Origin of the sequence: Vibrio sp. SBT000027 (assembly GCF_963894355.1) — a bacterium.
Taxonomy (GTDB): domain Bacteria; phylum Pseudomonadota; class Gammaproteobacteria; order Enterobacterales; family Vibrionaceae; genus Vibrio; species Vibrio splendidus.
In genome coordinates this window covers 115,343-229,494 of record NZ_CAWQGD010000003.1, presented here as the reverse complement: position 1 = coordinate 229,494, position 114,152 = coordinate 115,343, and the positions used below count along the sequence as shown (strand labels likewise).

127 protein-coding genes and 1 riboswitch (2 of these 128 running past the window's edge) are annotated in these 114,152 nt (G+C 45.2%); of the genes, 45 read left to right on the top strand and 82 right to left on the bottom strand.

All coding sequences use genetic code 11. The features are described from left to right. The 9 genes from lptC to mgtE all read left to right on the top strand — a co-directional run. Window positions 1-462, top strand: partial view of an LPS export ABC transporter periplasmic protein LptC gene (lptC, locus tag AACU28_RS09635; protein ID WP_102492094.1) — the 3' portion only. The gene continues 102 nt to the left of window position 1, outside the view; the window shows 462 of its 564 coding nt (coding positions 103-564); its start codon lies off the left edge, out of view; the stop codon is at window positions 460-462. Beyond that, window positions 443-937: a lipopolysaccharide transport periplasmic protein LptA gene (gene lptA, locus AACU28_RS09630; RefSeq protein WP_004735305.1), complete on the top strand. Its 495-nt coding sequence runs from the start codon at window positions 443-445 to the stop codon at window positions 935-937. The genes lptC and lptA overlap by 20 nt, the downstream gene beginning before the upstream one ends. 2 nt (window positions 938-939) lie before the next feature. Then, window positions 940-1,665: an LPS export ABC transporter ATP-binding protein gene (gene lptB / locus AACU28_RS09625; RefSeq protein ID WP_004735304.1), complete on the top strand. Its 726-nt coding sequence runs from the start codon at window positions 940-942 to the stop codon at window positions 1,663-1,665. A 54-nt stretch (window positions 1,666-1,719) separates the two neighbouring features. Further along, on the top strand, window positions 1,720-3,180 hold the full coding sequence (locus tag AACU28_RS09620) for an RNA polymerase factor sigma-54 (protein ID WP_004735303.1): 1,461 nt from the start codon (window positions 1,720-1,722) through the stop codon (window positions 3,178-3,180). A 72-nt stretch (window positions 3,181-3,252) separates the two neighbouring features. Further along, the gene (gene hpf, locus AACU28_RS09615; RefSeq protein ID WP_004735302.1) at window positions 3,253-3,540 is read left to right on the top strand and encodes a ribosome hibernation promoting factor; all 288 of its coding nucleotides are present in this window, start codon (window positions 3,253-3,255) and stop codon (window positions 3,538-3,540) included. A gap of 1 nt (window position 3,541) precedes the next feature. After that, window positions 3,542-4,003, top strand: a complete 462-nt coding sequence (gene ptsN, locus AACU28_RS09610) for a PTS IIA-like nitrogen regulatory protein PtsN (protein ID WP_004735301.1) — start codon at window positions 3,542-3,544, stop codon at window positions 4,001-4,003. Between the two features lies 1 nt (window position 4,004). Next, a complete protein-coding gene (rapZ, locus tag AACU28_RS09605) occupies window positions 4,005-4,874 on the top strand; it encodes an RNase adapter RapZ (RefSeq protein ID WP_004735300.1) in 870 nt (289 codons plus the stop codon). Between the two features lie 2 nt (window positions 4,875-4,876). Continuing rightward, entirely contained in the window at window positions 4,877-5,152 is a 276-nt protein-coding gene (locus AACU28_RS09600; protein ID WP_004735299.1) for an HPr family phosphocarrier protein, read from the top strand. A gap of 148 nt (window positions 5,153-5,300) precedes the next feature. Continuing rightward, window positions 5,301-6,656, top strand: a complete 1,356-nt coding sequence (gene mgtE / locus AACU28_RS09595; protein WP_121602844.1) for a magnesium transporter — start codon at window positions 5,301-5,303, stop codon at window positions 6,654-6,656. A gap of 148 nt (window positions 6,657-6,804) precedes the next feature. On the opposite strand, the gene pmbA is transcribed toward mgtE, so the two are convergent. Then, window positions 6,805-8,148 (bottom strand): metalloprotease PmbA, encoded by a 1,344-nt coding sequence (pmbA, locus tag AACU28_RS09590; protein ID WP_004735297.1) that lies wholly within the window; start codon window positions 8,146-8,148, stop codon window positions 6,805-6,807. Between the two features lie 118 nt (window positions 8,149-8,266). On the opposite strand from pmbA, the gene yjgA reads away from it, so the two are divergent. After that, entirely contained in the window at window positions 8,267-8,791 is a 525-nt protein-coding gene (gene yjgA / locus AACU28_RS09585; RefSeq protein WP_017083748.1) for a ribosome biogenesis factor YjgA, read from the top strand. 108 nt (window positions 8,792-8,899) lie between these two features. Here yjgA and thiQ read toward each other — a convergent pair whose 3' ends face one another. The 5 genes from thiQ to mpl form a co-directional block, all read right to left on the bottom strand. Continuing rightward, on the bottom strand, window positions 8,900-9,604 hold the full coding sequence (gene thiQ / locus AACU28_RS09580; RefSeq protein WP_121602843.1) for a thiamine ABC transporter ATP-binding protein: 705 nt from the start codon (window positions 9,602-9,604) through the stop codon (window positions 8,900-8,902). Beyond that, on the bottom strand, window positions 9,604-11,217 hold the full coding sequence (thiP, locus tag AACU28_RS09575; protein ID WP_017083750.1) for a thiamine/thiamine pyrophosphate ABC transporter permease ThiP: 1,614 nt from the start codon (window positions 11,215-11,217) through the stop codon (window positions 9,604-9,606). The genes thiQ and thiP overlap by 1 nt, the downstream gene beginning before the upstream one ends. Before the next feature lie 86 nt (window positions 11,218-11,303). Further along, complete coding sequence (gene thiB, locus AACU28_RS09570) at window positions 11,304-12,296, bottom strand: thiamine ABC transporter substrate binding subunit (protein WP_121602842.1); 993 nt, start codon at window positions 12,294-12,296, stop codon at window positions 11,304-11,306. A gap of 53 nt (window positions 12,297-12,349) precedes the next feature. Then, a riboswitch (TPP riboswitch) is annotated at window positions 12,350-12,469 on the bottom strand. A 43-nt stretch (window positions 12,470-12,512) separates the two neighbouring features. Then, entirely contained in the window at window positions 12,513-13,136 is a 624-nt protein-coding gene (locus AACU28_RS09565) for a flavin prenyltransferase UbiX (RefSeq protein ID WP_016787846.1), read from the bottom strand. A 38-nt stretch (window positions 13,137-13,174) separates the two neighbouring features. Continuing rightward, entirely contained in the window at window positions 13,175-14,533 is a 1,359-nt protein-coding gene (gene mpl / locus AACU28_RS09560; protein WP_121602841.1) for a UDP-N-acetylmuramate:L-alanyl-gamma-D-glutamyl-meso-diaminopimelate ligase, read from the bottom strand. A 270-nt stretch (window positions 14,534-14,803) separates the two neighbouring features. Here mpl and fbp point away from each other — a divergent pair, with 270 nt between their 5' ends. Next, a complete protein-coding gene (gene fbp / locus AACU28_RS09555; RefSeq protein WP_004735289.1) occupies window positions 14,804-15,814 on the top strand; it encodes a class 1 fructose-bisphosphatase in 1,011 nt (336 codons plus the stop codon). Between the two features lie 92 nt (window positions 15,815-15,906). On the opposite strand, the gene AACU28_RS09550 is transcribed toward fbp, so the two are convergent. The 4 genes from AACU28_RS09550 to tamA form a co-directional block, all read right to left on the bottom strand. Continuing rightward, on the bottom strand, window positions 15,907-16,263 hold the full coding sequence (locus AACU28_RS09550) for a DUF2799 domain-containing protein (protein ID WP_004735288.1): 357 nt from the start codon (window positions 16,261-16,263) through the stop codon (window positions 15,907-15,909). Window positions 16,264-16,344: 81 nt separating this feature from the next. Next, window positions 16,345-16,701, bottom strand: a complete 357-nt coding sequence (locus AACU28_RS09545) for a gamma-glutamylcyclotransferase family protein (RefSeq protein WP_121602840.1) — start codon at window positions 16,699-16,701, stop codon at window positions 16,345-16,347. A gap of 49 nt (window positions 16,702-16,750) precedes the next feature. Continuing rightward, complete coding sequence (gene tamB / locus AACU28_RS09540) at window positions 16,751-20,509, bottom strand: autotransporter assembly complex protein TamB (RefSeq protein ID WP_121602839.1); 3,759 nt, start codon at window positions 20,507-20,509, stop codon at window positions 16,751-16,753. Further along, a complete protein-coding gene (tamA, locus tag AACU28_RS09535; protein ID WP_017092970.1) occupies window positions 20,506-22,218 on the bottom strand; it encodes an autotransporter assembly complex protein TamA in 1,713 nt (570 codons plus the stop codon). The genes tamB and tamA overlap by 4 nt, the downstream gene beginning before the upstream one ends. Window positions 22,219-22,413: 195 nt before the next feature. Between tamA and msrA the strand changes: the two genes are divergently transcribed. After that, the gene (gene msrA / locus AACU28_RS09530; protein ID WP_121602838.1) at window positions 22,414-23,043 is read left to right on the top strand and encodes a peptide-methionine (S)-S-oxide reductase MsrA; all 630 of its coding nucleotides are present in this window, start codon (window positions 22,414-22,416) and stop codon (window positions 23,041-23,043) included. Window positions 23,044-23,154: 111 nt separating this feature from the next. Here msrA and AACU28_RS09525 read toward each other — a convergent pair whose 3' ends face one another. Continuing rightward, window positions 23,155-23,355, bottom strand: coding sequence for a DUF1107 family protein (locus AACU28_RS09525; protein ID WP_017080878.1), 201 nt, complete (start codon window positions 23,353-23,355; stop codon window positions 23,155-23,157). Between the two features lie 252 nt (window positions 23,356-23,607). Between AACU28_RS09525 and AACU28_RS09520 the strand changes: the two genes are divergently transcribed. From AACU28_RS09520 to AACU28_RS09490, 7 genes are all read left to right on the top strand, one after another. Further along, entirely contained in the window at window positions 23,608-24,159 is a 552-nt protein-coding gene (locus AACU28_RS09520) for a YtfJ family protein (RefSeq protein WP_017089949.1), read from the top strand. 90 nt (window positions 24,160-24,249) lie between these two features. Next, on the top strand, window positions 24,250-24,540 hold the full coding sequence (locus AACU28_RS09515; RefSeq protein WP_004735281.1) for a DUF2607 family protein: 291 nt from the start codon (window positions 24,250-24,252) through the stop codon (window positions 24,538-24,540). A 41-nt stretch (window positions 24,541-24,581) separates the two neighbouring features. Beyond that, window positions 24,582-25,349, top strand: coding sequence for a zinc uptake protein ZrgA (gene zrgA, locus AACU28_RS09510; protein ID WP_121602837.1), 768 nt, complete (start codon window positions 24,582-24,584; stop codon window positions 25,347-25,349). Window positions 25,350-25,488: 139 nt separating this feature from the next. Next, on the top strand, window positions 25,489-26,205 hold the full coding sequence (locus AACU28_RS09505; RefSeq protein ID WP_004735279.1) for an ABC transporter ATP-binding protein: 717 nt from the start codon (window positions 25,489-25,491) through the stop codon (window positions 26,203-26,205). Further along, window positions 26,202-27,461, top strand: a complete 1,260-nt coding sequence (locus tag AACU28_RS09500; RefSeq protein ID WP_004735278.1) for an ABC transporter permease — start codon at window positions 26,202-26,204, stop codon at window positions 27,459-27,461. The genes AACU28_RS09505 and AACU28_RS09500 overlap by 4 nt, the downstream gene beginning before the upstream one ends. Window positions 27,462-27,475: 14 nt before the next feature. Continuing rightward, a complete protein-coding gene (locus AACU28_RS09495; protein ID WP_004735277.1) occupies window positions 27,476-27,991 on the top strand; it encodes a DUF3299 domain-containing protein in 516 nt (171 codons plus the stop codon). 527 nt (window positions 27,992-28,518) lie between these two features. Further along, the gene (locus AACU28_RS09490; protein ID WP_017086683.1) at window positions 28,519-29,427 is read left to right on the top strand and encodes a TIGR03899 family protein; all 909 of its coding nucleotides are present in this window, start codon (window positions 28,519-28,521) and stop codon (window positions 29,425-29,427) included. A gap of 166 nt (window positions 29,428-29,593) precedes the next feature. On the opposite strand, the gene cysC is transcribed toward AACU28_RS09490, so the two are convergent. From cysC to cysD, 4 genes are all read right to left on the bottom strand, one after another. After that, window positions 29,594-30,214 (bottom strand): adenylyl-sulfate kinase, encoded by a 621-nt coding sequence (gene cysC / locus AACU28_RS09485; protein ID WP_017094030.1) that lies wholly within the window; start codon window positions 30,212-30,214, stop codon window positions 29,594-29,596. Between the two features lie 24 nt (window positions 30,215-30,238). Beyond that, complete coding sequence (locus AACU28_RS09480; protein WP_121602836.1) at window positions 30,239-31,963, bottom strand: SLC13 family permease; 1,725 nt, start codon at window positions 31,961-31,963, stop codon at window positions 30,239-30,241. Between the two features lie 65 nt (window positions 31,964-32,028). Beyond that, window positions 32,029-33,459 carry a sulfate adenylyltransferase subunit CysN gene (gene cysN / locus AACU28_RS09475; protein WP_017083766.1) on the bottom strand — a complete coding sequence of 477 codons (1,431 nt, stop codon included), beginning with the start codon at window positions 33,457-33,459 and terminating at the stop codon, window positions 32,029-32,031. A gap of 18 nt (window positions 33,460-33,477) precedes the next feature. Further along, the gene (gene cysD, locus AACU28_RS09470; RefSeq protein WP_226088532.1) at window positions 33,478-34,422 is read right to left on the bottom strand and encodes a sulfate adenylyltransferase subunit CysD; all 945 of its coding nucleotides are present in this window, start codon (window positions 34,420-34,422) and stop codon (window positions 33,478-33,480) included. Between the two features lie 414 nt (window positions 34,423-34,836). Here cysD and AACU28_RS09465 point away from each other — a divergent pair, with 414 nt between their 5' ends. The 11 genes from AACU28_RS09465 to AACU28_RS09415 all read left to right on the top strand — a co-directional run bounded on the left by AACU28_RS09465 (window position 34,837) and on the right by AACU28_RS09415 (window position 44,825). Beyond that, a complete protein-coding gene (locus AACU28_RS09465; protein ID WP_121602835.1) occupies window positions 34,837-36,813 on the top strand; it encodes a bifunctional 2',3'-cyclic-nucleotide 2'-phosphodiesterase/3'-nucleotidase in 1,977 nt (658 codons plus the stop codon). A 316-nt stretch (window positions 36,814-37,129) separates the two neighbouring features. Further along, the gene (locus AACU28_RS09460) at window positions 37,130-37,717 is read left to right on the top strand and encodes a DedA family protein (protein WP_054542380.1); all 588 of its coding nucleotides are present in this window, start codon (window positions 37,130-37,132) and stop codon (window positions 37,715-37,717) included. After that, window positions 37,714-38,847 carry an ATP-grasp domain-containing protein gene (locus AACU28_RS09455; protein ID WP_017083768.1) on the top strand — a complete coding sequence of 378 codons (1,134 nt, stop codon included), beginning with the start codon at window positions 37,714-37,716 and terminating at the stop codon, window positions 38,845-38,847. Before AACU28_RS09460 ends, AACU28_RS09455 begins: the two co-directional genes overlap by 4 nt. Before the next feature lie 19 nt (window positions 38,848-38,866). Next, window positions 38,867-39,409 (top strand): hypothetical protein, encoded by a 543-nt coding sequence (locus AACU28_RS09450; RefSeq protein ID WP_017083769.1) that lies wholly within the window; start codon window positions 38,867-38,869, stop codon window positions 39,407-39,409. A 2-nt stretch (window positions 39,410-39,411) separates the two neighbouring features. Then, a complete protein-coding gene (locus tag AACU28_RS09445; RefSeq protein WP_121602834.1) occupies window positions 39,412-40,161 on the top strand; it encodes an NRDE family protein in 750 nt (249 codons plus the stop codon). Between the two features lie 9 nt (window positions 40,162-40,170). Then, complete coding sequence (locus tag AACU28_RS09440; RefSeq protein ID WP_017083771.1) at window positions 40,171-40,608, top strand: YHS domain-containing (seleno)protein; 438 nt, start codon at window positions 40,171-40,173, stop codon at window positions 40,606-40,608. Between the two features lie 10 nt (window positions 40,609-40,618). Next, a complete protein-coding gene (locus AACU28_RS09435; protein ID WP_004735264.1) occupies window positions 40,619-41,062 on the top strand; it encodes a hypothetical protein in 444 nt (147 codons plus the stop codon). 12 nt (window positions 41,063-41,074) lie between these two features. Continuing rightward, window positions 41,075-42,829, top strand: a complete 1,755-nt coding sequence (locus AACU28_RS09430; protein WP_121602833.1) for a lysophospholipid acyltransferase family protein — start codon at window positions 41,075-41,077, stop codon at window positions 42,827-42,829. A gap of 71 nt (window positions 42,830-42,900) precedes the next feature. Beyond that, window positions 42,901-43,467 carry a Crp/Fnr family transcriptional regulator gene (locus AACU28_RS09425; protein ID WP_004735262.1) on the top strand — a complete coding sequence of 189 codons (567 nt, stop codon included), beginning with the start codon at window positions 42,901-42,903 and terminating at the stop codon, window positions 43,465-43,467. 57 nt (window positions 43,468-43,524) lie between these two features. After that, window positions 43,525-43,977 (top strand): GNAT family N-acetyltransferase, encoded by a 453-nt coding sequence (locus tag AACU28_RS09420; RefSeq protein ID WP_004735261.1) that lies wholly within the window; start codon window positions 43,525-43,527, stop codon window positions 43,975-43,977. Beyond that, entirely contained in the window at window positions 43,977-44,825 is an 849-nt protein-coding gene (locus AACU28_RS09415; protein ID WP_061023550.1) for a DMT family transporter, read from the top strand. The genes AACU28_RS09420 and AACU28_RS09415 overlap by 1 nt, the downstream gene beginning before the upstream one ends. Before the next feature lie 59 nt (window positions 44,826-44,884). Here the strand turns inward: AACU28_RS09415 and AACU28_RS09410 are convergent, their stop codons facing one another. Next, the gene (locus AACU28_RS09410) at window positions 44,885-45,469 is read right to left on the bottom strand and encodes a LysM-like peptidoglycan-binding domain-containing protein (protein WP_061023552.1); all 585 of its coding nucleotides are present in this window, start codon (window positions 45,467-45,469) and stop codon (window positions 44,885-44,887) included. 213 nt (window positions 45,470-45,682) lie between these two features. On the opposite strand from AACU28_RS09410, the gene AACU28_RS09405 reads away from it, so the two are divergent. Together AACU28_RS09405 and AACU28_RS09400 are read left to right on the top strand one after the other, a co-directional pair. Beyond that, window positions 45,683-46,303 (top strand): FKBP-type peptidyl-prolyl cis-trans isomerase, encoded by a 621-nt coding sequence (locus AACU28_RS09405; protein WP_121602832.1) that lies wholly within the window; start codon window positions 45,683-45,685, stop codon window positions 46,301-46,303. Window positions 46,304-46,437: 134 nt separating this feature from the next. Further along, complete coding sequence (locus tag AACU28_RS09400; RefSeq protein WP_121602831.1) at window positions 46,438-46,932, top strand: DUF2780 domain-containing protein; 495 nt, start codon at window positions 46,438-46,440, stop codon at window positions 46,930-46,932. Window positions 46,933-47,250: 318 nt separating this feature from the next. Here the strand turns inward: AACU28_RS09400 and rplQ are convergent, their stop codons facing one another. The 37 genes from rplQ to fkpA form a co-directional block, all read right to left on the bottom strand. Further along, complete coding sequence (gene rplQ, locus AACU28_RS09395) at window positions 47,251-47,631, bottom strand: 50S ribosomal protein L17 (protein WP_004729812.1); 381 nt, start codon at window positions 47,629-47,631, stop codon at window positions 47,251-47,253. A gap of 24 nt (window positions 47,632-47,655) precedes the next feature. Continuing rightward, window positions 47,656-48,648: a DNA-directed RNA polymerase subunit alpha gene (locus AACU28_RS09390; protein WP_004729813.1), complete on the bottom strand. Its 993-nt coding sequence runs from the start codon at window positions 48,646-48,648 to the stop codon at window positions 47,656-47,658. A gap of 22 nt (window positions 48,649-48,670) precedes the next feature. Beyond that, entirely contained in the window at window positions 48,671-49,291 is a 621-nt protein-coding gene (rpsD, locus tag AACU28_RS09385; RefSeq protein WP_004729814.1) for a 30S ribosomal protein S4, read from the bottom strand. A gap of 31 nt (window positions 49,292-49,322) precedes the next feature. Next, window positions 49,323-49,712, bottom strand: coding sequence for a 30S ribosomal protein S11 (gene rpsK, locus AACU28_RS09380; RefSeq protein ID WP_004738778.1), 390 nt, complete (start codon window positions 49,710-49,712; stop codon window positions 49,323-49,325). A gap of 19 nt (window positions 49,713-49,731) precedes the next feature. Then, entirely contained in the window at window positions 49,732-50,088 is a 357-nt protein-coding gene (rpsM, locus tag AACU28_RS09375) for a 30S ribosomal protein S13 (protein WP_004738779.1), read from the bottom strand. 149 nt (window positions 50,089-50,237) lie between these two features. Then, entirely contained in the window at window positions 50,238-50,351 is a 114-nt protein-coding gene (gene rpmJ / locus AACU28_RS09370; RefSeq protein ID WP_000868186.1) for a 50S ribosomal protein L36, read from the bottom strand. A gap of 41 nt (window positions 50,352-50,392) precedes the next feature. Beyond that, a complete protein-coding gene (gene secY / locus AACU28_RS09365) occupies window positions 50,393-51,727 on the bottom strand; it encodes a preprotein translocase subunit SecY (RefSeq protein WP_004736759.1) in 1,335 nt (444 codons plus the stop codon). A 20-nt stretch (window positions 51,728-51,747) separates the two neighbouring features. After that, window positions 51,748-52,182: a 50S ribosomal protein L15 gene (gene rplO, locus AACU28_RS09360; protein ID WP_004736758.1), complete on the bottom strand. Its 435-nt coding sequence runs from the start codon at window positions 52,180-52,182 to the stop codon at window positions 51,748-51,750. A 5-nt stretch (window positions 52,183-52,187) separates the two neighbouring features. Continuing rightward, window positions 52,188-52,364: a 50S ribosomal protein L30 gene (gene rpmD / locus AACU28_RS09355; protein ID WP_004736756.1), complete on the bottom strand. Its 177-nt coding sequence runs from the start codon at window positions 52,362-52,364 to the stop codon at window positions 52,188-52,190. A 7-nt stretch (window positions 52,365-52,371) separates the two neighbouring features. After that, window positions 52,372-52,872: a 30S ribosomal protein S5 gene (rpsE, locus tag AACU28_RS09350; RefSeq protein ID WP_004736754.1), complete on the bottom strand. Its 501-nt coding sequence runs from the start codon at window positions 52,870-52,872 to the stop codon at window positions 52,372-52,374. Window positions 52,873-52,886: 14 nt separating this feature from the next. Next, entirely contained in the window at window positions 52,887-53,240 is a 354-nt protein-coding gene (rplR, locus tag AACU28_RS09345; protein WP_004736752.1) for a 50S ribosomal protein L18, read from the bottom strand. Between the two features lie 9 nt (window positions 53,241-53,249). Then, on the bottom strand, window positions 53,250-53,783 hold the full coding sequence (rplF, locus tag AACU28_RS09340) for a 50S ribosomal protein L6 (RefSeq protein ID WP_004736750.1): 534 nt from the start codon (window positions 53,781-53,783) through the stop codon (window positions 53,250-53,252). Window positions 53,784-53,793: 10 nt separating this feature from the next. Beyond that, a complete protein-coding gene (rpsH, locus tag AACU28_RS09335) occupies window positions 53,794-54,186 on the bottom strand; it encodes a 30S ribosomal protein S8 (RefSeq protein ID WP_004736749.1) in 393 nt (130 codons plus the stop codon). A 29-nt stretch (window positions 54,187-54,215) separates the two neighbouring features. Continuing rightward, on the bottom strand, window positions 54,216-54,521 hold the full coding sequence (gene rpsN, locus AACU28_RS09330; RefSeq protein ID WP_004736747.1) for a 30S ribosomal protein S14: 306 nt from the start codon (window positions 54,519-54,521) through the stop codon (window positions 54,216-54,218). 16 nt (window positions 54,522-54,537) lie between these two features. Beyond that, on the bottom strand, window positions 54,538-55,077 hold the full coding sequence (rplE, locus tag AACU28_RS09325; protein WP_004736744.1) for a 50S ribosomal protein L5: 540 nt from the start codon (window positions 55,075-55,077) through the stop codon (window positions 54,538-54,540). 24 nt (window positions 55,078-55,101) lie between these two features. Beyond that, a complete protein-coding gene (rplX, locus tag AACU28_RS09320; protein WP_004736742.1) occupies window positions 55,102-55,419 on the bottom strand; it encodes a 50S ribosomal protein L24 in 318 nt (105 codons plus the stop codon). Window positions 55,420-55,430: 11 nt separating this feature from the next. Next, on the bottom strand, window positions 55,431-55,802 hold the full coding sequence (gene rplN / locus AACU28_RS09315; protein WP_004736740.1) for a 50S ribosomal protein L14: 372 nt from the start codon (window positions 55,800-55,802) through the stop codon (window positions 55,431-55,433). Between the two features lie 162 nt (window positions 55,803-55,964). After that, window positions 55,965-56,219, bottom strand: coding sequence for a 30S ribosomal protein S17 (rpsQ, locus tag AACU28_RS09310; RefSeq protein WP_004736739.1), 255 nt, complete (start codon window positions 56,217-56,219; stop codon window positions 55,965-55,967). Then, on the bottom strand, window positions 56,219-56,410 hold the full coding sequence (gene rpmC, locus AACU28_RS09305; protein ID WP_004736737.1) for a 50S ribosomal protein L29: 192 nt from the start codon (window positions 56,408-56,410) through the stop codon (window positions 56,219-56,221). The genes rpsQ and rpmC overlap by 1 nt, the downstream gene beginning before the upstream one ends. Next, the gene (gene rplP / locus AACU28_RS09300; RefSeq protein ID WP_004736736.1) at window positions 56,410-56,820 is read right to left on the bottom strand and encodes a 50S ribosomal protein L16; all 411 of its coding nucleotides are present in this window, start codon (window positions 56,818-56,820) and stop codon (window positions 56,410-56,412) included. The genes rpmC and rplP overlap by 1 nt, the downstream gene beginning before the upstream one ends. Window positions 56,821-56,831: 11 nt before the next feature. Further along, window positions 56,832-57,530, bottom strand: a complete 699-nt coding sequence (gene rpsC / locus AACU28_RS09295; protein ID WP_004736734.1) for a 30S ribosomal protein S3 — start codon at window positions 57,528-57,530, stop codon at window positions 56,832-56,834. 18 nt (window positions 57,531-57,548) lie between these two features. Then, complete coding sequence (rplV, locus tag AACU28_RS09290; RefSeq protein WP_004736732.1) at window positions 57,549-57,881, bottom strand: 50S ribosomal protein L22; 333 nt, start codon at window positions 57,879-57,881, stop codon at window positions 57,549-57,551. 10 nt (window positions 57,882-57,891) lie between these two features. Beyond that, the gene (gene rpsS, locus AACU28_RS09285) at window positions 57,892-58,170 is read right to left on the bottom strand and encodes a 30S ribosomal protein S19 (RefSeq protein ID WP_004736729.1); all 279 of its coding nucleotides are present in this window, start codon (window positions 58,168-58,170) and stop codon (window positions 57,892-57,894) included. A gap of 19 nt (window positions 58,171-58,189) precedes the next feature. Continuing rightward, window positions 58,190-59,014, bottom strand: a complete 825-nt coding sequence (gene rplB, locus AACU28_RS09280) for a 50S ribosomal protein L2 (protein ID WP_017076297.1) — start codon at window positions 59,012-59,014, stop codon at window positions 58,190-58,192. A 14-nt stretch (window positions 59,015-59,028) separates the two neighbouring features. Continuing rightward, window positions 59,029-59,331 carry a 50S ribosomal protein L23 gene (rplW, locus tag AACU28_RS09275; protein WP_004736765.1) on the bottom strand — a complete coding sequence of 101 codons (303 nt, stop codon included), beginning with the start codon at window positions 59,329-59,331 and terminating at the stop codon, window positions 59,029-59,031. Then, on the bottom strand, window positions 59,328-59,930 hold the full coding sequence (gene rplD / locus AACU28_RS09270; protein WP_004736764.1) for a 50S ribosomal protein L4: 603 nt from the start codon (window positions 59,928-59,930) through the stop codon (window positions 59,328-59,330). The genes rplW and rplD overlap by 4 nt, the downstream gene beginning before the upstream one ends. Before the next feature lie 16 nt (window positions 59,931-59,946). Next, the gene (gene rplC, locus AACU28_RS09265; RefSeq protein ID WP_004736763.1) at window positions 59,947-60,576 is read right to left on the bottom strand and encodes a 50S ribosomal protein L3; all 630 of its coding nucleotides are present in this window, start codon (window positions 60,574-60,576) and stop codon (window positions 59,947-59,949) included. A 14-nt stretch (window positions 60,577-60,590) separates the two neighbouring features. Further along, a complete protein-coding gene (rpsJ, locus tag AACU28_RS09260) occupies window positions 60,591-60,902 on the bottom strand; it encodes a 30S ribosomal protein S10 (RefSeq protein WP_004736761.1) in 312 nt (103 codons plus the stop codon). 446 nt (window positions 60,903-61,348) lie between these two features. Next, the gene (gene tuf, locus AACU28_RS09255; RefSeq protein ID WP_012604914.1) at window positions 61,349-62,533 is read right to left on the bottom strand and encodes an elongation factor Tu; all 1,185 of its coding nucleotides are present in this window, start codon (window positions 62,531-62,533) and stop codon (window positions 61,349-61,351) included. Window positions 62,534-62,679: 146 nt separating this feature from the next. Beyond that, the gene (fusA, locus tag AACU28_RS09250) at window positions 62,680-64,776 is read right to left on the bottom strand and encodes an elongation factor G (protein WP_121602830.1); all 2,097 of its coding nucleotides are present in this window, start codon (window positions 64,774-64,776) and stop codon (window positions 62,680-62,682) included. A 166-nt stretch (window positions 64,777-64,942) separates the two neighbouring features. After that, complete coding sequence (gene rpsG, locus AACU28_RS09245; protein ID WP_017073678.1) at window positions 64,943-65,413, bottom strand: 30S ribosomal protein S7; 471 nt, start codon at window positions 65,411-65,413, stop codon at window positions 64,943-64,945. A gap of 103 nt (window positions 65,414-65,516) precedes the next feature. Further along, a complete protein-coding gene (gene rpsL, locus AACU28_RS09240; RefSeq protein ID WP_012604917.1) occupies window positions 65,517-65,891 on the bottom strand; it encodes a 30S ribosomal protein S12 in 375 nt (124 codons plus the stop codon). Between the two features lie 181 nt (window positions 65,892-66,072). Then, a complete protein-coding gene (gene tusB, locus AACU28_RS09235; RefSeq protein WP_121602829.1) occupies window positions 66,073-66,348 on the bottom strand; it encodes a sulfurtransferase complex subunit TusB in 276 nt (91 codons plus the stop codon). Window positions 66,349-66,356: 8 nt separating this feature from the next. After that, on the bottom strand, window positions 66,357-66,713 hold the full coding sequence (tusC, locus tag AACU28_RS09230) for a sulfurtransferase complex subunit TusC (RefSeq protein ID WP_017085994.1): 357 nt from the start codon (window positions 66,711-66,713) through the stop codon (window positions 66,357-66,359). After that, a complete protein-coding gene (gene tusD, locus AACU28_RS09225) occupies window positions 66,710-67,099 on the bottom strand; it encodes a sulfurtransferase complex subunit TusD (RefSeq protein WP_121602828.1) in 390 nt (129 codons plus the stop codon). The genes tusC and tusD overlap by 4 nt, the downstream gene beginning before the upstream one ends. Next, complete coding sequence (locus tag AACU28_RS09220) at window positions 67,093-67,818, bottom strand: helix-turn-helix transcriptional regulator (RefSeq protein ID WP_004729851.1); 726 nt, start codon at window positions 67,816-67,818, stop codon at window positions 67,093-67,095. Before AACU28_RS09220 ends, tusD begins: the two co-directional genes overlap by 7 nt. A gap of 205 nt (window positions 67,819-68,023) precedes the next feature. Further along, window positions 68,024-68,800 (bottom strand): FKBP-type peptidyl-prolyl cis-trans isomerase, encoded by a 777-nt coding sequence (gene fkpA / locus AACU28_RS09215; RefSeq protein WP_004729852.1) that lies wholly within the window; start codon window positions 68,798-68,800, stop codon window positions 68,024-68,026. A 131-nt stretch (window positions 68,801-68,931) separates the two neighbouring features. Between fkpA and AACU28_RS09210 the strand changes: the two genes are divergently transcribed. After that, the gene (locus AACU28_RS09210; protein WP_029222056.1) at window positions 68,932-69,909 is read left to right on the top strand and encodes a WD40 repeat domain-containing protein; all 978 of its coding nucleotides are present in this window, start codon (window positions 68,932-68,934) and stop codon (window positions 69,907-69,909) included. 5 nt (window positions 69,910-69,914) lie between these two features. Next, the gene (locus AACU28_RS09205; RefSeq protein WP_004729640.1) at window positions 69,915-70,142 is read left to right on the top strand and encodes a SlyX family protein; all 228 of its coding nucleotides are present in this window, start codon (window positions 69,915-69,917) and stop codon (window positions 70,140-70,142) included. A 180-nt stretch (window positions 70,143-70,322) separates the two neighbouring features. Here AACU28_RS09205 and AACU28_RS09200 read toward each other — a convergent pair whose 3' ends face one another. From AACU28_RS09200 to kefG, 5 genes are all read right to left on the bottom strand, one after another. After that, window positions 70,323-71,288: an isoaspartyl peptidase/L-asparaginase family protein gene (locus AACU28_RS09200; protein ID WP_102490950.1), complete on the bottom strand. Its 966-nt coding sequence runs from the start codon at window positions 71,286-71,288 to the stop codon at window positions 70,323-70,325. Window positions 71,289-71,523: 235 nt separating this feature from the next. After that, window positions 71,524-72,120, bottom strand: coding sequence for a peptidylprolyl isomerase (gene slyD / locus AACU28_RS09195; RefSeq protein WP_017083786.1), 597 nt, complete (start codon window positions 72,118-72,120; stop codon window positions 71,524-71,526). Between the two features lie 94 nt (window positions 72,121-72,214). Continuing rightward, window positions 72,215-72,415, bottom strand: a complete 201-nt coding sequence (locus tag AACU28_RS09190; RefSeq protein ID WP_017632113.1) for a YheV family putative zinc ribbon protein — start codon at window positions 72,413-72,415, stop codon at window positions 72,215-72,217. A gap of 176 nt (window positions 72,416-72,591) precedes the next feature. Beyond that, complete coding sequence (gene kefB / locus AACU28_RS09185) at window positions 72,592-74,388, bottom strand: glutathione-regulated potassium-efflux system protein KefB (RefSeq protein WP_029224575.1); 1,797 nt, start codon at window positions 74,386-74,388, stop codon at window positions 72,592-72,594. After that, entirely contained in the window at window positions 74,375-74,959 is a 585-nt protein-coding gene (gene kefG / locus AACU28_RS09180) for a glutathione-regulated potassium-efflux system ancillary protein KefG (RefSeq protein WP_004729645.1), read from the bottom strand. Before kefG ends, kefB begins: the two co-directional genes overlap by 14 nt. Window positions 74,960-75,133: 174 nt before the next feature. Between kefG and AACU28_RS09175 the strand changes: the two genes are divergently transcribed. From AACU28_RS09175 to crp, 6 genes are all read left to right on the top strand, one after another. Further along, window positions 75,134-77,056 (top strand): ABC transporter ATP-binding protein, encoded by a 1,923-nt coding sequence (locus AACU28_RS09175; RefSeq protein ID WP_004729646.1) that lies wholly within the window; start codon window positions 75,134-75,136, stop codon window positions 77,054-77,056. Further along, window positions 77,053-77,523 (top strand): TIGR02444 family protein, encoded by a 471-nt coding sequence (locus AACU28_RS09170; RefSeq protein WP_004729647.1) that lies wholly within the window; start codon window positions 77,053-77,055, stop codon window positions 77,521-77,523. The genes AACU28_RS09175 and AACU28_RS09170 overlap by 4 nt, the downstream gene beginning before the upstream one ends. A gap of 277 nt (window positions 77,524-77,800) precedes the next feature. Continuing rightward, a complete protein-coding gene (locus tag AACU28_RS09165; protein WP_102547913.1) occupies window positions 77,801-78,793 on the top strand; it encodes a hydrolase in 993 nt (330 codons plus the stop codon). A gap of 99 nt (window positions 78,794-78,892) precedes the next feature. Further along, on the top strand, window positions 78,893-79,105 hold the full coding sequence (locus tag AACU28_RS09160) for a YheU family protein (RefSeq protein ID WP_004729649.1): 213 nt from the start codon (window positions 78,893-78,895) through the stop codon (window positions 79,103-79,105). A 77-nt stretch (window positions 79,106-79,182) separates the two neighbouring features. Continuing rightward, on the top strand, window positions 79,183-80,052 hold the full coding sequence (locus AACU28_RS09155; RefSeq protein ID WP_004729650.1) for a phosphoribulokinase: 870 nt from the start codon (window positions 79,183-79,185) through the stop codon (window positions 80,050-80,052). A 239-nt stretch (window positions 80,053-80,291) separates the two neighbouring features. Beyond that, window positions 80,292-80,924 carry a cAMP-activated global transcriptional regulator CRP gene (gene crp / locus AACU28_RS09150; RefSeq protein WP_004729651.1) on the top strand — a complete coding sequence of 211 codons (633 nt, stop codon included), beginning with the start codon at window positions 80,292-80,294 and terminating at the stop codon, window positions 80,922-80,924. Window positions 80,925-81,121: 197 nt separating this feature from the next. Here the strand turns inward: crp and AACU28_RS09145 are convergent, their stop codons facing one another. From AACU28_RS09145 to pilM, 18 genes are all read right to left on the bottom strand, one after another. Next, window positions 81,122-81,913 carry a DUF1338 domain-containing protein gene (locus AACU28_RS09145; RefSeq protein ID WP_004729652.1) on the bottom strand — a complete coding sequence of 264 codons (792 nt, stop codon included), beginning with the start codon at window positions 81,911-81,913 and terminating at the stop codon, window positions 81,122-81,124. 257 nt (window positions 81,914-82,170) lie between these two features. Then, window positions 82,171-83,628, bottom strand: a complete 1,458-nt coding sequence (gene astD / locus AACU28_RS09140) for a succinylglutamate-semialdehyde dehydrogenase (protein WP_102490948.1) — start codon at window positions 83,626-83,628, stop codon at window positions 82,171-82,173. 39 nt (window positions 83,629-83,667) lie between these two features. Next, the gene (astA, locus tag AACU28_RS09135) at window positions 83,668-84,687 is read right to left on the bottom strand and encodes an arginine N-succinyltransferase (protein ID WP_004729654.1); all 1,020 of its coding nucleotides are present in this window, start codon (window positions 84,685-84,687) and stop codon (window positions 83,668-83,670) included. A gap of 107 nt (window positions 84,688-84,794) precedes the next feature. Continuing rightward, the gene (locus AACU28_RS09130; RefSeq protein WP_004729655.1) at window positions 84,795-86,006 is read right to left on the bottom strand and encodes an aspartate aminotransferase family protein; all 1,212 of its coding nucleotides are present in this window, start codon (window positions 86,004-86,006) and stop codon (window positions 84,795-84,797) included. Between the two features lie 465 nt (window positions 86,007-86,471). Beyond that, complete coding sequence (locus AACU28_RS09125; protein ID WP_004729656.1) at window positions 86,472-87,050, bottom strand: aminodeoxychorismate/anthranilate synthase component II; 579 nt, start codon at window positions 87,048-87,050, stop codon at window positions 86,472-86,474. 200 nt (window positions 87,051-87,250) lie between these two features. Then, window positions 87,251-89,845 carry an ExeM/NucH family extracellular endonuclease gene (locus AACU28_RS09120; protein ID WP_121602827.1) on the bottom strand — a complete coding sequence of 865 codons (2,595 nt, stop codon included), beginning with the start codon at window positions 89,843-89,845 and terminating at the stop codon, window positions 87,251-87,253. Window positions 89,846-90,230: 385 nt separating this feature from the next. Beyond that, entirely contained in the window at window positions 90,231-91,247 is a 1,017-nt protein-coding gene (trpS, locus tag AACU28_RS09115) for a tryptophan--tRNA ligase (protein WP_121602826.1), read from the bottom strand. Window positions 91,248-91,422: 175 nt separating this feature from the next. After that, window positions 91,423-92,109 carry a phosphoglycolate phosphatase gene (locus tag AACU28_RS09110; RefSeq protein WP_017083794.1) on the bottom strand — a complete coding sequence of 229 codons (687 nt, stop codon included), beginning with the start codon at window positions 92,107-92,109 and terminating at the stop codon, window positions 91,423-91,425. Between the two features lie 119 nt (window positions 92,110-92,228). Continuing rightward, on the bottom strand, window positions 92,229-92,903 hold the full coding sequence (gene rpe / locus AACU28_RS09105) for a ribulose-phosphate 3-epimerase (RefSeq protein ID WP_029222055.1): 675 nt from the start codon (window positions 92,901-92,903) through the stop codon (window positions 92,229-92,231). Between the two features lie 200 nt (window positions 92,904-93,103). After that, complete coding sequence (locus AACU28_RS09100; RefSeq protein ID WP_004729661.1) at window positions 93,104-93,952, bottom strand: Dam family site-specific DNA-(adenine-N6)-methyltransferase; 849 nt, start codon at window positions 93,950-93,952, stop codon at window positions 93,104-93,106. A gap of 69 nt (window positions 93,953-94,021) precedes the next feature. Further along, window positions 94,022-95,539 (bottom strand): SPOR domain-containing protein, encoded by a 1,518-nt coding sequence (locus AACU28_RS09095; protein ID WP_121602825.1) that lies wholly within the window; start codon window positions 95,537-95,539, stop codon window positions 94,022-94,024. Between the two features lie 79 nt (window positions 95,540-95,618). After that, window positions 95,619-96,707, bottom strand: coding sequence for a 3-dehydroquinate synthase (gene aroB, locus AACU28_RS09090; protein WP_004729663.1), 1,089 nt, complete (start codon window positions 96,705-96,707; stop codon window positions 95,619-95,621). Window positions 96,708-96,732: 25 nt separating this feature from the next. After that, window positions 96,733-97,251: a shikimate kinase AroK gene (aroK, locus tag AACU28_RS09085; protein ID WP_004729664.1), complete on the bottom strand. Its 519-nt coding sequence runs from the start codon at window positions 97,249-97,251 to the stop codon at window positions 96,733-96,735. Window positions 97,252-97,427: 176 nt separating this feature from the next. Next, complete coding sequence (locus tag AACU28_RS09080) at window positions 97,428-99,146, bottom strand: type IV pilus secretin PilQ (RefSeq protein WP_121602824.1); 1,719 nt, start codon at window positions 99,144-99,146, stop codon at window positions 97,428-97,430. A gap of 35 nt (window positions 99,147-99,181) precedes the next feature. Further along, the gene (locus AACU28_RS09075; RefSeq protein ID WP_017085981.1) at window positions 99,182-99,703 is read right to left on the bottom strand and encodes a pilus assembly protein PilP; all 522 of its coding nucleotides are present in this window, start codon (window positions 99,701-99,703) and stop codon (window positions 99,182-99,184) included. Then, window positions 99,687-100,316, bottom strand: a complete 630-nt coding sequence (locus AACU28_RS09070) for a type IV pilus inner membrane component PilO (protein WP_004729667.1) — start codon at window positions 100,314-100,316, stop codon at window positions 99,687-99,689. The genes AACU28_RS09075 and AACU28_RS09070 overlap by 17 nt, the downstream gene beginning before the upstream one ends. Next, complete coding sequence (locus AACU28_RS09065) at window positions 100,309-100,908, bottom strand: PilN domain-containing protein (protein ID WP_121602823.1); 600 nt, start codon at window positions 100,906-100,908, stop codon at window positions 100,309-100,311. The genes AACU28_RS09070 and AACU28_RS09065 overlap by 8 nt, the downstream gene beginning before the upstream one ends. Then, entirely contained in the window at window positions 100,892-101,917 is a 1,026-nt protein-coding gene (pilM, locus tag AACU28_RS09060) for a type IV pilus assembly protein PilM (protein WP_121602822.1), read from the bottom strand. Before pilM ends, AACU28_RS09065 begins: the two co-directional genes overlap by 17 nt. 151 nt (window positions 101,918-102,068) lie before the next feature. Between pilM and AACU28_RS09055 the strand changes: the two genes are divergently transcribed. Next, complete coding sequence (locus tag AACU28_RS09055) at window positions 102,069-104,630, top strand: penicillin-binding protein 1A (protein ID WP_019350879.1); 2,562 nt, start codon at window positions 102,069-102,071, stop codon at window positions 104,628-104,630. Between the two features lie 112 nt (window positions 104,631-104,742). Here the strand turns inward: AACU28_RS09055 and oxyR are convergent, their stop codons facing one another. Then, the gene (gene oxyR / locus AACU28_RS09050) at window positions 104,743-105,636 is read right to left on the bottom strand and encodes a DNA-binding transcriptional regulator OxyR (protein ID WP_017080198.1); all 894 of its coding nucleotides are present in this window, start codon (window positions 105,634-105,636) and stop codon (window positions 104,743-104,745) included. Here oxyR and AACU28_RS09045 point away from each other — a divergent pair. From AACU28_RS09045 to AACU28_RS09035, 3 genes are all read left to right on the top strand, one after another. Then, window positions 105,635-105,814: a hypothetical protein gene (locus AACU28_RS09045; protein WP_017080197.1), complete on the top strand. Its 180-nt coding sequence runs from the start codon at window positions 105,635-105,637 to the stop codon at window positions 105,812-105,814. The two genes, oxyR and AACU28_RS09045, sit on opposite strands and share 2 nt — an antisense overlap. Before the next feature lie 43 nt (window positions 105,815-105,857). Continuing rightward, a complete protein-coding gene (locus AACU28_RS09040; protein ID WP_004729672.1) occupies window positions 105,858-106,586 on the top strand; it encodes a glutathione peroxidase in 729 nt (242 codons plus the stop codon). Between the two features lie 325 nt (window positions 106,587-106,911). After that, window positions 106,912-108,378, top strand: a complete 1,467-nt coding sequence (locus AACU28_RS09035; protein WP_017088972.1) for a dihydrolipoyl dehydrogenase — start codon at window positions 106,912-106,914, stop codon at window positions 108,376-108,378. A 272-nt stretch (window positions 108,379-108,650) separates the two neighbouring features. Here the strand turns inward: AACU28_RS09035 and AACU28_RS09030 are convergent, their stop codons facing one another. Continuing rightward, window positions 108,651-108,998 carry a RidA family protein gene (locus AACU28_RS09030; RefSeq protein ID WP_004729674.1) on the bottom strand — a complete coding sequence of 116 codons (348 nt, stop codon included), beginning with the start codon at window positions 108,996-108,998 and terminating at the stop codon, window positions 108,651-108,653. An 87-nt stretch (window positions 108,999-109,085) separates the two neighbouring features. On the opposite strand from AACU28_RS09030, the gene AACU28_RS09025 reads away from it, so the two are divergent. Then, a complete protein-coding gene (locus tag AACU28_RS09025; RefSeq protein ID WP_026012359.1) occupies window positions 109,086-109,334 on the top strand; it encodes a DUF3624 domain-containing protein in 249 nt (82 codons plus the stop codon). A 261-nt stretch (window positions 109,335-109,595) separates the two neighbouring features. Here the strand turns inward: AACU28_RS09025 and argH are convergent, their stop codons facing one another. From argH to argC, 4 genes are all read right to left on the bottom strand, one after another. Beyond that, complete coding sequence (gene argH / locus AACU28_RS09020) at window positions 109,596-111,470, bottom strand: argininosuccinate lyase (RefSeq protein ID WP_004729676.1); 1,875 nt, start codon at window positions 111,468-111,470, stop codon at window positions 109,596-109,598. 348 nt (window positions 111,471-111,818) lie between these two features. Beyond that, window positions 111,819-113,030: an argininosuccinate synthase gene (locus AACU28_RS09015; protein WP_009848894.1), complete on the bottom strand. Its 1,212-nt coding sequence runs from the start codon at window positions 113,028-113,030 to the stop codon at window positions 111,819-111,821. A 113-nt stretch (window positions 113,031-113,143) separates the two neighbouring features. Further along, window positions 113,144-113,932, bottom strand: a complete 789-nt coding sequence (gene argB / locus AACU28_RS09010) for an acetylglutamate kinase (protein WP_121602821.1) — start codon at window positions 113,930-113,932, stop codon at window positions 113,144-113,146. Window positions 113,933-113,944: 12 nt separating this feature from the next. Then, window positions 113,945-114,152 carry the final stretch of an N-acetyl-gamma-glutamyl-phosphate reductase gene (argC, locus tag AACU28_RS09005; RefSeq protein WP_017077605.1) on the bottom strand. The gene runs 797 nt beyond the window's last position, so 208 of the gene's 1,005 nt are visible here — the last part of the coding sequence; its start codon lies off the right edge, out of view — the gene reads right to left on this strand; the stop codon is at window positions 113,945-113,947.

The window sequence follows — 114,152 nt, the reverse complement described above, 5'->3', positions numbered from 1 at the left end:
CCAAATTTGGAGCTGCCCGCGTTTAGTGGCAAAAGTCTAAACAACATTAGCTATGACGAAAGCGGTATTCGTAGCTATCAGGTTGAATCGACGTATTTAGAGCACTACTCAGTGGTTGGCGATACGCACTTTCAAAACCCGGTTCTTTCGGTATTCCGAGAAGGGCACACGATTGAATGGCAAGTCACCGCTGATCGCGCGATTATGGATGAGAATCAAGTTGTCACGTTTTATGACAACGTCGTGGCAAAGAACCTGTTGCCAGAAGCCAGCTTCGATACAATGACCACAGATAAAATGGTTGTTGAGCTGACTAGCCGAGATTTTTATTCAGAGACTCCGGTCCATATGATCGGTACATTTTTTGAAACTGAGGGACAAGCAATGAAAGGTAACTTCGGTACCAACAATGCAACCCTCTTTAATTCTGTTCAAGGTAGATATGAAACTCTTACACCTTAGTTTATTCGCTTTGACCCTTGCGGCGCCTAATGTCTATGCCCTTTCTTCGGATAGCGAGCAACCTGTCTACATTGACTCAGACAGCCAGCAATTGGATATGAAAAGTAACCAAGTGACTTTCCTTGGTGATGTAAACCTTAAGCAAGGCAGCATCAATATCAATGCCGATAAGGTTATTGTTACCCGCAACGCCGTAAACGGTGAGATTGAAGAAATTCAAGGCTTCGGTAAGCCAGCGACCTTCTCTCAACTGACTGACGACGGGAAGACACTCTACGGTGAAGCTGACGACTTACATTACCAGCTTGTTGCCGACAAATTGATCATGACTAAGAATGCAATGCTATCTCAAGATGGCAGCATCATTCGTGGCTCTAAGATCACCTACCAGATCGGCTCTCAAAAATTAGTCGCCGACAGTGGTGAAAACAAACGAGTGTCAACGGTTTTACAACCAACGGAAGTGAATAAGTAACGATGGCTGTTCTTAAAGCAAAAAACCTAGCGAAAACCTACAGCAAGCGCAAAGTTGTTACCGATGTAAGCTTGCAGGTAGAGTCAGGCCAGATCGTTGGTCTGCTTGGCCCTAACGGTGCGGGGAAAACGACCTCTTTCTATATGATAGTTGGCCTGGTTGCGCGTGATGAAGGTACTATCAGCATTGACGACCGTGACATCAGTATCTTGCCAATGCACAGTCGTTCTCGTCTTGGTATCGGTTACCTACCGCAAGAAGCATCGATTTTCCGTAAGTTGTCTGTTGAGAACAACATCATGGCCGTTTTACAAACCCGTGATGAGATGACTAACGAACAGCGCCAAGATAAGCTGGAAGACCTTCTAGAAGAGTTTCACATCCAACATATCCGCACCAGTAATGGTATGGCTCTGTCAGGTGGTGAGCGTCGTCGTGTGGAGATTGCTCGAGCTCTAGCAGCAAACCCGCAATTCATTCTGCTGGATGAACCGTTTGCCGGTGTTGACCCGATCTCAGTTATCGATATCAAGAAAATCATTGTTCACCTACGCGATCGCGGCTTGGGCGTTTTGATTACCGATCACAACGTTCGTGAAACATTAGATGTGTGTGAAAAAGCTTACATCGTAAGCCAAGGACACCTGATCGCTGAGGGTACTCCTGAAGATGTTCTCAATAACGAACAAGTTAAACAAGTTTATCTAGGCGAACAATTCCGTCTATGATTATATAGAGAGTATCGAGAGTTCTAAGAATAATAACTAGGTAAGTCACACTGAATGAAACCCTCATTACAACTTAAGCTAGGCCAACAGTTAGCAATGACTCCTCAATTGCAGCAAGCGATTCGTTTGTTGCAATTGTCTACTTTAGATTTGCAGCAAGAGATTCAAGAAGCACTTGAATCTAATCCACTACTCGATGTCGAAGAAGGCAATGAAGATACGCCTACATCGGAAGAGAAACCTAGCAGTGACGAGAAAGAAACAGTTGAAGCCACAGAGCAAGATTTACCTGATAGTTCAGACTTAATCGAAAAATCAGAAATTGGCAACGAACTAGAAATCGACACAACTTGGGAAGACGTCTACAGCGCAAACACAGGTAACACTGGTATTGCGATTGATGACGACATGCCTGTTTATCAAGGCGAAACGACTCAAAGCCTACACGATTACCTACTTTGGCAACTCGACCTAACACCATTCTCTGAAACTGACCGAAGCATTGCTTTCGCGCTGATTGATGCCATTGATGACTATGGCTACCTCACCGTATCTTGTGAAGATATCCTTGAAAACTTCGATAGCGAAGAAGTAGAGCTTGATGAGATTGAAGCCGTCCGCAAACGAGTTCAGCAGTTTGACCCGCTGGGTGTCGGTTCAGTAAACCTACAAGATTGCTTGTTACTGCAACTGGCAACCTTTCCCCAGGATACCCCTTGGCTTAACGAAGCTAAGTTAGTACTTACTAGCCACATCGACCAACTCGGTAACCGCGATTACAAATTAGTCATCAAAGAAACCAAGCTGAAAGAAGCGGAACTACGTGAGGTTCTGCAACTGATTCAGCAACTGGATCCTCGACCTGGCAGTAAGATTACACCGGACGAAACTGAATATGTGGTTCCAGACGTAACGGTGTTCAAAGATCTTGGAAAGTGGTTAGTCACCATTAACCCTGATAGTGTCCCTAAGCTGAAAGTAAATCAGCAATATGCCGCTCTTGGTAGCAAGGGCAGCAGCGCAGACAACCAATTCATTCGCTCAAATTTGCAAGAAGCAAAATGGCTAATCAAAAGCTTAGAAAGCCGAAATGAGACGCTACTCAAAGTTGCGCGATGCATTGTTGAACATCAGCGTGATTTCTTCGAACATGGCGAAGAAGCGATGAAGCCAATGGTTCTGAATGATGTTGCGTTAGCCGTTGATATGCACGAATCCACGATCTCTCGTGTGACGACTCAAAAATTCATGCACACGCCACGTGGCATCTTCGAACTCAAATACTTTTTCTCAAGCCATGTCAGCACTGACAATGGCGGTGAATGTTCATCTACAGCAATTCGCGCACTCATTAAGAAGCTTGTCGCAGCGGAAAATACCGCGAAGCCTCTCAGTGACAGTAAGATTGCTGCTTTACTGGCTGACCAAGGAATTCAGGTAGCTAGACGTACCATAGCGAAATACCGTGAGTCTCTGGGCATTGCCCCATCGAGTCAGCGTAAACGCCTGCTATAAGCTAATTTAGTTAGCTATTTAGTTAACTATTAATTTAGTTATAACCTGGCAACCAACTGAAAAGGAAAGTCTATGCAAATCAATATTCAAGGCCATCACGTTGATCTTACCGATTCAATGCAAGACTATGTTCGCACTAAATTCGACAAACTTGAGCGCTTCTTTGATCATATCAATAGCGTTCAGGTTGTTTTAAAAGTTGAGAAAATCAATCAAATCGCGGAAGCTACCCTGCATATAAATCAGGGGGAAATCCATGCGACAGCAACTGATGAAAGCATGTATGCCGCAATTGATTCATTGGTTGATAAACTCGTCCGCCAACTCAACAAGCACAAAGAAAAGCTAAGTAGTCACTAACATGCAATTAAGCGAAGTACTTTCATTGGACTGCACCAAAAGTGCAGTCCAATGCACAAGCAAAAAAAGAGCCCTTGAGCTCATCAGTCAGATCGCTGCAGAAAGCTGTGGTCAAGATTCAACAGAACTGTTTGAGTGCATGTTGAGCCGTGAAAAAATGGGCAGTACTGGTATTGGTAATGGCATCGCTATTCCTCATGCTCGTATGAATGTCAGTGATAAAGCGATAGCTGTATTACTACAATGCCAAGACCCAATCGAATTTGATGCGATTGATAATCGTCCTGTCGACCTACTATTTGCCCTGCTTGTTCCAAGTGAACAGTGCAAGGAACATCTAAAAACCCTTTCATGTATGGCAGAACGACTTAACGACAAGCAGACTCTTAAAAAGTTGCGTAATGCTCAAAGCGATCAAGAGCTTTACGACATCATGATCCAAGTGCCAACTTGCGAGCAATAACATGCGATTAATCGTTGTGAGTGGCCAATCTGGGGCCGGTAAAAGTGTTGCGTTACGAGTCCTTGAAGACTTGGGGTATTACTGTGTTGATAATCTTCCAGTAAACCTGCTAAGCGACTTCGTCGAATCGGTACGCGAGATCAATCAAAACGTCGCTGTTAGCATTGATATTCGCAACCTACCGAAAGAACCGCAGTTAGTTACAGAGACACTAGAACAACTAGAAGCCGCCACTGATATTGATGTGAACGTTTTGTTCCTAGACGCAAGTAAGCAAACGCTACTCAAACGCTACAGCGAAACACGCAGAATCCATCCTTTGTCGATCGGTCAGGAAAAGTTATCTCTTGAGCAAGCGATTGATTTAGAAAAGACACTCCTAACACCTCTCGCAGAGCAAGCCAGCATTGTGATTGACAGCAGTGACTGTAACCTCTATGAATTGAGCGAAAAGGTTCGATTTAAAGTTGAAGGTAAAGAGAAGCAAGAGCTGATCATTGTCTTTCAATCTTTCGGTTTCAAATACGGCCTACCAAGTGATGCTGACTATGTGTTTGATGTTCGCTTTTTGCCGAATCCTCACTGGGAACCCGCACTGCGACCATTAACGGGTCTTGATGCACCCATTCACTCTTTTCTTGAAAAACATTCAGAAGTTCTTGAACTCAAGCAGCAAATTCAAGGCTTTGTTGAGCAGTGGTTGCCAATGTTAGAGAAGAATAATCGCAGTTATCTAACGGTCGCGATTGGTTGTACTGGCGGTAAACACCGCTCGGTTTACCTAACTCAGAAAATTGGTGAATACTTCGAACAACTTGGCCATCAAGTTCAAATCAGACACGCCTCCCTAGAGAAGCACCAACAGGGCTAACCATGGAATTAACTCGAACTGTACTGATCCAAAATCGCTTGGGTCTTCACGCTAGAGCAGCCGTAAAATTGGTTGAGCTTGCACAAAGCTTTGATGCAACCATCACTATCCATAGTGAAGAAGATAAAACGGCAACAGCAGACAGTGTAATGGGGCTACTTATGCTGGAGTCGGCGCAAGGGCAACACATCACCATCCAAGCCGCAGGCACCGATTCACAGCAAGCGCTTGATGCCGTTTGTCACCTAATTGAAGACCGATTTGATGAAGGCGAGTAGCAAAAACGCTTCACTCACAACATCTAGAACTCAAACCACGCATCAACCAATATTAATTCTTAGCTCTACCTAAGTTAATGATTTAAATAAGCCCCAGAATTAAGTTACTATTCCAAGCATTGTTAGAATAATGAGATAGGAGGAAAATATGGCAGAGCAATTAGAATTCGACCAAGCTCACCAAACCCTCCAAGAAGTCAGCGAAGCCCTAGAAAACGGCCGATTTGTTCACGTACGCCGACAACTTCAGGATATGGAACCTGAGGATATTGCACACCTTTTAGAAGCCTCCCCTCGCAAAAGTCGTGACGTACTCTGGCAACTCACCGATCCTGAAGACTACGGTGAAATTCTTGATGAGCTAAACGAAGACGTCAAAGATGCTCTTGTGTCGAAAATGGCACCAGAGACCTTGGCAGAAGCAACAGAAGGCATGGAAACCGATGACGTCGCGTACGTACTTCGAAGCCTACCTGACGATGTTTCTCGCGAAGTCCTTTCTCAAATGGACTCCGTTGATCGTGCTTTAGTTGAAACCGCACTATCGTACCCAGAAGATTCAGCGGGTGCGTTAATGAACACCGACGTAATCACGATCCGCGGTGATGTCGATGTTGAGGTCGTACTGCGTTATTTACGTATGCGTGGTGAATTACCTGACGCTACCGATGCATTATATGTTATCGATGACGACGAACGCCTCATTGGTAACCTATCGCTCAGCACACTGATTACGACTCAGCCTGATGTGTCTGTTTCAGAAGTGATGGAAGATGCCGACGAAGCGATCGCCGTTGAAACCAGTGCCTCTGATATCGCCAGCCTGTTCGAACGTCGTAACTGGGTGTCAGCTCCTGTTGTCGATGTAAATCAACATCTTGTCGGTCGTATCACGATCGATGACGTGGTTGATGTTATCCGTGAAGATGCCGAGCACTCAATGATGAGTATGGCGGGTATGGACGATGACGAAGATACCTTCGCACCGGTCGTAAAATCCGCTCGGCGTCGTAGTGTATGGCTAGGCGCAAACGTTTTGGCAGCACTCGCGGCAGCGTCTGTGTCGAATATGTTTGAGGCCACACTGAATGAGATGGCCGCGATTGCCGTTTTGATGACTATCGTACCGTCCATGGGTGGTGTGGCAGGTAACCAAACCGTCGCTCTAGTGATTCGTGGTTTAGCGCTTGGTCACATTGGTGACAGTAACAAACGCGAACTGCTACTCAAAGAAGCCTCTATCGGCTTCCTTAACGGTATTCTATGGGCCGTTATCATTGGCGGCATAGTGGTTGCTTGGAAAGGCAATTGGATCTTGGGAGCCATCATCTCAGCAGCGATGATGACAAACTTGATTGTCGCGGGTATCGCCGGTGTAACCATTCCTGTGATGCTGAAGAAGATGAATATCGACCCTGCCCTTGCAGGCGGTATGGCTCTGACCACAGTAACCGATGTGATTGGCCTATCGGTATTCTTAGGCCTAGCCACCATTCTTATCTAACTCATGCTTATCTAGTGTGAATAAACAGATAGCCAGTTCTAAGATGGGATGCTGAATACAAAAAGGGAGCCAGAGGCTCCCTTTTTAATAGGTCAGATTTACGCTTCAGGTTTGAGCTTCAGATTTAAACTAAAGCAAATTAAGTAAATTACTCACCCGCGACTTTCATCGATTCAAGCAAGATAGAACCGGTTTGAATTTGTGAACGAGTTTCAACGTCGTTACCTACCGCTACAATCTGAGTGAACATATCTTTTAGATTGCCCGCGATCGTCACTTCCGATACAGGGTATTGGATCTCTCCGTTCTCAACCCAGAAACCTGCTGCACCACGAGAATAATCACCTGTCACGGTATTAACGCCTTGACCCATCACTTCAGTCACAAGAAAGCCTGTGCCTAACTCTTTTAGCATTTGCTCAAAGTTTTGACCGGTCGATTTAACGAACCAGTTATGAATACCACCCGCATGACCTGTTGGTGTCATATCCATTTTACGTGCGGCGTAGCTCGTTAGCAGGTAAGTTGCTAACACACCATCGGTGATGATTTCACGATCTTGAGTGTAAACACCTTCGCTATCGAATGGGCTTGAAGCCAAACCACGTAAGATATGCGGACGCTCAGAGATATTGAACCAATCTGGCAAAATTTTCTGACCTAGATGATCCAGTAAGAACGAAGACTTACGGTAAAGGTTACCACCGCTAATTGCCATCACAAGGTGGCCAATTAGACCTGTAGCAACATCGTTCGCGAACATAATTGGATATTGGCCTGTTGGTAGCTTTTTAGCATCCAAACGGCTGATGGTTTTTTCTGCCGCTTCTTGACCAACACGCTCAGGCGCCCATAGCTCATCACGATGACGTGCAACGGTGTAGCTGTAGTCACGTTCCATTTCACCATTAGCGCCTTGTCCAATCACACAGCAGCTCGTGCTATGGCGGCTTGAGGCATAGCTTGCTAGTAAGCCATGGCTGTTACCATAAACCTTAACACCATAGTGACTGTCGTAGCTTGCACCATCACTTTGTTTGATCTTGTCGCTATAAGCTAGCGCTTGCTTCTCAGCAGCAATCGCAATCTCAGCGGCATAGTCGGGGTTTGGTTCATCAGGGTGGAAAAGATCCAAATCTGGAATTTCTTTTACCATGTATTCTTTTGCTGCAGGACCTGCAAATGGGTCTTCAGAAGTGTACTGAGCGATATCAAGCGCAGCCGCGACTGTTTGAGCAATTGCCTTTTCACTCAGATCAGATGTAGATGCGCTGCCTTTTTTCTGGCCGCGGTAAACAGTAATACCTAGAGCACCATCACTATTAAATTCAACGTTTTCCACTTCACACATACGTGTTGAAACACTTAAACCCGTTGACTTAGTAATAGCGACCTCAGCTGCGTCTGCACTCACTGATGCCATATCCAACGCTTTAGCTACTGCGGCTTCTAGCTCAACTCTTTGCTGGGCGACTTGCTGTTTTACATCCATATCTATTCTAATTTTTTAGGTCAATATTACGTAGGATAACAAGAATTTCGCTTTCTCCCCAAGATTCTTGCTAAAATAGGCAATATATTCGTTTGAGATAGTGACATAGGCAGAAAAGATGGCTCGCAAAAACCAAAAAGCCCCATGGGAACCAGAAGAAGAAATCATCTGGGTAAGTAAGACAGAAATGAAAACGGACATGGATGCCCTGCAAAAGCTGGGAGAAGAGCTTGTTGAACTAAAGCCTTCTATTCTTGATAAGTTCCCTTTGTCTGAAGACCTGGCACAAGCGATTAAAGATGCACAACGCTTTAAAAATGAAGCAAAGCGCCGTCAGCTTCAATACATTGGTAAAGTAATGCGCAATGTAGATCCAGAGCCAATTCAAGCGGCTTTAGATAAAATTCGCAACAAACACTCTCAAGCAACAGTTGAACTGCACAAACTAGAACAACTGCGTGACCGCGTTGTTGCAGAAGGTGATGCTGCCATTTCTGACGTTATGGAAATGTACCCTGAAGCAGACCGTCAACGTCTTCGTCAGCTAGCTCGCCAAGCTAACAAAGAGAAATCAGCAAACAAGCCAGCGAAGTCTTCTCGCGAGATCTTCCAAATCTTAAAAGAGCTAAAGCAAGGCGACTAATCTTCGTCTCCCTTTACTCAGAAAGATAATAAAAGACCTAGCACATGCTAGGTCTTTTTGTTTTCTACTTACTCAATATCAAAAGCCATCAAGACCAATACTCAGTCGTCACTCACCCGCTTTAACAAACGAGCTTAATTCTTGCTGTGGATGAGTAGCTGTCAGTGCTTCTATCGAGTCTTCAACCAACACCTTACCTAGCGCCACAAAAATAAACTTATTCGCGATACTGCGTGCATCACCTAAATGGTGAGTTACCATCAATACCGTAATATTTCGTTCTGCCGCTAATCGCTTCACTAAGCTAAGCATCTCCTCGCGCAGCAAAGGATCAAGCGCAGAGAAAGGTTCATCAAGCAACCAGATATCATGAGGCTGAACAAAACAGCGAGCTAACGCGACACGCTGGCGCTGGCCACCCGATAAATGCTCAGGCAATCTATCTAAATACTCTGCAACACCTACTTGTGCGGCTGCTTGCTCAACTTTGAGCTTTTGGGTTGCCGTAAGCTTTAATCCTGGATGCAGCCCTAAACCAATATTTTCACGTACGGTGAGATGAGCAAAAAGATTGTGTTCTTGGAACAGCATAGCCAATGGGCGTTGATGTGCCTCTTTACCAATAAGCGATTGTCCTGCCACTGAGATCTCACCCGATGTAGGCTCTATGAACCCCGCGACTAGCGCCAACAACGTTGATTTACCAGCGCCACTCGGCCCCATCAACGCGACAATATCCCCCTGCTCAGCTTGAAAATCAAAGCGAAACAACTCTCGGTGATAGTGGTAGTCCACCTCTTTCATCACTAACATCATCGGTTCCTTAACTCTTTAGCATTGGGCTTTGAACTTCGAGTAAATAAAAATTCTATTAAGCTAAAACTGCCCACACTCAGCAGCAGTAAACTCACAGAAACCACCGCGGCAGCTTCCATTTGATAGCTGCCTAACAATTGGAATAGATACAAAGGCAGCGTTCTAAAATCTTGGCTACCAAACAAGGCAATGGCACTCAAGTCCCCCATCGCCAGCATAAAGCTAATAGAAAAGGCTTGCGCCATTGGTTTACGTAGTGCGCGCCACTCCACCAGCCTAAAACGAGTGAAACCTGTCATTCCCAAGCTTGCACACACGTATTGATACTGTTGAGATAAATGCAACATAGGTTGGGCTAAGGTTTTAATCACATAAGGCAGTGCCATTAAGCTATTCACGGCAATCACAATAAAGAAAGCTAAGCTAAATACATCGGTAAATGAACGCAGTAATAAGAAGAGTCCCGTACTGATCACTAACCCTGGTGTCACTAAGATAATGGTACCAATCAGCTCGATTTTATCGGCTCTAAAGTTCTTATTCTGCAAACGCCATGCACGACTGGTCAGCAGTATCGCAATACCAATACCGACAGCAATAACACTTGCTAAGGACGCAACTTTAACTGAGGTCATTAACGCAGCCCAAAACGGTTCGCTGCTGAGCACAATCAGTGCTTGTGAGTTAATACCACTGACGATAACCATGGCTAATGGCGGCAATACCAGCATTGAGACTACTATGATCCAAAAGCTATCCCAAGCTTTTGACCACCAGCAGTCCTTAACCAAATATTTCTCTTCCGACAACTGACTGGCCGTCACTGAAATAGGTTTCGACAGGCGCTGAATACTCACCGCTAATACACCACACAGCAGCATTTGCCATATCGCGAGTAACGCACCAGCCTGTAGGTCAAAATCGAATTTAATCGCTTGATAAATAGCCAGTTCGATAGTGGTCGATTTCGGACCTCCACCTAGCGCCATCACGGTAGCAAAGCTGGTGAAGCACAGCATGAAGACTAGGCCACACACATGAGGCAGTTGTTGTCTTAAACGAGGCCATTCAACCCATTTAAATTTATTCCAATGACTCATACCCAAATGAGCACACAGCTTATGTTGCTCGGCAGGCACGGTATCTAAAGCTTGTAAAAGTAAACGACTGGCATAGGGCAGGTTAAAGAAGACATGCGCCAGCAAAATGCCATTCAAACCATAAATCGAGAATGGTAATTCAATATCGAAGTTCGCCAGAAATTTAGCTAACCAACCACTGTTGCCATAAATTGCAAGCAAACCAAACACGCCAACTAACACAGGCAGAACCAAGGTCGACGCGAACAGCCTTAACAACAGAGCTCGCCCAAAAAATTGCCTGCGACACAAAGCATGAGCAATAGGTATAGCAAAGCCAACACTCAGCACAGTTGAGAGTGTCGCTTGATAAAAACTGAATTTCGTTACATGCCAATAGTAAGGATCGGACCATACTTGGCTGATATCAAGAGAAGGGGCATTGCTAAGCAATGCCCCAACTGCTGAAACCACAAAGGCGGTAATGAGTATCGCAACCCAGATCCCGACCTTAGGTGTTTTCTTTATCATAAATTGATTTTTTACCGTAAGTGGTTCACTCAGTTAATATCGAACGAACCTTTAAATACAGAAAGTTAAGCTAGAAAGCTAATCTTTTAAAAAGTAAGTGCACTCTGCCATTCACGAATCCATGGCTTACGCTTAGCAGCGATTTCTTCAGGCGTAAAACTCAGAGCTTTCCGCGGTACTGTTAACTGATCAAACCCTTTTGGTAGCTCGATATCCGTCACTGGGTACATCCAGTTGCCCGTTGGCATCGCAGATTGGAATTCATCACTTAGGATAAACGCCATAAACTCATCGGCAAGCTTTTCGTTCTTGCTGCCTTTAACTTTCGCTGCCACTTCCACTTGAGTGTAATGGCCTTCTTCAAAGCTTGCTGCTGCGTACTTAGAATCACTTTCTGCAATGATGTGGTAAGCCGGAGAAGTCGTGTAAGACAAGACTAAGTCCGACTCACCCTTTAAGAACATAGAGTAAGCTTCAGACCAACCTTTAGTCACAGTAACCGTTTTCTGAGCGAGCTTCTTCCAAGCTGCTGTCGCTTCATCACCGTATACTGACTTCATCCATAACATCATGCCTTGACCCGGCGTTGATGTACGTGGGTCTTGGTAGATAACCTTGAGATCATCACGCTGCTCAACCAGTTCTTTCAAGCTCTTAGGCGGGTTTGCTAGTTTCTCTTTGTTATAGATAAACGCAAAGTAGCCAAAGTCATAAGGGACAAAAGTACTGTCGTTCCAACCATTAGGAAGCGTTACTGATGAAGTATCAACACTGTGCTTAGCTAATAAGCCCGTCGCTTTCGCTTCAGCCATCAGATTGTTATCTAGGCCTAACACGATATCAGCTTTGCTGTTCCCACCTTCAAGACGTAAGCGGTTCAGAATAGACACGCCATCTTCTAGCGCGACAAAGTTCACATCGCAGCCACACTTTTCTTCAAATGCTTTTTCAACGGCAGGACGAGGTCCCCAATCCGCAGCAAAAGAGTCATAGGTATAAACCGTTAGGGTATTGTCTGCAGCAAAGGCAGAAAAAGAGATGGCTGTAGTAACAGCAAGAGTTGTTAATGTAAATTTCACTGGACGCTCTCCATGGTCTGAGCGGCACAGGTTTGAGGGAGGAGAACGGTAGAAGTTGTTCCTAACTCAATTCCTACGCCAGCATTATCTGGTTCAGGTTTACGGGTCCCAAGCACTTGCTTGATCTCAGCTCGCATTCATTATTTGAATGGTTCGCTCCCCGATGAGTGTTCAGAATTGTAATTCGAATTTTAACAATAAGCTATCAAGTTTGGATCAATTACGTTGATCGTAACCCCAACGTGGCACTAAACCTTGCTCAATGCCAAGATGATCCAAAATGCGCGCCACCATAAAATCGACCAGATCTTCAATCGACTTAGGTTGATGATAAAAACCCGGAGCGGCAGGCATGATCGTCACGCCCATAGTCGATAGCTTATGCATGTTCTCTAAGTGCAGCGTCGAGAATGGCGTCTCACGAACCACCAACAACAGTTGGCCTCGTTCTTTCATGACCACATCTGCAGCACGCTCAATCAGATTATCTGACAGGCCATGAGCAATTGAAGCCAAGCTTCCCGCTGAACATGGGCAAACGACCATCTGCTTCGGCGCTGCTGAGCCAGAGGCAACCGGAGAGAACCAATCATCTTTGCCACACACCACCAGCTTTTCGGGGTCACACCCAAGGTGTTTAACCAAAGCTTGTTTCGCTGCATCGGGCCCTGCAGGTAACTTAAGTTCATGCTCGGTCGCCAACACCACTCGCGCAGCCGACGATATCAGTAAATAGACCTGATAATCCGCCGCCAAAAGGCATTCAAGTAAACGCAGGCCATAAGGCGCACCTGATGCGCCAGTGAAAGCGAGGGTTATAGCTTTATCGTGTTTTGTCATGTTCTCAATTACTTCAAAATATAAGGTCGTGAATACCGTTAGCCTTTGAGTGCCAACGCATCCAACAATTTCTGGTGAATACCACCAAAGCCACCATTACTCATTACTAAGATTTGGTCGCCCGCTTGTGCCTCTGAGACAATTCTAGCAACGAATGCATCCATGTCATCACTTACATGTGCGGGCTGATGGCACGCATCGGCAACATCTTGTACAGACCAATCAATGTTATCTGGTTGGAATAAGTAGGTAGAATCCGCCTGTTTGAGCGAATCAGCCAAGGTTTCTTTATGCACACCACGCTTCATGGTGGCAGAACGGGGCTCTAAAACAGCAATGATTTTTTTCGTATCGACCTTATTACGTAAGCCACCCAGAGTAAGTTCAATCGCTGTAGGATGATGAGCAAAATCGTCATAGACAGAAACACCTGCCACTTCGCCTTTAAACTCTAAGCGACGCTTGGTATTAATGAAAGTCGCCAGTGATTCACATCCTAAGTCGGGTGTCACACCTACATGTCTTGCCGCCGCAATCGCCATCAAGGCATTACTTACGTTATGATCGCCAACCAAATCCCAGTCTACGGTTCCAACACATTCGTCTTGGAAATAGACCTCAAATTTAGAGCCATCTTTAACCAGTTTCTTGGCATCCCAATCGCCAAGTTCGCCGCTCGATTCAGTCTCACTCCAACACCCACGAGATAGAACACCTTCAATAGCCGTATCTTGCTTCGGTGAGAAAATACGACCATTACTTGGCACAGTGCGAACCAAATGATGGAACTGTCGCTTGATCGCTTCAAGATCGTCAAAGATATCCGCATGATCGAACTCAAGATTATTCATCACCAAGGTTCTTGGGTGGTAATGAACGAACTTAGATCGTTTATCGAAAAAAGCACTGTCATATTCGTCGGCTTCAACCACGAAGAACATGCTTTTACCAAGGCGAGCAGAGATACCAAAGTTACCCAACACACCACCAACTAAGAAGCCAGGCGCATAGCCACAGTCTTCTAAAATCCAAGCCAGCATGCTCGATGTTGTTGTCTTGCCATGCGTTCCCGATACCGCTAATACCCAACGGTCATGCAGTAGAAATTCTTGCAACCATTGCGGGCCTGATGTGTATCTAAGGTTATTATCCAATACATACTCAACACACGGGTTACCACGGCTCATCGCATTACCGATAACCACGAGATCAGGACTTGGCTCTAATTGACTAGGATCGAACCCTTCAATAATTTCAATCCCTTGCGATTCCAACAAAGTGCTCATTGGAGGGTAAACATTCGCGTCACTACCCGTAACCTTGTGACCTAATTGACGAGCCAATACCGCGGCACCACCCATGAAGGTGCCACAAATCCCTAAGATGTGAATATGCATATATTGCTTCCAAACGCTTGGCTAAATGAGCCATGTCTAAATCAAACTACTTGCACTCATTATCATTAAATGGCGATTAAAAGCGAGCAGCAATGCAAAACAAATTTAGTCGACATAGTAAGTGAGATCTGTGTCGCTTAGTTCATTACCATTAAAAAGATCTAACCTTTAGAATTTAGGTAAGCGTCTAGATGAATAAAGCCCACTCAAGAGGCCTAATCTACAGTGCTCAAATCCCCCCTAATATTGAGAGAAGTTTAAGGAAATAACATGTCTGAGATGCGCACCCTTGGTGAGTTCATTGTTGCAAAACAAAGTGACTTTCCCCATGCAAGTGGTGATCTATCATCCCTTTTGTCATCAATTCGTCTTGCTGCAAAAATTGTTAACCGTGAAATCAACAAAGCAGGTCTTGTCGACATTACTGGCGCTGTTGGTACAGACAACGTTCAAGGTGAAGAGCAACAAAAGCTAGACCTTTACGCGAACGACAAATTTAAAGCGGCTCTAGAAGCTCGTGACCAAGTTTGTGGCGTTGCAAGTGAAGAAGAAGACGAAGCTGTTGCCTTCAATAAAGAGCTCAACAAAAACGCAAAATACGTTGTTCTGATGGATCCACTTGATGGTTCTTCAAACATCGATGTGAATGTATCGGTTGGTACGATTTTCTCTATCTACCGCCGAGTGTCACCGATTGGTACCCCACCAACACAAGAAGATTTCCTACAACCTGGACACAAACAAGTCGCAGCTGGTTACGTAATTTACGGTTCTTCAACCATGCTTGTTTACACAACAGGCGCTGGCGTCAATGGTTTCACCTACGACCCATCACTGGGTACCTTCTGTCTATCTCATGAAAACATGATGATCCCTGATGAAGGTAAGATCTACTCGATCAACGAAGGTAACTACTTCCGCTTCCCTACGGGTGTTAAAAAGTACATCAAGTACTGCCAAGAAGATGAGCCAAGTGATAACCGCCCTTACACCTCTCGTTACATTGGTTCTCTAGTATCAGATTTCCACCGTAACCTGCTGAAAGGTGGCATCTACTTATACCCAAGCACACAAAGCCATCCTCAAGGTAAACTGCGTTTGCTTTACGAGTGCAACCCAATTGCTTTCCTTATGGAACAAGCTGGTGGTATCGCTTCAGACGGTGCTCAACGTATCATGGACATCAAACCAACTGAGTTACACCAACGTGTACCTTTCTTTGTTGGCTCAACAGACATGGTTCGCAAAGTAGAAGAGTTTCTTGAGCTTAACCGAGACTAATTCTCTCGTTTATTTCTCAAAATAACGTCATTAAAAAAGCCAGCATTTATATGCTGGCTTTTTGTTGTTCGCTGAATTAAACAATCACCGAACTATTGAACGCTATACTTTGATTCAGCACCACGCTCGTAATTAAAACGGAACCATTTATCGACGTCATCGCAAATGCCAAGGTAGGTCTCACCGCGGCGTCCTAGCGCTCGCGGGTTCTGCGAACAGTACTGAGTTTTACCCACTTCATAACCTTGGTCGTAAGCCGCATACAAATCGGCATCAATAGATGGTGAAGACGCAGCTTCTGCCAAACTTGCTTCAGTCTGCTTCGTTTTGCCTTTCATTGCCATTTCTTCGCCAAAGCTCTGCCAATCGGTCGTATTCATTGATGTTGGTGGCGGGGTTTGCGCACAACCAAATAGCATTACTGATAGCACCAATAATATATATTTCATAATTTCCTCCTGATGGAAAAGACTAGCTCGTACATTGAGACTTTTAGCTATTACGTCAGAATGCTTCCAGTAGTTCATTCACTATAGCGGGTTGTCCCGCTTACACCAGTCACCCGAAAGTATTTCTTTATTAGCTGTTAGATCAAGCTGATACAAATATACCCATGCTAATCCAAATATAGTCTCTATTTGCTCGCGACGATACTCAACAGGAACATCTTCTAGCCGATCGAGCGACTCCAAAATTTCGTCGTTAATGATATAGACCTCGCCAGCGACACTTTTCTTTCCGAAAATCATCGCCGGATACGCAACTAAATCAAAAAGTGCGTATTCCTCAGGTGTGTCAAACCTTCCTAAACACTCACACTGTTTTAAATAGTGGTGGTTTGATTGGTCTTTTCTCAATGTCCCATAAACAAAAACGAGCTGCTGCATACTCACTCCCTAGCATTCGTCATCCGCTAATCAATCACCGCTCAAAGTGTTACTCAAATTCAAATTGATAGAGAAGATCCACAGCACTGTCTAGACCCGATACTGCCTCAACGTAGAGATCCTGCATCAATCGATAACGAACGGTAAACTCGCCTAACGAGTTAAAGATACCCACACCATATTTCACCTGTAAACCTGGGAGAATATAGCCGCTTACCGTAACCTGAGAGTCATCCCCAGAGCCTGCTGTATCCAGTTGTAAATCTTGTACACCAAAGGCTTCGCCGATTTCGCCAACAACCTTACCACTCTTCGCCAAACTCAAACCGATCAAGGTTGTTGTCATCGAACCGCTGGACTCACCATCGATATCTTGGCCACGCAGAATATAAGACAGCGCGTTCGCTTGTGGCATCGCTGGATCAGAGTAAATCTCGATGGTCGGCTCTGTCGCAGGGCCTGTAACTCGAATACCTGCGGTCACATCATCCTGAGTATTATCAGGGTTACGAATCGCATTGATGGCTACATATGGTTGATCCGGTGGACCATTCATTAGAATTTTACCCTCTTCGATCAAGAGGTCTTGCCCGAATGATTGGTAAGTACCATCGACGATATTAACTTCACCAGTGATGAATGGGCCTTGGTCTTTTTGAGCTACATTGAGCTTACCAACCAAGTCGCCTTCAAGACCGAAGGCAGACAATTTAAAGTCATCACCAATGGAGATATTAATATTGGTCATCACATTGAATGGGATCGTATCTTCACTTTCAGGCTCAAGGTTTTTATTCAATATCACTTGATCGGAAGACACACCAACCGCTGACGGTGGTAAGTCTTCTACCACAATTCGTCCCCATGGTAGTGCTATGTCACCCGTAATTTTTGCCAGCTCGGGCGTGACATCAATAGTCATATCAGGTACGACCTTAACCTTGACCATCGGCGGGATATCAACCATCAACTCATCGGCAAAAACTCTAACGTTAGAGTGCCATGCTTTAAGATCTTGCCAATCCCCGGTTCCCTCAATATCAAGGTGACCGTCAGGCGTTTCTACATTCGCATCCAGTTTTGCACTATAACCATCAAAGTCGAGATCGATACGGCCATCTTTCACATCAACAGGCGTAACGTCGCCTTTGACTTGAATACCATCAACCGAGAACTGACCAAAGACTTGAGGATGCATCAAAGAGCCTTTAACTTGAAGATCACTCTCAAGGTCGGCTTTCAACAGGCTGTACTCACCTAGGATTGGTTGTAAGAAATCGAGGTGGAACGTGGTCAGCTTAATTGCAGCATCGACCATTTTGTCTTCGGCAAGAATATCCGGTAACGACACCGTACCAGACAGGTCACCATTGTCGGAAACATCCAGCTTAAAATCGGCATCCAATTTGTTATCTTTCAGCTGGGCATTCAATGCAATACTTTCCCAACCCAGTGTAATTGGCTCACCAACTTGTTGAACAACCTGACCTTTCGGCATATCAACACTTACCGTAACCTCAGGTTCACCTTGTTCAGACCACTTAGCATGAGCGGTCGCATTGACTAAGCCCTGCAATTGCGTCTCTTTAGGCACAAAGGCTTTAATCTGCTCGAAATCGAATTGATTGATGGCCACCTTGGCCTCACCCGATTTACCGACACGAACGTCTTCATCCAAACACACACTCGAACCAGATTGCTTCCAACAGTGCGCTTGAACATCGGCAAACTGTTTATCGACATCCGCCTTTATCGCGACAGGTTGATCTAATACCCAAGGACCTTGCTGAGTGGTTATTTTGACGCGGTCTAACGACCCATCCCAAATAATAGAAGGCTTTTGAATCAACTCTCCAGAGATGGCCAAACTTGTCGACACGATGTCGGATATCACATCAAGTGTCACTATGTGTTTCTTCTCACCACCACTCACCGTGAGATCAATACTTTCCACGTTTTGATCTTGATAGGTTAAGTTCTTAGCTTTGAGTACAAGATCGGCTTGGGCTTCAGGTAATGGCAGAGGAACCAAAGAGCCATTAAGCGACAAAGATTCGAGTGTTGCTTCGTTATTCCAATCTACCTTATCCACATTTAGAGCGAGATCGACTTCAGGCTCTTTCGTTGGACCGCTAAGTTGGATGCTACCGATCACTCTACCTTTCAGCTCAGGACTACTTTTTGCAAGATCAGGGAAGAAGATCTCAACGCCCATGTCCCATTGCTTATCAAGTTGCCCCTGTGCCTTAATCGAGTTAACACCATGAGCCAAGCTCAAACCGCTGGTTTTCAGCTTTGGTTCACCGCTCGCGCTGCGATCCGACGCTGACAACTGACCTTCGATATCCAGAGGGTACTCTCGCAAGATCCCTTCAATATCCAGTTTAGGCAATTCAATCGCCCAACCGCCCGCTTCCGTCAACTCACCCGAGGTGACGATGCTTCCGCTAATGTTACCCTCGGCTTCTGGCCATTGCAGGCCCGGCTGAATGTCTTTGAGTGTCACGTCAGCTTGCCAGTTAACGAGACTCTTCCAATTCGCTTTAATGACACCGTTGAGTTCACCGCCTAACGTGTTTAGCTTTAGACGCTCGAACTCAATCTGTTCCGTCGTGCCTTTACCCTGCAGATCGATTGATAACTCAGGGATTTCCTTACCATCGGCCTCACCTTTAAGTAGAACATTGAAGCCATCTAATGAGCCATCAGCTTTGAATTGCTCAATTGTCGCTTGGTAATCGCTTTTTCCGGTAAGAGGCCACTGCGCTTGTCCGCCCTCTAAAAGAAGGTCAAATGGTAGAGTTGGCTCTAAGGGTTGAATATCCCCAGACAGCTTTGCCTCAATCAGCTCAGAAAACTGAGAATCTAAGTGCAGCTTAGCCACGCTTCCTTGTGCTTTTAGTGATAATTTCTGACCAGCGAGGTCTGTTTCTTTCACTAACGCATCCAAAGAAAGTTCTAACGGGTAATCACCTTTAAGCTCAACCTTCGTCGTTAGGTTCGCGCTGGCTTGTGGCATATCGAGTTCGAGAGTTGAAACATCAACCGTGTGTTTACCCGCGCGTGCCTCTAACCCAAGGTGATTAACAACGATTGGCGTTTCTTGTTCTAAGGTGAAACGGTTTAGGTCAAAACGCTCAAGTACAACCTGCAAAGGAATTAAGACTTCAGGTAACTCGATAGCCGTTTTAGTGGCAGCCTCTGGTTCTACCGCTTCTGTTTGCGGTTCTTCTGTCGACTCCGCGAGTTTAACCTTCAGATCATTGAATAAGGTTGGCGATACCGTCAGCGTTTCTCCCTGCATGCTCAGAGCCGTTGAGAACAAACCCCATTCAATTTCATGTCCCAAGATATTTAACTTGATATCAGACAAAGCGATACGGTTGATCACAATTGGCAACGGTGTTTTTACCGATGTTACGGGCGGAGTCGGTTCTGTTTCTTCTGTAGAGGGTGGAGGCAGTTCAGTAAATGCGAAGTCCAACCCTTGAATCGCTAAACGATCGACACACAGCTTAGGGTCAAGCAGACAGCGAGGATTAATAGCCAAGTTCAGCTTTTGAACCTTGGTGTCGATATGCAGGCTGTCATCTTTAAACTGAACATTATTAAGCGTAAAGCTTGGGAACAGGGCTCCTTTAGTACTTTCCACTTTAAGTTGTGGTAATGCTTTTTCAGCGCCCCACAACACGGTGTTCAACCCTGGATTGGTGAACAAAACAAAACCGAGCAGGGCTATCAACAATAGCAAAATAGACGTCAATGAGATCGACGTCCATTTCAGGCACTTGCCCATCACTTTGATCATAATTCAGGTCCTAAACTAAAGTGCAGTTGGAACTCATCGCCTTTCTTCGCATCTAGGCCCCAAGCAAAATCTAGACTCACTGGACCAACGGGGGACGCCCAACGCACCCCGACACCGGTGCCGTGCTTCCACTCTGGCTTGTCATTAAATGCATCACCAATATCGTAGAATGCAGCGCCCCACCAGTTTCCAACCAAGCGGTATTGGTATTCAAACGAACTGGTTGCGATAAATTTTGCACCCGTTAGAGCGCCACTTTCATCGCGCGGAGAGATCGACTCATAGCCATAACCACGAATACTGTTATCACCACCGGCAAAGAATCTTAGGGAAGGAGACAGCTTCTCAAACTCGTCGGCAAAGTTACCGCCAAATTGAAGCCGAGTTAGACCTCGGTGGTTATCGCCAATGCTTCGAATCCAAGCGGTTTGGCCTTGAAAACGAACAACCTTAGTTTCAGATAACAAGGTATCATCAGCCGCTTCAAACATAATGGTTTGTTTATCGCCCCACATCGGCATCGAACCACCTCGCGTTCGAGTTCGTGAGAAAGAGAAACCCGGCAAAACAAACTGTGCCAAGTCATCTTGTAAACCTTGTTCATAGTTTTCGACCAAGTATCGAATGAACACCGTGCGTTGCCAGCCATTGTCCAGGCGCCAATATCTTTCTAAGGCAAGGTTTGATTCCAAACTCTTGGTATCACGATTATCCAAATTTTTCATACCGTACTTAACTTGGTAGTAGTCATTAAGTACGTCATCCAATGGGATTTTATAAGCTGCCGTGATCGTCTGCTCAGGCTTGGAGATCGACAAGCTACTATTGAAGCTATGGCCTCTGTCATTAACCCAAGGTTTCTTCCATTTGAGGGTACCTTTCACACCAAGGTCTGTTGAGACACCGATACCCGTTTCGATTTGGTTACGAGCTTGCGGAGCAAGGCTAACCTTCATCGGGATTTCTCGGCCTTCGCCTAACTGACTTAAATCTGGCTCAACAAATACCGAGGAGAACCAATCTGTATTCGACAAGTTTTGGTTGTACTCGCCGACTTTGGTAATAGAGTAAGGTTCGCCATCTTTAAACGGCTTGAGAGATTGAACTTTGTCATCTTCAATTTGACTGCCCGTCACTGTAGTTGTGCCAAAGTGGTAGCGTATACCACTGTTATAATGAAGGCGGACATAAGCACGGTTTAATTCAGGGGCGACTTCTAGCTTGCTAAGATCATACGACCCATCGAAGTAGCCTTTCGCTAATCCAAGGTTGCGGATCGATGATTTCAAAGAATCATAATTGCCATGATTCAGAATCGAACCTTTAGACAGCTTACTCCTAGCTATCAAAGCCAAAAAGTCAGGATCATCTTTGGCTTCACCAGTCAGAACGATATCTGAGGTATAAATAACAACAGGCTCTCCCGGCTCAACCGTAACGGTCATTTCGGTATCATCTTCGGAGTGAGAAAATGTGATATTAGGGTGGTAGTAACCTAACGCATTCAGGGCTTCTTTTATCATAGACTCCAAGCGAGATTGGAACCTTAATGAAACCGAGTACTCTTCTTCAGGAATCGCACTCAGATAAGCATCAACATTATCCTCAAGCGCTCCATTAAGCCCTTTAATTTCAAGGGAAACATCAGCGAAAGCGAGCGTCGATGACAATAGAGTGCCTATCAGAACTGGTAAAGTTTTTCTTATCATGCTTAATTGGTGAAGAAGTTATCAATACGTTAATAAATGAAAAGAAATAATACCGCTAAAAAGACATTGAGTCTGTAATAAATCTTGGAATAACACGGTCTAATTTAAAGACTTAATCAATATGAACCAGCCGTTAATATGAACCTGGATCTAATGTTAACTTACGCGGTAAACGTATGCGAAAAGGAATATAACATGCTAAACAAACAACAACTGGTTTCCGCAGCAACCGCATTACCGGGAAATGCAGACCCAATCCGAATCACTGAGCGCCATTTTGTCAATCAAACTGACTTGCTCGATGCTCCTATGGGTTCCCAACAAGAAGTCCTACTTGGTATGGGATGCTTTTGGGGAGCTGAGCGTTTGTTTTGGCAGCTTGATGGTGTTATTTCCACATCCGTTGGCTACGCTGGTGGATACACAGTCAATCCCACTTATGAGCAGGTATGCAGCGGACAAACCGGTCATACCGAAGTCGTTCGTGTCATTTTTGATAGCGAACAAACATCTTTAACTCGAATACTTGAGACCTTTTGGGAGCGCCATAACCCAACCCAAGGTATGCGCCAAGGCAACGACTTAGGGACTCAGTACCGTTCCGCGATATACACATTCAGCGAACAGCAACAAGCCGTCGCCGAGCACTCTAAACGTGAATATCAACGAGCAATGACTGAATCATTAGGCAACGAGATCACGACGGAAGTTCTGCCTGCTGGAAAATATTTTTTCGCAGAAACCTACCACCAACAATACCTAGCCAAAAACCCTAACGGTTACTGTGGGTTGGGCGGTACGGGTGTCTGCTTCCCTCCGCAATAATGTGCGTTAGGCATACAAGCTAGAACAACATCCATTAAAAAAAGGGCTTCCGCTAGGAAGCCCTTTTTCATTGGAAATCTATTTGACGCAATGCAAATCTACAACAGTCAGTTACACCGGCAGCGCAGCAATGGTGCCGTTAACTTCTTTAAAAATAGTGAGCTTTTGTTTGTCTGAAACTTCAGGAAGAAGCACTTTGCCTTGGTCGAAGCGAAACTCTCCGATACCCTCAATAGCAAACTGGCCTTTGAACAGGACTTTAACGAAACGTGCCACCTGACGTGGACGGTAAGTAGAAAATTTTCTTAACATAATACAACCTCAATTCCATTTGAGTACTACAGTCACGTACCTAAACACTAACGTATTCAAAGCACATTTAATCGCTAATTCCTTTAGCAAACAGCAAGATAATCTATTGTTCATCTCGATATTGATGCATTATACCTTTTGGTAACAAGCCTGCAACTTATTTCTACGTCGTACGATAAAAAAGTTAAAGAGGCATTTTTCAAATTTCATATTATACTTCCAGAGCAAACCAATAAGCGGAACAAAAATATAATGAAAAACAAAACTCTACTGGCTTTTTTAGCCGCAGCCTCTCCACTCTTCGCCAATGCTCACAACCTATCTGTAGGTACAACTCTGCCAGCTGTCGATGTTAGCAACTATGGTGAAATCGTACTAAACGACGGAAATACTGGATATCAAGCTTGGGCAACCAATGATCTTCTAGGTAAAGTTCGCGTCGTTCAAGCTATTGCTGGCCGTAGTAGCTCGAAAGAGCTCAACGCACCACTGATGGCAGCAATTACAGCATCGAAATTCGCAGAAGACAGCTACCAAACCACTACTATCATCAACCAAGATGATGCGATTTGGGGTACTGGGTCTTTTGTTAAATCGTCAGCAGAAAGTAGCAAAGAAGAATTTCCATGGTCTTCTATGGTGCTAGATGAAGACGGCACGGTAGCATCATCATGGGCTTTAAAAGAAGAAAGCTCTGCGATTATCGTTCAAGACAAGCAAGGTAAAATATTGTTTGTTAAAGAAGGGACATTAAACGAATCAGAAGTCACTCAAGTCATTGAGTTGATTAAAGCGAGCCTTTAATAAGATATTCGCGTCTTTTTCGAGACCTGACCAAAGGATATTGTTATATTATAACAGTATCCTTTTTTAATTCTGTGGTTAATCATCCTGATGTGGAAAAACACACCTAACAATGTGAAACGTAAAACAGGCTTCTTGCTTGGGCTGATGCTTATGTTAAGCGTGTTAGCGGCAACACATATGGTGGATATTGACCCCGATCACCACACTTCGCATCACTGTGAGCTGTTTTCGATAAATCAGTTCATTACTGCGCACTCACTGCCACAAGTTCCAGAGTTCCATTCAGAATTTACAGCCACTATTACAGAGTCAGTAATTTCGTTACAGCGCCTGTATTTCGCTTATTTAGCACGTTCACCTCCTGTAAAGATTGCTTAATTACCACTACTTTTTAATTAACCTTTATTCAGGAAAAAAACATGAAACCTACTATTTTAGCCGTTGTTATCGGCATGACTGTCTCTACTAATGTTCTGGCTAACGAAGAATTCCGCTCTCACGAAGCACACGTGCACGGTAAAGTTGAAGTGAACATCGCTCAAGATGGACAAGAGCTACTTGTTGAAGTGACAGCTCCCGGTGCTGATGTGGTTGGCTTTGAACATGCTCCAGAAACTGCTGAGCAGAAGAAAGTATTTGAACAAGCGATTGCGCAATTAAATAAGCCAGAAGAACTATTTGGTTTCAACAATGCAAGCTGTACTTTGAAGTTCAAGTCAGTGACGAACACCCTAGAAGACGATCATGATGACCATGAAGGCCATGACCACGCTGAAGGCGAACATGACGACCACGAAGGTCATGACCACGCTGAGCACGATCATGACGACCACAAAGATCATGACCACGCGGAACACGATCATGACGACCACAAAGGCCATGACCACGCGGAACACGACCACGAAGGCCATGACCATGCGGAACACGGTCACGATGACCACGAAGGCCATGACCATGCGGAACACGGTCATGATGACCACGAAGGCCATGACCACTCAGAAGGCGGCCACGGTGAGTTCACTGTCGAGTACCACTACCAATGTTCTGACATTGAAAAACTGGATACCGTGAATACTCAGTGGTTCTCTAAGTTCAGCAACACAAAATCAATGACTGTGAACCTGCTAACTGACAGTGCTCAAATTCAAGAAGTACTTAACGCAGATCGTATTAGTTTTCGATTCTAATTAGCATTAGATTGAATTAAACGTAGATAAGCAGCCAAGTAAGTATTCACTTACTTGGCTGTACAAATCGGTGTGATCTGGGAATTTATTATTCTAATAACTGTCCAGTAGAGACACCGCTTTAATTATTGGAGCTAATATGTCTTTTGACAGTTCATCACTTGTGGTCAAACTCGAAAATATCAGCTTTCGTTGGAAGCCTGAATTGCCCCCAACGCTAGAGATCCCCTCACTGCATATCCAAGCCCAAGAGCACCTTTTCATCAAAGGGCCTAGTGGTTGCGGGAAATCAACATTGTTAGGGTTACTGACCGGAATCAACCAAGCTGAACAAGGCGAAGTATCTATCCTTGGCCAAGATCTCACACAGCTAACACCTCGCCAGAGAGACAAATTCAGAGCCGATCATATTGGTTATATATTCCAACAATTTAACCTGCTTCCTTACTTGTCAGTCATCGACAACGTGACGCTTCCTTGTCAGTTTTCTAAGATTCGTAAGCAGCAAGTCACTGAAAGTCAGAACAGCCTGCAAGCAACCGCTCAAGAGTTGTTGCTCAGATTAAAGCTACCTCAAGCTCTAATGGACAAGCCCGTTACCGAGTTGAGTATTGGTCAACAGCAACGTGTTGCTGCCGCTCGTGCTTTGATCGGCCAACCCAAAATCATTATTGCCGACGAACCGACATCGGCTCTGGATCATGACAACCGAGAAGCCTTTATCGAACTGTTACTAGAACAAGCCAATCAGGCGGGTTCTACCCTGATCTTTGTCAGTCACGATCCAACATTAGAAAAACTGTTCACTCGAACCATAGATTTAAAAACCGTTAACCAAGCTAAGGTTGTCGTATGAAAGTAATTACTCACTTAGCCTTAAAAAGCGTACTCAACCGTAAAGCCACAGCCATTCTGACTATTCTCACCGTGGCGGTGTCAGTCATTCTATTACTCGGTGTGGAACGTGTAAGAACCGAAGCTAAGAGCAGCTTTGCGAATACGATTTCAGGTACTGACCTTATCGTCGGTGGCCGCTCTGGTCAGGTAAACCTGCTGCTTTATTCCGTATTTCGAATCGGTAATGCGACCAACAACATCGACTGGAAAAGCTATGAAGAATTTAGCCAGCACAACGCTGTAAAGTGGGCGATCCCAATCTCATTGGGTGATTCACATAAAGGCTTCCGCGTAATGGGCACGAACCATAGCTACTTCGAAAATTATCGCTATGGAAGTAAGCAACCACTTACTTTTCAGCAAGGTAAAGAGTTTAATCAGCTATTTGATGTCGTGATTGGTGCCGATGTCGCGAAGAAGTTAGATTACAAGATTGGTGATCACATCATTCTGGCGCACGGTATCAGTGATGTCGCCTTCAGTCGCCACGACAATCTGCCCTTCACCATTGTCGGAATACTCGCGCCAACCGGCACACCAGTAGATAAAACGGTGCATGTTTCGTTAGAGGCCATTGAAGCGATTCACGTTGGTTGGGAATCGGGGGCTAACCTCGGGCACACACCGAATGCTGAAGCGCTAAAGCAACGTGACTTCCAACCGAAGCAGATTACCGCGATGATGGTTGGCCTTAAATCGAAGATCCAAACCTTTGCACTGCAACGAGAAATCAATAACTACCGCCAAGAACCTTTGAGCGCCATTATGCCAGGCATTGCGCTTCACGAATTATGGGGAATGATGGCAGTAGCAGAACAAGCACTACTGATTGTTTCAGGGTTTGTTGTAATCGCGGGACTGTTAGGGATGCTGAGTAGTCTACTCACTAGCTTGCAAGAAAGACGTCGAGAGATGGCCATTCTGCGCGCGATGGGAGCAAGGCCTCGTCATGTGTTTGGTTTACTGATCAGTGAAGCAAGTGCCCTAACCTTCCTCGGTATCACATTGGGTGTTGCCGTGTTGTTTGCCTTGATCGCAGTAGTTGCTCCTATTGTGCAACAAAGTTATGGTATCAACATATCGATATCCGCAATCACACCTCATGAGTGGAAACTGCTTATGTTGGTGCAAGTTGCTGGAATCATTATCGGCTTTATTCCCGCTTTCAGGGCTTACCGTCAGTCATTGTCTGATGGCATGACTATTAGAATCTAAAATAGGAACCTACGATGCAACGCAAATTCCTACTGATACTTGGGTTACTTATGTTCCCATTTATCAGCACAGCTCACGCTGAAACCACTCAGACTGACGAATCGGTATTAACACTCGATTGGATTGACTTGATTCCAGAATCAGAGCGAGCACAACTCGACTCATTTGGCATGCCGATGGTTAACCACGACAGCATGGACAAACCTCAACAATCGACACTTGGCGCTGTTCGCCCAGAGCTGAATGGCAGCACAGTCAAAATTCCTGGCTTTGTGATTCCATTGGAAGGCGATGAGAACATGATCACTGAGTTTCTGCTGGTACCGTACTTTGGCGCATGTATCCACGTGCCACCGCCACCACCAAACCAAATCATCTACGTGAAGTTCCCTAAAGGTGCACCAATCCAGCAGCTATGGGATGTGATCTATTTAGTGGGTACGCTGAAAACTGAGTCAATAAGCCATGACTTGGCGCAAACCGGTTATCTTATTGAAGGTACTGCGATTGAAGAATATGACGACATGTAGTCATTAGAAGGGTGGCTCAAGGATGAGCTGCCGTCACTGAACGAGTGAGATCATTCAATAACAGTTTAATAACGATTATTTTATTCTAAATTACGCGATGTAATTAGATAAGTACGCTAGAACAGCGACATAAGTAGCGAGTAATAACCCTATACTAAGCTGTTTCTTCAGCTTGTTATCATTGACTTGATTCATAACTCCTCCTTGAGAATTACAACAAATTTAACATTTTATTATCATTAGCAAAAGTAAAATTTTGTTGAAACCTTCAACTCTGCACGCAAAATCTAGCCACCAATAAGATAAAGAGTTACATTTTAGACAGTTATACCAATCACAATAAGTAAGTGTTCAGAAATAGCGTAGGAAAAAGGCTTGAGAACAAGGAAGCTCTTTTCAATAAATAGTTTTGATAAGTAGTTATTCTACAATCAAAAATTCTAACGCTGTTATCGAGCGTTTTAACAAGCTAGGGCGAGCAATTAATTACTACGATTGGTGTTGGGTCGTCTCCTTACGGTACTCTTATGTCAGAACCTAAACAGCCAGTGATCATTGAGCATGCTAGCGATACACAGCAAAAGCATGAGAAAAAGCCTCATATTGCCGACAGTGCAAGCAGAATGCTGCACATCGCACAAAGCTTCGGCCTCGATTCCTTAATTAGTCATAGTACAAAGCCAAACGATAAAGCTGAGAGTACGCTTATCGAACGGGCACTATTACGAGAGAAAAAACGTAGAGAGCTTCGCCAAAAGAACCTAGAACAGATTCTAAAGTTGGCACACTCTTCATGTAAGGATGAAGCAGCTGGAGACCCTGATCAGGACTGGCTATACCGTTTCTTCGATATGGCACAAGAGATCCACAATACATCGATGCAAAGGCTATGGGCTCAAGTACTGAAACGAGAAGTCACCAACCCAGGCTCGACGTCGATGAAGGCGCTTCAGATCTTAAAAGACATGACACCAAAAGAAGCACTCACCCTGCAAAGAGCCGCGTCACTGGGTTGTAGCTTTGGTAGTGATAACAGCAGAAAACTATTACTCGGCTTTAAATCCCATGCTGGAATCTTCAGCTTTGGCAAAAGGGACACCACCAACACCATCAACCTTGGTGGACACAACCTGCCCTACTCTAGTTTGCTCCATTTGATTGAGCTCGGGATTATTCTAGGAACAGAATTAGAATCTGGAGAGATTGATTTCGACCCAGCCCTACACCTGACTTATCAAGGTAAGAGCATGTCACTGGCGCCTATTTCAAAAGGGGTTAAACTGGTTTATTACCGATTCAGTCCAACAGGTAATGAGCTGTGCACCTTACTTGGCAACAAACCCAACATGCAGTATTACGATCAACTGATTGCTCTATTAAGTCAGAAGTTCACGGTACAGACAGAAGTGAAAAGCAGTGTGAATTACACCGTCTAGGCACTCGACGGTGCAAAAAATAGACGGTGTAAAAAGTGAAGAATATTGAGAAGAATAAAGAGAATCTAGAGGATAGGTTTCTTGTCTCGGTAAACCAAGGCTGCACTATTTATCGGTCGTGAATAAACAGATAAACAGCTGAGTAGCCTTAGTCATACCAACGATCTCAGTTGGCTAAAATATTACGCTTCTCTAAAGCATCAATACACAATTCCACCAGTTCATCGAGTGTATTCTCACTCGCAGGTAAATCTATCTCAGGGTTCTGAGGCGCTTCGTACACTGAGCTAATGCCTGTAAAATTCGGGATTTCTCCAGCTCGTGCTTTCTTATACAAACCTTTAGGATCACGCTGTTCGCAAACCTCGAGTGGCGTATTGACGAACACCTCAAGAAACTCACCTTCCGGCAATAAATCTCTCACAAGCTGCCTTTCAGCTTGATGTGGAGAAATAAACGCTGACAACACGATCAAACCCGCATCTGCCATCAACTTAGCGAGCTCACCAATACGACGGATATTCTCTCGGCGATCCTGCTCAGAGAAGCCAAGGTCGCTACATAACCCATGACGCACATTATCGCCATCCAATAAGTAAGTATGGTAACCAAGCTGTGCCAAGCGATTTTCTAATGCTCCAGCGACTGTCGACTTCCCAGAACCAGATAATCCCGTGAACCAGAGCACGGCTGGTTTTTGTGATTTCAGATCAGAGCGAAATGTTTTATCAATCGAGTGTTGATGCCACACAACATTCTCATCTTTTGGTTTGAGTACTGCGGTCATAATTAGTCCTTTAAATAAACAGCATTAAAATGGGAAAAAGTAAGGAATTAGGGTCAGCACCAAACCCGAATAAACAATCGAGATTGGGATGCCGATGCGCAGATAATCCGTAAGGTGGTAATTACCTACGCTATAAACAAGTAAGTTGGTTTGGTAGCCGTATGGCGAAATAAAACTGGCACTGGCACCAAACAGAACCGCCATAATAAACGGCATTGGATCGACGCCATAGCCCACGGCCATACTGTAGCCAATGGGGAATGAGAGTGCCGCTGCCGCATTGTTGGTCACCAACTCAGTTAGGACCAACGTCATGAAATAGGTCGCGACTAGCGCTCCAAACACGCCCCAGCCATTAAAGGCCTCCATAAACATCAGCCCCATTCGCGCAGACAACCCAGATGAAATCATCAGTTGAGCAATAGAGAGTGCCGAACCAACGATCACGACAATATCGACGGGGAAACGGCGGCGAAGCTCACCAAGTTGTACTACACCAAATGCCACCAGCAATAATAAAAATCCCGCTAGCCCTTTAATAATCGGCACGACTTCAGCGAGCGATAACCCAATCACACTGGCAAAGCCGAGCAACACAAACGTCGATTTATCGGCATCAAGCTTGGCGCTTGAGTCTAGATCGTTCATCAACACAAACTCTTTATTGTGTTGTTGACGCTGTTCTTCAAAACGTTTTCCTGGAACCAAAATCAAGGTATCGCCAGCGGTTAATGTGATGTTTCCAAGGCCACCTTCAAGGCGTTCATGACCACGACGAATGGCAACCACAACCGCATCGAAGCGATCTCTAAACTGGCTGGTCTTGAGGGTTTTATTACAGAAGCTTGCCGATGAACTGACTACGACCTCAACAAAGCTCTGGCCATTCAGGTGGTGCTGACCAAACAGAGTTAGCCCTTGGATCTCTTGCAGTGTCGCAACACTCTCGACATCACCACAAAACAGTAATCGATCACGAGCTTGGAGTATGAAGTCAGGGTCTATAGACGCGGTTGTTTTACCGTCTCGAATCACTTCCGCTAAGAACAGTTTTCTCAATGCTCTGAGGTTATTCTCGCTGACGCTGCGGCCAACTAAAGGAGAACCCGGCTCAACTCGCGCCTCGAGAAAGTAAGGTAGATCGTCTTGAGAACCATCATCGTAGCTGGGTAAGAAGTAGCTCAGAGGAATGAGGATCAACACACCGCCGACCAACACCGCTAAACCGATCAAGGTCGGTGTAAAAAAGTTTAAGCTTGGCAGTCCAGCATCTTCAACAAAGCTATTGATGATCAAGTTGGTAGAGGTGCCGATCAATGTCAGGGTTCCACCTAAGATGGCAGCGTATGACAAAGGGATAAGCAGTTTAGATGGCGCATGTTGTTGATTACGTTTGATCGCCCCGATCAAAGAAACAACCACCGCCGTGTTATTAGTAAAAGAAGAAAGTAACGCTGTGGAAATACCCAACTTCGCAACCACGGTACCTAGCCTACCTTCAGAGATATTACGGCTAACCCAACTGATTAAGCGAGTTTTCTCCAACGCACTTGATGCGAGGATAAGAAGAATTAAAGTCAGTAACGAGGAGTTAGTGAAGTTATTGGCTAAGCTCGACAAATCGATCATGCCAGCCATAAAAGCAATAAACGCCGCGCCAGCAAAGATAAAGCTTGGCTTAATACGGGTAACGAGCAGGCAAGTAATGATGCCGAGCAAAATCGCTAATACAAATCCTTGTTGCCACATATACCCGTCCTTTATGGCGGAAACGATGGGTTTCCGCCTGATTCAATAAGCTGTTACTTAGTCGTTTATGACTTCAGTAATTGGCTTAGATCTTTGGCATCCCAATGAGGGAAGTGCTTGCGTACCAATGCGTTGAACTCAAGTTCAAATGCAGAGAAGTTACCGACTTGCTGTTCAACAGAGTCCAAACGGTCTCGAATCAAACCAGCACCCACCGTCACGTTAGTCAGGCGGTCGATAACAATGAAACCACCGGTATCAGCACTCTCACGGTATTTATCCAACGCGACAGTCTCGTTCAATGACCATTCACACAAGCCAATACCATTCAGTGGTAACTCATCAACTGCGTAAGTCGACAAGTTGTTGATGTCATATTGGTGACGAACCGTTTCAACCTGACCGACGGTTTTCTTACCTGCGATTTTGATGTCGTAAGCTTTACCCGGTTGCAGTGGTTGCTCTGTCATCCATACGATGTCAGCCAATACATGGTTAGTTGATTCAATTTGAGCATTTTCCAGCACAATCAAATCACCACGGCTGATATCGATTTCATCTTCAAGAGTCAGCGTTACTGCCAAACCCGCTTGCGCCGATTCAAGTTCGCCATCAAAGGTCACAATACTTGCCACCTTAGACGTTTTACCTGATGGCAGCGCCTTGATTTCATCACCCACACTGACACGGCCAGAGGCAACGGTGCCTGCAAAACCACGGAAGTCTAAGTTAGGACGGTTTACGTACTGAACAGGGAATCGGAATTCACCTGCAGAACGTTTTTGGTCAATATCGACGTTCTCTAACACTTCTAATAGAGACGGACCTTCGAACCATGCAAGTTCTTTGCTTGGCGCTGCAACGTTAATGCCTTCAAGCGCGGAAACAGGCAGAATTTGAATATTAGTTTCGCCTTCTAGGTTTTCAGCAAACTCTAGATATTGATCGCGAATCTCCTCAAAACGATCTTGCGAGTACTCCACCAGATCCATCTTATTGACTGCGACGATGAAATGCTTCAAACCAAGTAGGTTAGAAATAAACGAGTGACGACGGGTTTGATCCAGAACGCCCTTACGAGCATCAATCAAGATCACAGCCAGATCACACGTTGAAGCGCCGGTTGCCATGTTGCGCGTGTACTGCTCATGCCCTGGGGTATCAGCAATAATGAATTTACGCTTTTGAGTCGAGAAGTAACGATAAGCCACATCGATCGTAATCCCTTGCTCACGCTCAGCCTGCAAGCCATCAACAAGCAGTGCTAAATCAGGCTTCTCACCTGTGGTACCCACTCGTTGGCTATCAGAGTGAACCGCTGCTAGCTGATCTTCATAAATCTGTTTTGTATCATGGAGCAAGCGACCGATTAACGTACTTTTACCGTCATCTACCGAGCCACAAGTTAAAAATCTAAGCATAGATTTATGCTGATGCTGACTTAGATAACCTTCAATCCCTAGTTCAGCCAATTCGGCTTCTACTGCACTATTCATTTTTCTTTCCTTAGATTCTTAGAAATAACCTTGGCGCTTTTTCAGCTCCATAGAGCCCGACTGATCATGGTCAATCGCTCGACCTTGACGCTCACTAGACGTCGCCACCAGCATTTCTTCAATAATGCCTGTTAGCGTATTCGCCTCAGATTCAACCGCTCCGGTTAATGGGTAACAGCCTAAAGTACGAAAACGAACGCTTTTCTCTTCAATCACTTCACCTTCTTGCAGCTCCATACGGTCATCATCAACCATGATCAGCATGCCATCACGCTCAACCACAGGGCGTTTGTCTGAAAGGTAAAGTGGAACAATATCGATGCTCTCTAGGTAGATGTATTGCCAGATATCAAGCTCAGTCCAGTTAGATAGTGGGAAGACACGAATGCTTTCGCCCTTATTAACCTGACCGTTGTAGGTGTGCCAAAGCTCTGGACGCTGGTTTTTTGGATCCCACGTATGGTTCTTATCGCGGAAAGAGTAAACACGTTCTTTCGCACGAGATTTTTCTTCATCACGACGCGCACCACCAAAAGCCGCATCGAACCCATACTTGTTTAACGCCTGCTTAAGGCCCTGTGTTTTCATGATGTCAGTGTGCTTCGAAGAACCATGTACAAATGGGCTACAACCCATCTCAATACCTTCTGGGTTCTTGTGTACTAAAAGGTCGAAGCCGTACTTTTTAGCCGTACGATCACGAAACTCAATCATCTCGCGGAATTTCCAATCCGTATCTACATGCAATAGTGGGAATGGAATCTTGCCTGGATAAAACGCTTTGCGAGCTAAATGAAGCATCACAGAAGAATCTTTTCCGATGGAGTACATCATCACTGGGTTATCAAACTCAGCCGCTACTTCACGGATAATATGAATACTTTCCGCTTCGAGCTGTTTTAGGTGGGTTAAACGTTCTTGGTCCATTTCAGTGCTTCCTTTAAGGCTCGCGTTACGAGCAATTCATTACTTGGTCTTGCCAAGCAAGGGATTTAACTCATCCACTTGAGTGAATGGGAGTATTGGCACTAGAAGAAAACAGAAGCTTCGTTTTGAGCTATCCTTGCTATTCATCTGCCTGATACGTCCTTGATATAGGCATTATGACGAGCCTCTCATATTACTGGAAATTCTAAAATTTCATTTTTTATTCGAAAAGCTGATAAGGGATTGAATTTACCGATAAGCAGGTGAAATGAATGGACTAATATTATCGATATCAGTTGCGCATCGATTGAGCAGCTTTGGGAGGCGTCTTGCAGAACACCATAAAGTAATCGATCTAAGTCACGAATTAACATTCGTTGTAATCATTGTTTCATTCGGTTTTGTTACATTACGCAACGAATTTTCTACTATCCACTTTGGAGCTACAAAATGAAAGTTGCAATGAAACCTTTGTCATTGGCTGTACTTGCGGGTCTTGGTTTGACTTTAGCAGGCTGCACAACAACACCAGATACCGATGAAGTGATTAAATTACGTGTCGTAGAAACGACGGATATCCATACCAACCTAATGGATTACGACTACTACAAAGACAAGCCATCGAAAAAAATTGGCTTAGCACGTACTGCAACTCTAGTAAAAGAAGCTCAAAGCGAAGTAACCAATAGCGTATTAGTGGATAACGGTGACTTGCTACAAGGTAGCCCAATGGGTGACTACATGGCAGACAAAGGCATCGAAGCAGGCGAAGTTCACCCTGCATATAAAGCTATGAACCAACTAAGCTACGACGCTGCAAACCTAGGTAACCACGAATTCAACTACGGTCTTGAGTTCCTAGAAGAATCTATCAACGACGCTGATTTCCCGTACATCAGTGCTAACGTTTACGACGCAGAAACCAAAAAACACTACTTCACGCCTTACATCATCAAGACACACACGTTCGAAGATACTGCTGGCGTAGAGCACGAAGTAAAAGTGGGTTACATCGGTTTTGTTCCACCACAAATCATGACGTGGGATAAGAAGAACCTTGAAGGTAAAGTGATCGCTCGCGATATCATTGAGACGGCTAACGAGCTAGTGCCTCAAATGAAAGCGGAAGGCGCTGAAGTTATCGTTGCTATCCCTCACTCAGGCGTATCAACTGACCCATACAAAAATGGCGAAGAAAACTCAACGTTCTACCTATCTGAAGTAGACGGCATCGATGCGATCGCATTCGGCCACTCTCACGCAGTTTTCCCAGGTAAAGGTTTTGATGACATTCAAGGCATCGACAACGAAACGGGCACAATGAACGGCGTTGCAGCAGTAATGCCTGGTCGTTGGGGTAGCCACGTTGGTGTTATGGATCTAACACTTGCACAAAAAGACGGTAAGTGGGAAGTGATTAAAGGCCAATCAGAAGCGCGCCCTATCTACGACAAAATCGAGAAGAAATCGCTTGCTGCAGCTGATGAAGGCATCGTAACAGCACTAGAAAAAGACCACGCTGGTACTCGTGAGTTTGTTAACCAACCGATTGGTAAAGCAGACGATGTGATGTACAGCTTCTTGTCTCTAGTACAAGACGATCCAACAGTTCAAATCGTTAACCTTGCACAGAAAGATTACGTTGAACAGTTCATCCAAGGTGACCCTGACCTAGATGGTACGCCAGTACTTTCCGCGGCTGCACCATTCAAAGCTGGTGGCCGTAAGAATGACCCAGCGAACTTCACTGAGGTTGAATCTGGTCAACTGACATTCCGTAACGCAGCTGACTTGTACCTTTACCCGAACACGCTAGTTGCGATGAAGGTAACAGGTCACGAAGTAAAAGAGTGGCTTGAGTGTTCTGCAGGTCAGTTCAACCAAGTGGATGTTAACTCAACAGCACCACAACAGTTGATTGAGTGGGATAACTTCCGTACTTACAACTTCGATGTTATCGACGGTGTTGATTACCAAATCGACGTAACTCAACCTGCTAAATACGATGCAAACTGTAAAGTGGTTAACCCTGACTCACAGCGTATTGTTGGCCTAACTTACCAAGGTAAGCCAATCGACATGAAGCAAGACTTCCTGATCGCAACCAACAACTACCGTGCATACAGCGCTAAGTTCCCAGGCACAGGTGAAGACTTCATCGCATTTGATGCACCAGATGAGAACCGTACTGTTCTTGCAAACTACATCTCTCGCGTAAGCAAAGAGCAAGGTCAAGTGAGCCCAAGCGCGGATAACAATTGGTCATTTGCACCAATCAAAACAGATAACAAGCTAGATATCCGCTTTGAAACATCTCCAAGCGACAAAGCAGCAGAGTTCATTAAAGAGAAGGGTCAATACCCGATGAAACGTGTTGCGACTGACGATGTTGGTTTTGCTGTTTACCAGATTGACCTAACTAAATAGGTTACTTAAGTAATCCATAGTTAACGTTATGAAAGGCTGAGTTTAACGACTCAGCCTTTTTCTTTTCTTATAAATGTTCAGTCCAAAGCTCTAATTTGTCGAACGACAAACTCTCGTTCAACCCGCTTCCAAATGCCACGCCTTTAGCTTCAAACAGCAGTCAAACAGCACGACTCAAACCACCAATTGAATGAATCCAACACAAAAAAACACTAATCAGCTGTAAGTTTTTATCTGCTCCTCCTGTCTATTTAATTTACTACACTCAATGAATGGTGGTTAAGCCATTCATCTATAGGATAGATAAGGACATTTGATGAGCACCGTCGAGAGCATTCAAGCATGGTTACATTCAGGAGAGGAGTCGCTGCTATGGCTGATGCTTGGCATCATCGCGCTTTCTTACCTGCTTGAAGATCTTGCGATTGTTACGGCGGCAGGTATAGCGACTCAAGGTCTAATACTTCCTCAATATGCGCTGCTTGCTATTTTCATCGGTATTGCCACGGGTGATCTCGGTCTTTATTACTTAGGGAAGTCAGGACGTTATTTCCGAGGTGTTCGATATAAAGCCCTCACCAATAAGTACTTTCGTTCGCTTCGTACCAAATTACGTCAGAACGCATTCAGCAGCCTTTTTGTTATCCGCTTTATTCCAGGGCTTCGCACCGTCGGGTTTACCTTAAGTGGCTTTTTCGCCATCCCACTGCCTACTTTCTTGTTTGCTGTCATCAGCGCCACCGCGATCTGGACTGGCATTGTCTTCTCTGCCATCTACTATTTAGGGACATCAGCGTGGCTGCAAGCCTCTGAATATCAATGGATCATCATCCCGTGTGCCATCGCTTTGCTGTTTATCGGCAATCGATTAATGAATAGAACCTACTCTAGAGGATTATCATGAGTTCACCGCAAGATATTCGCATCATTCCCGCACATCAAATCAATGCAGGCATGCCTTTGCTTGAAAAAGATACCGTGCGCAGTGTCTCTCCTTATGAGTTTCTTCCAACTTGGTTCTTCTACACGCCAGTCGTGATTCAAAGCCTGATGCAAGGGTTACGGCACTTTGACTGGGCGTTGCCGCTCATTGCCAACCCAAGCATCAAGTTAAGCGGAATGGTAGGCGAATCAAAACACGAGATATTAAGCCTTGCCGGATCTTCAAGTCAGCGTTGGATCTCTCCGTTTATCACCCTCACCAAAACGGATCTCAGCGGTAAGAAACAAGCTGAAGATGCACGCAGCGCACTCATACAATCCGATCTTGATTTCCCGATTGTCGCTAAACCGGATCTTGGCTGTCGAGGCGTTGGCGTCAAGCTGATCAACACACAAGATCAACTTGAGCAATATGTTGAATCTTTCCCAAATAATGCTCGCTTTCTACTGCAAGAAAAGGCGCCTTATCAGGCAGAAGCTGGCGTTTTCTATGTTCGTTACCCAAACAAAAAGCAAGGCGAGATCATCTCGATCACACTCAAATATGCGCCAATGGTGATGGGTGATGGCAAGTCGACACTCAAGCAGTTAATTGAAAATAGCCCGCGTGCTGGGCAACTCAGCCACCTGTATCTACCAAGGCATGAAGATAAATTGGATCAAGTGCTCGCAGAGGGCGAAGAGTTCCAACTCGCGTTCGCAGGTAGCCATAGCCGTGGCTGCATCTTCCGCGATGGCAATCAATACATTACTCAGGCTTTAACTGAACGTTTAGACGAGATATTCGATGACTTCGATGGTTTTCATTTTGGCCGACTCGACGTCAAGTTTAAAGACATGCACAGCCTAATGAACGGCGAGGATTTCACGATCCTTGAGGTCAATGGCGCAAGCAGTGAGGCTGGGCATATCTGGGATCGCAACACACCGCTGCGAGAGATATTTTCTACGCTACTTCTGCAATACCGCATTCTTTTTGATATTGGCGCTCAGCAAAAACAACGAGGCCATAAGACTCCCTCTTTCAAGAGCTTATTCGCTGCGTGGCAAGAAGAGCGACGTCTTGTTCAACAATATCCGACCACTGACTAACTTTGTACGAGGACCATGAATGAACCCCATAGCCCAACCGAGCGCCCTCACTTCTTTCTCTCCTAGTATCAAAGGAGCGGTAGAGATATTGAATCAGGGTCTAGAGTTTTTGTTAGCGATATCTGACAGCGACTATCTGACACGAGCAAAGCCGCATGTCACAAGCTCTATTGGTGAGCATACTCGTCACACGCTCGATCTTTTTCACGCCTTAATCTTAAAAGAGAATGCGACCGTTGATTACAACACTCGTCGTCGTGGTCATCCCGTCGAATACGACCGCTCAATTGCAGTAAAAGAGATCCATTATGTGATCAACTGGCTTGAACGATTAGACCGCAGAGATCTCGAAGCGCCTATCATGATCCAAACCGAAGTTTCAATGGATACACAAGTATTCGCCAGCCTGCCTTCTACGTTAGAAAGAGAGGTCACCTTTGCTGCTCTGCATGCCAATCATCACTATGCGATGATCAAAGTGATCACGACCTTTCTTGATGTCGAAACATGCAATACCTTTGGTTATGCCCCAACCACCAGCAGCTATCTGAGGGAGCAATAATCATGTGTTCAGTATCTTGGCTGCTTGAAGAAAATGGTTATCAGGTCTTTTTTAACCGTGACGAACAAAAGACGCGAGCACTGGCAATGCCACCTAAACAATATCGAGTTAACGGCGTCGATATCATCATGCCACTCGACCCAACTGGCGGTGGTAGCTGGATCAGTATCAATGAGTTCGGGCTTTCGCTATGCCTACTCAATAACTATCAAGGCATAGTGCCTGTTGGACCTTTAGTCAGCCGTGGTTTGCTACTCAAGAATCTATCATCGAGTCGTAACATCAGTCAGCTCTCTGAAGCATTTCATCAGCTCGACCTGCACTCTTTTGCCCCGTTTACCTTGTTAGCTTTTGCGCCAAATTTAACTCAGAACAATGGTTTGGTTATCGCCTACATGTGGGATGGTATTCAACAAAAAATAGTCGAAACCGATTCTCCACTCTTCTCATCCGGTGTTGATTTAGAGCGAGTGCAAGCCTACCGACAAGCAAAATACGATCAGCTTATGACAACAGGAAAGAATCAGCAGAACTTACTTCAATTTCACTCTCACCATCATAGCGAACAGCCTCATTTAGCGACCTGTATGCATCGTGAAGACGCACATACGGTGAGCTTTACACACTTACGTAATCTACACGGCCAAGCCTCTATGTTTTACGCGCCCGGCTCGCCTTGTGAACCCATTAAACCATGCCAGATAAATCAACAGCGTTTTACCTTCGATTTATCACCCGTAATCAATCTATAGGAGTCCATCATGAGAAAACTATTAACCATGGTCATGCTACTTGTTAGCCCATACGTATTTGCCGCCGATGAAATCTACACAGGGTTCTTTAGCAGTAAGGCGCTCGATGGCTACGACACTGTGGCTTATTTCACTTCAGGTAAGCCCATCGAAGGCAGTAACAAATTCAGCACCGAGTACAAAGGCGCGGACTGGTATTTCTCTTCTGAAAAGAATCTGACTTTATTTGTTAATAATCCTGAAAAATATGCCCCTCAATATGGGGGTTATTGCGCTTGGGCTGTTTCAGCAAAAAGTGACTTTGCACCCGGTGACCCGAACCAATGGACAATTGTTGATAACAAGCTTTACCTCAACTATGACCAAGAGATTAAACAGCGTTGGGAACAAGATCGAGCACAGCATATTCAAAAAGCCGACACCGTTTGGCCGCAACTGATCAAATAAGGGAATAACCATGACATTCACTCCAGCTAAACATATTCCTGCGGCATTTATCGCTTTCGTATTTGTTCAGTCGCTGTTTTTTAAGTTCACAGGCTCATACGAGACTGAGCATATCTTTGGCACCTTGGCGACATGGTCTGGCTTAAGTTGGTTCGGTTCATTTGGCGGCTACTTGATTGGGTTCGCTGAATTGATTGCGGCCATTTTGTTGTTTACTCGTTGGCATGGTCTGGGTGCCATCATGAGTGTGGGGATTATGAGTGGCGCGATATTTTTCCATCTGTTTACGCCGCTCGGTATTCAAATGCCTGAGTTTAACGCAGCGGGTGAAATTGTCGGTTATGACGGCGGATTACTGTTTGGCATGGCATGCCTAGTATGGCTTTGCGGTGCATTTTTAAGTGTAAAAGATTTCAAGAATCAAGACGGTTTCCTAAACAACTTTAGTCAATAAGGTAGCTTCATTATGATTGATAGTCCTTTTCGTTTACCACGTTACACGCCTTTTGGTTTAGGTGAGTCTGTTGTCGAGTGGGCAACTGGGCTATCTAAGCTAGATAAGCTCTATCAAGATAGACCTGATGAGTTATCTAGCTTTGAATTCATGCATCACACCCTGTCGGCATTAAATATCGACTATTCCGTTTCAGCAGGCGCCACTGATAATATCCCTGAACAAGGGCCAGTAGTCATTGTGGCTAACCACCCGCTTGGTGCGATTGAAGGCGTGATCCTTGCTGATCTCGTAGGATCGGTAAGAAAGGATGTGAAGGTGTTGGCCAATGAGTTGCTCAAGCGACTGCCTGAGCTGGATGATCTTTTCATCGGGGTCGATGTCTTTAACAGTAAAGAATCGAAACGCACCAATGCTAAGGCTATTCGAGATGCCAATCGTCATTTAGCAGACGGTGGACTCTTGATTGTGTTCCCTGCTGGCGAAGTATCGAGTTACCGTAAAGGGGCCAAGACACTAACAGACATCGAGTGGAGCAAATCAGTCGCAAAGTTTGTTAAGCGTCACCAAGCCACCACGGTGCCTATCTTTATCAATGGCAAGAACAGTGAGCTTTTCTACCAAGCGGGCCGTGTTCACCCACTACTGAGAACGGCTTTACTTGGCCGTGAACTTCTTAATAAACAGGCGACGACTATCTCTATCTCGATTGGCTCTTCGATTCCGTATTCAGAGATCAAATCGTTTGAAAAAGAGATGGATATCGTCAACTACCTACGACTCAATACCTACCTAATGAGTCAACAAGATAGCCCGAATACGCCAATCCACGCGCCCTCTTTTGACACCCAAGTGATTGCGCCTATTCCACCAGAAGTGTTGGCAATAGAGGTCGATTCTCTTCCTGAAGAGATGAAGTTACTTGAGCAAGGGGACTTCGAAGTCTACTGTACGCCAAGCCAATCTATTCCTAACTTAATGCGCGAAATTGGTCGAGTTAGAGAAGAGAGTTTCCGAGAAGTCGGAGAAGGCAGCGGGCTTGCCTGTGATTTAGATGAGTATGACCTTTACTACCACCAACTGTTTGTTTGGAATAAAACCAAGGCTGAATTAGTGGGTGCATACCGGCTTGGTATGGTCGACAAGCTCATCGCAGATCACGGGCTTGATAAGCTCTACTCTCGTAGCCTGTTTAACTACAATCAAGAATTCATCGATACCTTAGACAACAGTATCGAGCTTGGGCGTTCTGTAGTGAGCAAGCCTTATCAGAAGAGCCTTAACTCGCTATTACTATTGTGGAAAGGTATCGCGGCCTTCGTGTATCGTCATCCTCAATACACTCACCTATTCGGCCCAGTCAGTATCAGTAATGATTACAGCCACAATGCGCGTCTGTTGATTGCGACTACCCTATCCATACACCATTACGATGAACAAAAGGCGAACTTGGTTTCTCCTTCTTCACCACTCAATACCAATAATAATGTGTTCTGGCAGAATCACCTGCTATCGTCATTGGCGAGTGTTCCTCTGCTCTCTAAAGTGTTAGCACGTATGGAGCAAGGGAAAGGCCTACCGGTACTGCTACGCCAATACTTAGGGATGAACGGTAAACTTGTGTGCTTTAACGTCGATCCATCGTTTAATGATGCCTTGGATGGCTTGATTGTGGTTAATCTTAAGAAAGTACCATTGAAAACCCTAGGCAAATACATGGGCAGAGACCTCGCTCAAGATTATCTAGAACAGCACGCTCGACGTTGATTTAGCCTGCTCTGTACCTCTCCCCAAATAAGTGCGATGATTTCGGCACTTATTTGGGTTAGGTTATTTTCATGCACACCTCTTTTATCGAACAACTACAAAGCTTTGACTTCTCTGAGAGTCAGATTGAATCTCTATTAGCTGTCGCGAAGCCGCTTGAGCTACCAACCCGACACATCCTGATCAATCAAGGTGAGATGGCGAGTTCGATCTACTTTGTACTTGAAGGCTTATGCCACGCTTGTTATCTCACTAATGACGGTAAGCAATACAGCAAAGAATTCTACTGGGAACAAGACTGGATCATCGGCTTTGAGAGTTTGATAAAGAACCAAGCGTCCCCTTATCTACTAGAAACGCTCACACCCATCACAATGTTAGAACTGCCAATGAATGCGGTTATTGAGTGGCGTGCATCAAATAACCCTCTGTATTTAAAGCTGTTAGAAACTCAGCTCATGCACAAGGAAAACAAAGAACGCTTTATGTTGCTTTATACCCCAGAGCAACGCTACCAACTGTTCTGCGAACATTACCCCGACCTTGAACAGCGCTTGAACGACAATCAAATTGCGGCTTACCTAGGTATAACCGCGATCAGTCTGAGCAGAATTAAAGGTCGAATTAACAATAGTTAATGCCAACAATCATCGCACATAGTACATTCAGAGCATCGATAATCTCTGGATGTAAACATGATCACTTGGCACTCAATTCCCTTCTCTGAACTTTCAACACAACAGCTTTATCAATTACTTAAATTACGAGTCGATGTTTTCGTTGTTGAGCAAAATTGCCCTTATCCAGAGCTCGATGGTAAAGATACACTCGCAGGTGTTGAACACTTGCTTGGCTATGCTGATGCAGAGCTAGTGGCGTGTGCCCGTTTGTTACCACCAGGTACTTCTTACGACAATACCAGCATCGGCCGAGTGGCGACCAAGCAATCAGCAAGAGGTGATGGCTTGGGTCATCAATTGATCAAAGAAGCGTTAACACGCTGTGAGACTCTTTGGCCGAGCAAGACCATCGATATTGGCGCGCAACAACACCTAGAAAACTTCTATGCGAATCACGGGTTCGAAACTATCTCTGAGATGTATCTGGAAGACGATATTCCGCATGTAGACATGAGATTTGAAAAGTAATGACGAATATCACTGTCGGTATTCTATTGTTGGTTGCAGGTAACTTGTTTGCCTCGCTTTCCGACGTAGCGGTAAAACTGTTGAATGGCGAAGTACCGCCTCTTCAGTATATTTTTTTCCGACAGTTGATATCTCTGCTAATCATCACCCCTTTGTGGCTACAACAGAAAAAAGAACAACGACGCTTACAACAAGCTAAAGTGACCTTTATTCGAGGACAACTGATCCTAATCGGCAGCGGATGTATGGTCGTCGCGATTACCCATTTATCTTTGGCCACCGCTAACGCTGTATTTTACGTCGCGCCCTTGTTAATGCTGCCTTTATCGATATTTCTACTCAAAGAGCAACCCGCACTGGGTAAGGTGATAGCAACCACTATCGGCTTCATTGGCGCACTGATTGTCTTAAGGCCATCGCAATTTCATTGGGCAGCATTGTTTGCATTAGGCACAGCGCTGACGCTCGCACTGTTCAATGTATTGGTAAGAAAGCTTCCGAGTGAGCAAACGGTGGTCACTACGCTGTGGTGGACAACGTTATTTTCTATTCCAGCATCATTGATACTGTGCTTCTTATACTGGCAACCGGTATCTGTGGAGCATTTGGGATACATAGCATTAAGTGCGACGCTAATCTTAAGCTACAACGGGCTTGCGGTCGCTGCCTACCAAAAAGCACACTCAAGTCAAATTGCCTTGGCTGAATACTCAGGCTTAGTGTTTGTCGCCATAATAGGCGCTATATGGTTTGATGAGATTCCAGATACGTTAACCTTTATCGGAATTATGCTCATCATCTTACCGCTTGCACCTTTCAAGCGACCAAAAAAAAGAGCTAATCGTTAGCTCTTTTCTATCGACTATCTGTATCTGACGAAACGCTTTAACGCAGGCTCAGTATTGAGCTACTTACTACGGCCAAAGCCACCGTCAGACAATCGGAAAAACATCACCGAAGTGTTGCCTTTTTCTAGCTGAAGAATGTCTAGTTGCCCGGTCTCGGCGAGTTTGAATCGAACTAGCTGGCCTTTACGAATCTGACTAAGTGGTTTGTCTGCCCCTTCAATACGCACTAGCGCGTTCAAGTCAGACAACGGTAAGTCGTTATTTCGAAAAACCTGCGCTAACGTATCCCCTTGCTTTACAAGATACTCCTGCCAGTTGTTATTACTCGGTTCTGATGAACTGCTCTTGGCATTTTGCTGTTCGCTTAAGCCAACCGTGTTTATCTCAAGCTCAACGCGCGATGTTGCTGGGGCTGCGTCTACTTTAGGTTCTGGTAGCGGCGCAAAAAGTAAGATCAATACGATCGGCGAAATCACCATCAATAATCTCTGGTGTAATTTCGGCAATGATCCCCAAGCCTGCACGGTTGAGGTTTTCATTTTCTTGATATCGATCGAGCTTAATTTCTCTTTGACCTGATTCAGTCGATCCTTGAACTCTGCTAAGTGGTCTACTTTCTGTTTTTTCTTTTGACGACGATTCATGCCACTGCGTCCTATACATTGAATAACTACAGTATAAAAACCAAAGTACCAACAGTATAGATCTTTCCGCTACAACAGAGACCAAAGCAAGAAAATTGACATAGCTGTGATTTGGACACGTTAAAGCGTAAGTGATCAGGGGCTAGCCGTTTATTCAGGCTGCTAATACTGGTATTCTTACCCTTTTAGTACTGACAAAAAGAGTGACTTTTCATGTCTGAAGTAAAATTTGAAACTGTAGAGCAAAAAGCTAGCTACGGTATCGGTCTACAAATGGGCCAACAACTTGCTGGTTCTGGTCTTGAAGGCCTAAACGTTGACGCAATCGCTGCTGGTATCGCAACAGCTCTAGTTGGTGACATGCCAGCTATCGAAGTTGACGAAATCAACAACGCACTACAAGAGCTACACACTCGTGGTGAAGCTGCACGTCAAGAACTAGCTAAAGCAGCTGCTGCTGACGGCGAAGCTTTCCTAACTGACAACGCTCTTCGTTCAGAAGTAACAGTTCTTGAGTCTGGTCTTCAGTACGAAGTACTAACTGAAGGTACTGGCGAAATCCCTACTGCAGACAAGCAAGTACGTGTTCACTACCACGGTGAACTAACTGACGGTACTGTTTTCGACAGTTCTGTATCTCGCGGTCAACCTGCTGAATTCCCAGTAACTGGCGTAATTCAAGGTTGGGTACAAGCTCTACAAATGATGCCTGTTGGCTCTAAGTGGAAGCTATACATCCCTCAAGATCTAGCATACGGTGAGCGCGGCGCAGGTGCTGCAATTCCACCATTTGCAGCTCTAGTGTTTGAAGTAGAACTTCTATCTATCCTTTAATTTTTATAAAAACCTTTAGTAAAACAAAATACTATAGGCAAATAAAATTAAAATAATCCAACGGCGATGTGACTACATCGCCGTTTTTCGTTTATAGTGAATAGGTCGATTACTTTATTACTTAAGGAAGAATAATGAAGAAAATACTCATCACTATGCTCAGCAGCCTTGCTGTAGTCTCTTGCGCTAGCACTAGCGACTCTGAACAAACCAGTTCATCATCAGATACCAACTATTCCCAACTATCACAAACTGCACTAATGGCAGCTGTAAATATGTGGTCTCAACAAAACGAAACAACACCACTTGCTGATACCGTTGCTGATCAAGCATCTGTTACCAACGATCAAGCGATTGGCGGTATCGGTTCAATGCTAGCACTTGCACAAAATTCGCTTGGCACTGCGGACAATAAAGAACTCGCATCACTCATTCCTGGAATGTCTTCACTTGAATCAACTGGCTTATCATCAGTTCTAAGCTCACAAGGTGCTGTTGAAAGTGCGTTTGCTGGATTAGGTATGGATTCGTCAATGGTTACAACATTTGCACCAATCATTCTTCAAGCACTTCAATCACAAGGTGCAACGAGTGGCCTTATGGATTCACTTGCCGCTATTTGGCAGTAGGCCATCGCGATTAGCGATTAGCGATTAGCGATTAGCGATTAGTTGAAGAATATTGTAAGGGCACTTCGGTGCTCTTTTTTGTGCGTGGAAGAAAAGATATTTGAGATACGAGATACGAGATACGAGATACGAGATACGAGATACGAGATACGAGATACGAGATACGAGATACGAGATACGAGATACGAGATATTTTTAAAAAATAGAGCAGAGCAGGCAAGTAAAAATGCCAAATATCGTGGTGCAATTTTTCAATTCAATAGAAACAAAAAAAGCCGAGCTAATGCTCGGCTTTTTGTATTAAGAATCTAGTATAGATTACTCAGCAGCTTCTTCAGCAGCTGGGCGGTCTACAAGCTCAATGTAAGCCATTGGAGCTTTATCACCAGTACGGAAACCACATTTAAGAATGCGAGTGTAACCACCTTGGCGAGCCGCGAAACGCGGGCCTAGTTCATTAAATAGTTTTGCCACAACTTCGTTATCACGAGTGCGAGCAAATGCAAGACGACGGTTAGCAACACTGTCTGTCTTAGCTAGGGTAATCAATGGCTCAATTACGCGACGTAGTTCTTTTGCTTTAGGCACGGTAGTTTTAATAACTTCGTGACGAACAAGAGAGCTAGCCATGTTGCTGAACATCGCTTTGCGATGACTGCTGTTGCGGTTGAGTTGACGACCACTTTTACGATGGCGCATGACCTAATCCTTCTAACTTTTCGATTAATCTTCAGCGATTGACGCTGGTGGCCAGTTTTCTAGGCGCATGCCTAGAGAAAGACCACGTGAAGCAAGCACATCTTTAATCTCTGTAAGAGATTTCTTACCAAGGTTTGGCGTTTTAAGTAGCTCAACCTCAGTGCGCTGTACAAGATCACCGATGTAGTGAATCGCTTCTGCTTTCAAACAGTTAGCAGAGCGAACTGTTAGTTCAAGATCGTCTACAGGACGTAGTAGGATAGGATCGAATTCTGGCTTCTCTTCCTTCTCCTCAGGTACACGTACATCACGAAGATCTACGAACGCATCCAGTTGTTCAGCTAAAATAGTAGCTGCACGACGGATTGCTTCCTCAGGTTCTAGAGTACCGTTCGTTTCCATATCGATAACAAGCTTGTCTAAATCAGTACGTTGTTCTACACGTGCCGCTTCTACAGCATAGGCGATTTTATCAACCGGGCTGTAAGTAGCGTCAACTAATAGACGACCGATAGGACGCTCATCTTCTTCAGTATGGATACGAGCTGAAGCTGGAACGTAACCACGACCACGTTCTACTTTGATACGCATAGCGATCTCAGCATTGTCATCCGTTAGGTGACAAATTACGTGCTCAGGGTTAGCGATCTCTACATCACCATCGTGGGTGATGTCACCTGCAACAACAGGGCCTGAGCCTGATTTGTTCAGTGTAATAAACACTTCATCTTTGCCTTCAGCAACGCGTACAGCTAAACCTTTAAGGTTTAGAAGGATTTCCAGGATATCTTCCTGAACGCCTTCTTTAGTGCTGTATTCGTGTAGCACACCTTCAATTTCAACTTCTGTTACGGCACAACCCGGCATAGAAGATAGAAGAATGCGGCGAAGAGCATTACCTAGAGTGTGGCCGAAACCGCGCTCTAATGGCTCAAGAGTTACTTTCGCGTGTGTCGTATTGATCTGTTCAATGTCAACAAGACGCGGCTTAAGAAATTCTGTTACAGAACCCTGCATTGTGTCCTCTCTTTTTTTAACCTTACTTAGAGTAAAGTTCGACGATCAAGTGTTCATTGATGTCAGCTGATAGGTCAGAACGCTCAGGCATACGCTTGAATGTACCTTCCATTTTGCTAGCATCTACTTCAATCCAAGTTGGCTTTTCACGTTGTTCAGCAACTTCTAGAGCCGCTTTAATACGAGATTGCTGTTTAGCTTTCTCGCGGATAGAAACAACGTCGTTAGCCGCTACTTTGAAAGAAGGAACGTTTACAACTTTACCGTTAACTAGAACAGACTTGTGGCTAACTAGTTGACGAGATTCAGCACGAGTAGCGCCAAAGCCCATACGGTAAACTACGTTATCAAGACGACCTTCAAGAAGCTGAAGCAGGTTTGCACCTGTGTTGCCTTTAAGACGTGCAGCTTCTTTGTAGTAGTTGCGGAATTGTTTTTCTAGAACGCCGTAGATACGACGAACTTTTTGCTTCTCACGAAGCTGAACGCCATACTCAGATAGACGACCGCGACGAGCGCCGTGTACACCTGGTGCGTTATCAATTTTACACTTGGTATCGATCGCACGGACACCAGACTTAAGGAATAAGTCAGTACCTTCGCGACGGCTAAGCTTCAGCTTAGGACCCAAATATCTTGCCATGATCTTTCTCCAATATTCCTAGAAACGAAACTTAAACGCGACGTTTCTTAGGTGGACGACAACCGTTATGAGGGATTGGTGTCGCATCAACAATGTTAGTGATACGGAAACCAGCAGCGTTCAGTGCACGAACAGTAGATTCGCGACCTGGACCTGGACCCTTAACCATAACTTCCAAGTTCTTTAGGCCATATTCTTTAGCCATTTCACCACAACGCTCAGCTGCAACTTGTGCTGCGAACGGAGTAGATTTACGAGAACCACGGAAACCTGAACCACCTGCTGTAGCCCATGCAAGAGCGTTGCCTTGGCGGTCAGTGATAGTTACGATTGTGTTGTTGAAAGAAGCATGAATGTGCGCTACGCCATCAGCTACTTGCTTGCGTACGCGCTTACGCGCGCGAGTTGGTTGTTTTGCCATTGTACTCTACCTTATCCGACTATTTCTTGATCGGCTTGCGCGGACCCTTACGGGTGCGAGCGTTGGTTTTAGTACGCTGTCCACGTAGTGGTAGACTGCGACGATGACGAAGACCGCGGTAACAGCCAAGGTCCATAAGACGCTTGATGTTCATCGATACTTCACGACGTAGATCACCTTCTACAGTGTATTTAGCTACACCATCACGCAGTTGATCGATCTGCTCTTCAGTTAGTTCACTGATCTTAGCATCTTCAGCAATACCCACTTCAGCTAGAATAGCTTGAGAGCGAGTTTTACCAATACCGTAGATTGCAGTAAGTGCAATTACAGAATGCTTATGATCAGGAATGTTAATGCCGGCTATACGGGCCATTATTCACTCCTAAGGGGGTTCATAAAAGAATTATCCGCAGCAAAGCCCGTTATGGATACGCTGCGGCATACTACTTCTTTTGCACGCAAAAGGTAGGCCGAGGAATATACTCGACTCTACCTAGTATTTCAAGTAAAAATTTCTGCTGATTAGCCTTGGCGTTGCTTATGCTTTGGCTCACTGCAAATCACGCGAACGACACCGTTACGCTTGATAACTTTACAGTTACGGCAGATTTTTTTAACGGAAGCACGAACTTTCATTGCTAAACTCCGTAAATGGAATCGAAATAATTACTACCGAATTAACGGCCGTAACCTTTCAGATTCGCTTTCTTTAACACAGAATCATACTGTTGTGACATCAGATGAGTCTGTACCTGTGCCATGAAATCCATGATAACAACCACTACGATTAGTAGGGAAGTGCCGCCAAAGTAGAAACGAACGTTCCACGCGACCATCATGAACTCAGGAATCAGACATATAAAAGTAATGTATAGAGCGCCCGCAAGGGTTAGTCTAGTCATCACTTTATCGATATATTTCGCTGTCTGCTCACCTGGGCGGATACCGGGTACGAATGCACCAGACTTCTTCAAGTTATCAGCTGTTTCACGTGGGTTAAACACCAACGCTGTATAGAAGAAACAGAAGAAGATTATAGCTGCTGCATAAAGCATTACATACAAGGGTTGACCTGGGCTAAGAGCTAATGACACGTCAGTTAACCAACCGAACGCGCTGCTTTCACCATTTTGACCAAACCACTGCGCTAATGTTCCTGGGAACAAAATAATACTTGATGCAAAAATCGCTGGTATAACACCTGCCATATTAATCTTAAGTGGCAAGTGAGAACTTTGTGCTGCAAAAACTTTACGACCTTGTTGACGTTTCGCATAGTTAACGACGATACGACGTTGACCACGCTCCATGAAAACTACGAAGTAAATTACAGCAAAAGACAATACCGCGATAAACAACAGAAGAAGCACATGCAATTCACCTTGACGCGCTTGCTCGATTGTTTGACCGATTGCAGAAGGCAATCCAGCAACAATACCTGCAAAAATCAGAATGGAAATACCATTACCGATTCCTCGCTCAGTGATTTGTTCACCTAACCACATCAAAAACATGGTACCAGTTACTAAACTCACGGTAGCAATAAGCGTAAACATGGTTTGGTTGATAACAACCAGATTGTCGACCATGTTTGGTAAGCCTGTTGCGATACCAATAGCTTGGAATGTTGCAAGTACAAGCGTGCCGTAGCGTGTATATTGGCTTATCTTACGACGGCCTGCTTCACCCTCTTTCTTGAGTTCCGCTAACGCTGGATGAACTACAGTTAGCAATTGGACTACGATCGATGCCGAAATGTACGGCATGATACCCAATGCTAATATAGATGCACGCTCAAGAGCACCACCGGAGAACATGTTAAACATTTCTACGATGGTACCTTTTTGCTGATCGAACAAATCGGCAAGTACAGCTGCGTCAATACCAGGGATCGGCACAAAAGAGCCGGCTCGGAATACTAAAAGTGCACCAATTACGAATAATAAGCGCGACTTTAGTTCACTTAAGCCGCTCTGAGCACTACGAAAATCTTTTCCTGGTTTCTTAGCCATCTGTACCTCGTTCCTCGAGATTATTCCTCGATTTTACCGCCTGCAGCTTCGATTGCAGCTTTAGCGCCTTTAGTCACGCGTAGACCTTTAACAGTCACAGCTTTGCTTAGGTCACCAGAAAGAACGATCTTAACAAACTCGATGTTCTTAGTGATAACGTTAGCAGCTTTAAGACTGTTAAGATCAACTACGTCACCTGTTACTTTCGCTAGCTCAGCTAGACGAACTTCAGCAGACACTAGGCTCTTACGAGAAGTGAAACCGAATTTAGGTAGACGTTGTTTTAGAGGCATTTGACCGCCTTCAAAACCTGGACGAACAGAGCCGCCAGAACGTGACTTTTGACCTTTGTGACCGCGGCCACCTGTTTTACCAAGGCCAGAACCGATACCACGACCTACACGCTTCTTAGAAGGTTTAGAGCCAGCAGCCGGTGATAGAGTATTCAAACGCATTCTGATTACTCCTCAATCTTAACCATGTAGTAAACCTTGTTGATCATACCGCGTACGCACGGTGTATCTTCAAGTTCTACTGTATGGTTGATGCGACGAAGACCTAGACCTTTAAGGCACGCTTTGTGCTTAGGTAGGCGACCAATTGAGCTTTTAGTTTGAGTTACTTTAATAGTTGCCATCGTGTTCTTACTCCGAAATAGATTCAACAGTTAGACCACGTTTAGCAGCAACCATTTCTGGTGACTTAACGTCTACTAGAGCACCAATCGTTGCGCGAACAACGTTGATTGGGTTCGTTGAACCGTATGCTTTAGAAAGTACGTTATGTACGCCTGCAACTTCAAGTACGGCACGCATTGCACCACCGGCAATAACACCTGTACCTTCAGCAGCTGGCTGCATGTAAACTTTAGAGCCCGAATGACGACCTTTCACCGGGTGGTGAAGAGTGCCTTCGTTAAGCGCAACAGTAACCATGTTACGACGCGCTTTTTCCATTGCTTTTTGAATCGCAGCAGGTACTTCACGAGCTTTGCCGTAACCGAAACCTACACGACCATTACCGTCACCAACTACTGTTAGTGCAGTGAAGCTCATGATTCGACCACCTTTAACCGTCTTAGATACACGGTTAACAGCGATCAGCTTTTCTTGCAAATCATTAGCTTGTTGTTGTTCTTTAGCCATCTTCCAACCCTACCTTAGAATTTCAGACCAGCTTCGCGAGCAGAATCTGCTAGCGCCGCTACTCGACCGTGGTATTGGAAACCAGAACGATCAAATGCAACTGTAGCTACGCCTTTTTCAAGAGCGCGCTCAGCAACAGCTTTACCAACTGCTTTAGCTGCATCAACGTTACTAGTGTTCTTAACTTGCTCACGGATCGCTTTTTCTACAGTAGAAGCAGCTGCGATAACCTCAGAGCCGTTTGCCGAGATAACTTGAGCGTAAACATGGCGAGGAGTACGGTGTACTACCAAGCGAGTTGCGCCAAGTTCTGCAATCTTACGACGTGCACGTGTAGCACGACGGATGCGAGATGCTTTCTTATCCATAGTGATACCTTACTTCTTCTTAGCTTCTTTAGTACGCACATTTTCATCTGCGTAACGAACACCTTTACCTTTATAAGGTTCAGGAGCACGGTAAGAACGAATGTCAGCCGCAACTTGACCTACTACTTGCTTATCGCAACCAGTAATAATGATCTCAGTTTGGCTAGGGCACTCAGCTTTAATACCTTCAGGTAGAGCGTGCTCTACTGGGTGAGAAAAGCCTAGTGTTAGACCTACAGAGTTGCCTTTGATAGCAGCACGGTAACCAACACCTTTAAGAGTTAACTTCTTAACGAAGCCCTGAGTAACACCCACAACCATGTTATTAACTAGAGCGCGAGCTGTACCAGCCTGTGCCCATGCGTTAGTAACACCTTCTTTCGGACCGAAAGTTAGGTTGTTTTCTTCCTGTGCAATAACTACGGCGCTGTTAAGAACGCGAGTAAGCTCACCTTTGCTACCTTTTACAGTAACTTCTTGGCCGTTTAGTTTCACCTCTACGCCAGCTGGAATAGCGACAGGTGCTTTAGCAACACGAGACATAATCTACTCCTTAAGCTACGTAACAGATGATTTCACCGCCAAGACCTGCTTTGCGAGCAGCACGGTCAGACATCAGACCCTTGGAAGTAGAAACAACTGCAATACCAAGACCACCCATCACTGTAGGTAAAGAGTCTTTATTTTTATAAACTCTTAGACCAGGACGTGATACACGCTTGATTTGCTCGATTACAGGTTTAGCTTGGAAGTACTTAAGAGTAACTTCTAGCTCAGGTTTTACTTCGCTGTCAACAGCGAAGTCTACGATGTAACCTTCAGCTTTAAGTAATGCAGCAATTGCAACTTTAAGCTTTGAAGAAGGCATTTTTACAGCAACTTTATTTGCTGCCTGACCGTTACGAACTCGGGTCAGCATATCCGAAATCGGATCTTGCATGCTCATAAGATTTACTCCAAATGATTAAGTGGCAATTACCAGCTAGCCTTACGAAGACCCGGAATCTCGCCTTTCATGCAAGCTTCACGAACCTTAATGCGGCTTAGACCGAATTTACGTAGGTAACCGTGTGGACGACCAGTTTGGTTGCAACGGTTGCGCTGACGTGATGCACTTGAATCACGTGGAAGAGATTGCAGTTTAAGAACCGCATTCCAACGATCTTCTTCAGATGCGTTTACATCGCTAATGATAACTTTTAGCGCAGAACGCTTTTCAGCGAACTTAACTACTAGTTTTGCACGTTTAGCTTCACGTGCTTTCATTGATTGTTTAGCCATAACAGTAACCCTACCCTTACTTACGGAATGGGAAGTTAAAGGCAGCCAGCAGAGCTCGGCCTTCCTCATCGGATCCCGCAGATGTCGTGATAGTAATATCAAGACCGCGGACACGATCGACTTTATCGTAGTCGATTTCCGGAAAGATGATTTGCTCGCGAACGCCCATGCTGTAGTTACCGCGTCCGTCAAAAGACTTAGCGCTAACACCACGGAAATCACGTACACGTGGAAGTGCGATAGAGATTAAACGCTCTAAAAATTCCCACATGCGCTCACCACGCAAGGTTACTTTACAACCAATTGGGTAGCCTTCACGAATTTTGAAACCAGCTACAGATTTACGCGCTTTCGTGATAAGTGGCTTTTGACCAGAGATCGTTGCCATATCAGATGCTGCGTTTTCTAGCAGTTTCTTATCGTTGATTGCTTCACCAACGCCCATGTTTAGGGTGATTTTCTCAATCCTAGGGACTTGCATGACGCTTGTGTAGCTGAACTCTTTGGTAAGCTCAGCGACTACAGACGACTTGTAGTAATCATGCAGTTTCGCCATAGTAGAACTCCAAATTACTTCTAATTAGTTAGAAACAGTTTCGCCGTTAGATTTGAAGAAACGAACTTTCTTGCCATCTTCGATACGGAAACCGATACGGTCTGCTTTACCAGTAGCCGCGTTAAAGACTGCAACGTTAGAAGCATCAATAGCTGCTTCTTGTTCAACGATGCCACCTTGTTGACCTAGAGCCGGAACTGGCTTTTGGTGTTTTTTAACAAGATTGATGCCTTCAACAACAACTTTACCAGTTGTCAGAACCTTAGTTACTTTACCTTTCTTGCCTTTATCTTTACCAGCAAGAATGATTACTTCGTCGTTACGACGGATTTTAGCTGCCATGTTGCCGCTCCTTACAGAACTTCAGGTGCAAGTGATACAATCTTCATGAATTTCGCGTTACGAAGTTCACGAGTCACAGGACCAAAGATACGTGTGCCGACTGGTTGCTCAGTAGTGTCATTTAACAATACACAAGCATTACTGTCGAAGCGAATGACAGAACCGTCTGGGCGACGAACGCCTTTACGGGTGCGCACTACTACCGCCTTCAGAACATCACCTTTCTTTACTTTACCGCGAGGAATCGCTTCCTTCACTGTAACCTTGATGACGTCACCGATATGTGCATAACGGCGGTGAGAGCCACCCAGAACCTTAATACACATTACCTTGCGCGCGCCAGAGTTATCTGCTGCGTCAAGTGTACTTTGCATCTGGATCATTGTTAGTGCTCCGCTAAATATTAAAACTAGACCCTCTCGGGTCGGGCTGCCTCTTTAAAAGGGACGCGAATTGTACCACCCTTTTTTTAAATTGGGTAGACAAAAAACAAGCGGCTCCAAAAAATAATTTGGAGCCGCTTATAAGTTATAGAATTACAAAGATTAAATCTTCGCTTTTTCTAGAACTTTAACCAATGTCCAAGACTTAGTCTTAGACAGAGGACGACACTCAGCGATTTCAACTTTGTCGCCTAGGCCACAAGTGTTGTCTTCGTCGTGTGCGTGTACTTTAGTCGTGCGTTTGATGAACTTACCGTAAATTGGGTGTTTTACAGTACGTTCAATAGCAACAACGATAGACTTGTCCATCTTGTCACTTACTACACGGCCTTGCTGGATGCGGTTAGTTTCGCTCATTATGCGCCTGCCTTTTCAGTCAAAACAGTTTTCACACGTGCGATGTCACGGCGTACAGCTTTTAGAGTATGAGTTTGCTGAAGTTGACCAGTTGCAGCTTGCATGCGCAAGTTGAACTGTTCACGTAGCAAATTCAATAGCTCAGCGTTAAGCTCTTCAACGTTCTTTTCGCGTAGATCTTGTGCTTTCATCACATCACCTGCTTAGTTACAAAAGTAGTTTTAACAGGCAGTTTACGCGCCGCTAGGCGGAACGCTTCACGTGCCAACTCTTCAGGTACGCCATTCATCTCGTACATAACTTTGCCTGGTTGGATTTGAGCAACCCAGTACGCAACTGAACCTTTACCTTTACCTTGACGAACTTCAAGAGGCTTTTCAGTAATTGGTTTGTCTGGGAAAACACGGATCCAGATTTGACCTTGACGCTTAATGTGACGTGTCATAGCACGACGTGCCGCTTCGATTTGACGTGCAGTCAGACGACCACGGCCAACAGCTTTAAGACCGAATTCGCCGAAGCTTACTTCAGTACCTTTAGCTAGACCACGGTTACGACCAGTCATAACCTTGCGGAACTTAGTACGTTTTGGTTGTAGCATCGTTCGACTCCTTACTTACGGCCTTTACGCTGCTTCTTAGGCTTATCGCCTTTTGGCTCTACTGCGTTAGCAGCTGGCATACCGCCTAGAATCTCACCTTTGAAGATCCAAACTTTAATGCCGATCACACCGTATTGAGTGTGAGCCGAAGAAGTTGCGTAATCAATGTCTGCACGTAGAGTGTGTAGAGGCACACGGCCTTCACGGTACCACTCTGAACGTGCGATTTCAGCACCGCCAAGACGGCCGCCTACTTGTACTTTGATGCCTTTAGCGCCTAGACGCATAGCATTTTGTACCGCACGCTTCATTGCACGACGGAACATAACACGACGCTCTAGTTGAGACGCGATGCTATCAGCTACAAGCTGACCATCTAGCTCAGGCTTACGTACTTCAGCGATGTTAATTTGCGCTGGTACACCTGCGATTTTAGCTACAGCTGCGCGTAGCTTCTCTACGTCTTCACCTTTCTTACCGATAACAACGCCAGGACGAGCTGTGTGAATAGTCACACGGATGCTCTTCGCTGGACGCTCGATAACGATACGAGATAATGATGCTTTTTGTAGTTCCTTGGTAAGGAACTGACGTACCTTGAAGTCGCCGTCTAGGTTGTCAGCGAATTCGTTGGTATTAGCAAACCATGTAGCATTCCAAGGCTTGACGATGCCAAGACGAATACCATTAGGATGTACTTTCTGACCCATTGCTTACTCTCCTAGTCTTTAGCGATCTGCTACAACAATAGTGATGTGGCTTGAACGCTTCAAGATACGATCCGCACGGCCTTTAGCACGAGGCATAATACGCTTCATGATAGGGCCCTCATCTACGAAGATTTTAGCGACATTTAGATCGTCGATATCTGCACCTTCGTTATGTTCCGCGTTAGCGATAGCTGACTCAAGAACTTTCTTAACTAAAACAGCAGCTTTTTTGTTGCTGAAAGTTAGAATTTCTAGAGCCTGGTCTACCGACTTACCGCGAATTTGGTCTGCAACTAAGCGAGCTTTCTGTGGAGAAATACGAGCAAAGTTATGTTTAGCTAAAGCTTCCATCATCTACTCCTTATTTCTTCTTAGCTTTCTTATCTGCAGCATGACCGCGATAAGTACGAGTTGGTGCAAATTCGCCTAGTTTGTGACCGATCATTTCTTCGGTAACGAAAACAGGGACGTGCTGACGACCATTATGGACAGCGATGGTCAAACCAATCATTGTTGGGATGATCATTGAGCGACGGGACCAAGTCTTAATAGGCTTTTTGTCTCCGCTTTCCACCGCTTTCTCTACCTTCTTCAGCAAGTGTAGGTCAATAAAAGGACCTTTCTTGAGAGAACGTGGCATGGCGATTCCTCTTTATAAATTATTTAGTGCGACGACGTACGATGTACTTGTCAGTGCGCTTATTCTTACGAGTCTTGAAGCCCTTAGTAGGAACGCCCCAAGGAGATACTGGGTGACGACCACCAGATGTGCGGCCTTCACCACCACCATGTGGGTGATCCACCGGGTTCATTACTACACCACGTACGGTTGGACGTACGCCGCGCCAGCGTGAAGCACCAGCTTTACCAAGTTCACGTAGCATATGCTCAGAGTTACCAACTTCACCGATCGTTGCACGACCTTCAGAAAGTACTTTGCGCATTTCACCAGAACGTAGACGGATAGTTACGTATGCACCATCGCGAGCGATGATTTGAGCATAAGCACCAGCCGAACGAGCTAGTTGTGCACCTTTACCAGGCTTAAGTTCAACACAGTGTACAGTAGAACCTACTGGGATGTTGCGCATCGGCAGAGTGTTACCTGCTTTGATTGCAGCATCTACGCCAGATTGAATCTGGTCGCCTGCGTTAACACCTTTAGGTGCAATGATGTAACGACGCTCACCGTCTGCGTACAGAACTAGAGCGATGTTAGCACTACGGTTTGGATCGTATTCTAGACGCTCAACTTTCGCTGGGATGCCATCTTTAGTACGTTTGAAGTCAATCAGACGGTAATGGTGTTTATGACCACCACCGATGTGACGTACTGTAATACGACCGTTGTTGTTACGACCACCGTTCTTAGAGTTTTTCTCTAAAAGTGGTGCGTATGGCTTACCCTTGTGCAGGTCAGCGTTAACAACTTTAACGACGTGACGACGACCAGGGGAAGTCGGCTTACATTTAACAATAGCCATTTTTACTACTCCTGTTATTCCGCGCCGCCAACGAAGTCAAGATCTTGACCTTCTTTCAAAGTAACGTAGGCTTTCTTAACGTCTGAACGACGGCCTTCACGCATACCTTGACGTTTGGTCTTACCCTTTAATACAAGAGTATTTACAGACTTAACTTCAACTTCAAATAGCTTTTCTACAGCTGCTTTGATCTCTTTCTTAGTTGCATCTTTAGCTACTTTGAAAACGATAGTGTTCGCTTTCTCAGCTGCCATAGTTGCTTTTTCAGAGATGTGCGGAGCACGTAGAACTTTTAAGATACGCTCTTCAGTGATCATGCTAGCATCTCCTCAACTTGCTTAACTGCGTCAGCAGTCATCAGAACCTTGTCGAAAGCGATTAGTGATACTGGATCAACACCAGCAACATCACGTGCATCTACTTTGTATAGGTTACGAGCAGCTAAGAATAGATTTTCATCTACTTCGCCAGTCACAATCAGAACGTCGTTTAGCTCAAGCTCTTTAAGCTTAGCTACAAGTTCTTTTGTTTTTGGTGCTTCTACAGAGAAGTTATCAACAACGATTAGACGCTCTTGACGAATCAACTCAGACAGAATGCTCTTCATAGCACCGCGGTACATTTTTTTGTTTACTTTTTGGCTGTGATCTTGTGGTTTCGCAGCAAAAGTAACACCACCTGTACGCCAGATTGGGCTACGAATTGTACCAGCACGTGCACGGCCAGTACCTTTTTGGCGCCATGGCTTAGCACCGCCGCCTGATACTTCAGAACGAGTCTTTTGAGCACGAGTACCTTGACGAGCACCTGCTGCATATGCAACAACTACTTGGTGTACTAGAGCTTCGTTAAAGTCACGTCCGAAAGTAGTCTCGGAAACAGTTAGTGCATCAGCACCTTTAACCATCAATTCCATTACTTACTCCTAGACGTTATGCTTTAACAGCAGGTTTTACGATCACGTTACCGCCTGTTGAGCCTGGTACTGCACCTTTAATAAGGAGTAGATTGCGCTCAGCGTCAACACGTACGATCTCTAGGTTTTGAGTCGTTACACGCTCAGCTCCCATGTGACCTGCCATTTTCTTGCCTTTAAACACGCGGCCTGGAGTTTGACATTGGCCAATTGAACCCGGTGCGCGGTGAGACAAAGAGTTACCGTGAGTCATATCTTGAGTAGAGAAATTCCAACGCTTGATAGCGCCTTGGAAGCCTTTACCTTTAGATGTACCAGTAACGTCTACTTTTTTAATTTCGTTGAAAAGTTCTACGTTTAGCTCAGCGCCAACTTCAAACTCTTCGCCGTTTTCTAAACGGAATTCCCAAAGACCGCGACCTGCTTCTACACCCGCTTTCGCGAAGTGACCAGCTTCAGGTTTAGTTACACGGTTAGCTTTCTTAGCACCAGTAGTTACTTGGATTGCTGCGTAGCCGTCTGTCTCAAGAGTTTTAACTTGAGAAATACGGTTCGCTTCAACCTCAACAACAGTTACTGGGATAGAAACGCCTTCTTCAGTAAATACGCGGGTCATACCCACTTTACGTCCGACTAGACCAATCATTATTCTTATCTCCCTTAACCTAGGCTGATTTGAACATCAACGCCAGCTGCAAGATCAAGACGCATTAGAGCATCAACAGTTTTATCTGTTGGCTCAACGATGTCGATCAAACGCTTGTGAGTACGAATTTCGTACTGGTCACGTGCATCTTTGTTGACGTGTGGAGAGGTAAGAACAGTGAAACGCTCTTTACGAGTAGGAAGTGGAATAGGACCACGAACCTGTGCGCCAGTACGTTTTGCTGTTTCAACGATTTCCGCAGTTGAAGCATCGATTAGCTTGTAATCAAACGCTTTAAGGCGGATACGAATACGTTGGTTCTGCATGAGACAGAGCTCCAATTATTAAAAATTACACAAACAATATCGCCACTCAAGCTCGAAAGAACGAGAGAATGCCGATTGATTTATGTGAAACCGTAGCATCCAAAATCAGGACGCATTGTCAGTTAACTTTTGAAGTAAACACGAAGTTTACTATTTTTATTAACCGCGAACATAAGCTGAGTATACATTACTAGGTAAGACCTACTCCTCAGTGCTCATTGGTTCACAAACCGGCGTTAGCCAGTGCGATGCATTATACAGATCACGTTTTAGTATGCAAGTAGTGTTGGGAAAATAATCGGAATATATTGAAAAAGGAACTTGGGGAGATATGGATTATTGCGCGGGAAAGGAATGTTTCTCTATAAATAATAAAAGGGAAGCCGAAGCTTCCCTTTTCAGATGCGTGCTCTTCTAATGAAGAGTGTGCAAAAATCTAAATGCTATTAAGCGAAGATTTTAGCTACAACACCAGCACCAACTGTACGGCCACCTTCGCGGATTGCGAAACGTAGACCTTCGTCCATTGCGATTGGAGCGATTAGCTCAACAGTCATTTGAACGTTGTCACCTGGCATTACCATTTCTACGCCTTCTGGTAGAGTGATATCGCCTGTTACGTCAGTTGTACGGAAGTAGAACTGTGGACGGTAACCCTTGAAGAAAGGAGTGTGACGGCCGCCTTCGTCTTTAGAAAGTACGTATACTTCAGACTCAAACTTAGTGTGTGGGTTGATTGAACCTTTAGCAGAAAGTACTTGGCCACGTTCAACGTCATCACGCTTAGTACCACGTAGAAGTGCACCAACGTTCTCACCTGCACGACCTTCGTCAAGCAGTTTACGGAACATTTCAACACCAGTACAAGTAGTAAGAGTAGTTTCTTTGATACCAACGATTTCTACTTCGTCACCTACACGTAGGATACCGCGCTCGATACGACCAGTAACTACTGTACCACGACCTTGGATTGAGAATACATCTTCAATAGGAAGTAGGAACGGTAGATCAACAGCACGCTCTGGAAGTGGAATGTAAGAATCTAGTGCTTCTGCAAGCTCAACGATCTTGTCTTCCCACTGCTTTTCGCCGTTTAGAGCGCCAAGTGCAGAACCTTGAATTACTGGAAGGTCGTCTCCTGGGTACTCGTACTCAGAAAGAAGTTCACGTACTTCCATTTCTACTAGCTCAAGTAGCTCTTCGTCATCAACCATGTCACATTTGTTCATGAATACGATGATGTAAGGGATACCAACTTGACGACCAAGTAGGATGTGCTCACGTGTTTGTGGCATAGGGCCATCTGTAGCAGCAACAACTAGGATACCGCCGTCCATTTGAGCAGCACCAGTGATCATGTTTTTAACATAATCGGCGTGTCCAGGACAGTCTACGTGTGCGTAGTGACGTTCAGGAGTATCGTACTCAACGTGAGAAGTTGCGATTGTGATACCGCGCTCGCGCTCTTCTGGAGCGTTATCGATAGATGCGAAATCTTTAGCAACACCGCCGTACACTTTTGCAAGTGTAGTACAGATAGCAGCAGTTAGAGTTGTTTTACCGTGGTCAACGTGGCCGATAGTACCAACGTTTACGTGCGGTTTCGTACGTTCAAATTTTTCTTTAGACACAATCGTGTTCCTTCCTAGTTATGATTCGCCACGTTCATTATTGAGCGAGACGCGCCAGAAATTGCTATTTTATGCGCCAACTCTCGTTAGCGCAATATTTGGACGCATTGTTCTTTCAAAAAATGAAAAAAATGCGTCCCTTTTGTTTAACCACGCTCTGCAATGATTGCTTTTGCAACATTGTTAGGCACTTCAGCGTACTCACTAAACTCCATAGAGTAAGAAGCACGGCCTTGTGTCGCAGAACGTAAATCAGTTGCGTAACCGAACATGACAGACAACGGAACTTGTGCACGAATTATCTTCAGGCCAGCTGTCCCCTCGTCCATACCTTCGATGATGCCGCGACGACGGTTAATATCGCCAACAACGTCACCCATCCAGTCTTCTGGAGTAGTTACTTCAACTTTCATCATAGGCTCAAGCAGAACCGGTTGCGCTTCAAGTGCACCCGATCTGAAAGCCATAGAGGCAGCGATTGTAAACGCCATCTCACTTGAATCTACTTCATGGTAAGAACCATCATATAGTGTAGCTTTGATATCCAAAACTGGATAGCCAGCAAGTACACCATTGTTCATCTGCTCTTCAACGCCTTTAGCGACCGAAGCGATAAACTCTTTAGGTACGATACCGTTGGCAATTTCATCAACGAAGACAAAGCCTTCGCCAGCTTCTGATGGTTCAAGTTTTAGCCACACGTGACCGTACTGACCTTTACCACCATGCTCACGGATAAATTTGCCTTCCGCTTTCGCAGTACCGCGAATCGTTTCACGATAAGCTACTTGCGGGTTACCAACGTTGCAGTTGACGTTAAATTCACGCTTCATACGGTCAACGATGATATCTAAGTGTAGTTCGCCCATACCAGAAATCAGTGTCTGGCCAGTTTCCGCATCCATATCAACGCGGAATGATGGGTCTTCTGCTGCTAGTTTACCTAGAGCGATAGTCATTTTATCTTGATCAGCTTGAGAGCGAGGCTCTACAACGATCTGAATAACTGGATCTGGGAATTCCATACGCTCAAGAACGATTTTATGGTTCTGATCACATAGAGTTTCACCAGTAGTAACATCTTTAAGGCCGATAATGGCTGCGATGTCACCTGCTCGTACTTCTTTTACTTCTTCACGTTTGTTTGAGTGCATTTGAACAATGCGCCCTAAACGTTCACGTTGTTTCTTCACAGAGTTGTAAGCTGTTTTACCGCTTTCAACAACTCCAGAGTAAACACGGATGAAAGTTAAAGTACCAACAAATGGGTCTGTTGCAATTTTAAATGCTAGCGCTGAGAACGGTTCTTTGTCGTCCGCGTGACGCTCAATTTCATTCTCGTCGTCATCAATACCTCTAATTGCCGGTACATCGACTGGAGAAGGAAGGAAGTCAACCACTGCATCTAGAACAGCTTGTACACCTTTGTTTTTGAATGCACTACCACAAGTGGCAAGTACGATTTCATTATTAAGGGTACGAATACGAAGACCTTGCTTGATTTCAGCTTCTGTTAATTCACCTTCTTCAAGGTACTTATCCATCAGCTCTTCATTTGCTTCTGCAGCAGCTTCAACAAGTTCGGTACGATATTCTTCAGCCATTTCTTGCATGTCTGCAGGAATATCTTCGTACGTGAAAGTCATGCCTTGGTCAGCTTCGTTCCAGTTGATTGCCTTCATCTTGAGAAGATCGACAACACCTTGGAAGTTTTCTTCAGCACCAATGTTCAGTTGAATTGGAACAGGGGTTGCGCCTAGGCGGTCCTTGATCTGTTCAACTACGCGCAAGAAATCTGCGCCTGTACGGTCCATTTTGTTAACGAAAACCATACGTGGAACTTGGTACTTATCAGCTTGACGCCATACTGTCTCTGACTGAGGTTCAACACCAGACGAGCCACAGAAAACAACAACTGCACCATCAAGTACACGCAGAGAACGTTCTACTTCGATTGTGAAGTCAACGTGTCCAGGAGTGTCGATGATGTTGATACGGTGGTCCGAGAACTGAGCTTCCATACCACGCCAAAACGTAGTGGTTGCTGCTGAAGTGATCGTAATACCGCGCTCTTGCTCTTGCTCCATCCAATCCATGGTTGCTGCACCATCGTGAACTTCGCCGATTTTGTGAGAAAGACCGGTATAGAACAGAATACGTTCACTTGTGGTTGTTTTACCTGCATCTACGTGAGCAACGATACCGATATTACGGTATTGCTCTATAGGAGTTTTACGAGCCACGGTTGAATCCTCTTATTAGAGACTTAGGGACTATTGCTATGTCTAGATTATGCGTTAAAAGCGATGCTTCGCTAAAAAGTGCTTGCCCTAGAAATAGCAATAGTTCCTAGCATAAGCATAGGAACTAAAGAAGTGCTGCAAGGAACCTTGCAGCACTAAAAAGGTATTACCAGCGGTAATGTGCGAACGCTTTGTTTGCGTCAGCCATGCGGTGAACGTCTTCACGTTTCTTAACCGCAGTACCTTTGTTCTCAGACGCGTCTAGCATTTCAGCAGCTAGGCGTTGAGCCATAGATTTTTCACCACGCTTACGCGCAGCTTCAACTACCCAACGCATAGCAAGAGCGTTACGGCGAACCGGACGAACTTCTACAGGTACTTGGTAAGTTGAACCACCCACACGGCGAGATTTAACTTCTACCGCTGGGCGAACATTTTCAAGAGCTTCTTCAAATACAGCTAAGTGATCTTTACCAGATTTCTCAGCCATAGTTTCTAGTGCAGTGTAAACAATCTTCTCTGCAGTAGATTTTTTTCCGTCAACCATAAGGATGTTAACGAATTTTGCCAGCAGTTCAGATTTGAACTTAGGATCTGGAAGGATCTTACGCTGGCCTATTACGCGACGACGTGGCATGGAATTTCTCCGTTGTCTTCTTCAGGTTTTTTCCAAAACTTTTCAGAATAATAAATAAATAGTGTTTGGCCTTACTTAACGCTTTCTTTTTAAAAAAGACGCATTAAGACTTAGGACGTTTCACACCATACTTAGAACGACCTTTCTTACGGTCGTTAACGCCTGCACAGTCAAGTGCACCGCGAACAGTGTGGTAACGCACACCTGGTAAATCTTTAACACGACCACCACGGATAAGAACAACACTGTGTTCTTGAAGGTTATGACCTTCGCCGCCGATGTATGAAGTAACTTCAAAGCCGTTAGTTAGACGAACACGACATACTTTACGTAGTGCTGAGTTCGGTTTTTTTGGAGTAGTAGTATATACGCGAGTACATACACCACGTTTTTGTGGGCACGCTTCTAGTGCAGGCACGTTGCTTTTAACAACCTGCTTTACACGAGGAGTACGTACCAACTGGTTAATAGTTGCCATTAACTAGCTCCTGATTTACTTGAAAGTAAGCTTGATGAAAAATCTAGCCCTATTACACATAGTGTAAATAGGGACGCAAAATTCTATTCAGCAGTGGGATGTGTGTCAAGAAATATACAGATCTTTTTTAGCCGTCTAGAGCTCAGGATGGTCTTTTTTTAACCATACTGATAAAACGCAGCTACCAAGTTACTGATTTGTCGTTCAAAACCGTTAGTTTGACGAATCCGTCGAAGTCCACTTGATCCAGAGTGCTTGAAGCAAGTTGTTGTAAACCTCGGCTATCGAGATCTGTTTTTAATACCGACACATGTTCAACGATTGAGATTTGATTGAATAACTCATGATTTGGAAGGCAAACATACACCGCATCTTCAACCAAAAGGATGTGATCCTTTTGTTGCGAGTACGCCAATGCAAGCTTGAGTTTGTCTACTGATTTTACAATATGAAGCATAACGTTCCCTAGAAAGTCAGTATTTTTTGGCTCTGAGCTAACTTCTGCGTCAACTCATTCACTTCTAGCGCAGTCACATCGATCAGTAAGTTATCGGTCGAGAGACCAAACTGATTGAGGCTATGTTGACACACGTAAACTTGCTCGATGTCATAGAGGTCCATAAGCTTGAATGCAGAAATATAGTCACGTGATAGGGATTCATCAGGCTGTTGAGCCTTGAGAAGCTGTGTAACGCCATTACCAACAAAGAACACGGTAATGTCTTCACTATAGGCTGAAGCCGCTAGCAGTGCGTCTAGCCCTTCCCTGCCCGCTGCCGTCGTATGAGGAAAAGTGTTAAATACAAAGGCCAATTTACTCAAAACTGTACAACCCTATCTTGCATCAAAAGTGCTTCAGATAAGCTCCCTAACCCAGCTTGGGTAAACCCAGCCGCCAAGTTAGATGCACTCAATTGATGTTGCGTTGCTTCATCCGTGCTGATCACTCCGCGTCTAAGCGCAGCAGCAACACACGTTTCAAGGCTAACATTGTGCTCATCCGCCAGTTTTTGCCAAGCGGAAGCCAAGTCGAATTCATCATTAGCAGGTACGGTAAGGTCAGAGCCATTACTGACGCCATCTTGATAGAAGAATACACTGTGAAGTTTGTGGCCCTGATTAATAAGAGCCACTGCAAACTGGTAAGCACTTCTTGCCGACTGTGAACCGTAGACCGGTCCATTCACTAAAAGTGTATAGCTTAACAACCCTCTTCATCCTCTGTTTTACGTTGTCGGATGTATAGGTATACGGTGTGCTTAGAGATGTTCAATCGCTCAGCAACACGGTTAATCGCGTCTTTAATATCGAAAATACCTTTGTCGTAAAGCTCCATCACGATTTGACGGTTCTTAGTATTGTTCGATACTGATTTGTCGGCATTGATTTCTTCAATGGTGCGTTCAACCGTCTGGTCGACAAGCTCTTCCACATCACTCGCAAAGTTGACTGATGATGCTGCTTCGTCCGCATCTTGCGTAGGCATGAAAGATTGCAGTACTTGTGAGAATGGCGCATCTAAGTTTACGTTAATACACAACAAACCAATCACTCGGTCTTCACCATTGCGGATAGCAACCGTGATCGACTTCATCAATACTCCGCCTTTAGCGCGAGTAAAGTATGAACGTGAGAAGTTACGCTTAGAACCTTCAATATCTTTCAGCATCTTCAATGCAAGATCGGTGATCGGCGAACCAACCTGACGACCTGTATTTTCGCCGTTGGCAATTTTAATCGCAGAAGTATTGAGGTCTTCTAAAGAATGTAAAACGATTTCACAAAACGGACCGATAAGACTCGCAATACCGTCAACCACGGCCTCATAAGATCTTAGAATGATTTTATCGTGTTCACTGAATGGCATAACGTGGACTGATTCCATTTCAAGTAACACATCTGCATTGACTGTTTCTGTAGTAGTCACTTATTCCTTACCTTCGTGTGAAAAATCAACAAATTTATGTAAGTTTATCAGAAAATTTTAATTGCACACCTAGCTAACATTGCAACTAGTGATTTAGAACAAGTTTAAAAATCAAATACTCACCTTCAAATCATAAAAAAAGCCTAACTCAAAGTTAGGCTTTTTATTCAATCAACGTATTTTAGAATAAAACTTTTAGCTGATATTACTGAGCAGGAGCCGCTTCAGCGTTATCAATTTTAAGTAGTTCAACTTCGAATACTAGCGTTGAGTTAGCAGGGATAGTCGGTGTGTCTTGCTCACCGTATGCTAGCTCTGGCGGGATAACGAACTTGTACTTAGAACCAACTTGCATCAGTTGTACGCCTTCAGTCCAGCCAGGGATTACGCGGTTTAGTGGGAATGTTGCTGGTTCGCCACGATCGTAAGAGCTGTCGAACTGAGTACCGTCTGTTAGCGTACCTTTGTAGTGTACTTGAACGGTATCAGTGTCTTTTGGAGAAGCACCTTCACCAGCCGTCATTACTTGGTAAAGTAGACCAGATTCAGTTTGCTTAACGCCTTCAGTTTTAGCGAACTCAGCACGGAAATCATCACCGGCTTTCTTCACTTCTGCAGATTTTTCTGCCGCTTGTGCTTGCATTGTTTCAGCAACACGCTTGTCTAGAGCTTCAAGAGCTGCGCGAGTTTCTTCTTCGTTAAGTGCTGTTTTCTCTGCGAATACGTCTTCGATACCTTGAAGAACCATATCTTTGTCTAGGTTAATGCCTAGCTCGCTTGGCTTATCAATGCTTGTGCTTAGGTAGTTCGCGAAAGATACACCGATTGCGTATGCCGCTTTGTCATCTTCTGTTTTAAAGTTTACTGCTGCAACTTTAGCTTCTTCTACCTGTGGAGCTTCTGCCTTTGGTTCTTCTTTCTGACAACCAACTGCTAGCATAACCGTTGCGGCAAGCAGTGATACTTTTAAAACTGATTTCATTGAATTCTCCAATTAATGGCCAAGCCATTGGTTATTGTGCACAAATCTAATGATTAGATTGGTGTGAATACGTTAGTTATAACAATATACTAGTCATATGTCTTTCGACACAAACCGGATTATTAGATGTGATGCGAATATTTTTCCACTCATTGCTATGTACGATTGTCATCACCTTGTTAAATGGTTGCTTTTTCTTTCAAGATGATGAGCAACGTTGGGAAATTGAACCCAATGGTGCCACCAGCTTTGCCCTAAGCAGAGATGGACGCTTCGCCCTGCTCTACTCTCAGCAAAAACACTTACTGCTCTGGGACTTAGACCAAAACAAAGAGCTCGCTCAGCTCGGCCCACAAGACCAATCAGAAAACCAAGTATCGCGTATCCGCATCTCTGACAACGGCCGCTTCGCCATTACCGCCAGCCAGATGAATTTCGCCGTTTGGGACTTATCTTGGACTCAAGCTGAAGGGCTTTGGTCTATTTCCGATGGCTTAATTCGCGATGTCGACATATCCAGCAATGGTGAAAAAGTCTTACTTGGCCTGTCTAATGGCAAAGCTATCTATGTGGACTTAGTCACCGGACGCCGTCTTGAGTTCCTTGCTCACCGAGAAAAAGTTAATTCAGTCTCCCTCTCTTCTAATGGCCGCTACGCATTATCAGGCGGCAACGACTACAAAGCTTACCTTTGGGATACCGAATCAGGCTTGGTGTTACGTACCTTCGAGCATGAACAAAGAGTAGTACGAGTTGCACTACAACGGGATGGAGAATTGGCTTTTACTTCCGATGGCGGCAACCAAGCGATGATCTGGGATTTGGAAACAGGTGAACCTCAAGCGCAATTGCAGAGCTGGTCTCGACAGCTGATATTCTCTAGTGCTCGCTTTTCTGACGACGGCAGTATGTTGGTGACGGGTACGCCATCAAGCCAAGTGAGTGTGTGGAATACTCAAGATGGAAAACGCATTTCTCGTCACGATGCCGAGCCATTAAAAGATGCTCGCCCTCCCCGTGCGGTAGTGTATGATGCAGCCTTTGATGAAAAGAACCGTGTGATATCGGGCACCTCTGCGGGCATCGCCCAAGCTTGGAATGTGGATTAAGAACGATGACAGAAAAGCGAATTGAACAACTAGAAAGCCGCGTGAATGACCTAGAGTGTCAGCTAGCTTTCCAAGAACAGACCATTGAAGAACTCAATGAAGCGCTTAGCCAACAACAGATGTTGATCACGAGAATGCAAGATCAAATGAAGTTCGTGGTGGGTAAAGTGAAAAATATGGATGGCTCAAACCTCGCTGATGCATCAGAAGAGACGCCACCTCCACACTATTAAGTGCGGTTCCAAATAACGAATTGGTTCTAGCGACGCACATCGCTAGTCTCTCGTCCTCGATGTGTAAACACATTTCAGGACGGGACATAGAAAACTAAAAGGGCGACAGATACTCATCTGCCGCCCTTTTGTTTATTTCACCTGAGTGAATAAGCTAAAGCCAATTAAACCAATACAATCTTAGTCATCGGCATAAATCTTCACTTCCACGCAACCGTTCGTATCAACACTCGCACGATACATCCCTGAACTGTTCATACCGAAGTGGATATCACCTTGGCCATCAATAGCAATCAAGCCACCTTCTCCGCCCATGGTTTTCAATTCACCTTGAATGATCGTTTCACAAGCCGTGTGCACATCTTCCTTGAGATAACGCATTCTTGCAGCCACATCACTGGCGACCATCTTTCTAAGGAAGAACTCGCCCATTCCTGTCGTTGATACGGCCACGTTGCCATTTTCAGCAACAGTGCCTGCACCGATGATTGGAGAATCTCCCACACGACCGTATTTTTTATTGGTTACGCCACCGGTACTGGTTGCTGCAGCTAAGTTACCGGCTTGGTCTAATGCGACAGCGCCAACCGTGCCGTACTTTTTATCATCTGGGTATTTTTGAGCTTGTTGCTCATCGTATTTTGCTTCAGACAAAGCAAAGATACCTTTCTCTTTCATCGACTGAAGTTGGTCATAACGACGCTCAGTAAAGAAGTAATCTTGCTCGGTGAAGATATACTCATGCTCAAACGCAAACCTCTCTGCGCCTTCACCAATCAGCAGCACATGATCGCTTTTAAGCATCACATCACGCGCAAGCTCAATTGGATTTTTGATATGACGGACACCTGCAATAGCACCCGCATCCATTTCGCGACCGTGCATCACAGAAGCATCCATCTCAACAAATTCGTCATGAGTTAAAACCGAGCCTTTACCGGCATTAAAGTGTGGGCTGTCTTCCATCACTTTAACCGATGCCACCACTGCATCCAACGCATCGCCACCCGATTGCAAAACTTGATAGCCAGCCAAAACCGACTTCTCCAAAGCCTCGGTAATACCCGTTTTTAATTCATCGCTCATTTGCTCTCGCAAGATAGTTCCTGCACCACCATGAATGGCAATTGAAAAAGGCTGTGACATGCAAACTCTCCACTGACGTCGTCTTATAATGTTGTGCTATCAATACCACATCCATGTTTTGATGTCTGATAGCGAAAACCAAACTTTTTACGAATGCTTAGATTTGCGGACACTTAGATTTGCAGACACTTAGTTCGCTTGATTAAAAGTCAGCTCAAAAAGCGAGACTCCTAAACGAAAAAAACCTCCACAAGGGAGGCTTTCGATATTCTTAAACTAAACCGTTAGTTCGGTATTAGTGAGAACCACAGCTACCGCCGCCGCAGCAGCCGTCTTTTTTCTCTTCAGCGTGGTCATGGCCTTCGCCACCACAGCAACCGCCTTCGTGGTCATGATCATGGTCGTGACCGTGGCTACCACAGCCGCCTTCTTGGTGTACGTGACCGTGTTGAACTTCTTCTTCAGTCGCTTCACGAACGGCTACAACTTCAACGTCAAACGTTAGAGTTTGGCCAGCTAGCATGTGGTTACCATCAACAACAACTTCGTCGCCATCTACTTCAGTCACTTCAACTGGGATTGGACCTTGGTCAGTATCCGCTAGGAAACGCATGCCAACTTCGATTTGCTCAACACCTTGGAATACGTCTGCAGGAACACGTTGAACTAAGTCATCGTTGTGCTCGCCGTAAGCGTCTTCTGGAGTAACCGTTGCTGAGAACTTGTCGCCAGCTACTTTGCCTTCAAGCTCTTTTTCAAGACCTGTAATTAGGTTGTTGTGACCGTGAAGGTAATCTAGTGGAGCTTCTGCAGTTGATTGGTCAACTACTACGCCATCTTCAAGTTTCACTTGATATGCAACACTAACTACTACGTTCTTTTCAATTTTCATGAGAGCTCCAAGGAGGTTTGGACTAAGCTCGAACAGTTGAGCTTAGGAAAAATTCTGTACCGGGATATTATGGGGATCAATTAACGAAACTCAATCATTCTGGCTTAAAAATACCGATCATTTCTTGATTCGCGTGTTCAGATTTCTCTACAGTTTTCGGTTTGCGCTGCTCTGTGAAGTCACAATCGACGCATTCCACCAGCTCGATATTATTTTCAACCCACCAGCGGAGTGTGTCTTGAGTGTTGCAACTTGGGCAGCTTGCCCCTGCGATAAAGCGTTTTTTCTGTTTCACGTTCATATCCTTTACTACTCTGGATTCGCAGTTCTTCCCACATGCTCTATTCGAGACTAAGCAGAGACCGCGTTTATTATTAGATTGGTTCTTTAAGTTACAGTTTTTAAGAACAACTATAGAGCTAAGCTCAAGCGATTAACTCTAATTTCTAAGCTCTAAGCTCTAAGCTCAGGCTATTGCCAATAGTTTCTAGATTGGTGATCATTTTCCATCTCATGTCCAAAGATCTCTTCAAGCTCTTTACGAGCCTCTTTCGCTCTCTGAGCTAACTCTGCATCTTCGCTATGCTGAGGAAGCAACTCTTTGAGCATACCATTATCCAATTTCCTAAAATGTGCTTCTGCTCGCTTCGCTTTATATGGATGCATACCAAGTTCAGTCAATGTTTGACGACCTAAATCTAGAGCCCCAAGGAAAGTTTCACGAGAATAATTGCTCACACCATGGTTAAGTAATTGATACGCTTCAACACGGCTTCGAGCACGCGCTAAGATCTTCAACTGTGGGAAATGCTGCTTACACAAATCCACGGTTTTCATGATTTCGTCCGGAGAGTCGGTACACAGCACAATAGCTTCGGCCTTATCAGCTCCCGCAGCTCGTAATAGTTCAAGGTGAGTTGAGTCACCGTAGAATACCTTGTAGCCGAATTTTCTAAGGATATGGATTTGGCTGGCATCACTTTCAAGAACGGTGATACGAATCTTATTGGCATACATTAGACGTCCAATGATCTGACCGAAACGACCAAAGCCGGCAATAATCACTCGAGGGCTACGATCGACAACATCAGAAGACATCGCGCTTTCACTGATTTGATTGAGTTGACGAGCAAAGAAGCGATCTTGCAGCTTAAGCATCAATGGCGTGGTCACCATAGAAAGGCTCACAACAACCAGTAAGAACGACACTTGGTCACCACTTAGGATGCCTTGTGCACTCGCCGCGGTAAAAATAACGAAAGCGAATTCACCACCTTGGCTGAGAATCATCGCCATACGGCTGCGCGCTTTAGTTTGAGTACCGAAGATACGAGCCAGCGCATACAACACCAAGCCTTTCAATACGACCAGAGACGACACCGCGATCAATATTGCGAATGGACTTTCTGCCAGCAAACCTAGGTTTACCGCCATACCCACAGAGATAAAGAACAGACCAAGCAGTAACCCTTTGAATGGGTCTATGGCGATTTCAAGCTCATGTCGATATTCACTTTCAGCCAGAAGTACGCCCGCTAAGAAAGTACCCAGTGCCATCGACAAACCAATCTGCTGCATGATGACGGCAATACCAATCACTAATAACAGCGCCGCGACCGTGAACAACTCACGTACGCCACTCATGACTACGTATCGGAACAGTGGTCTCAATAAGAAGTGACCACCGACAAGCAAGCCAATGACACCACCTAGCATCCACAGCATGTCAGCCCAACTGCCGCCCGTATTACCCGCAAGTAGAGGCAACATCGCTAGCATTGGAATAACGGCAATATCTTGGAAAAGTAGTACTGCAAAGCCTGACTGCCCCGCTTCTTTACCGCCGAGCTCCCTCTCTTCAATAACACGTAAGGCAATGGCTGTCGAAGACAGCGCTAAACCCATACCTATTACGAGGCTGGTTTGCCAAGTTAATCCGAACAAACAGGCGATGGCGGTAATAATCAGAGTGGTGATCAGCACTTGCGCGCCACCGAGTCCGAGAATAGGCGCCCTCATCTGCCACAGTTTTTTAGGGTTAAGCTCTAAGCCAATCAAGAAAAGCAGCAGCACCACCCCAAATTCGGAGAAGTGTAGAATCGCCTCTACATCACTGATTAAACCAAGCCCCCACGGGCCAATCGCCACGCCAGCTAATAGATAGCCGAGTACTGAACCTAAGCCAGCTCGCTGCGCGATAGGAACCGCAACCACAGCAGCCGCTAAAAATATAACGCTACTTTGTAGAAAATCATTAGTCAGAGCCATCATTCGCTCCTATATCTTGTAGCGGGTCTCGCAACCAATTTCGATACGCTTCTGCGTGTTGGTAAAGCGTCATATCCGAAACATTTCTCGCCCAGTGTAAAACTAAGGGGGATATCCAGTGCATCTGACACAAAGCAGCGGTTAGCTCGAATGGTTGCAAGATCTCTTGTAATGGATATTTATTATAGCCTGCGGCGCCAAACGCCTCTTCTTTACCACCGGTAGTAATAACGCTGCGCCAGTGTTTGCCTTTAAGCGCACTCTGCTCACCGAATGCAAATCCTTTTCCTAACACACGATCAAACCACTCCTTCAATAACGAAGGACAGGAATACATAAACAGAGGATGCTGGAACACAATCACATCGTACTCTAGGAGTAAATCATGCTCATAAGGCACATCGATAAAGAAGTCTGGGTAGATGGCGTAGAGATCGTGAATTTTGACATGACCGAGCGACTCGACCTTTTTAACCATCATTTGATTAGCAATAGAGGTGTGCGGCTCTGGGTGTGCGTAGATTATTAACACCTTTGGCACGGCTTTGTCTGTCGAGGGAGTATTACTCATTCCTTTGAAACATTCCTTTGAGGGCTAAACGGTGGCAAGGCCACAAGAATTTAAGCAAAAGTTATTAATATGTTATTGGCATCATAACGCAAATTGCATTGTGATCGACTTTTATCTGGTTTCAGCCTACTATGCAGGCGTCTGTTCACCTCTAATTTCTATGCTATTTCAATTATGATTACTTTCTCTGATATTCAATTGCTCCGCGGTGGTAAGCCACTCCTCGACCAAGCATCTGCGACTTTTCATCCTGGCGACAAGATCGGTTTGGTTGGTAAAAACGGCTGTGGTAAATCTACGCTGTTCGCCCTAATCAAGGACGAACTGTCTATTGATGCTGGCTCGTTCAGTAAACCAGCTCATTGGGAAATGGCTTGGGTTGCTCAAGAAACACCAGCATTAGAAAGAACAGCCATTGAATACGTGATCGATGGCGACCGTGAATACCGTGGCCTTGAAGATCAACTAGAGAAAGCGGAACAAGCCGACAACGGTACATTAGTCGCAGAGATCCACGGCAAGATTGAAACCATTGGTGGTTACAGCATCAAAGCACGTGCTGCCGAGTTATTGGATGGCCTAGGCTTTCGCCAAGAACAAATGACATGGAACCTAACCCAATTCTCGGGTGGTTGGCGTATGCGTTTGAACTTAGCGCAAGCCCTTCTATGTCGCAGTGACCTACTGCTACTCGATGAGCCTACCAACCACTTAGATTTAGACGCAGTAATGTGGCTAGAACGTTGGTTACAAAACTACCCAGGCACACTCGTTCTTATCTCGCACGATAGAGACTTCTTAGACCCTATCGTCAACCGCATCGTGCATGTTGAAAACCAACAGCTCAATGAATACACCGGTAACTACTCATCGTTTGAAACCCAACGAGCACAAAAGTTAATCCTGCAGCAGGCAATGTTCCAAAAGCAGCAGAAACAAATGTCTCACATGCAGAGCTACATTGACCGTTTTCGCTACAAAGCATCAAAGGCTCGCCAAGCGCAAAGCCGTATTAAAGCACTAGAGAAAATGGAACAAGTGCTGCCCGCTCAGTTTGATAACCCATTCAGTTTTGAATTTAGAGAGCCGGACGCGCTACCAAATCCAATCATGATGATGGATGAAGTATCAGCGGGCTATGATGACAATCTGATTCTAGAGAAGATTCGCCTAAATCTAGTACCCGGCAGCCGTATCGGTCTGCTTGGTCGAAATGGTGCCGGTAAATCAACGCTAATCAAGCTGCTTTCAGGTGAACTGAAACAGCAAGGCGGTGAGCTGAGCTATTCGCAAGGCGTTAAGATGGGTTACTTCGCTCAGCATCAATTGGAGACGCTGCACCCAGAAGAAACGCCACTTCAGCACATGATGCAAATTGCGCCGAAACACACCGAGCAACAACTGCGTGACTACTTAGGTAGCTTTGGCTTCCAAGGTGAGAAAGCACTCGACAAGGTGGCGCCATTCTCGGGTGGTGAAAAAGCGCGCTTGGTATTAGCGCTACTGGTATGGCAAAAACCAAACCTGTTGCTACTCGATGAACCAACTAACCACTTGGATCTCGACATGCGTCAGGCGTTGACCTTCGCCCTACAGACATTTGAAGGCGCAATGGTTATCGTATCGCACGACCGTTACCTACTTCGTGCGACTACTGATGATTTATACCTTGTGCACGACCGTCAAGTTGCACCGTTTGATGGTGACCTAAGCGATTACTACAAGTGGCTAACCGAACAACAGAAAGTTGAGCGCAAAGAAGCGCAAGCATTGGCACCAGCAAAAGACGGCGCCAACAGTGCAGCAGCGAAAAAAGAGCAGAAACGTAAAGAAGCAGAGTTCCGTAAACTGACGGCGCCACTTCGTAAAAAGCTGACTCAATTTGAAAAGCAGATGGATAAGTTAACGCTATCTCTCGAAGAAGCTGAGCAAGAATTATCCGACACTTCACTGTATGAAGCTGAAAATAAGGCTAAACTGAATAAAGTACTCGCTCTCCAAGCGAGCAGTAAGTCACAGCTAGAAGAAGTTGAAATGGATTGGATGTCCACTCAAGAAGAGCTTGAGCAGATGGAACAGGATATGGATAGCTTATGAGCCCAGAGCACGCCCCAATATCACTAACACTGGAACGACTATGGCAATTTAGCCTTCAGTATTACAGTGTGCGCGGTGTAAAGGATGCGTGCCTAGCTTTGCAAAACCAGTTCCACGGCAACGTCAATCTACTGCTGCTTCTCAAATGGCTTGATGAGCAGCAATTGTCTTTTGCCGAAGAAGAGTGGCACAAGGTACAACAGTGCTTAAGCCGCTCTGAAACCCTGCTTCATAGCTATCGAGAGCTGCGTAAGCACCTCAAACCTCAAGTCGTCGATTCCCTCTACCGTGAAGCTCTCCAATTTGAACTGCAGTTAGAGAAGCAACAGCAATCTGATCTCGTCGACTGCATTAATTCTCTTCAGCTTACGGCTAACCAGCAATCACCACTCGCTTTTCAATACTGTCGTTTATTAGGGGCTGAAAACCTCTACGACGCTTTTTCTGAACCAGCACCTCAACCCTAACGCGTTTCCTTTCTCTTATCTTCAATCAAGATCCAAGCTTACCTTGGTAGTATCGCTCTTCGTTTTCACACGGGAGTGGCGCGCATGACTGGCCATATATTTGAAGTTCAATCTCGACAATATTCAACTAGTTACCTACACCTTGTTTTTGTAGCCCGTATCAGCGAAACCCTTGCGCTTATACCGAGAATCAACCAAGCTCAAATAAAAACGTGGGCGTTTCACTAAAAAGCTCAACACTTTATCAAAGCCCATAAAAGAAGCATGGACTGTTTTTATGACAATATTTACCGCAGCCGCTGGTTTATCTAACCCGCACTTACAAACCTTAGTGCCACGATTTATTAGAAAGCAGGCGTTGTTTGACCCTCAATGGCAAACCTTAGAAACACCCGACGGTGACTTTCTCGATCTTGCTTGGAGCGAATCGCCAGAGGGTGACACCCCAAGTAATGATGCTCGAAGTAACAAGCCGATATTCGTTCTATTCCATGGCTTAGAGGGAAGCTTTGAAAGCCCTTATGCCAACGGACTGATGAATGCCTTTGCTAAAGATGGCTGGCTATCAGTGATGATGCACTTTAGAGGTTGCAGCGGAAAACCCAATCGCTTGGCTCGCGCTTATCATTCTGGTGAAGTCGAAGATGCGCGCTTTTTCCTAAGACATCTACACGCCCAGTTTCCCAATAACCCTAAGGTAGCGGTTGGTATCTCTTTGGGCGGTAACATGCTGGCGAACTATTTGGCTGAGTACGCGGACGACCCATTGCTGTCGGCGGCGACGATTGTCTCTGCACCTTTTGATCTGGCTTGTTGCTCTAGTCGTATTGAGCGAGGTTTCTCTAAGCTCTATAAAAAGTACCTGCTCAACTCTCTCAAATCGAATGCCTTGAAAAAGATTAAGCTGCTGCAAGAAAAGCTCGGTATCACCGCCGAAACCATTAAGAAGATAGACAAGCTGTATGAGTTTGATGAACGGATTACTGCGCCTCTGCACGGGTTCAAGAATGCTCAGGACTACTATGCTCAATGCTCAGCGCTTCCTAAACTTAATAAGATTAAACTACCGACTCAGATCATCCATGCCAAAGACGATCCGTTTATGACAGACGACGTGATTCCAAAGTTCGTATTGCCTGACAACATCGACTATCGCCTATTTCAAAAAGGCGGCCATGTGGGGTTCATTACCGGTAGCACGCTCAAACCAAGGTTTTGGCTAGAAGAAGCATTACCTGCTTACTATGAAAGTATCCAAGATTCGGCATAATGGCCGAGCCTTTTTTAAGGACTGAGTAGTAGACGTCACTAAACACAGTAATCAACACATCAATAAACCTATTTATGAACATAAAAGAGAGAAGTATTTATGATCATCCCATGGCAAGACATTGCACCAGAAACACTGGAAAACCTCATTAAAGAATTCGTGCTTCGTGAAGGCACAGACTACGGTGACGTAGAGGTTTCATTGCAAAACAAGATTGACCAAGTGAAACATCAATTAGCCTCAAAGGAAGTCAGCATCGTGTTTTCTGAGCTGCATGAAACCGTTGATATTCAAGTCACAAAACGCTTCTAGGCTGCGCTCATAAAGGAGCCGTGTTATAGTGGTAAACGATTGCTAACAAGTAAGTTACTCAAAAGACAAGGGTTGTCATGTCCGCTAAACATCCAATTATTGCGGTGACGGGTTCATCAGGAGCCGGCACCACCACTACCTCAGAAGCCTTCCGAAAAATGTTCAATATGATGGACGTGAAGGCCGCTTGGGTTGAAGGGGATAGTTTCCATCGCTTCACTCGACCAGAGATGGATGTCGAGATCCGTAAGGCTCGCGAGCAAGGTAAGCACATCAGCTACTTTGGTCCACAAGCCAACGATTTTGGCGCATTAGAAGAGTTCTTCCGTCAATACGGTAATGAAGGCACGGGTAAAGTCCGTAGTTACCTACATACCTTCGATGAAGCCGTGCCTTACAATCAAATGCCGGGCACCTTTACGCCATGGCAAGAGATCCCAGAAAATTCCGATGTGATGTTCTACGAAGGTCTTCATGGTGGCGTGGTAGATGGCGACATCAATGTCTCACAGCACGTCGACTTGCTGATCGGCATGGTGCCAATCGTCAACCTTGAGTGGATCCAAAAATTCGTTCGTGACACACGCGATCGTGGGCACTCACGCGAAGCAGTAATGGATTCCATTGTTCGCTCAATGGATGATTACCTTAACTACATTACCCCGCAGTTTTCGCGCACTCATATCAACTTTCAGCGTGTCCCAACCGTAGATACATCGAATCCACTGAACGCTAAAGGGATTCCAAGTTTAGACGAAAGCTTCGTGGTTATACGTTTGCGTGGCATCAAAAACGTCGATTTCCCCTACCTTCTGGCTATGATAGATGGCTCATTTATGTCACGCCACAACACGCTTGTGGTGCCAGGCGGCAAGATGAGTTTTGCTATGGAGCTCATTGTAAGGCCCATCCTACAACAGCTCATCGAAACCGGAAAAATAGGTTAACAAGACGCCATTCTGGTTGATTACTTTTCATACCGTGATCATGTGCACAATTTTGCGTAAAAAATCGTAGCTTGGTCACGATTAAAATCAAGAAATAGTACCTGAAAAAGGATACTATTCTTAAACGAAACACAAGATAGCTTGCAGCGCTCAACGAGTGCTCTTATCCTACAAGTCAATCCAGGCTTAGCTAAAATACGGAAAGCGGCAAGCATACCCTGCAGAGGAAGTAAGATATTATGGTTCTAGGTAAACCCCAAACCGATCCAACATTAGAGTGGTTCCTTTCACACTGTCATATTCATAAGTACCCTTCAAAAAGTACTTTGATTCATGCTGGTGAAAAGGCAGAAACCTTGTACTACATCGTTAAAGGTTCTGTGGCAGTTCTTATCAAAGACGAAGAAGGTAAGGAAATGATTCTTTCTTACCTAAACCAAGGTGACTTCATTGGTGAACTTGGCCTCTTCGAAGAAGACCAAGAGCGTACTGCATGGGTTCGTGCAAAATCTCCTTGTGAAGTAGCTGAAATTTCTTTCAAGAAATTCCGTCAACTTATCCAAGTGAACCCAGATATCCTAATGCGCCTTTCAGCGCAAATGGCAAATCGTCTACAAGTAACTAGCCAAAAGGTTGGTGACTTAGCGTTCCTTGACGTAACAGGTCGTATCGCTCAAACGCTACTTAACCTAGCGAAACAGCCAGATGCAATGACTCACCCTGACGGCATGCAAATCAAGATCACTCGTCAAGAGATTGGCCAGATCGTTGGTTGTTCTCGTGAGACAGTAGGTCGTATCTTGAAGATGCTAGAAGAGCAGAACCTAATTTCTGCACACGGTAAAACTATCGTTGTATACGGCACTCGTTAATCTCGATTAACTGAGCCAAAAATTTGAAAGCCACCAAATGCAAATTTGGTGGCTTTTTTGTTTCCTGAAGATCCAGAGAGCAGATACGAGATACGAGATACGAGATACGAGAAGAACTCACAGAATCCTATTTGTAAACTTCCTCGAAGCGAAGCGTACCCGCATCTTTAAGGTAAAACCCGTGCTTGTATCTTTCTTTAACCGTTGGTGCTCTCAAAGATCTTGTCAGCCGATGCTGCAACAAATCCTGTATAAAGCTCACCATTGGCCATCGCATAACGCTTAGCGAACTCGTAGAAGCCACCAGGAATCACCTCATTACCTTCAACAAATGAAACTGGGACTTTGTCTGCCATTGTAGATGATTGCTCTAATAAGACCTCTGGAGAGCCTTTAACCTGACCGCCAGATGCATTGATAGTGAAACCTGAATCACTCAAATAGTCATTCACAGTCTGTACTTCATCGAACTCATTAAGCTGGTTCACACTCACCGTAAAGTGGTTTGCACCGTAACCATGAGCCGCTAGCCAAGACGCGTATTCACTCTCTTTTGCTAGCACTTGGAAATCCGCGAAGCTCAGATCCCAAAGGCGACCACCAAACAAAAACTCATGTCCTTGAAGCTTGCTTGCGTCCACTTGCTCAACCAACTTCGCAACGATCTGTTGTAAGTCACTTGAACACTCTTCTACCTTCAACTCACTAATGAACACCTTCGGTTGGTTTGGGTCTGGGTGCTCGTAGTGCTTAGCCACTAACTTCTTGCTCTCAAACAAGTAGTCGCCACAAGCCTTGTAGCCTAATTCAAGGAAAGGCTTAGCCAATGTTTCAATACCTAGCGGTGCAACATTGAAAGTTCGCAGTGCAATATGATCATTAATCAGGGCTTCGTCTTCTTTCAGCAGATGATGAACTTTCTCAGCCGATGGGCAAAGCCTGTGAATGTAATCGTCCCATAGTGATTTAAAGAGTAGATCGGGCGTCATGGTGACTCCTTGTCAGAGGTTCTAGCAAGCTAGTAATTTGGATTAGAGAGGGAGAGGCTGGACACAGAGTCAGCAGCCATCAGCCTGTGACATACTTGTTCTATTATTATCTACCGCCCAATCTAGGTGTCGGACGTGATGGAAAAAGGAAGCGATAACACCACTTCCTTATTACACAATTAACCAATGAATCTGTTATTCATGAACCTAGAGCTCATAAGCTTGTGATTCATCAAGCTATAGCTTAAAAGCCAAAACTACAGCTCAATACCTGGGCTAAACGTAGCTGGCAGTTGAGTCTCACCACCTTCCATTGACGCCATTGGGTAAGCACAGTAGTCAGCCGCGTAGTAAGCACTTGGACGCAGGTTACCTGAAGCACCAGGACCACCAAATGGTGCATCACCACTTGCGCCTGTTAGCTGGCGGTTACGGTTAACAATGCCCGCTCGGATATGGTCAACGAAGTATTCCCACTCTGAATCGTCTGTTGAAACTAAGCCTGCAGACAAACCAAAACGTGTGTCATTAGCCAGTTCAACCGCTTGCTCTAGTGACTGGTAACGAACCACTTGCAGTAATGGACCGAAATACTCTTCATCTGGCAGTTCAGCAATGTTGGTTGCATCAATAATGCCCGGAGAAACAAACGCCGCTTCACCCGCTTTTGCTTCGACTAGGCTTACACCACCTAGCGATTGCAGATTAGCTTGCGCGTCCAGAATGAACTTAGCCGCAGCTTCAGAGATTTGTGGGCCCATGAAGGGTGCTGGCTCAGCGAATGGCTGATCAACACGAATCTTCAAGGTAGCCGCAACGAGCTTATCAAGCAGCTGATCTCCCTTGTCTCCTACTGGTACATACAAGCGACGTGCACATGTACAACGTTGGCCCGCACTGATGAAGGCCGACTGGATAATGGTATAAACCGTCGCGTCAGCATCACCAAATTGGTCAGTGATCACCATAGGGTTGTTGCCGCCCATCTCTAGCGCCAACATCTTGCCCGGTTGACCTGCGAACTGACGGTGAAGGATATGACCGGTATTAGCACTGCCCGTGAATAGCACGCCATCAAGGCCTTTAGCATCCGCCAGTGCGATACCAGTTTCTTTAGCGCCTTGCACTAAGTTAATCACGCCAGCTGGAAGGCCTGCTTCTTGCCACAGTTTCATCGCAAACTCACCCGTCCAAGGTGTCTGCTCTGACGGCTTAAATACCACTGTATTACCCGATAGTAGAGCTGGAACAATATGACCGTTAGGTAGGTGACCAGGGAAGTTGTAAGGACCAAATACCGCCATTACGCCTAATGGGCGATGACGCAGTACGATTTGGTTGCCTGCGGCTTCACGTGAAGCTTCACCCGTACGTTCGTGGTAAGCACGAATAGAGATAGCAATTTTACCCGCCATCGCGCCCGCTTCAGTGCGAGTTTCCCAAATCGGTTTACCCGTCTCTTTTGCAATAATCTGTGCAATTTCTTCGCTGTTCTCTTTTATCTTCTCAGCAAAGTTCAACACGATCGCTTCACGCTCTGCAAAGCTCAATTTTTTCCAAACTAAGAAAGCGTCACGCGCTGCTACTACTGCAGATTCAACCTGTGCTGGTGTTGCACTATCGCCTTGCCACACGACTTCATTATTGTATGGGCTTACTGATGTCATGGCGTCGCCTTGACCTGCCACCCACTGTCCTGCTATCCACTGAGTCATACTTCTATCCTTAAAATCTTCGACAGATAATCGCCGCTCTTATTGAGCCAACATGCGAACGAATTCGCCTTCTTTTACTTCAAGAGCGCTTGCTACTTCAGATGATAAAATCACTGTGTCGCTAGCTTGGTCATACGCGCCTTTCGCGGCTACTGCGCGGAAGTTCTCAAACGAGGTATTACCAATGAGGAAGTCTTTAGAGCTTGAATGCTCTGCAATTGTCACTTGAGCTCGAATCGCATGACGCACTGACTCGATATTTCTTAGATCACACTCAACCGTTGGGCCCCCATCAAAGATGTCAACATAGCCACGGTTGGTGAAACCTTCACGTTCCAGCAACTTAAGTGCAGGGCGCGTATTGTCATGAACCTCTCCAATCACCGCCTGAGCTTCTTTGCTCAGCAAGTTCACATAGATAGGTAACTTCGGCATTAGGTCAGCAATGAAGCCTTTCTTACCGATACCGGTTAGGTAATCTGCAAGCGTGAAATCAATTGAGAAGAAGTGCTCTTGCAGCCATTGCCAGAAAGGAGAATTACCTTCCGCATCCGATACACCACGCATCTCAGCAAAAATCGTTTTCGAGAAACGCTCTGGGTGCTCAGACATGATCAAGAAGCGACACTTAGACATCAAACGACCATTCAATCCACCACGGAAAGCCGGGCGCAAGAACAGTGTGCAGATCTCACTGCATCCGGTGTAGTTATTGCCGAAAGTCAGTAGCTTCACGACGTTATTCACGCCAAGCTTCTGCGATGAGTGAACCACTTTGCTGATGTGGTAAGAGTAAAACGGAACATCCCAGCCAATTGAGGCTTCGATACCCGTAGTACCTGCGACTTCTCCGGTTTCGGTATCAAAGCCAACCATTAGGTAGCCTTCATCACCAGGTTCAGTCACGTCTTGTTTAGCAAAGCTGTATTCAGAATGAGTAATACGGTTGGTTAACAGTTCTTCGTTAACCGGAAGAGATGTGAATCCGTGACCAGATTCAACCGCGCAGGTATGCAACGCATCGTAATCAGATAATTTTATTGGGCGAACAACTAGCATCAATATTCCCTCCAGATGCAAAACAGGCCCAAAACGAGAATCTTGGGCCTTTAGCAGTACGTCATGGGATCGCTCTAATGGCGATCATTCCTATGACGCCGCTCAGGCTAAACTAGCGTAGCGATTGCTTTGTCTAGTTTTGATAAACCTTCTTCAATTTCTTGTGTAGTGATAACCAGTGATGGTGTGAAACGAACCACGTTTGCACCCGCAACCAGTACCATCAAGCCTTGTTCGCCTGCTGCTACTAATACATCACGAGCACGACCTTGCCATGCTTCATTAAGTGCAGCACCTAGCAATAGGCCTTTACCGCGAACTTCACTGAATATTTGGTATTTGTCGTTAATCTTAGCCAAACCATCACGGAACATTGCTTCACGTTCTTTCACGCCAGCTAGCGTTTCCGGTTGGCTAACGACATCAACAACCGCTTCAGCAACGGCACACGCCAGTGGGTTTCCGCCGTAAGTAGAACCGTGCGTACCGACTTTTAGGTGTGTCGCGAGTTCGGTGGTCGTTAGCATTGCGCCGATTGGGAAACCGCCACCTAGTGATTTCGCTGTACTTAGGATATCAGGTGTCACACCTAGGCCTTGGTAAGCGTAAAAGTTACCCGTACGGCCATTACCTGTTTGCACTTCATCAAAGATAAGCAGCGCATTGTGCTTGTCACACAGTTCACGAACCGTGTTCACGAACTCAGATGTTGGAGAGATGATACCGCCCTCGCCTTGCAGAGGTTCCATCATGATTGCACATGTGCGATCTGATATGTGCGCTTCTAGCGCGGCAATATCGTTGTAAGGCAGGTGAGTTACATCGCCCGGTTTAGGACCGAAGCCATCAGAGTAAGCCTCTTGACCACCCACCGTTACGGTAAAGAAAGTACGACCGTGGAAACCTTGTTTGAATGCGATGATTTCAGATTTCTCAGGACCGTGCACATCCGCTGCCCAACGACGAGCTAGCTTCAATGCAGCTTCGTTCGCTTCTGCACCAGAGTTAGCAAAGAATACTTTTTCTGCAAAACATACGTCGGTTAGCTTCTTCGCTAGACGCAATGCAGGTTCGTTGGTCATGACATTACTTAAATGCCAAATCTTGTTTGCTTGCTCAGTAACTGCGTTAACCATTGCTGGGTGACAGTGACCCAAACAGCTCACAGCGATACCACCAGCAAAGTCGATATATTCTCGGCCTTGTTGGTCCCAAACGCGTGCGCCTTCCCCTTTTACCGGGATCATTTCCATTGGGTTATAACAAGGCACCATCACCTCATTAAACAGACTACGTTCTACTTTTTTTTCCACTGTCATCGTACATTCCTTTTCGATACCGCAAGCTTCGCAAATAAGCGTACTGGTTCATAAGTGAGACAAAGATATTTTCTCTCGCCATAATCCCGCTGCAGCATTATATTTACATTTAATTAACGTTTTCAATAGTAGATTATTCTTTAGCTATCCCTAACAACCAGCTAAACGTCACTACCTATGACTATTTATGCATCAATTAATCTGTTTTATGAAGCTTTTTTTACCTAAACGCATAACCTGCAACGGCAAAGCCTTACTGGCATTGCGGTATATTGGGTTCGAGACGAAATAAGGCGAATAATTTTGCATAGGCTAAAAACTTAGCCTTAAGAGGGAGAAATGTTATAAAAAGTGATCAGCGTCAGAGGAGTAAGAGACGCGTAATGCCCGAATTTAAACGCTGAACGAATGGGCTAACAGGTTTAACTGGCTTATTTAGACGGAGAAAGAGTCAAATTTAAACACTCAACGCGCTAAGAAGTTAGCGAGAAGCTGGTGTCCCTGCTCTGTTTTAATCGACTCAGGGTGAAATTGCACCGCATCAATCGGCAAGGTTTTGTGTTGATAACCCATGATCTCGTCCATGCTGCCATCTTCAAATTCCGTCCAAGACGTCAGTTCAAAGCAGTCAGGAAGCGTGCCATTTTTCACCACTAGGGAATGGTAACGTGTCACGGTTAGAGGGTTATTAAGCCCTTGAAAAACGCTCTTACCGTTATGGCGGATCGGCGAGGTTTTACCGTGCATCACTTGTCTGGCTCGCACTACTTCACCACCAAACACTTGAGCGATGGCTTGATGACCAAGACACACACCTAAGATCGGCAGTTTACCCACGAAGTGTTCAATGACTTGTAGAGAGATTCCCGCATCATCAGGCGTACAAGGACCTGGCGAGATAACAAGATGGCTAGGATTCAGCGCTTCAATACCGACAATATCAATCTCATCGTTGCGAACAACTTTTACAGTGACCCCTAACTCACAGAAATACTGATACAAGTTATAGGTAAAAGAGTCGTAGTTATCGATGATAAGTAACATGGGTCGAAATCGTTTGCTAAATACTAAATGATTGGGAGATATAGGGGCGGTATTGTGCAATACCCATGGCGAAAGGCAAGTGGAAACTGCATTTCGCCAATAATTAAGGCCAACCTAAGTTGACCTTAATTGTTTACAGATAGCCTAAAGTTATCTGAATTGGCCTGCTTGTATAGCAAGCCAATCTATTTGTGGTTGAGCTACTTGCGACGACGCCACATTGCTAAACCAAATAGTGACATCAGAGCACCGAAGCCAAATGAACCACCTACTCGCAGTTCAAGAACAGCAGGATCATGATCCGATGAACGGAAGTGATCTTGGTACTTAGGTAGGTCACCTTTGAACTCTTCGTTGTAGTCAAACAACGTCGACTCACCACCATTGATGTGCCAATCGGTCGCATCGACAACCCTATCTTTCAGGCTGTCACTGATCAACAAATGATCCAAAGCACCAACTTCATCATTGTATGAGTAGCTCCAGCTGTCTGGGTGCTTTTGAGCCACAGCATTAATGTAGCCGTAGTTCTTAGTAATCACCGCACCGTTATCACCAAACTGCTCGACGCCGTCAATGTAAGTGTTACGCGCCGCTTTGATTTGCTTGCCGTATTTCTCTTCAGAGTAATCCGTAAGCACCAGCATTGGGTCTTCCATGCCGTACGAGTTCATATCCCCCAGAATCACTTTATGGCCTTTGATGCCGTCTAGCGCTTCACCCAGAGCAACTGCTGCAGCCACACGGAAGTTCTCACATGAGCCTTGCTTATCGGCGTCAACGCCACCTTGACCGCCCTGCTCGACCGGTGCAGCATCTTCCCAACACTTAGAACCTTTCGATTTAAAGTGGTTAATCGCAACGGTAAGTTTCTCTTTAGTGCCTTTAACTTTAAAGGTTGGCGCCAATGAGTCACGTTGGTAGTTCTTACCGTCTTCAATCACCTTGCCAAAATCGTCTAACACTTCTGGTGCTTGTTGGCTTGGCATAGCTATAACACGGCTGTCTTTAAGCTTAACTACTTTCTTACGGTAGATAACACCTGTTGTAATGACATCAGTACCAATCGAGTCCATCTCGTCGGTCACACCATCTTCGTTCGAATCGACAGCTACAAAGGTATAGCGGTCTTTCTTACGCTCAATGCGATCATTCAGTTGGTTAACGAGCTGGTGAATGGCAGAGCCTTCACCAAAGCCGTTGTTCTCAATTTCCATCAAACCAATAATGTCTGCATCTAATCGAAGAATCGCGTTCACTATCTTCTCTTGCTGCATCTCAAACTCGGTGATGGTGTTCGCACCACGGTTGTTGCCGTGTTGGTTTGCGTCACCGCCAAATGGAGAGTTGAAGTAGTTCAAAACATTGAAAGTCGCGATGCGAAGGTCGCCTTCATCCATGTCTGGTTTGTCGGTACGCGGATCGTTACGAACGAAGTTTTCAGCCGAGATCTGGTTAGTTGTCACTAAGCGGTACTCACCGTAGCTGTAGGTAAGTACGCCTTCTAGACCAACAATGGTGTCATCAATACGGATGTAGTCTTCTGTTGAACCATCTTGATCAATATCGGTACGGCCAAAGTCTGGATAGAAAGGAACTTGTCCGTCACCCGCTTTTTGATCGGTTTCAACGAAAAGACGACGGTCTGCGTTATCTTCCGTTTGTTGTTTCGCGTCTTCAGAACCTGCTGCGAAAAGCTGGTTCGGCTGCATGTTAATACGCTCATGTGCCAGTACCATGTTGTTACGACGACCTGAGTAATCATAACCAAAGGTACGAGTCACACGCATATCAAGCGCTTCGGTCGTTTTCACCAACATGCCTTCGTAGCGTTCAAGCGTTGCAGCGAAGTTCTCATCACTGTCTAGCGCTTCTATCGCCGTTGCTTCAGGTGCTTGTTGTTCGCCCTGTTTTAGCCATTGGTTGTTTTCAACTTTAAGCTGAGTATGGCTGTAGTATTCTTGAACCTTACCTTTCACACACACTACGTCGCCCGCAGCCAGTTCTGAGCTCGATTGATTCGTGTGGATAAATAGACCTTCAGAAGTACTTGAATTGAAGTCATCCTCAAGTGCTTGCAGGTAGAAACCTTTGGTTATGCCCGTTGTCACCGCACTCACAACACCTTTAACGAAGTACTCATCGTCCGTGATGTACGGATAGCCATCAATGAACGGTGATGTTGCGCCCTCGCCTTGGATCTCTTGAATGGTTGTGAATACTGGGTCAGAGCCATCTTGTGTACAAGTGAACGCTTCTGGCAGTTCAACACTGTCTAATGAACCTAAGCCTTCAATGCTGTCTTTTGGTAACGACACCCACTGTGAAGCATCGAATGTTGCCGAAGGAGTTTGTGTCGCTCGAACCAAAGTAACATCTTTACCCCAATCCACATCGCCCATCAAACCAACAATATCGTGTACCGAGTTATCTGAATTCAAGATAGCCAGCGGGTCGTCACCGTTATGGTTAGCAATCGACGCATTGAGAATGTCAGCGACGGCTTTAATCTCATCACTCGCACTCGTATGAGCGACAACAAGTACCTCACCAGGCGCTAAAACGTGGCCATCTAAAGGTAAAGTGGCGCCCCATGAGCCGTTGCCATTCGCAGACTTCGCCAGCGAGTAACCATCTAAATTCATGCTGCTATCGCCGTTATTAGCAATCTCAACCGCTTTGTTGTAGCTGCCGCCTTCCACATATTGTGAAATAAACAAATCAGCGTGTGCACTTGCTGTTAGCAAGCTACCAATTGCCACTGCTAGCAATGAAGGTTTGTGTAAAAGAGCCATCCGTTTCACCTGAGTTCATCGATTTATAGTTACTGCCGTCTATGGGCAGTCATGTATTTTGTGGTAACTATCAGGTTTATTTATGAAAGGAATAAGTCAGTTAGCAAGAAAATGAGGAACTTATCACTTAATAATCATCAATTGTTTGGCACGTTATGTATTTCCAACATAAATAGAAATAAGCAAGATTTTATAAACTCCAAAGAGAAGTAATAAGATCGCCTACACAGCATTAATATTATGAATATGTTAGCGAGATAATGCTTAGATCATCAATTCAAACAAGAGATTTACTGGGAGAGCAAATAGAACGGGCACTAAAAAGCCCAAAGTAAACAGCGTCTACTTTGGGCTTCAATTCTGAAACGAGTGGCTTTAGCTCACCCTACGGGCGAGTAACAAAACCGACTGCTTCGTATGCTTTTTTCAGTGTCACGGCAGCGCGCTCAGAGGCTTTTTCTGCACCCGCTTTCATTACTGCATCCATGTAAGCACGATCAGCACGGATACGGTGGTATTCAGCTTGGATTGGCTCAAGCATCTCAACCAATGCTGTGCCTACGTCTTTCTTGAACGGACCGTACATTTCAACGCCTTGGTATTGCGCTTCGATCTCTTCAAACGTTTTACCCGTCGCCGCAGAGTACAGACCCATTAGGTTAGAGATACCCGCTTTGTTTTCCCAATCGTGAGCAATACGTGGTGGCGTTTCTGCATCCGTTTGCGCTTTGTTGATCTTCTTGATGATCGACTTAGGCTCTTCTAACAGAGTAATCACGTTCTTACGGTTATCATCTGACTTAGACATCTTCTTAGTCGCATCTTGCAGGCTCATCACACGTGCATTCACTGTTGGAATGTAAGGTTCTGGTACTTGGAAGATTGGCGTTTCAGGGCCGTAGATGTTGTTAAAGCGATTTGCGATATCACGCGCTAGCTCTAAGTGTTGTTTCTGGTCGCTACCTACTGGCACTTGGTGCGCGCCGTAAAGCAGGATATCTGCAGCCATCAACACTGGGTAGTCGTATAGGCCTACGTTTACGTCATTTGAGTGACGTGCAGACTTATCCTTGAACTGAGTCATACGGCTCAGTTCACCCATTTGTGTGTAACAGTTAAGAAGCCAACCAAGTTGAGCATGCTCTGGTACGTGTGACTGAACAAATAGCGTGCTCTTCTTTGGATCAACACCGACAGCAAGACAGATTGCTAATGCGTCTAAAGTCGCTTCATGCAGTGCTTTCGGATCTTGGCGAACCGTAATTGCGTGAAGGTCTACAACACAGTATTGGCAATCGTAATCATCTTGCATCTGTTGCCATTGACGTAGAGCACCCAAGTAGTTACCGATACTTAGTTCACCAGATGGTTGAACACCACTCAATACGATGGGCTTGCTCATGCTTTTAATTCCTTTGCTTGTTCGCTAAGCTCGTTAACTTAGTTTCTTAACGTAGTATCTGAAAAACTTAGCTTCTTAACTTTAAAATAGAAAGCCGCACAGCTCTTCTGTACGGCTCATCCAGTGTACTCATTGATAAGTATTTTGCTAGTAGGTTAGCTAACTTTTGTCCGCTTTATGCTGAAACTAGAACGACATCTAGTAATTGTGCAATGTTGTCTGCGACATAGTCAGGGTTTGATACTGAAATCGGCTCACCGTGGTTATAGCCGTAAGTTAGACCAAACGAGTGGCAGCCTGCGTTCTTAGCCGCTTTGATGTCGTTGCTTGAATCGCCTACCATCAGCATATCTTCAGCCTTCACATTATGCTTTTCCAGCAACCAGTTCAGCGCTACTGGGTTCGGCTTTTTCTCTGGGAAAGAGTCGCCACCCAACACATCAACAAAGTACTTATCGATACCGTGCTGCGCCAGAACATCTGGTACAAATTTCGAAGGCTTGTTGGTGACAAGCGCCATGGTGAAGCCCGCTTTGTCTAGCTCAGCGAGCGTTTCTTTTACTGATGGATAAAGGTGGCTTAGCTTATGGCCGCCCTGCTCGTAGAAATCATCAAACAGGATGCGCGCTTTCTTCAGAAGCTCAGGTTCTAGGCTTGGGTCAACCGTAAGATTACGGCTCAATGAACGTCCAATAAGAACATCAGCACCATTACCCACATAGTCGCGAACTTGTTCTTCGCTTACTGAAGAAAAACCCAGTTCCTGACAAGCTTGGTCAGCGGCGACAGCCAAATCAGGCACGCTATCTAACAAGGTTCCATCCAAATCAAAGGCAATCAGTTTTATTGAGCTTAATGACATCTTACTTTCCTATTTATTATGTTCGTCTTATGAGTTGAGCTCCAAGACGTAAAAAAGGGGCCAATTAGCCCCTTAATTTAAATTTTTTGATTTTAGGTCAACAGACCCTAGTTCTACTTTTATGCGTTTACTTTTGCAAGCTCTGCACGCATCTCATCAATCACTTCTTTGTAATCTGGTTGATTGAAGATAGCTGAACCGGCAACGAACATATCTGCGCCCGCTTCTGCGATTTCACGGATATTATCTACCTTCACGCCGCCATCAATCTCAAGGCGGATATCACGGCCTGATTCATCAATAAGTTTACGAACAGCGCGCAGCTTATCGAGAGTGTGAGGAATGAAAGATTGACCGCCAAAGCCAGGGTTCACAGACATTAGTAGAATCATATCTACTTTATCTAAGATGTAATCAAGGCAAGAAAGTGGCGTTGCTGGGTTAAGTACGACACCCGCTTTACAGCCGTGTTCTTTGATTAGCTGTAGAGTACGGTCAACGTGCTCAGACGCTTCAACGTGGAAGGTAATCATTGATGCGCCGGCTTTAGCAAACTCAGGTACGATGCTGTCTACTGGCTTAACCATTAAATGAACATCGATAGGAGCTGTGATGCCGTAGTCGCGCAACGCTTTACAGATCGGTGCACCAAAAGTCAGGTTAGGTACGTAGTGGTTATCCATCACATCGAAGTGCACAACGTCGGCACCGGCTGCGAGTACTTTTTCTACGTCTTCACCAAGACGAGCAAAATCTGCAGACAAAATCGATGGAGCGATTAGAAAATCTTTCATACCAAACCTCTTAAGAGTAAGTAAATTGCGAATATCACCGCCTTGTGACATCTCGTACACGAATACAAGACTCAACCCCAAGACTATTTGGTGTGCAATTCTACCTAAGCACCTAAGCAGATTCTAGCAGTTCGAAAGATTAGTTTATGAAAGTACCCGTTGGTCACTCAATTTAATGAGTTCGAGGGTTATGGTGACGACTACAATTCTGTTGAAGCGTGTTGCTGGTTTTTCTCTTTATGAAAAAGTGCCAGTAACTCATCAACTTTATTACGCCCTGCGCCATTACGGCTAATGGTGCGCTTAACCTTGACCACGTTCAGTTCCGCACCATGGTATAAACGGCGCGTTAAGGTAGTGTCATGGTTTGAAATCAAGACAGGGATGCCTCGTTCCATTGCCGCTCTTTCTGCAACATCAGCCAAGGCCGCTTGATCATCTAAACTGAAGCCATTACCCGCATAAGAGGTAAAGTTAGCAGTACTAGACAATGGCGCATAAGGAGGATCACAATAAACCACACAGCCTTTACGGGCGCGGCTAAAGGTCTCGCTATACCCTTCACAAACAAACGTCGCTTTCTTCGCTTTCTCAGCAAAAAACTCCAACTCAGCTTCTGGAAAGTAAGGTTTTTTATAAGAACCAAATGGAACGTTAAAACCGCCCTTCTTGTTGTAACGACACAAGCCATTGAAGCCAAATCGGTTCATATACAAGAAAGCTAACGAGCGATACATGACGTTATCTGTACCATTGAACTCAGCGCGAACATCTAAGAACACCTCTCTACGGTTATTCTCTGGACAGAACCAACGCTTCGCTTCAGTGATATAGGTTTCAGGATCGGTTTTAAGTAGATTGTATAGGTTGATAAGATCGGGATTGATATCTGCAAGCAGGTACTGTTCAAAATCAGTATTCAGAAATACTGAGCCGGCACCGACAAACGGTTCTACCAATTTACGAGCAGGTGGCAGGTGACGTTGGATGTCTTCAACTAGGCCATATTTACCACCAGCCCATTTTAGAAAGGCACGCTGCTTTTTCATTTACTGCTCTATCTATCAACTCAAAAATAAGGCTGCGGAATGTAACATATTTTGAGGCTAAGCTCAGGGTTATTTCGCACGTTCTATCTCTCGATGCACTTGATTCATCGATTTTGCCCAAGGTTCCAACTGCTGAAGTGGTTTTGGTAACGCACTTACGGCATCTCGCGCGACTTGAATCGTTGGATAATCTTGATAAGTGATAATAAACCACTTGGTGTCGTTACGAAGTGTTGGGTAAATACGAACCTTGTCCTCGACGTCATATTCTTCAATAAAAGACTGAACATCTTCTAATGACGTCATCGCGCTCAACTGTAAGGTATAAGCGCGTGGCGAGATAGCTTGTAACTCTTCGCGAGCAAATGAGAAGGTGATCTTTTTCGTCGGCGGTGTTGATTCCGTTAGGTCAGTATCTTCATCAACTGAAACTTGTGACTCGTTTTTCGCCGCATCAGGTTGCGCGCTAACCGCGGCACCTGTGTTCTCTTCTACGGCAGCATCAATCGCACTGGTATCGGCACTTTTCGGCTTGTCATCAAGCAAGGCATCAACCACATCAGAAGTAATCACAACACGTTGCTGCTCTTGTTTCACCTCGCCAACACTGGCTGTACCTTCCACCACAACCGGTGGTAAAGATGAACTGTCATCGTCAGCACCTTGATAGCTCATGTCAGCTTCGGCTTCAGAATCTGAAGATCCGTCGACTCCGGCTTGCTCGGTACCACTTTCCACTTCAAACGTTGGGATAGCGGTTTGTTCAATGGGAGCGATAAGTGATTGCGCTTTATCGTCAGGGGTTGGTTGACTGAACATCCACCAATAGCCACCACCAATTAAAACCAACAACAAGGTCACCACCATCGCGATATTGATAGGTGAGCCAATAATTGAGCGAATAATAATCCTTTTTTCCACTTTCAATTCTCCTAAAGCCATTAACTCACCGGGCAAAGGTTGTGCTTTATTAAACGCACGTCGCACGCGAGTTTCAGACTCATCATCAACATATCGAATCACTAAGGATTCAAAGAAATGTTCCGCTTCTGGTTGAGAAAGATCATCGATCTCGAGGTCGATAGGCTTGTGTGGTTGCCCGTAACTAAGACGTGTTAGTAGCGTGTCTAGATGGCCAATTTCCGAGAAGAGAACGATATTGATCGTCCATTGAGGGTTTGATTGAGCTTCAAGTACCAACATCCATAATTCGGATACCAATAGCTCAGACAGTCGATGGGCATCATCTACAACGATAACCACATTACACGACTCTCCATCCAGTAGCCTTGCAAGGCTATCTGATAAAGAATCATGTTGATTAAACAGGGGATCAGAAACAATTTGGCTAAGAATAAGCGCGCGACGTTGTTGATCGTCTTGGCTTGGGTGACAAAGCAGTAAACACTGATTTTTTTCTGTCGACCATGCTTCAAGGTAACGTTGAGCCAACCAAGATCGGCCAGAGCCAGCTTTGCCCGCAACCGTTACAAGGTTTGAACCAAAGTTAGTCAAAAGCTGTAAGCGCTCTAGCAGCTCAACTTGAGATTCTAACTCTAATACTCTTAATTCATGAGCCAAACTCATTGGAGATCCCTACTGATAAGATCGATCAGTAAAACGCTTCAGCTGCCTAGAGTTTAGCTAGGCAACCTCACAACCAAATTTAAAGAGTACGGCAGAAATCAATCGCTTGTTTAATGATGTCTTGAGGCACATCAGCGACCACTTCAGCGGTACCAATACTTGTTGGTAATACCAAACGTAACTGACCAGACAGCACTTTTTTATCACGCATCATGTGCTTCATAAAGTCTTCAAAAGACATGCTTTCTGGCGTATGGATTGGCAGTTTCGCATTCTTGAGTATAGAAATAATTCGCTCAAGTTGCTGCTGAGAGATCAGTCCCTGTAATTGAGCGGTTTTCGCTGCCATTACAGTGCCTGACGACACAGCTTCACCATGTAGCCAATTACCATAGCCTAGTTCTGCTTCGATCGCATGACCAAATGTATGACCTAGGTTCAATAACGCTCTGATTCCTGACTCTTTTTCATCTATAGCAACCACTTCAGCCTTAATTGCACAACAACGAGCAATCGCGGTAATCAGTGCGTCTTCATCAAGTTGATAAAGTTTCTCTAGATTCTGTTCCAACCAATCAAAGAAGACTTCATCGTAAATGATGCCGTATTTGATCACCTCAGCAATGCCCGCTGCGAACTCACGCTCTGGAAGCGTTGATAAGCAGTTAGTATCGATGATGACAGATTTTGGTTGGTAAAAAGCGCCGATCATATTCTTGCCAAGGGGATGGTTCACTGCAGTTTTACCGCCTACAGAGGAGTCCACTTGAGAAAGAAGGGTCGTCGGGATTTGAATGAAATCAATACCGCGCTGGTAGCAAGAGGCAGCAAAACCGACCAAATCACCGATAACACCACCACCCAAAGCAATCACCACCACATCGCGGCTGTAATTTCCTTCAAGCATGTAGCTCATCACTGAGTTGAACGTTTCAAGTGTTTTGTATTGCTCACCGTCTGGCAACTCTAAAAGAGAAGTTTGACAGCCTACTTGATCCAACAACGATAAAATTTTATCGGCATAAAGAGGCGCTACTGTCACATTACTGATAACAACAACTTTCTGTTTGCCTGATAAAAAAGAAAGGTACGCCGGGTCTTCAAATAACCCGGCGCCAATAGAGATAGGGTAGCTACGCTCAGCTAGATTGACCGTAATCCGTTCCATGGGTTTGCTCTCCGAAAAAATGAACTTAACGTTCTTCTAGCATTTTTACGATCTGGTTGGCTACCACTTTTGCACTTTGATCGTCGGTACGAACTGTGTAGTCCGCCACTTCGTCGTATAGTGCGTTGCGAGATACAGCTAGATCTTCTAGCACATCACGCGGGTTGTCTGTTTGAAGTAGAGGGCGTTTCTTGTCGCGGTTAGTGCGAGCAAGTTGCTTTTCAATTGTTGTTTCTAGGTATACAACAATGCCTCGTGCAGATAGACGGTTACGGTTTTCTTTGCTCAGCACTGAACCACCGCCTGTCGCAAGAACAATACCTTGTTCTTCTGTCAGATCGTTGATTACAGATTCTTCGCGCTTACGGAAACCATCTTCGCCCTCAACATCAAAAACCCATGCGATGTCTGCGCCAGTGCGCTCTTCGATCACAGTGTCAGAGTCTAGAAACTCCATATGAAGTTGGGAAGCTAGGTGTCTACCAATTGTACTTTTGCCGGCGCCCATTGGGCCAACAAGAAAAATATTGCGTTTCTCAGCCATGTTTTTAGCAGTAATTTACAACGTTAATTCAATGACATCGCCACAAGGTAGGTCAGTACAAGTACTGAAATTAAAAGGCCCGTGGCACCGATTCCTCACAGATAATTCGTGATAAGACCCGAAATTATCAAGGTTAGGTGCCACTAATGCAACTTTATTTTTAATCTAATTGTTCATTACTGAATCACAACTTTGGGTGTAACAAAAATAAGTAGTTCACTTTTACCCACATTTTCATAGCTACGACGGAATAATGCACCCAAAACTGGCAGGTCTCCTAATAGAGGAACTTTGTCCACTGTACTGCTCACACTGTGCTGAAATATCCCGCCAAGTACTACTGTTTCACCATTATTAACAAGCACTTGCGTACCTATGCGTTGAGTATCAATGGCAACAGCCTCACCCGTTCCCGTTTTCACTACTTGCCCTGGCCTATCTTGAGTCACGCTTAAATCCAATACCAAACGATTGTCGGGCGTGATTTGTGGTGTCACCTTAAGACTCAACACCGCTTTCTTAAATGCGACCGAAGTAGCACCACTTGAAGACGACTCTAAATAAGGAATTTCAGTACCTTGCTCAATATAAGCGGGCTTTTTATTGGTGGTGATTAAACGTGGGCTGGAAATAATCTCAGCTTTTGACTCTTGTTGTAATGCCGACAATTCAAGATCAAGCAAGGTATCTGAACCCAGTTTGGCCACCTGAAACGCAATGCTTGATGCATTAGGAGATGTCGCCCCTAGATTAACGTTGAGGAAATCGTCAATCGCACTGTTCCCACCATTATCGTCATACGGCGTAATTTGCGATGGATGGTTACCCTCTATCGAGCCGCCAACTTTGAAGCTACCGTTGGTGGAAGAAACACCCCAACGCACCCCTAACTCATCAAGGTTACCCTCGGTAACGGTTACGATGCGCGCCTCTATCTGGACTTGCTTCACGGGGATGTCCAAAGATTCAATGATGCCTCGTATCACGGCAATGTTTTCTGCCAGTTCACGAATCAATAGGGAATTGGTGCGTTCATCAATGGTGATCGAGCCACGATCGGACAACATGCTCACCGCACCTTCACCGCCAATCATGTCGGCAATGTCGGTGGCTTTAGCAAAATTAATCTTGATGATTTCCGACTTAAGCTCCCCTAACTCCTCTTCCAAGCGAGATTTCTCTAACGCTTGTTGCTCTCGAAGATCGAGTTCTGCTTTTGGCGCCACCAAAATAACATTGCCATCAACGCGCTTATCTAGTCCTTTAACTTGCAAGATAATGTCGAGAACTTGCTGCCAAGGTACGCCATCTAAACGTAAAGTGAGGTTACCCGCTACTGAGTCAGACACCACGAGATTGAAATCGTTGTAGTCAGCAATCAGCTGCAGGACATTTCGTACCGGGATATCTTGGAAGTTAATCGATATCAGTTTGCCCTCTTTTTCTAAAACGCTTTTCTCTTTGGTCGCTTCATTGATAACAGGCTTGCTGATCACCACCTCTATGAAGCGACCTTTTAGGTTATATTCATACTGATAGTCGCCAGCGATCGTCGCCAACAGTCGTGTGCTGGGCGTCTCTTTATAGACTTCAATACCTTCCACTAGGGTCGCGAAATCCTTCACATCCAAAAGATAAAGCTTATCGTCATTAACTTGAGTATTGAGTAATTCGATACTTAACCCTTCCTGAGCACGTTGAACATCCACCACAGCGGTGCTGGTTGCCAGCTCAAGAATAATGACGGCGTCTTTATCTTTGTTTACCCTAAAATCAATATTCTCCAATTGATTAGGTAAGCTCTCGGCGTGACTGAGCACGCTAACAACCAACATCACAGACACAGCAAAACCTTGTAGAGCCTTGCTCACTAATCCACTTATTCCTTTAATCATATTTACATCTCATATCCACATCATGTGACATTGGTTTACTTCAGAGCCAGTCTAACGTTGCGCTTATGCCAACAACCTAAGCCATCTGGAAGAGTTTCATTAATCTGAACGTACTGGCTCGTCACTTTAGTAACTCGGCCGTTATTTAAGCCGATAAACTGGCCTTTTTTGACGTTTACCACGTTCCCTTTGGGTGTTTGCACTAACCCAAACACACTTGTTCCGCTTCCCATGACGCCTCTTAAACGAAGCTTACTCAACGGGTACTTTTCTAATTTCCCATTACGAGAACGCGCGCTAGGTTGCCAACAGTCCTTCTTAACTAAAGGCTGGTTTTGCACGATGGCTTCTTTAGGCAGTTCAAACGGAGGACGAAAGGCTCGGCGCTGATAAGTAGCGGCCAAAAACTCAGTCGCAGGAACCAATTGTTCCACCTCTTTTCTCGCTTTGGCCTCAACTTGCACTACAAAGTCTTCTAACGAATCTTCATTCGCTTTACAGCCAGTGAGCACAAGCAATAATAATGTTGAATAAAACACGCTATTGGGTTTCATCATTGACCTCCGATTTAAATTGGTAGGTATAAGCTCGAACCCTGAAGTGCAGCGTGCTACTTTCTTGACTGACTCGCTGCCAATTCACGTCATCAAAGCTGATGATGCGTGGCAGCTTAGCAATGGCCGCAGAGAAATCACCAATCTCGTGGTAGTCACCCGTCAGCTCGATGTTGAGCGGTAAACGATAGAGAAACTCTTTGTTCTGCTTCTGCCCCCAGTCAATTCGCGTAAATGTCAGCTTATTATCCAATCCAAGCTCGTTCACAGAGGCCAACATACTGGCGAGCTCTTTTTGAACGGGCAATTGCTCCAATAGATAGTCGTAACGGCTAGTTAGCTCATCCAACTGGCTCTGAAGCTTAGGTAAGGCCGCAACCTTATTGGCCTTTATTCTCAAGGTCGCTTTTAAGGTCTGCTCCTGTTGCTTCATCTGTTGCAGTTCATCGTCGAGCGGCAGCACATAAAGCCAAGTGCCAACACCTTGGATTAACACTATCAACACCAGAATCACGAGAAGCTGAGGCAACAATGGCCATTCGGTGATCTCATCAACATCGAGATCTTGCAAACTCATCCTGTTTTGCCAACTAATCTTATTTTGAAGGTTAGCCATGATGCGCCCCCTTCTCTTTTCTGCTCGCGGTTGTGTTTTCTAAAGACACAGGGCTAAACACAAAAGAGACCTTGAAGGTCTGAAACTCTTGATTGAAGCGCTTGCGGTTATGAACGATAGAGTGCATCTCGACCCCTTTCAGAGAATCTGAACGCTCGAGGTTGTCCAACATCGTAGCGAGACGAGCAGTACTGTCGCTAATGCCCGACATTTCAATCTCCTGACCATTCATCTTTATCTTGTCGACATACACACCTTCAGGAATAAGCTCCGGCATCAGGTTCATAAAGTCGGTGGTCTTGTTGCGACCAAGCTGCAACGATTCGACTACATCAAGCCTAGTCAAAATCGCTTTATGCTCCTGCTCTGCGACCTTTAATGACTGAATCTGTCGGTCGAGCTCGGCAATATATCGATTGAGGTAACTAAGACGTGCTTGCTGCTTGGCTTGTTGGTCGTAAAAATAGTGACCAACCGCCCATTGCCCTGCAAGCGCGATGATGACACCAAGAATGATCAGATGGATAAAGCGCTTCTTATGCTGAGCGCGAATCTCATCACGCCACGGCAGCAGGTTAATTTGATGCAACATGCTTTTCTCCCTGCCACTTGAGTCCACTCATCGCCATACCCGCCGCAATACCGAAATGTTGCCAGTTCGTTGGTAACCGACGTCGCTTCGCCACCTTATTCTCAAATAGAGATAAAGGGTTCAGTGACTCGCAACTCAACTGAAAATGACGTTCTAGCTCTTCGGTTACCATAGGAATGCTGGCGCCCTCGCCCATCAGCCAGATCCCTGAGATAGGTTGCTGTGCATTTCCTGATGAATAGAGCTGTAATTGACGCTTGAGCTTCTCAATCAAATTAACAATAAATTGATGTATATCTTCAGTGGTGGCGAACACACTCTCGATATCACTTGCAGCACCATGGCTACGAAGATCTTTGGTACCAAAAGCGATATCTTTATAAAACGGTGCCAAACCTTGTGGAATAATGCCTAACGACGTTTGGTCGATTCCCACATCCACCAGCAGCCAATTTTTCTTTTCGGGGTACAGGCGCGATGCCATTTGCCAGATGTTAAGCAACCCATGCGCCTGCGTGTCTACCACCACAGGTTTAAAACCAGCTTTGGTCAAAGCATCCGCTCGGCTATCCACCACTTCTTTACGAGTGGCGTATACCTGATAACTGCTTGTCGAACCTTTACCAAATCGTTTGTCTTCCAGCTTTACAAAATCTAAACTCAGCTCCTCTATCGGAAAGGGAGATTGATGAGCAAAGGTTTGATAGATCGCAAACTCCTTTTCTCTGTCTTCTAACTCACTCTCTATTTGCAGTACTTTGCTGATCACCGTGTTATCAGGTACTGAAATGGCGACGTTGCAACAGCCAAAAGGCAGCCCTTTCCTAAGTTCTTTAAGTTTCTTAACAGTTTTCTGATACTCCAAAGTATGGTTAGCTGTAAAAATGTCGTCCGAAATCGGCAGCTCTTTGTATCCCACTAGGGCATACAACTCCCCCACGGGTTTTAGTACCACAGCTTTGATGCTGTGATGATTTATATCTATACCTGTAATTAATGATGAACCCATGTGACCTAGCTCCTGAAGTGCCAAGCATTTCGTTGATTATCTAGGGGTTGTGATTATTAGTTAAATAAGCGTTAATAAACGAAAGCTAAGTTTTTAGCCTAGAGTACAAGGGTTTGCTGCTTCTCAGCCTTAACTAATCAGGGATTATCCGGTGAAGTTCATAAAGCGATTATTCATATTTACATTGATTTGCATGATTCTTGGAGTCAGTACAATTTTTGGGTTTTATTATTACGTAAAACCAGAGTTGCCTGATGTTGCCACTTTGCGTGATGTGAAGCTCCAAACGCCAATGCAAGTCTTCAGTCAAGACGGTAAGTTGATCTCTCAATTTGGCGAAAAGCGTCGTAACCCAGTGACTTATGACGAGATCCCTCGCCACTTAGTTGAAGCTCTGATTGCCACCGAAGATAGCCGTTTTTACGAACACCCAGGTATTGACCCAATCGGTATCACCCGTGCAGCGCTCGTCGTTGCAATGTCGGGTTCAGCCAAACAAGGGGCGAGTACCATTACTCAGCAGCTTGCGCGTAACTTCTTCTTATCTAATGAGAAAAAGATAATGCGTAAGATCAAAGAGATCTTCATTGCGATCCATATCGAGCAACTGCTTAGCAAAGAAGAGATCATGGAGCTTTATGTAAATAAGATCTTCCTTGGTCACCGCTCGTACGGTTTTGGCGCGGCAGCGCGTGTTTATTTCGGTAAAGATCTCCCTGAGCTTACCCTGAGTGAAATTGCTACGCTGGCGGGTATGCCAAAAGCACCGTCCACGATGAACCCTATCTATTCGATTGAGCGCGCGACTCACCGTCGTAACGTGGTATTACGTCGTATGTTAGACGAGAAATACATCACTCAAGCAGAGTTCGATGAAGCTCGTAGCGAGACATTGATATCGAAATATCACGGTGCAGAGATTGAACTGAGCGCGCCGTATGTTGCTGAAGTAGCACGTGCGTGGATGGTTGAACGCTATGGCGAAGCCGCTTACACATCAGGTATGAAGGTTTACACGACCGTTGATTCGAAACTGCAAAAAGCAGCGAACCAAGCGGCGATTAAGAACCTACTTGGCTACGATGAGCGTCACGGCTACCGTGGTGCAGAAAAAGTATTGTGGCAGACGGCTCAATCAGCTTGGGATCAGGAACAAATCGTTAAACACCTTAAGTCTCAACCAACCTATGGTGACTTAGTCCCTGCGGTTGTTACCGCGGTTGATTCGAAAAGCGCTCAAGTTTGGGTTAAGAACCAAGGCGAAGGCACTATCGAGTGGCAAGGTATGAACTGGGCGCGTAAATTCCTAACGGATAATCGCCAAGGACCAGCCCCTTCTCAAGCGAAAGAGATTCTTGCTGTTGGTGAGCAAGTTTGGGTTCGCCATGAAGCAATTACAGGAGACGAAGTATCTGAAGAACCGACAGAAGAGTCAGCAGAGGCGAAGTCAGAAACACCTGTTGAATGGCGACTAAGCCAAGTACCCAATGCGAACACTGCTTTTGTTGCAATGAACCCGAACAACGGCGCAGTATTGTCGATGGTGGGTGGCTTTAACTTTGTTCACAACAAATTCAACCGTGCGACGCAATCTATCCGTCAGGTGGGTTCTGGTATCAAACCATTTATCTACTCAGCGGCGATTGATAAAGGCCTAACGTTAGCATCACTGATCAACGATGCGCCTATCAATCAATGGGATAAGAGCCAAGGTACCGCATGGCGACCAAAGAACTCACCACCGACCTACGTGGGTCCTACGCGTTTACGTATTGGCTTAGCTCAATCTAAAAACGTAATGGCTGTGCGTGTGCTGCGTGAAGTTGGCTTAGATGATACTCGTAACTACCTAACTCGTTTTGGTTTTGATATTGACGAAGTACCTCGCTCTGAAACCATTGCTCTAGGTGCGGGTAGCTTAACGCCAATGAAGGTAGCTCAAGGTTACTCAGTATTCGCTAATGGCGGCTACTACGTTGAACCTTTCTACATCAGCCGCATTGAAACGCCATTTGGTGAGACTGAATTCGAAGCGACACCAAAAGTGGTTTGTAAGGACAATTGCGATCATAAGGTTGCCACAGACCCAATGGCCGATGAGTTTGCAGAGCAAGATGTGGATGCCAAAGTGCAATACGCGCCTCAAGTCATCTCTGAGCAGAACGCATTCCTTGTTCGCGAAATGATGTACAGCAACATCTGGGGCGGCGGTGACTGGAGTGCTGGCACAGGTTGGAATGGTACAGGTTGGCGAGCTCAGCCGTTGAAGCGTCGTGACATTGGCGGTAAAACCGGTACAACCAATGACTCGAAAGATACATGGTACAGCGGCTACGGCCCTGGCATGGTGGCAACGGTATGGGTTGGTTTTGATAACCACAACCGTAACCTAGGTCGAACTAAAGCGAACTCTAACCTTGGCAAGAGCCAGATTACCGGTGCCGAAGCGGGCGCTAAAACGGCAGAGCCTGCATGGGTTGATTTCATGGGTACGGCGTTAGCGGGCGTTCCTGCTGAGCGTAAAGAGATTCCGGAGAACATCGTTCGTGTTCGTATCGACCGTGAAACTGGCTTACTGACTAATAAGTTCGATAGCTCATCAATGTTCGAGTACTTCGAGAAAGGCACAGAGCCAACTGAGTACATCACTGAACGTTTCAATGATGACATCTACTCAACGTCATCAGGCGAAGCAGTAGAAGAGCTATTCTAGCTAGGGTTTGTTGAACTTAGTAAGATGAACCAACAAAAAAGGGTTGATATGAATTCATATCAACCCTTTTTTTATATCTACATCTGAACGAACTCCACTCTAAACTCGAGTGCTAAGCCGTTTTTTCCAATTGAGTTCGGATAGCCTCAGCCAGTTGTTCAAAACGCCCCTTTAGCGGAGAGCCCGGTCGGTAGGCAACAACAATGCGACGTGAAGGTGTTGGATTCACCGCTGGCACGTAACACACACCATCTTTTTGTTTTTCCTTTGGAACCGATAACTGAGGTAACAAGGTAATGCCCGCCCCTGCCGCTACCATGTTACGCAGCGTTTCTAAGCTGGTCGCTTTAAAGCGCTCATCATCTTTTGCACCCGCAGCAAAACAGAAGCCCAAGGCTTGGTCTCGTAAGCAGTGACCATCGCCCAGTGCAAGCACGGTTTGTCCATTTAATTGCAACATATCGACAGCGTCCTGCTGTGCCCATTCATGATCACACGGTACGGCAACGCTTAATGGTTCGTCATAGACATCAATCTCTTTGAACGCCGCCGTTTCATCTACCGCAGCCAGCACCAAGCAATCAAGCTTGCCATCTTCTAACTGGCTCACTAACTGATGTGTCTGCGCTTCGTGCAGATAAAGCTCAAGGTCTGGGAAACTCTCTTTTAGATAAGGAATGATCTTAGGCAAAATGTACGGGCCAACGGTCGGGATAAAACCAATGTGCATCGGCCCCGTCATCGCTTCACCGTGTCCACTTGCCATATCTTTAAACGTCTTTACCTCGTTGAGAATGCGCTTGGCTTGCTCAACAAGTTGTAAACCTGATTCTGTAAATATTACCTTCCTTGGGCTACGCTCGGTTAACTGAAGTCCAATTTCATCTTCCAGTTTGCGTATTTGACCGCTCAATGTCGGCTGACTTACAAAGCACGCTTCTGCTGCTTTTCGAAAATGTTTGTGCTCAGCGAGCGCCACCAAGTATTCAAAGTCACGAATGTTCATGCTCAGTCTCTTACCTCAGGTTTTAATAAGAACAAGGGTTTTAATAGAAACATTTAAAAGAAAAATGCTCTTGATAGAATTTACCTATCAAAACCATAACATCAAACGATTAGAGCTATCAAAGGATTTATCTAATAATGGGCTCAACGAAACGAAACAGAGCAAAGAAAAACGTTAAGCTCTGATAGAACAAAATTAAAATACTATTTAAGGAAATCAATATGTTTGCATCTAAAGAAGGTCAATCAATCCCTCAAGTAACATTCCCAACTCGCCAAGGTGATGCATGGGTTAACGTAACGACGGAAGAGCTATTCAAAGACAAGACAGTTATCGTATTCAGCCTACCAGGTGCGTTTACACCAACATGTTCTTCAAGCCACCTACCTCGTTACAACGAGCTGCACTCTGTATTCAAAGAAAACGGTGTTGATGACATCCTTTGTGTTTCTGTAAACGATACGTTCGTAATGAACGCATGGAAAGCAGACCAAGAAGCTGAAAAAATCACATTCATCCCAGATGGCAACGGCGACTTCACAGACGGCATGGGTATGCTAGTTGAGAAAAACGACATCGGCTTTGGCAAACGTTCATGGCGCTACAGCATGCTGGTTAAAAACGGCGTGGTAGAAAAAATGTTCATCGAAGAAGACGTACCAGGCGACCCGTTCAAGGTTTCTGATGCTGATACTATGCTTAACTACCTTGCTCCTGAACACAAAGAGCAAGAGTCAATCACAGTATTCACTAAGCCAGGCTGTCCTTTCTGTATGAAAGCAAAACAGAACCTAATCGACAAAGGTCTAAACTACGAAGAAGTGGTTCTAGGTAAAGACGCAACAACAGTAAGCTTACGTGCAATCTCTGGTCGCACTACCGTTCCTCAAGTATTCATCGGTGGCAAACACATCGGTGGTAGCGAAGAACTAGAAACTTTCTTAGGCTAATCACTTAGTCGCTAATAAACGCTTAGCAATTAAATAACCTAAGTAATTAAATAGCTTAGTAATACCCGCTAACCCACCCTCTTGTGGGTTAGCTATTCCAAACCACTCTTATCTGAGCTTTGGAAAAAGATACAGCTTCTGACTCGCCAACTTTTAACTAACCTATAGTTAGTAACAAGAAGCAGTGAGTAACAAAAAGCTGAATCACAAGCTAAACCTAATAAAACAGAATCACAAAACTGAACCGCAATCCTGACTCTCAACAAAATCACCAGAGTTGGAGGGGTTCGTTCACACTAAATTTAGCCATTGCGAGAAAATTATTATGAAACAAGTCAATGTAGATGTAGCAGTTATCGGGGGCGGTACGGCAGGTCTAGGTTCTTACCGCGCTGCAAAAGCACACACTGACAGTGTCGTGATGATTGAAGGCGGCCCTTACGGTACAACCTGTGCTCGTGTTGGTTGTATGCCATCTAAACTGCTTATTGCAGCTGCAGAAAGTGTACATCACATCGAGAAAGCTCCGGCTTTTGGCGTTCACCCACAAGGTGATATCGTGATTAACGGCCGTGAAGTGATGGACCGAGTGAAATTTGAACGTGACCGTTTTGTTGGTTTTGTTTTAGAAGGTGTTGATGAAATCCCAGAGCAAGACAAGATCTCTGGCTACGCAAAGTTCTTAGACGACAACACGCTACAAATCGATGACCACACGGTTGTCACCGCTAAGCGTATTGTTATCGCGACCGGCTCTCGCCCTGCATACCCTGCAGTTTGGAATGAACTTGGTGACCGCCTAATCATTAACGATGACGTGTTCAGCTGGGATGATTTACCAGAGTCGGTTGCGGTATTTGGCCCAGGCGTTATTGGCCTAGAGCTTGGTCAGTCACTGCATCGCTTAGGTGTGAAGACCAAACTGTTCGGTTTGGGTGGTCAAGTGGGTCCAGTAACCGACCCAGAGATCATGGCGTATGCAGATAAAGCCTTCAATGAAGAGTTCTACCTTGATGCTGATGTGAAAATTGAAAGCATGAAGCGCATTACCACAGAATCAGGTGAAGATCGCGTCGAAATCCAGTTCATCAATAAGCAAGGTGAACTAGAAACTAACATCGTTGAGTATGTGCTGGCAGCAACAGGCCGTCGTCCTAACACTGATAAGCTTGGCCTAGAGAATACCTCTCTAGAGCTTGATGAACGTGGTGTGCCAATCGCCGACCACTACACGCTACAAACATCGCTACCATCAGTCTTTATTGCTGGTGACGCAAGTAACCAACTGCCTCTGCTACATGAAGCAGCTGACCAAGCACGTATTGCGGGTGATAATGCAGGTCGCTTCCCTGAGATTCGCGCAGGCTTACGCCGCTCTAAAATCTCTGCGGTATTCTCTGACCCACAAATCGCGATGGTGGGTGAAACATACAAAGAGATCATAACCCGCTTAGGCACATGTGGTTGTTTCGCAACAGGTGAAGTGTCTTTCGAGAACCAAGGTCGTTCACGAGTGATGCTACGCAACAAAGGTATTCTGCACGTTTACGGCGAGCAAGGTACAGGCCGTTTCCTTGGTGCTGAGATGATGGGACCAAACGCAGAACATTTGGCTCACTTACTCGCATGGGCACACCAGAAAAAGATGACGGTTTCTGAAATGTTGGATATGCCATTTTACCACCCAGTAATTGAAGAAGGTGTACGAACAGCGCTACGTGACCTGAATGCGAAACTGCACCTTGGTCCAGAGATGGTGAAACACTGTCTAGATTGTGGCCCTGGTTGTTAATCTCAGGCTATCGTTAGCAATGAGCAAACGCTAGATACTAAAAAGGAAAGCCATTGGCTTTCCTTTTTGTTTTTGGCCACGAGCAAATTATAGATTCCTGATTACGCTCCTTCGTCGCTTTCGGGAATGACGGTGATTTTCAAAACCCACCTAAGCTGAAGCAGACCAAAGTGACGCATCAGTTAAACCAAAACTTAACCGTCATTCCAGAACCGAGGGACGAGGTATCTGGAATCTCTTGAAGCCATTGCTTGTCGCTAAAGGCTTAGCTATTACTTCTCAGCAGCAATCACAGAGATCTCAACAAGTAGTGCTTCACGAGCCATGTCGCCAGTCACACATGCGCGAGCTGGAGCGTGACCTTCTGGAACCCATGCATCCCAAACTGCATTCATTTCTTGGAAATCTTTCATGTCTTTCAAGTAAATCGTTGCTGACAGCATATGTTCTTTGTCGCTACCCGCTTGCTCAAGTAGGGCTTCCACTTTATCCAGCATCGTTTGTGTTTGCTCAGTGATGTCTTTTGTTGCATCAGCACACACTTGGCCACATAGGTAGATAGTGCCGTTGTGTTTAACAATACGGCTCATGCGTTGTTTGGTTTCTTGGCGCTCAATCATCGACTTTCTCTCTCTGTGTCACCGTGATCCAATATCTTGTGACGTGTTATTATCAAGGCAACAAGCATAACGCGAATCAAACCCAAGATGACATGCATTCATTGCAATAAAAGTGAAAAAATCCGTAACAAACTCGGCCGCTGCCAGCGCTGCATGAATCAGCTGATGGTGTTGTCGATTTTAAGTTGGGGAGCATGGTGGTTGTTTTTCAAAGAAGACCCAAAAACCATCAATGCCATCGCTTTGATGATGGCCGCTTTCGCATTCAGTGGCTTGCTGTCGTTACATGGGATAATGAAATTTGTCGTGCTGCCTTTAAGGAACAAAAAGCGCTAACAGAGAGACTTTGCTAAATAAGTGATAAAGACTAGATAAGCGATAAAGGCTAGATACCCAATAAAATGACCTGACTTAGCAAGCCATCATCATTTCCCAAACAGCAGATAGAAAAAAGCCCCAGAACCAATCGATTCTAGGGCTTTCTTAGAAAATTCTAAGAAAAAGCAGTGGTACTTTAATAGACCGGACTTTTCTTAATTTGTTCCCAAAAAAGATCAATTTTTTGATCTTTTTTTTAGGGACTATAAAATCAATGCTTTATGCAACATTAACCTTAGCGATGATCTGCTCTACCAAGTTCACTTCCAAGGCCACTTCATCACACGCGTGTTGACGAGGGCACTGATCACAATCTTTCAGCACCTTCTCTGGCAGCAGAGATTTTGATGTCGGTAAGAAGTCATGCTTCATAAAGAACTCTGGAGTACGAGTCAGCACAAACACCTTCTTAATGGCCATTTGTCGTGCTTTATCAACCAAGTGCTGCACAATCGCGGTACCCTGCCCTTGACCTTGCCACCCAGCCTCAACACCGAGCGAGCGAATTTCCGCTAAACCAGAATCATACACATAGAGTGAGGCACAACCGGTCACCTCACCATGATGTTCTGCAACAGCAAACGAGCCAATATCACGCACCAGTTCATTACGAGAACGAGGTAGGTTTTCACCCATGTTCGCCCAGTAGGCCACCATGCCTTCCAACGCTTCAATATCCGTCAGACGAGCAGGACGAACCTTCACGATGGAAGTGTCACGCTGTGATAAACGCTTCTCAGCTTGGTCAACCGCGTAAGCCACTTGCTGTGGTGATACACCGCCTAGCGCGCTACGTTTTTCAAGACACGATTCAATGGTCAGGATGTCATACACATCCTCTTCAATTACCTCAGAGAACTCTTTCATCTCTGCGATGGTTAACTCTTCTAATGCACAGCCTTTAGCAATCGCCGCCACTACCGTCACACCAACAATATGGTGAGCTTCACGGAAAGGAATGCCTTTAGCTACTAGGTAATCAGCCAATTCAGTTGAGTTCGCGTAGCCTTGTTTCGCTGCTTCAAGTGTACGTTCGCCGTTCACTTTAATGCCGTCAAAACAAAGAGCAGCCATTTCCATACAATCATTCCAAGTGTCTAAAGCGTCGAACAGACCTTCTTTATCTTCTTGCATATCTTTGTTGTACGCCAAAGGCAGGGCTTTCACTGTCATCATCATTGCGGCTAATGAACCATAAACACGGCCAGTTTTGCCACGGATAAGTTCGAGCGCATCCGGGTTTTTCTTCTGTGGCATCAGAGATGAACCTGACGTCACGGTATCCGCTAACTCGATGAAGTTCGATTCACCTGAGTTGTAGAAAATCATATCTTCTGCAAGACGTGAAAGGTGAAGCATTGAAATAGAAGCGATCGACATCAGCTCCATCACATGATCACGGTCAGAAACTGAATCTAGAGAGTTGCGCGTTGCACGACGGAAACCTAAGTTGTGAGCTAACTCTTCACGGTCCATCGGGTAAGCAGTTCCTGCAAGGGCACCAGAACCCAGCGGACATGTATCTAGACGCTTAATCGCATCATTCAAACGCGAGTAATCACGCTCAAGCATTTCAACGTAAGCCAAGCACCAGTGAGCAAAAGTTACCGGCTGAGCACGTTGCAAGTGAGTGTAGCCAGGAAGCACGGTTTCTTGATGCTGAGAAGCAACATTCACCATTTGGCTTTGCAGACGGTCAAGCGCGAGTAGCAGTTGGTTGCCTTGTTGACGACACCATAGTTTAAGGTCGGTCGCTACTTGGTCATTACGAGAACGGCCAGTATGCAGTTTTTTGCCCAAATCACCGACTTTGCCGATAAGTTGCTGCTCAACCCAGCTGTGAATATCTTCTGCATCAGAACGTAAGATCTGTTCAGGATCTTCCATCACCTCGAGTTTTAGCTCGTTCAGTGCAAGCTCTAGTCTTTGCTGTTCTTCTTCTGTTAGAACATTGACCGATTGTAGAGCCTTTGACCAGGCAATAGAGCCCACAATGTCTTGCTCAGCCAATCGGTAATCAAAACGAAGAGAATCGTTAAAATCTTTGAACCGGGTGTCTGCTGCTTGGGTAAATCTACCGCCCCATAATGCCATTGTGTATCTCCTAATTGCACAGTGCTCACTGTTTTTTGCAAATGATAATTCTGATTAAGATTCAGTATTTTTCTGATGGTTTAAACTTACGGCAATTCAAAATGAAAATAAAGTATTAATTCATTATTTTCACATATTTATTCACCAGAAGTTCATTCCATTGATTATTTTCAGCGTGGAGCGCGAATTATATGCCATTCGACAGTAAAAACCGAAGCTGATTTATTAAACAAACAGAAAGCAAAAAGCCCACTCACTAATCAATAGTAAATGGGCTTTGCATAATAATGTCTGTTTACTGGCCTTCAACCTTTCGCTAAAGGCTAGCTCACTAACTCATTGTTCGGATTACTTTTGGCTATTCAGAGCACGGATACGGCTTGATAGCGAGTAAAGACGGATGAAACCTTCAGCGTGGCTTTGGTCGTAAACTTCATCTTCGCCAAAGGTTGCAAACTCTTCTGAGTACAGGCTGTTGTCAGAACGCTTCTGAGTCACCGTTGCATGGCCTTTGTAAAGTTTGATAACCACTTCACCATTCACGTCTTGTGCTAGCTCATCTGTTGCTGCAAGAATTGACTTACATAGCGGAGTGAACCAACGGCCATCGTATACAAGGTGAGAAGCTTTAACACCCAACTCTTCACGGAATTCAAATGCTGCTTTATCAAGAACCAGTTGCTCTACTGCACGTAGTGCTTCCATCATGATTGTGCCACCTGGAGTTTCGTAACAACCACGAGACTTCATACCAACAAGACGGTTCTCTACGATATCGATACGACCAACACCGTGTTTAGCACCCTTCTCGTTTAGGTAAACCAGAGCGTTGTATGGCGTCATTGTTTCGCCATCAACCGCAACCACTTCGCCTTTTTCAACTTTAAGCGTCACTGTTTCAGATTCGTTTGGCGCTTGCTCTGGGTCTACAGTCCAAGCCCAGCAATCTTCATCAGGTGCGTTCCATGTGTTTTCTAGAACACCACCTTCTGTAGAGATATGCCATGCGTTTGCATCACGCGAGTAAATCTTGGTAAGAGAAGCCGTACAAGGGATGTTACGCTCTGCGAGGTAATCTAGACACTCTTCACGACTTACTAGATCCCATTCACGCCAAGGTGCAATTACGTGTAGGTCTGGTGCTAGTGCAGCAAATGCACCTTCAAAACGAACTTGGTCATTACCCTTACCTGTACAACCGTGACATAGAGCGTCTGCACCTACTTTACGTGCAACTTCAACCTGAGCTTTCGCAATGATTGGACGAGCCATTGAAGTACCTAACAAGTATTTACCTTCGTAGTAAGCACCTGTTTTAAGCGTTGGGTAGATGTAATCTGCCACCATCTCTTCTTTAAGGTCAGCGATGTAACACTCAGACGCACCAGAAGCTTTTGCTTTCTCTTCGATTCCAATCAGCTCTTCATCGCCTTGGCCTACATCAGCAACAAATGCGATAACTTCGCAGTCATAGTTCTCTTTCAACCATGGGATGATTACTGATGTGTCTAGACCGCCAGAGTAGGCTACTACAACTTTCTTTACGTTAACTTTGCTCATTTTCTTTCTCCTAGTTTCCATACTGCACATGGCGGTCAGCGTTGGAAATCACTTTAATAATTATATGTTTAATCTGTTTATCTAAATTCTTTAGTAGTAACTCGTAGTGAGGTCTACTGAGGTAAAAACTGTGTTCCTATGCTCTTACCTGCAAAAAGTTGTGTCAGCTTGTCTGGGTATCGCCAGGTTGCAACTTCAATTGGTCGTCCTAGGTCATTAGCCGCTTCTAGTGCAGCTTGTACTTTCACGATCATGCCATCGGTAATCACTTTACCTTTAATAAGGTCATCGGCTTGTTGCTGATTAAGGCTTGGAATCAGGTGGCCTTTACCATCTAACACACCACTGACATCAGAAAGCAGTACCAGTTCAGCATCAAGCGCGCCAGCTACAGCAACTGCAGCTTGGTCTGCATTAACGTTCATCAGTTGGCCTTGCTCAGTCAAACCAATCGAGCTAATGATTGGCAGTGCACCAGCATTAAGAATCGCTTGCAGGACGGTTGAGTCGCCCGGCTCAGCTTTACCTACTGCACCCAATTCAGGGTTTAGTTCGCTGACTTTACATAGACCACCATCTGCTAGGCTCAAACCAACGGCATTGATGCCGTCTTTAATCGCCTGACCTTGAAGCAATTTGTTGGCCGTGCCCGCTAGCGCACCAGCGATCAAAGGAATCTGATCATAAGGAGTAACACGTAGCCCTTCTTTCTTAACGGTTTCAAGGTTCAACTTATTCATCAAATCATCAACAAGGTAACCACCGCCGTGAACAATCACGATTGGTCGCTGTGCCTGCTGTTGGTAAGCTGAAATCGCACCAAATAACTTGCTAAGTGTTTCACCACAAGATAGCGCAGCGCCACCTAACTTCATGATTAATGGTTGATTATTAAGGCTCATATCTAGATTTCCTTACACTAACGCAGTTAATGGTGCAAAACCATAACGTAAATTTAAACACTGCATCGCTTGACTAGATGCACCCTTTAATAAGTTATCAATCGCTGAAACAACGATGATGTGCTGACCTTGTACCTTCCAGCCTAAATCGCAGAAAGGTGTTTGTTCTACATCTTGAATTCTTGGTAATGTCTCTTCGAGTAATCTCACAGCTGGTTTA

Coding starts and splice junctions, on each gene's coding strand:
- lptA (WP_004735305.1), top strand. CDS start 443: ATGAAACTCTTACACCTTAGTTTATTCGCTTTGACCCTTGCGGCGCCT.
- lptB (WP_004735304.1), top strand. CDS start 940: ATGGCTGTTCTTAAAGCAAAAAACCTAGCGAAAACCTACAGCAAGCGC.
- AACU28_RS09620 (WP_004735303.1), top strand. CDS start 1,720: ATGAAACCCTCATTACAACTTAAGCTAGGCCAACAGTTAGCAATGACT.
- hpf (WP_004735302.1), top strand. CDS start 3,253: ATGCAAATCAATATTCAAGGCCATCACGTTGATCTTACCGATTCAATG.
- ptsN (WP_004735301.1), top strand. CDS start 3,542: ATGCAATTAAGCGAAGTACTTTCATTGGACTGCACCAAAAGTGCAGTC.
- rapZ (WP_004735300.1), top strand. CDS start 4,005: ATGCGATTAATCGTTGTGAGTGGCCAATCTGGGGCCGGTAAAAGTGTT.
- AACU28_RS09600 (WP_004735299.1), top strand. CDS start 4,877: ATGGAATTAACTCGAACTGTACTGATCCAAAATCGCTTGGGTCTTCAC.
- mgtE (WP_121602844.1), top strand. CDS start 5,301: ATGGCAGAGCAATTAGAATTCGACCAAGCTCACCAAACCCTCCAAGAA.
- pmbA (WP_004735297.1), bottom strand. CDS start 8,148: ATGGATGTAAAACAGCAAGTCGCCCAGCAAAGAGTTGAGCTAGAAGCC.
- yjgA (WP_017083748.1), top strand. CDS start 8,267: ATGGCTCGCAAAAACCAAAAAGCCCCATGGGAACCAGAAGAAGAAATC.
- thiQ (WP_121602843.1), bottom strand. CDS start 9,604: ATGTTAGTGATGAAAGAGGTGGACTACCACTATCACCGAGAGTTGTTT.
- thiP (WP_017083750.1), bottom strand. CDS start 11,217: ATGATAAAGAAAACACCTAAGGTCGGGATCTGGGTTGCGATACTCATT.
- AACU28_RS09565 (WP_016787846.1), bottom strand. CDS start 13,136: ATGACAAAACACGATAAAGCTATAACCCTCGCTTTCACTGGCGCATCA.
- mpl (WP_121602841.1), bottom strand. CDS start 14,533: ATGCATATTCACATCTTAGGGATTTGTGGCACCTTCATGGGTGGTGCC.
- fbp (WP_004735289.1), top strand. CDS start 14,804: ATGTCTGAGATGCGCACCCTTGGTGAGTTCATTGTTGCAAAACAAAGT.
- AACU28_RS09550 (WP_004735288.1), bottom strand. CDS start 16,263: ATGAAATATATATTATTGGTGCTATCAGTAATGCTATTTGGTTGTGCG.
- AACU28_RS09545 (WP_121602840.1), bottom strand. CDS start 16,701: ATGCAGCAGCTCGTTTTTGTTTATGGGACATTGAGAAAAGACCAATCA.
- tamB (WP_121602839.1), bottom strand. CDS start 20,509: ATGATCAAAGTGATGGGCAAGTGCCTGAAATGGACGTCGATCTCATTG.
- tamA (WP_017092970.1), bottom strand. CDS start 22,218: ATGATAAGAAAAACTTTACCAGTTCTGATAGGCACTCTATTGTCATCG.
- msrA (WP_121602838.1), top strand. CDS start 22,414: ATGCTAAACAAACAACAACTGGTTTCCGCAGCAACCGCATTACCGGGA.
- AACU28_RS09525 (WP_017080878.1), bottom strand. CDS start 23,355: ATGTTAAGAAAATTTTCTACTTACCGTCCACGTCAGGTGGCACGTTTC.
- AACU28_RS09520 (WP_017089949.1), top strand. CDS start 23,608: ATGAAAAACAAAACTCTACTGGCTTTTTTAGCCGCAGCCTCTCCACTC.
- AACU28_RS09515 (WP_004735281.1), top strand. CDS start 24,250: ATGTGGAAAAACACACCTAACAATGTGAAACGTAAAACAGGCTTCTTG.
- zrgA (WP_121602837.1), top strand. CDS start 24,582: ATGAAACCTACTATTTTAGCCGTTGTTATCGGCATGACTGTCTCTACT.
- AACU28_RS09505 (WP_004735279.1), top strand. CDS start 25,489: ATGTCTTTTGACAGTTCATCACTTGTGGTCAAACTCGAAAATATCAGC.
- AACU28_RS09500 (WP_004735278.1), top strand. CDS start 26,202: ATGAAAGTAATTACTCACTTAGCCTTAAAAAGCGTACTCAACCGTAAA.
- AACU28_RS09495 (WP_004735277.1), top strand. CDS start 27,476: ATGCAACGCAAATTCCTACTGATACTTGGGTTACTTATGTTCCCATTT.
- AACU28_RS09490 (WP_017086683.1), top strand. CDS start 28,519: ATGTCAGAACCTAAACAGCCAGTGATCATTGAGCATGCTAGCGATACA.
- cysC (WP_017094030.1), bottom strand. CDS start 30,214: ATGACCGCAGTACTCAAACCAAAAGATGAGAATGTTGTGTGGCATCAA.
- AACU28_RS09480 (WP_121602836.1), bottom strand. CDS start 31,963: ATGTGGCAACAAGGATTTGTATTAGCGATTTTGCTCGGCATCATTACT.
- cysN (WP_017083766.1), bottom strand. CDS start 33,459: ATGAATAGTGCAGTAGAAGCCGAATTGGCTGAACTAGGGATTGAAGGT.
- AACU28_RS09465 (WP_121602835.1), top strand. CDS start 34,837: ATGAAAGTTGCAATGAAACCTTTGTCATTGGCTGTACTTGCGGGTCTT.
- AACU28_RS09460 (WP_054542380.1), top strand. CDS start 37,130: ATGAGCACCGTCGAGAGCATTCAAGCATGGTTACATTCAGGAGAGGAG.
- AACU28_RS09455 (WP_017083768.1), top strand. CDS start 37,714: ATGAGTTCACCGCAAGATATTCGCATCATTCCCGCACATCAAATCAAT.
- AACU28_RS09450 (WP_017083769.1), top strand. CDS start 38,867: ATGAACCCCATAGCCCAACCGAGCGCCCTCACTTCTTTCTCTCCTAGT.
- AACU28_RS09445 (WP_121602834.1), top strand. CDS start 39,412: ATGTGTTCAGTATCTTGGCTGCTTGAAGAAAATGGTTATCAGGTCTTT.
- AACU28_RS09440 (WP_017083771.1), top strand. CDS start 40,171: ATGAGAAAACTATTAACCATGGTCATGCTACTTGTTAGCCCATACGTA.
- AACU28_RS09435 (WP_004735264.1), top strand. CDS start 40,619: ATGACATTCACTCCAGCTAAACATATTCCTGCGGCATTTATCGCTTTC.
- AACU28_RS09430 (WP_121602833.1), top strand. CDS start 41,075: ATGATTGATAGTCCTTTTCGTTTACCACGTTACACGCCTTTTGGTTTA.
- AACU28_RS09425 (WP_004735262.1), top strand. CDS start 42,901: ATGCACACCTCTTTTATCGAACAACTACAAAGCTTTGACTTCTCTGAG.
- AACU28_RS09420 (WP_004735261.1), top strand. CDS start 43,525: ATGATCACTTGGCACTCAATTCCCTTCTCTGAACTTTCAACACAACAG.
- AACU28_RS09415 (WP_061023550.1), top strand. CDS start 43,977: ATGACGAATATCACTGTCGGTATTCTATTGTTGGTTGCAGGTAACTTG.
- AACU28_RS09410 (WP_061023552.1), bottom strand. CDS start 45,469: ATGAATCGTCGTCAAAAGAAAAAACAGAAAGTAGACCACTTAGCAGAG.
- AACU28_RS09405 (WP_121602832.1), top strand. CDS start 45,683: ATGTCTGAAGTAAAATTTGAAACTGTAGAGCAAAAAGCTAGCTACGGT.
- AACU28_RS09400 (WP_121602831.1), top strand. CDS start 46,438: ATGAAGAAAATACTCATCACTATGCTCAGCAGCCTTGCTGTAGTCTCT.
- rplQ (WP_004729812.1), bottom strand. CDS start 47,631: ATGCGCCATCGTAAAAGTGGTCGTCAACTCAACCGCAACAGCAGTCAT.
- AACU28_RS09390 (WP_004729813.1), bottom strand. CDS start 48,648: ATGCAGGGTTCTGTAACAGAATTTCTTAAGCCGCGTCTTGTTGACATT.
- rpsD (WP_004729814.1), bottom strand. CDS start 49,291: ATGGCAAGATATTTGGGTCCTAAGCTGAAGCTTAGCCGTCGCGAAGGT.
- rpsK (WP_004738778.1), bottom strand. CDS start 49,712: ATGGCAAAACAACCAACTCGCGCGCGTAAGCGCGTACGCAAGCAAGTA.
- rpsM (WP_004738779.1), bottom strand. CDS start 50,088: ATGGCCCGTATAGCCGGCATTAACATTCCTGATCATAAGCATTCTGTA.
- rpmJ (WP_000868186.1), bottom strand. CDS start 50,351: ATGAAAGTTCGTGCTTCCGTTAAAAAAATCTGCCGTAACTGTAAAGTT.
- secY (WP_004736759.1), bottom strand. CDS start 51,727: ATGGCTAAGAAACCAGGAAAAGATTTTCGTAGTGCTCAGAGCGGCTTA.
- rplO (WP_004736758.1), bottom strand. CDS start 52,182: ATGCGTTTGAATACTCTATCACCGGCTGCTGGCTCTAAACCTTCTAAG.
- rpmD (WP_004736756.1), bottom strand. CDS start 52,364: ATGGCAACTATTAAAGTAACTCAAACTAAAAGCTCAATTGGTCGCCTA.
- rpsE (WP_004736754.1), bottom strand. CDS start 52,872: ATGGCTAAAGAACAACAACAAGCTAATGATTTGCAAGAAAAGCTGATC.
- rplR (WP_004736752.1), bottom strand. CDS start 53,240: ATGGATAAGAAAGCATCTCGCATCCGTCGTGCTACACGTGCACGTCGT.
- rplF (WP_004736750.1), bottom strand. CDS start 53,783: ATGTCTCGTGTTGCTAAAGCACCTGTCGCTATTCCAGCTGGCGTAGAG.
- rpsH (WP_004736749.1), bottom strand. CDS start 54,186: ATGAGCATGCAAGATCCGATTTCGGATATGCTGACCCGAGTTCGTAAC.
- rpsN (WP_004736747.1), bottom strand. CDS start 54,521: ATGGCTAAACAATCAATGAAAGCACGTGAAGCTAAACGTGCAAAACTA.
- rplE (WP_004736744.1), bottom strand. CDS start 55,077: ATGGCGAAACTGCATGATTACTACAAGTCGTCTGTAGTCGCTGAGCTT.
- rplX (WP_004736742.1), bottom strand. CDS start 55,419: ATGGCAGCTAAAATCCGTCGTAACGACGAAGTAATCATTCTTGCTGGT.
- rplN (WP_004736740.1), bottom strand. CDS start 55,802: ATGATCCAGATGCAAAGTACACTTGACGCAGCAGATAACTCTGGCGCG.
- rpsQ (WP_004736739.1), bottom strand. CDS start 56,219: ATGAGCGAAACTAACCGCATCCAGCAAGGCCGTGTAGTAAGTGACAAG.
- rpmC (WP_004736737.1), bottom strand. CDS start 56,410: ATGAAAGCACAAGATCTACGCGAAAAGAACGTTGAAGAGCTTAACGCT.
- rplP (WP_004736736.1), bottom strand. CDS start 56,820: ATGCTACAACCAAAACGTACTAAGTTCCGCAAGGTTATGACTGGTCGT.
- rpsC (WP_004736734.1), bottom strand. CDS start 57,530: ATGGGTCAGAAAGTACATCCTAATGGTATTCGTCTTGGCATCGTCAAG.
- rplV (WP_004736732.1), bottom strand. CDS start 57,881: ATGGAAGCTTTAGCTAAACATAACTTTGCTCGTATTTCTCCACAGAAA.
- rpsS (WP_004736729.1), bottom strand. CDS start 58,170: ATGCCACGTTCTCTCAAGAAAGGTCCTTTTATTGACCTACACTTGCTG.
- rplB (WP_017076297.1), bottom strand. CDS start 59,014: ATGGCTATTGTTAAATGTAAGCCGACTTCCCCTGGTCGTCGTCACGTC.
- rplW (WP_004736765.1), bottom strand. CDS start 59,331: ATGATCACTGAAGAGCGTATCTTAAAAGTTCTACGTGCTCCGCACATC.
- rplD (WP_004736764.1), bottom strand. CDS start 59,930: ATGGAATTGATGGTTAAAGGTGCTGATGCACTAACTGTTTCCGAGACT.
- rplC (WP_004736763.1), bottom strand. CDS start 60,576: ATGATTGGTCTAGTCGGACGTAAAGTGGGTATGACCCGCGTATTTACT.
- rpsJ (WP_004736761.1), bottom strand. CDS start 60,902: ATGCAGAACCAACGTATTCGTATCCGCCTTAAAGCGTTTGATTACAAG.
- rpsG (WP_017073678.1), bottom strand. CDS start 65,413: ATGCCACGTCGTCGCGTAATAGGCCAGCGTAAGATCCTTCCAGATCCT.
- rpsL (WP_012604917.1), bottom strand. CDS start 65,891: ATGGCAACTATTAACCAGTTGGTACGTACTCCTCGTGTAAAGCAGGTT.
- tusB (WP_121602829.1), bottom strand. CDS start 66,348: ATGCTTCATATTGTAAAATCAGTAGACAAACTCAAGCTTGCATTGGCG.
- fkpA (WP_004729852.1), bottom strand. CDS start 68,800: ATGAAATCAGTTTTAAAAGTATCACTGCTTGCCGCAACGGTTATGCTA.
- AACU28_RS09210 (WP_029222056.1), top strand. CDS start 68,932: ATGCGAATATTTTTCCACTCATTGCTATGTACGATTGTCATCACCTTG.
- AACU28_RS09205 (WP_004729640.1), top strand. CDS start 69,915: ATGACAGAAAAGCGAATTGAACAACTAGAAAGCCGCGTGAATGACCTA.
- AACU28_RS09200 (WP_102490950.1), bottom strand. CDS start 71,288: ATGTCACAGCCTTTTTCAATTGCCATTCATGGTGGTGCAGGAACTATC.
- slyD (WP_017083786.1), bottom strand. CDS start 72,120: ATGAAAATTGAAAAGAACGTAGTAGTTAGTGTTGCATATCAAGTGAAA.
- kefB (WP_029224575.1), bottom strand. CDS start 74,388: ATGGCTCTGACTAATGATTTTCTACAAAGTAGCGTTATATTTTTAGCG.
- kefG (WP_004729645.1), bottom strand. CDS start 74,959: ATGAGTAATACTCCCTCGACAGACAAAGCCGTGCCAAAGGTGTTAATA.
- AACU28_RS09175 (WP_004729646.1), top strand. CDS start 75,134: ATGATTACTTTCTCTGATATTCAATTGCTCCGCGGTGGTAAGCCACTC.
- AACU28_RS09170 (WP_004729647.1), top strand. CDS start 77,053: ATGAGCCCAGAGCACGCCCCAATATCACTAACACTGGAACGACTATGG.
- AACU28_RS09165 (WP_102547913.1), top strand. CDS start 77,801: ATGACAATATTTACCGCAGCCGCTGGTTTATCTAACCCGCACTTACAA.
- AACU28_RS09160 (WP_004729649.1), top strand. CDS start 78,893: ATGATCATCCCATGGCAAGACATTGCACCAGAAACACTGGAAAACCTC.
- AACU28_RS09155 (WP_004729650.1), top strand. CDS start 79,183: ATGTCCGCTAAACATCCAATTATTGCGGTGACGGGTTCATCAGGAGCC.
- crp (WP_004729651.1), top strand. CDS start 80,292: ATGGTTCTAGGTAAACCCCAAACCGATCCAACATTAGAGTGGTTCCTT.
- AACU28_RS09145 (WP_004729652.1), bottom strand. CDS start 81,913: ATGACGCCCGATCTACTCTTTAAATCACTATGGGACGATTACATTCAC.
- astD (WP_102490948.1), bottom strand. CDS start 83,628: ATGACTCAGTGGATAGCAGGACAGTGGGTGGCAGGTCAAGGCGACGCC.
- astA (WP_004729654.1), bottom strand. CDS start 84,687: ATGCTAGTTGTTCGCCCAATAAAATTATCTGATTACGATGCGTTGCAT.
- AACU28_RS09130 (WP_004729655.1), bottom strand. CDS start 86,006: ATGACAGTGGAAAAAAAAGTAGAACGTAGTCTGTTTAATGAGGTGATG.
- AACU28_RS09125 (WP_004729656.1), bottom strand. CDS start 87,050: ATGTTACTTATCATCGATAACTACGACTCTTTTACCTATAACTTGTAT.
- AACU28_RS09120 (WP_121602827.1), bottom strand. CDS start 89,845: ATGGCTCTTTTACACAAACCTTCATTGCTAGCAGTGGCAATTGGTAGC.
- trpS (WP_121602826.1), bottom strand. CDS start 91,247: ATGAGCAAGCCCATCGTATTGAGTGGTGTTCAACCATCTGGTGAACTA.
- AACU28_RS09110 (WP_017083794.1), bottom strand. CDS start 92,109: ATGTCATTAAGCTCAATAAAACTGATTGCCTTTGATTTGGATGGAACC.
- rpe (WP_029222055.1), bottom strand. CDS start 92,903: ATGAAAGATTTTCTAATCGCTCCATCGATTTTGTCTGCAGATTTTGCT.
- AACU28_RS09100 (WP_004729661.1), bottom strand. CDS start 93,952: ATGAAAAAGCAGCGTGCCTTTCTAAAATGGGCTGGTGGTAAATATGGC.
- AACU28_RS09095 (WP_121602825.1), bottom strand. CDS start 95,539: ATGAGTTTGGCTCATGAATTAAGAGTATTAGAGTTAGAATCTCAAGTT.
- aroB (WP_004729663.1), bottom strand. CDS start 96,707: ATGGAACGGATTACGGTCAATCTAGCTGAGCGTAGCTACCCTATCTCT.
- aroK (WP_004729664.1), bottom strand. CDS start 97,251: ATGGCTGAGAAACGCAATATTTTTCTTGTTGGCCCAATGGGCGCCGGC.
- AACU28_RS09080 (WP_121602824.1), bottom strand. CDS start 99,146: ATGATTAAAGGAATAAGTGGATTAGTGAGCAAGGCTCTACAAGGTTTT.
- AACU28_RS09075 (WP_017085981.1), bottom strand. CDS start 99,703: ATGATGAAACCCAATAGCGTGTTTTATTCAACATTATTATTGCTTGTG.
- AACU28_RS09070 (WP_004729667.1), bottom strand. CDS start 100,316: ATGGCTAACCTTCAAAATAAGATTAGTTGGCAAAACAGGATGAGTTTG.
- AACU28_RS09065 (WP_121602823.1), bottom strand. CDS start 100,908: ATGTTGCATCAAATTAACCTGCTGCCGTGGCGTGATGAGATTCGCGCT.
- pilM (WP_121602822.1), bottom strand. CDS start 101,917: ATGGGTTCATCATTAATTACAGGTATAGATATAAATCATCACAGCATC.
- AACU28_RS09045 (WP_017080197.1), top strand. CDS start 105,635: ATGCTCAGTCTCTTACCTCAGGTTTTAATAAGAACAAGGGTTTTAATA.
- oxyR (WP_017080198.1), bottom strand. CDS start 105,636: ATGAACATTCGTGACTTTGAATACTTGGTGGCGCTCGCTGAGCACAAA.
- AACU28_RS09040 (WP_004729672.1), top strand. CDS start 105,858: ATGTTTGCATCTAAAGAAGGTCAATCAATCCCTCAAGTAACATTCCCA.
- AACU28_RS09035 (WP_017088972.1), top strand. CDS start 106,912: ATGAAACAAGTCAATGTAGATGTAGCAGTTATCGGGGGCGGTACGGCA.
- AACU28_RS09030 (WP_004729674.1), bottom strand. CDS start 108,998: ATGATTGAGCGCCAAGAAACCAAACAACGCATGAGCCGTATTGTTAAA.
- AACU28_RS09025 (WP_026012359.1), top strand. CDS start 109,086: ATGACATGCATTCATTGCAATAAAAGTGAAAAAATCCGTAACAAACTC.
- argH (WP_004729676.1), bottom strand. CDS start 111,470: ATGGCATTATGGGGCGGTAGATTTACCCAAGCAGCAGACACCCGGTTC.
- AACU28_RS09015 (WP_009848894.1), bottom strand. CDS start 113,030: ATGAGCAAAGTTAACGTAAAGAAAGTTGTAGTAGCCTACTCTGGCGGT.
- argB (WP_121602821.1), bottom strand. CDS start 113,932: ATGAGCCTTAATAATCAACCATTAATCATGAAGTTAGGTGGCGCTGCG.